The sequence below is a fragment of the Rubellimicrobium rubrum genome, from assembly GCF_006152115.1.
GTDB lineage: Bacteria > Pseudomonadota > Alphaproteobacteria > Rhodobacterales > Rhodobacteraceae > Rubellimicrobium > Rubellimicrobium rubrum.
Map to the genome: position 1 here is coordinate 1 of NZ_VDFU01000012.1, position 98493 is coordinate 98493.

Here is a 98493-nt window from a genome sequence, read left to right on the forward strand (position 1 = left end):
CCCCCCCCCCCCCGCCCGGAGAGACGCTCCGGCAGCAGAGCCGCTGGATCGCGCAGGACCAGCCTCTGCGCAACTTCGTCCTGAACGAGTCCCGAGGCGGTGTCTTCCGGCACGTCAGTCTCTTCGCCCCGCCCAAGGACCCGCGCCCAGGCCGCCCTTATCATCATGGAGCCCGAGGACACGCCGCCGATGTCGGGGTCGAACTCCATCTGCGTCGCAAAGCTGCTGCTCGACGGCAGCGTCCTCCCCTGCAGGAGTCAATGACGGAGCTGGTTCTGGAGGCGCCAAGACGCCTGGTCCGCGTCCGGGCCGAGTGCCGGAACGGCAAGGCCGAGCGCATCTCCGTGCAGAACCTGCCGAGCTTCGCCCAGCGGCTCGCGGCCCCGCTGGAGGTGGAGGGCTGGGCACGCTCACGGTCGGTACGGCCCATGGCGGCGACAGCTTCGTCTTCGTGGACCCGGCGGCGCTAGGGCTGTCGCTGACCCCCGGCGAGGCGCACGACATGGCGTATGCGTCAGCGACACCGCAACCGAGGCGCTGGGCTTTTCGCACCCCGAGAACCCTGATTCCTCTGCCTCTTCGCCGCCGGCCTGGAGCGTGGCCCCGAGGAGCTGCGGGCCAAGGCGGCGGTGGCGATCCGCATCGGACGCTCATGAACCGCATCCTGCTGGAGCACTACCACCTGCCAGCACCACTCGAGGAGCAGGTCCCAACCTTCGTCGAGCACTACGACTACAGCCGCGCCCAGGAATTAGCAGGATTCGAACTGGTAGCGGAGGAGGGATTTGGACCCCCGACACGCGGATTATGATTTCGTCGGTATATAGTTCCCACGACTTCCTTTTGTTCGATATCCAAGCGATACTCTATGTTCATGGATCTCAAAGTATCCTCATGAACTCATGGGCACGCACAATTTCGCACAAGGAACGCACAAGATTGGCCACCCGGTTAAACGAAAAGAAGGCCGCGGATCTTCGCCCCAAGGCGGAGGGCTACGAGGTCCGAGACGAGGTTGTGCCGGGGCTGGTGCTCCGGGTGGGCAAGAAGGGCATCAAAGTCTGGGACGTGGTGGTCCAGACCAGCCCCAAGTCACGCCAGCGCATTCGGCTAGGCACCTTCCCCACCCTCTCAGTCAAGGACGCCCGTAAGGCTGCCGAAGTAGCTAAAGAGACCGCTTCCCGGCCCGGACGGTCCCGAGAGCTGCGCACAGTGGGCGAGCTCTTCGAGCGCTACGCCGCCGCGCGCGCCCCGCAGATGCGGGCCTGGCATGATGTGCAGTCGGCCTGGAAAGTTTGGGGCGAGGCCCGGCTGGCTCACATCCGGCTCACGGATCTGTCTGTGCACCATGGGCTGGACCTGCGTGACCACGTCGCCCTCCACTCCTCGCCCCTTCGGGCGGCCAGCGTCATCCGATACCTGCGACCCATGTTCGCCTGGGCCGCTGACGAGCGGATCATTGACGTGAGCCCCTGGGCTACGCTGAAGGCGCGCGAGAAGGCCGAGGCTCGGGAGCGCGTCCTCTCCCCGGCAGAGTGGAAGGGTGTGTGGCAGGCAGCCGTCCAGGAGCCCTACCCTTTCGGTCCCTTTGTCCAGGCACTCATGCTCTCGGGCCAGCGCCTGAGCAATGTGGCTGAGATGCGCTGGGACGAGATCCATGGTGATGTTTGGGTGATCCCGCGCGAGAAGATCAAGGCGACCCGAACGGAGAAGGCGGCCGCCCACGAGGTCCCGCTCTCGGGGGTGCTGAGGGCGCTCATCGCGGAGCAGCCCCGGCTAGGGCCTTTCGTCCTCACCACGCGAGGCGATCGGCCCATAAGCCCTGGATCGCGACAGAAGGACCGGATCGAAGCGGCAGTAAACAGTGCGGCGACCCTGACCAAAGGACGGCCACTCGAGCCTCGCGAAACTCTGAGCAACTGGCGGTTCCATGACTTACGGAGGACGGCGGCGACTCTGATGACTGGAGGCGGAGTGTCACGCTTCATTGTGGAGCGGGTGCTGGGTCACGCCGACCGGGGCGTAACCGCCATCTACGACCGGAACCTGTATCGTGAGGAGAAGAGGACGGCACTGGAGGTGCTCGCGGCGACGGTGGCCTCAGTGGACTGAGGCTACATGTCAACCTGCTGTGTACCGTCACCTACCTTCCACGACCCAGGTTGGCCGGGTCTTGCCACGAGTATATGGCAGCCCAGCATAAGCTAGGGGGGCCGGCATGGATAAGCCAATCTCGTTCGAGGACGCCGTGACGTATGCCCGCGGTATAATTGCGTGGCGTTTGCAGGAAGGACCACTGTTTAATCCGAACTCGCTCAATCCGAACACGGTTCTGGCCCACAGCCTTCAGAGTGACGGCTACATCCTGTTGCTCAAGAACCCCGAACAGCTTGTTGAGGAGGCTCAGCACGACTCCAAGAAGTATCTGGCACTCCAGTACGGCATCGCCAAGATGCTGTATCTGAGGAAGCCCCTCCCGCCGGTAGCTCTGACGTGGCTAGTAGACCATCTTCAAGGCAGGACTTGGGCGCCCAAAATGAAGCAAGGTCGCCCACGAAGCATCACTGCACACGTCTGGATCTACTTTTTGATCGAGTCCCTGGTCAAACGCGGGCTCACGGCCACTCGCAATGAGGAACCCGGTCGACGCAGTCAGGCTGCGCGCGCTTCTGCCTGCGATGCAGTTGCTTTGGCGCTGAACGAGGTTGGCCACAGCGTCCGGACATACAAGAGCGTCAAGGAGATTTGGGAGAAGGTCCCCAAGCTCCGGAACTCAGAGGGCCTGATCGAGCCCGGCTCTATCTATTAGGTCGCCGTAGAATCATTTCTTTTTCCGGCCACGAACACCGGGGGACGGGGCTGTAATCCAATGGACATCGTAATCCATCGGGAAGAACTGCCGTGGCCTACCGCCAGAAGACTGCATCCCATCCTCCGACGTGCCAAGGGCCGCGCCCAGCGACTTCAACGCCGGCCAAGGCGGAGATCGCCTACCCGGATTATATGAACCCTCCCCAGGCAGCCCAGTACTCGGGCGGCCTGTCCACCTCGTTCCTCGCCAAGCTGCGCATGGAGAAGAACCGCCACCGCGGTCCCGCCTTTGTCAAAGTCGGCCGGGCCATACTCTACCGGAAGGCCGACTTGGACCACTGGCTCGCCTCGCTTATTGTAGAGGTCGAGTAAGCTGATGCGTGCGCTCTCCCCTTACACCAAAGCCGCTCATCTGGCTGTCGCTCATATGGTGGCCAACACCCTGACCCTTGCAGACGATAAAGGCCTGCGGGCCTTTTGGGGCCTTTGCCTCGTACTGCGCAAAAAGCTCAGCTCATCCGAGCGCCAGGGTCTGGCCTGGGCCGCGCTAATGGCCTGCAACGACGATGAGGCTCAGAGTATAGCTGAGGCTGTCCTGACGCCCGAACTCGGCATTGGCTGGCCCTTGCCGCCGTTCGATGGAGTTCTGGAAGAGGCGGTCTTTTGGGCTGACTTCGCCTCGCAGGAGGAGTTGCGGGCCTACGCCTTCTCATGCCTCGACCGGCTCTCGGCTGAGGAGCGTCGCGCCATCTGGCGGGCGCTCGACCGGCAGGTCGCAGCATGAACCTGATGACCGACTTTGGCGGCATGGCCGCTCAAATTGACCGCCACCGTGCCGAGATGGGACAGGACCGGCATGGGGAGGTGGTTCAATTGCTGCCCACCCTCTTCGTCTGGCGTGACCCCGCGACTATTCCACCACGGCCTTGGCTTTACGGCCACCACCTCCTGCGCCGACAGATGTCGGTCACCGTCGCGCCCGGGGGTGTGGGCAAATCGTCTCTGACCATCGTGGAAGGGCTTGCCATGGCCTCGGGCCGCCCGCTCCTGGGGGACCGGCCCACTGACTGCCTGCGGGTCTGGCTGTTCAACCTGGAAGACCCTCGGGACGAATTGGAGCGCCGTGTCATAGCAGCCATGCTCCACCACCGCATCGCTCCGGAAGAGGTTGAGGGACGGCTGTTTCTAGACACCGGGCGCGAACAGCCGCTTTGCACCGCAGTGCAGGGCCGCAATGGAGTCCAAATCCTGCAGCCTGTCCTCGGCCGGCTTGAGGCGCAGTTGCGCACACGCCAGATAGACGTCTTCGTGGTGGACCCGTTCATCTCCTCGCACTCGGTCCCCGAGAACGACAACGGGGCTATCGACCGGGTGGCAAAGGAGTGGGCCGCACTCGCCGAGCGGTGCAACTGCGCGATAGAGCTGGTTCACCACACCCGTAAGCTCAACGGCGAGGACGGGACTAGCGAGAGCGCCCGAGGCGCGGTTGCGCTCTTGGCCGCCGCACGGTCTGGGCGCGTGCTCAACCGGATGAGCGAGACTGATCGAGACAAGGCGGGCGTCAAGGACGACCCGGCTACTTACTTCTCAGTGACCCGGGACAAGGCCAATCTAGCACCGACGAGCCAAAGGGCCTGGCGGCGCATGGCGTCGGTGCAACTTCCGAATGGCGACAGTGTGGGTGTGGTCGAAGCCTGGGAATGGCCAAATGCCTTTGACGGGCTGACGGTAGCCAACCTGCTGGCAGTGCAGCGTGCCATCGATGGCAAGCACCCCAGAAAGGATCCTCAGTCGCAGGGTTGGGCGGGGTACATCGTTGCCAGCGTGCTGGGCCTCAATGCCGAGATGGACAAGGCTCGGATCAAGCAACTGCTCACCGGTTGGATCAAGTCTGGGGCCCTTCGCGAGGCGCTTATCCCTGACGAGAAGTCGCGGCCTCGCCCCTGTCTGGAGGTCGGTGAATGGGCCAGCGTCTAGATTTCTCCACCACCCAGAAGCGTAAGGTGGAGACAGGTAGGGAAGTGGGGCACATCGACGGGCTCTCCACCTCTCCACCACCCCGCCCCTAAAGGGGCGGTGGGGTGGTGGAGAGAGTACATCCCTCTCGCCCGTTCCCGGTGCGGGGGAGAATAGCCAGTGCACCAGCAGACGATCAACAATTCAGGACAGACATCATGGGTGAGTGCACCACGCACTGCCTCTCGGGCGCGCAGCTCGCCGCGATCCGCCACCAGGCCGGCCTCAGCCAAACGGACCTCGCTAAAGCTGCCGGCGTTGGCCGTCATGCGGTGAGCTACTGGGAGTGCAAGCAGGTCGTTCACATTCGGCAGCATGCTCCCCGACGCATGCTCGCTGCTTTGGGCGTGACCGCAGATCCTGCCGTATTTCCTGACACTTTCGCGCGCGCGGGCGCGGGCGCGCGGGATGGGGTCTTAGTCTCGGCGATGGAGCGGCGCGCGTTGGAGCGCCTTGAGGCGCGGCACGGCGCGCGACGGGCGCAACGCGCCGCTCAGGAGGCCGCCCGGGACTCGCCTCCTGACGTGGAGCCCTCAACCCCACCATCAGCGCAACGCGCGCGCTGCGGTGCTCTCACGCGCAAGGGCCTGCCCTGCCAGGCGCACAGCGAGCCCGGTAGGCGCCGCTGCAGGTTTCACGGCGGCAAGAGCACGGGACCAAGGACAGCCGAGGGCGTGGCTCGGATTGCCGAGGCGCAGCGCAAGAGATGGGCCGTCTGGAGAGCATCGATGCGGGACAAGTCGATCCTCTCAAGCGAGAGGTCCTGATCTCTCTACAGTATACTGCGCAAGCAGTGTTCTGCTTCGGGCTCCCCTAAGATGCTTTGTCACGCCTAACTTACCCTGCGGAGTCCGACGGAACCAGCTCATCACTCCCACTCAGACGGCTCCAACACTTCGGTGAATGCGGTTGCGCCAAGGCCTCAAGCGCGGTGGCGATCAGAGACGCCACGCCAGGGCTCGTCACTGGCCAGTGAGCTTTTCGTTCTCCCGGGCCTAGCGGGCGGTTGCCACTTCGAGGCTCCAAAGCTCAGACTCCAGTTGGGCCGTGGCGAAGGAGAGGAGTTGCCGTGCAGACCGTGTTGCGTCCGGGAGCGGGGCATCCGGATCGAGAGGACACCATGGACGAGGATCTCAGAGCCATGCTCGAGGCCCAGATCCGTCAGTTGGAGCAGCGCATACCGGCATCCTGGCTCAGGAGAACACCTTGGCTGCCAAGCTCGAGCTTCTTTGCTCCATTTCCGGGATCGGACCGGTTTCTGCGGCCATGCTGCTGGCCGAGATGCCAGAGCTCGGCCGGATGACGGCGGGCGAGGCGGCCTCAATGACCAGGCTGGCGCCCGTGCCGCAGGACAGCGGAGCGATGCGCGGCCGCCGCATGATCGCAGGAGGACCACGCGCCTTGCGGCAGGTGCTCTTTCAAGCCGCTCTCGCAGCTGCATCTCACAACCCACTCCTGACGGTTGGGGCCAAGCGCCTCCAAGAAAAGCAAGCCACACAGGCTGGTCCTCGTCGCCCTTGCTAGGCGGCTCATCACCGTCGCAAATGCGATCCTGAAAAGCAGAACCCCATGGCAGCGCTAGCCCGGCACATCGACACAGTTGCTAGTCCATTGCTCGGTCCGTCCAACCTCAAGATATGCGCGGCGTCCTGTCGTCCTGCTGCCCCACTTAGGACATTCTCCCGTGACACCACCCATCAACCTTCGTGGGTGATGTCGGGAACCTTGCACTGACATCACCCAACGCTGGTGCGCTGGGAGCAATGGAAGAGCCGAGACAACGTCATGGTGGGTATGAGCTTCACGGAGCTTCACCTTTCCCCGGAGGTCTTGGCCGACCTGGACCTCCCGGAGGTCCGCTACGAGGTGCCGACCGCCTATGCCGCGGTCTTTCCCATCGATCCACTGCACCTCCGCTGGACGCGATGCTCTTCGCACTTCAGCACCGAGCCGCTGACGGCAGGGCGGACTGGAAGAAGCTGGGAACGGTCATAGAGCGGCTCGCTCCTCTCGTCTGCCGAGACGTCAGTCTGTCCGAGTTGGACATCGATGATGCCGACTGGTGGATTGGACTTGGGCGTGTGGACCTGCACGGGTCCATCATCACCATCCAGCGGGGCGACACTCTCATTGCGGCGTTCGACCGCCGGGACGACGGGCGGCTTCGCACAACCGTCTACCACCCTCTGTGCGCGCGCGCGATCAGGTCAGTGATCGGCCTCGGTTCAAAGCCGCACCCCGAGCATGGCGTCAACATGCGCCCGGACAACTGGGACTACGCCGGCGACTGCGCAGCTCTGAATGGCAACGTCTACGCCGCAAAGGACGGCTGCACCTATCTGTCAAGCTGGCACAAGGGGCTCGGGGCGGACTGGGAGGGGCGTGATGATCCCGTGTGGATCCTAGAGCGCAAGAATGCGTGGCCTCGCTCGACCGGCTTTGTGGCTACCGAGATCAAGGTCTTTCGGCGCATGACAGCTCTCATGGAGACGCTCCCCCCTTGCGAGGTGCCGCAAGCCGATGAGCTGCCCGAGGAGTATGCGCGTCCTCAGGCGAGGGTCCATGTGGCCGACGCCGAGCCGCCACCTGCTCCCCTCACCAGCTACGATCTTTCAACCCAGGACGGCCGCCTTGGATTCTTTGTGGCCCTTTATGACGACTACCAGGAGGACGGTCTGCTCCCGGCCGTCAACCACGTCTGGGACAACCTAGCGAAGCCCAAGGGCGTTCGCTGCGCGCTCATGGCGCAGAAGGTGGGTAAGTCCGGCACCGGCCGGCGCGCCCTCATTCGCTTCATCAAGCGGTTCCTCCAGGAGATTCTTTATGAGTTCCACATCCCGGACCTCCCGCTCCAGGCGGACTACGCTTCCTTCGATGACTGGAATAGGGCCTGCCGTGCTATGTTCGCGGAGGTTGATGAACGATTGTTCGAGCTTCTTAGCCGTTACGAGGCCATTCTGGACGGCAGAGACCCTGAGGAGACCCAGGCAGCTCCGGCTGGGATCGTGATCAAGGGGCCTTGGGGTCGTGGCAAGCCGAACGCCTGAAGTCGCGCCAAACGAGCTTTGGGCGGCGATGGAGCCGGTGCTGCCGCAAGAACCCTTTTCACATCATTCGTCCGTCGACCAAAGGCCGCGCAGCGGGACAGCTGATCCTGTGGCGCAGTATCACCTTGCGAGCAGATAGAAAGGCCTCCTCATGCGCCCGAAGACAGTGACCATGCACTTCCCTTCGGGCATGTCGTCTCCCCTGCATGTTGTCAGCCTGTCCAACTAGCACGGTGTGATCATCGCCTCGTCCCGCGAGCTCGTCACGCAGGCTCTCGAGAGACCGGAGGCCAAGCGTTGCGGCATCTACCTCCTCCTGGGCGAGGATCAGGGGGGTGAGGTGGCCTATGTCGGCGAGACGGAAGAACTCGCGACGCGCATCAGGACCCATCTGGCGCGCAAGGCCTGGTGGAGCGATGTCGCGCTCATCACCACGAAGTCCGAGGACCTCAACAAGGCTCACATCAAGTACCTGGAATCCCGGATCCACGAGATGATCAAGGCGGCAGGGCGCGTCCGCCTGGACAACGTGGCGCCTCGCTGACCATCTCGCCCGGCTCGACCTCGTCGTGCTCGACGAACCAGGCTACCTCCCCTTCGCCCAGGCCGGAGGCCAGCTCCTCTTCCACCTCGTGAGCCGCCTCTACGAGCGGACCTCGGTGGTCGTGACCACCAACTTGGCCTTCGGCGAATGGCCGGCCGTCTTCGGCGACGCCAAGATGACAACCGCGCTCCTCGAGCGCCTTACCCACCACTGTGACATCGTCGAGACCGGCAACGAGTCCTGGCGCTTCAAGACCCGCTCCTGATCCCAGCCCCTTCACCCGGACCGAGGTGGGCCTGATCCGGCTCCGCCCCTGGTCAGCTGCACCGGATCAGGCCCACCTCGCCGCATCCCCACCGGGGGTCCCTCTTGGACGCCGATCCAGGGTCCCGATCCCGTGCCGATTGACACGCGTCGGGGAACCCCTTCAGCCCGTCGGTGACGGCGATCAGGACGTCGCCAACACCGCGGGCCTTGAGTTCGTTCATGACGCGCAGCCAGAACTTGGCACCCTCGGTTTGCTCGATCCAGAGGCCCAGGACCTCCTTGGTGCCATCAGGCAGAATGCCGAGCGCGATGTAGACCGCCTTGTTGCGGACAAAGCCCTCGTCGCGGATCTTCACCCGCAGCGCATCGAAGAAGACGAGGGGGTAGCAGGCGTCTAGCGGACGGTTCTGCCACTCGGCAACCTCTTCCAGCACGGCATCGGTGACCGCTGAGATGAGGTCGGGCGAGACCTCGATCCCGTAAAGATCCTCGAGGTGCCCGCGGATCTCGCGCACCGTCATGCCGCGGGCGTACATCGAGACGATCTTCTCGTCGAACTCCGGAAACCGCCGCTGATACCTGGCGATCAGCGCAGGCTCGAACGTGCCCGCCCGGTCTCGGAGGATGTCGAGCGTCACCTTCGATGTGCCCGTCAGCATCGTCTTCTGCGAGCTGCCATTGCGCCGGTTCGGCCGGCCCTCCTGCCGCTCACCCCCCAGATGCTCATCAAGCTCGGTGCTCAGAATGCGCTCCGACAGCGCCTTCTTCAGCTCGTCAACAAGACCGTCGCGGCTGAAAACCTCCTGCGGGTCACGTCCCGCCAGAAGCTGGTCCAGAATGTCCTTCTCGATGGCCATGGTTCAGGTCCTTTCTCACCTTCATCATGACCCCCCGCACAAGATCCCTGACAGTCCCCGGGCCCGTGGCGAAGGCCATGGCCTACATGCTCGACCGGGACCGGTGGCCCGCCTTCACCCGCTTCCTCGAAGATGGCCGCATCTGCCTCTCGAACAACGCCGCCGAACGGGCGCTGCGCGGCGTAGCCCTGGGCCGCAAGGCTTGGCTCTTCGCCGGCTCCGATCGCGGCGGCGAGCGCGCCGCCTTCTTCTACTCGCTGATCGTCACCGCCAAGCTCAACGACATCGACCCACAGGCCTGGCTCGCCGACGTCCTCGCCCGCATCGCTGGCACGCCCATGTCGCGCCTCACCGAGCTCCTGCCGTGGAACTAGGCCCCAGCCTCAGACCAACAGAAAGCGGCCTGACCACGGCCCTCGCCGGAGCGTTACCTTTGGTCTCGATCGGAAGGGGTCGCTTGAAGGGCCACATGGCCCCAATCTGAAGGGCCTGAGCGCTTCTGAGCAGCTAGCAGGACCTAGCAATTCGTGGGTTTTCGCGGGCCAGTGTTATTCCGCGGGTGCCGCTTTTCGCCTCCGCAGTCCCACAATCAAGGAAGCAAGAACTGCCCAAGCGAAGATTTTGATCGCCGCAATCACGGACAAAGTAGCGGCCAGCCAGGAAGTCATCAGAAGAAAGCCAACCTGCCTATGCAGCTGGTCGGGCGCGTCTCCGTAAGACAGACGATAACAAGTCCAGAGGAAACCAAGGAGCAGGCTGCCCAGATAGATCTGGCTTGACCGTCGAGACAGGATCCCCAGACCGAGGCCAAGCATCAAGGGGGTCGGCACGAAGAAGAACTTCGCTATCGCAACCAACATCACCACTTTACCGGCCTCCGAACCTTCGAGATGAAGTGTGGCTAAGGTTGCTGACAGGTCAATGGGCTGTTGGAAAACTCCATTTCCAGCAAATATCGCGCGAGGCTCCCCGCGCCGGTCCCCAGCCAAGGGAGAAAGTTCGAAACCACCCCCCGGCTTAGGGGCCGTAAGAGCGGCCTCCTGCGCGCACATAGGCTTCGCTGCGCTCGCGTTTGCCGACCGCCATCACGCAGACGACGAGACGATCTTCGACGACTTCGTAGACGAGCCGAATGCCGGGATCCTTGAGCTTGATCTTGTAGCGGTTGCGCGAGCCGTTGAGCCTGGCACTCGGCACAACTGGCTGCTCAAGTCGCTCGCGTAACTTCTCTTTAAGCCTCAGCTGAACAGCTCGATCGAGCTTCTTCCACTCTTTCAGAGCCTTTTCGTGGAACTCGAGACTATAGGTCATCAAGCGATACCCGAACAAACGGGCCAGCGGCCCGCTCATCGGCTATCGCATTAAGCTGCGCATCTTCGATCGCTTCCTGCAATTGAAGCTTGGATACCGTCACCTTGGACATGGTACGGCGCGCATGAGATCCGCCGCGCTCGCGGCGAACGCTCACAGTCGTGATCTTAGCAAGAGCAGTCATGAGGTCCTCCGGTAGCACCGAGATAGCCCTGCCATGTGAACTAATCAACAACGTAGAGGAGCTCATGAGAGCGCACGAGGTCGCAGAGGAGCTTATGAGGCCGCACGAGAGGCGCTCTTGGTCCTGAGCCACGCGTTCAGTTCCGCTCTCGTAGCGAAGTAGCGCTTCCCGTCAGGCCGGTAGATAGGCACGTCCGGCCGGGCCGCTAGCCTGCGCGTGGTGTCCACCGACAGGCCAAGTGCGCGAGCGATGGCGTCCAGCCCCCAGAGCTTGTCCGGGCCTGAGGTCAGCGCATCGAAGCGGGGTGCGTTCAGAGGAGGAAGACTGGTCATTCTGTCATGCCCTCCCGGCCGGGGTCGCTGATGCCAAGGGATGGATCGGCTCGGCATGGAGCCGCACCCGCTTGGCCGTACGCTCACACATGGCGGCGGCTTTCTCGGGCCCGAACTCCTCACAGTAGAGGCGAACAGCTTCCCAATGTGACCCGGCCAAGATCGCATCGATCGGCAGGCCCTGCGTCACGAGAGCCTGAACCCACTGGCGAAGACCTTGCGCCACCTCGGCCGAAACCTGGCGCTTGGCCTCCACCATCATCTTCTCTTCGTCAGTCATAGGCTGTCCTTCGGGAAGCGCACAGAGCTGGCTCGGTTTGTCTGAACAGCTTCCGGGCTGTTGCTAAGTGGATCTCCGCTTGGGTTACGCCGCCGCCGGGGTTGGCGTCGGCTGGTTGAAGTAAGCCTGATGGGGGCAGACAGGGGAACAAGCTGCGATCCTGTCCATGATCCTTTGATCTACAGGCGCTTAGCCCCGAACCATGGCGGAGCGCCTGTCCACCGAACTCTTCGGGGGCGGCCGATGCAGAGGGAAACAGAGTTTCTCTTAATGAGACACCAGCCTTCGACAGGCCCATCGACACAAACTCAAGAACATCGCATCTTCAACGAGCGTGAGTGTGTCTCTGAGGGTGTAGTTCGGTGCCGCTTGGATGAGGATGCTCAGCGCCCGAAAATTGTACCTCAGTGAAAGAAGATCTGACATGGATAAACTTGTAGCCGCCACAGTTCTCCTGCTGCTCTCGGCCCCTGTTGCGCTCGCGCAGAACTGCCAGATCATCGGCAACCAGACATACTGCGATAATGGCATTAGCGCCAATACAATTGGCAACACGACCTACTATAGCAATGGAGTCACCGATCAGCAGATCGGGAACCAGACCTATGGTTCTGATGGGTTCAACTCCCAACAGATCGGAAACCAAACGTACTACAACGACGGCACCACGTCTCAGCAGATTGGGAACCAGACGTATTTCAGCGATGGGACTGTTTGTCAGCAGATCGGGACTCAGGTCTACTGCAACTGATCTAGTGTCAGACTTCATTGTTCAGATCTAGAACAGGACGGTCGTGCTGCTCGGGCTCCTCGTGAGCGCCCTTTTTTACCAGCTCGGGCAGCCGAACGGCTGGCCCGGACCGGGGGCTGCCGATGCACCACAGATCCAAGTCGATGAGCCCTTCCGTGTTCAGCTTGAGCCGAAGCCGGTCCAAGAGCCGGTCGAGCAGTCCCTCGCGTCGCCACCGGCTGAAGCGCTCGTAGACGGTCTGGCACGGCCCGTAACGTTCGCCATTGCGCGCCCGAGGCGAGCTTTCACACCAATCCGTTCACCACCCTATCGATGATCCCGCCGGCGACCGCGGCCACTCACACTGGAACGCGGCATGAGGTCGGCGATCAACTCCCACTGGGCATCGCTGAGTTCGTGCCGTCGCATTGCAGGCCTCCGCCATGGTGATGCTCACCCAAGCAACTGCCCGCGCCCCCTCTCGTTGCAGAGGCCGTCAAACAGAACCTAGGAGAAAAGGCGAGACAGGAAGGACTTCTTCTCGGTTCGCTCAAACCTTCCACTCGAGCCTCTGGTGGTCTTGTCGATGCCTCTACGATGCCTCCACGAACCTGGCTGGCCATAGCGGTTCGTTTCCCGGCGGGGCTGCTTCTCCCAATGGCTTCTCTGCTTGCCATTCTTGTTTCCGAACAAGCCGAACATGCTGGTCCTCTACGCCTAAGATCTGACAGACCACCTGCCAAATGTCCTAAACTTACTAATGACGATGCAGTGCTTCGGTTCAAGCTGTTGTTTTTGACCATCCACCATCTGATGGCATGTTGGCCCTGTGTATCAGGAAGGGTCGTCCTGTGCGTAGGTCATGCAGACTGTGTGCGAACCTCCTCTGGAGGTTTCTTCTCTGTCCAACAGACCCGAAAGCATATTTCAGGGAGGACCACTTTCCGAAAGTCACTCCCGCTCAAGGAGTTAGGCACCTTTCATTCGCATGAGGATCAACCCACAGTCGAGAATGGCGCGCCGCAATGCCGCTCGTGTCGCGGAGGGGGCAGTGTCAGGAAGGGAACTAAGCTGATCAACGAGACGCTTGATATCATCATGGGCTCTCATGATGGCTGCAGGGTCAGATGGGGCATTCTTGGGCTGCCCCTTAGACGGGGACGACCGCCGCTCAACTGTGAAAGCTTGGCTTTTCGGGGCAGGCTTCGTCTTAGGCACCGCTCTCGGAGCCTTTTTGAGCGGCGTGCTGACCCCTGGCTTACCCTTGGGCATCACTGGAGGTTCGAGAGGGCCGGCCCAATCGGGTCGTCGGGAGCCTTCGGGAAGAACGGATGGAGGGCAGCGGAAGCTGATTGGCGAGTTGCGTCCGGCTGCTGTGCCGCCGGCACTAGAAGGTCTCGTGTCGCTCCCGCTCGATAGATGAAGCGGGTCGACTACCTCGGAACCTTGCGTCTGGATTTTCCGCTCGAAGCTCGCACGACGCCAGTCAAAGCCCTTTGACACCAGGACACCTCACACGAAAATAGCTTTCATTGCTTGCAGCATTTCCGAGAGAAAAGATGTCGTCAACAAGGAGGTACGAGAGATGTCAGCAAGCTGGGCAAATATAGAGGAGTGTTTAGCCTTCCTCTGACATCCTGATCGAACATAATGTCAAAGCGGTCACGTCAGAGTTTTGAGCCGAGTCATAAAACACACTCTGCGGCTTTGATATAACAGGGCATGCGGTAAGCAAATAAGTCTACGGAGAAAGTATGGTGGCTATCACCTTGCCGCAGGATGTCCTTGAGATGCCCCAGAAGCTGCGATGAGTTCGCCTCAGGCCGGGACGTCGTCCATGTTCGCCTTCCTCAAAGGTATCCTGTTATGAGTCCCCTGAGTCCCTCGACGTCGCCTTCGTCTGTTCCGCTGGCCGACGAAGCTGATGGTGCGGCCTTCCTGTCGCCCATGGCTGGCGAGGAGGCGACGGCTCACACCCCAGCGCCGATCCGCATCAGCGAGCTTACCATCAACTGGCACATCAATGAGGCCTGCAACTTCGGCTGCTCGTACTGCTATGCGAAGTGGGCGATCGACCGCAGCCCGTTCCGGCGCATCTGGCGCGAGGTGATCGACGACCTTGCGCAGTTGCCAGGCAGGGCTCTCGACCTGCGGCCCCAGCCTGTTGTTGCTGATCGGATCCGCCTCAACTTTGCAGGCGGAGAGCCTTTTCTCATGAAGGACCTCGAGGCCGCAGTTGCCAGGGCGGCTGGAGCGGGGCTTGCACCATCGTTCATCTCCAACGGGTCGCTGATCACTGACCGCTTCATCGACGAGACCGGTCCGATGATCTCGGTTGCAGGCTTCAGCTTCGACTCCCTCTCATCCGAGACCACAGCCCGCATCGGGCGGGCAGGCCGCCGCGGGGAGCAGGTTGGTCTTGACCGTCTGGGCCCCATCCTCGACCGGTTCCGCGCCGTATCACCGACGACGATCCTGAAGATCAACACGGTGGTCTGCGACGAGAACGCCGACGAGGATCTGACCGATGGCCTGCTACGCTTGGCGCCGCACCGCTGGAAGATGCTCCGTGTGATCCCGGGGCATGGCGGCGTCCCCATCTCGGACGAGCGGTTCGCGGCCTTTGTGCAGCGTCATGTGCGTGTCCCTGGCGCCGTGGTTGAGGACAACGCTGATATGCATCGCTCCTACCTGATGATGAACCCTGAGGGACGGTTCTATCAGCGGGAGGGCTCCGGCTACGTGTATGGCGGGAACGTTCTCGACAAAGGCGCCTTAGCAGCCCTCGCCGGGGTGGAGTTCGACTCGCTGGCTTATCTTGGACGTTATTGATCGGGCTCACAGATCAGCAGGCCCACAGGATTGCGTTGGACGAGCTTTTCTAGCTAGTTTCCCGGTTGGGGCTCGGTGCGGCGACCCGATCTGTTCTGAAGGGGCACGCAGTGACGATCAACCCGGCTTTTCCCCGTCAGCGCGAGCTCGACGAAACGGAGGCGCAGGTCCAAGCTCTTAAGGATCTTGCCCGTGGATTAAAGAGCCAGTTCGAACGGCATAGTGCTTTCTCAGTCTCCGAAGCCAAAGCACGCTTGATGCAAGCGCGTCAGACTGTCGCCCAACTCTCGGAAGAGGCGGCGACACTCAAGCTCGAGATCAAGAGGTTGCAGGAGGAGCAGAAAGAGGCGGCAACGCGCCTTGCTCCTTGGTATCGGGCCACTGCTTGGTTCAATGCCGAACAGAGCGCCATTCGGCGTCGCTCCCAAGAACTGACGATCCGGTTGCGCGACATCGAAGCCCGCTTCGTCAGGATCCAAGGCAAGGCCCATCGGATCGAAAAGGAGCAGGGGATCATTGAAGGTGAACTGAGCGACCATGCGGCGATCGACGTGGAGGCGCTGCAGTCGGAAAGGATCGATCTTGCGGCTCGCCTGGACGTGGCTATCGCCACTTGGCAGGGTCTCTTCTCCGAACGGCAGGCCTACGACGAGGAGACCGGCCCGCTGATGAAGCAGATCGCCCGAGATCGGGACGACCTGGCCGAAACCCGACGCAAGCTCGAAATAGCCAGAAAACTTGATACGGCCCTCGGCGCTGCGCACGACGCGGCCGCCCGGCGTGACGTGCATATGGAGTGCGAGAGGACACTTCAAACCGGGCGGCCACGCGATGTGATCCGGGATCTCGAGCCAAAGGCCAAACGCCTCGACCGAGATCTCGTCAAGACGGAGGACCGCCTGAAGCAGGTGCAGGCGCGCTGGGAAAGGCGCGTCGAGGTCTTGGTCCTAGATGGTAACAATCTCTGCTACTCATCCGACAACACCTTCATCGAACTGAAAGCGCTGAAGGCCCTCCTCCCCCTTCTCACAGCCCGCTACAAGGTCCGCCTCGTGTTCGATGCAACGATCCGCAAGCGGCTTCGGGCGGGGGATGACGATATCCGGGCCGCACTGCGTTCAACGGCCGAAGTCACAGTGATGCCGACCAAGACCGCAGCCGACGAATCGATCATTAGCTTGGCCAAGAACTCGTCCACAACCTTCATACTTAGCAATGATCGCTATGCAGAATTCGCCCATGAGGAGCCGGTCGCCACAGGCCGTGTCTTGCGCTTCATGATTTTTCCCGACCGGATCCAGATCCATGATCTCAGGATCGACTTTGTTCTTTGAGGGGGTGGCCTCAGGTCGTTAGGACCATCTGTGGCTCTGTTGATCCCCTATCCATGAGCTCCATCGGTAGCTGGATCGGAGACCAGCGACTACAGCACTTTACGAAGCCGGCAGGAAACAGGCCGAGTTTCGTAGGCCTAGAGGGTCACGACGGTCGAGTGCTGGGCCAGATGAAACCGAAATGCCCACGATAGTAGGCACTGTAGAGGCGGTTGAGGTCAGCATCCCAGTCTTCGATCGCGACCTTCTTCGAGGGACGTCCGTCTCGCTTGGCCGCCACGCAGAAGGCCGCAATCGAGTCGGCCATCTTCTTGAGTCGCCCCGGGCTTCCGGGGGCACCCCAGCTTCGCATGTAATCGGCATCATTGAGCGGCGGCAGGCGCCCCCTAAAGATCCGATCCAGGATGGCGTGCCGGATCTCGTCCTGCTCCCCCGCCGTGACCCCGACGCGGTACCCCAAGTAGGAAAGCATTCCTTCCTTGTAAGGGAAGAAGACGGTCGTCAGACCCAGACCTGGAGCGGAGTTGGTATTCGGCCACCGAAACCGTCCCCGTTTCTCCCATTCCTCCTCAATGAGATCGAGGAGCCGTTGCGCGCGGTGGTGCTCGGATTTGCGAGCGCTGTCCGCAAGGCAGCGTAGGCAGTTGAGCCATAAATGCTGGAGCGACGACGGATCAGAACGCGAGAGGTTGGGCAGATCCGCGTCCGACGCGCCGATCGGGATCACCATGATGCTAGGGCATTCCTGCGTGGGCGGGCAGAGCTCCTTGGGATAACTGTCGGCTTGAAGAAGGATGGCAGCGACGTCTCCGGCCTGCACGACACGGCGGACCCGCCGACGATAGGCAATACCCAACTGGCCGTCAGGAAGGCGGCGGTAAGGGCGTTCGTCGAGAACCTCGACGATGTCGCCTTGGTCGATAACGACAATGGACTTAAGAGGCATGGATGGAGCATCTCGACGGCTGTCCGCAACAGCTTACGAAGCAGGCTTGAGCGCAGGAAGCATCCGCGCGGAGGAAGTGCATCGACTTGCTAGCTTTGAAACTCTTGGAGTAGGCGCAAGTCGGACAAGCCTCTCTTTCAAGGCTTCGGATCAGATCCTGTCCGACTATCTGGTCACAAGGTTCCCGCGGGCAGAGCCAGTGATACCCGACCCAGTGCGCCGTCGGTCATGCCATTGCGGCGCGCGGTCCCATCCAAGCAGAAGCTTTCACGGGACCGGGGCTTTAGGTCAGGAGATGAGGAAAGTCGGCTTGTACACGGCGAGCGTCCTGACGTCGTTCCAGGAGACCCCGTGCCGGCCGACCGTCCGCCTCCCGAAGAGGGGCGGGATCGGGCAGACGTAGACCACGACCCGCCGGCCGTCGCCCATGTCCCGGACCATCATGATGTGGTCCCGGCTGTGCCAAGCCACGGAGCCGTACTCATTGTCGTTCCGGTGGGGGGTGGAGATCATGGCCCCCTTGGGATCGGTGTAGGCGGCGAAGTGGCAGGTGCCGTAGCCCTCGAAGCGGACGGAGCCCTCATCCAGCACGGTGAGACCCGGGAGGTTCTGGCGCACGAACTCCTGCGCCTTGCGACGGTTGGCCCTTTGATGACCGTTCCCCCGCTGCAGGAATGGCTTGGGCTTGAGCAGGGCCTCCGGCGCCTGGCTCCCCTTCGAGGTGATCATCGACATGTCGTAGGGCATGGTCATCTCCATCTTGGATCAGGAAAGTGGAACAGCGGAGCACGTCCGCTGCCTCGGTCAGGGCAAACCCTCTGTACAATGGGTGGCTGTTCGCCGTGCCGCGCGGCGGGATTTTCCGCAGCACGAAGGTCGCCTGTCTCAGCCCAGAGAACCCGGGACTCCAGCCAGTGCAGCGCGGCAGGCTCTCGGGCCGCTGCCGCTCTTCCCGCTCCCTGAGCTAACGATAAAAGCTGGAAGCAAGCCGAACCGTGGTGGGCTGTCAGTTCACCTTGAGGACCTGCACATCACCCAGCCCCCAGGCGAGGTGGCCGGCGCGGTCCGGCACCGCGGCCGAGCCCTCCTTCAGCGTCGTGCTCCGCCAACTCCTGAGGGCAATCCTGTCCATGTACCCGGACAGATCCCGGAGCAGATCGTCGTTGCCGAGTTGTCCCAGCAGGGCGAGGAGCAGATCCTGCCGGGTCGTCGTGCCCTCCGGATCCAGCTGCCGAACCCGCCTGATCATCTCGGCCACATAGGCGGCAAGCGTGCTGCGGAACTCCCTGTTTCCCAGGTGCAGGCCGATGGCCATGAGCAGGATCTGCTCCCAGGTGGGATCGTCCTCCGCGGGCCTGATCAGCCGGATGGTGCCGTCCTCCTCCAGAACAGCCGCCCACTCCTCCCCCTGGACGAAGTACTGCATGTCAGCCGGCCTGGTGTGATGGGCATCGTTGAAGACGGCAAAGGCCCGTCCCACCCAGTCCGTCTCGTCCATCCAGCCGAAGAGGTAGGCGCGGAGCTCCCAGTCGGCCATCAGCAGGGTCAGCCCCATGAACAGCAGAAGGTTGGGCGAGGGCTCATCCCAGTCGGGCAGGCGGGGCATCTCCAGCCTGACCTCTCCCTCCCCGTCCAGCGCAAGCGTCCAGCGGTCCGGCACCACGCCCTCGAGGGGATCGTCCTCCCGCTCCTCGAACCCCTGGCCGTTCAGATCATCCTCATCGGTCATGGCGCTTCTCCGTCGTGTGTGGCTCGTCCGTGAGCAGCCTCATACCTCGTCCTTGTGGGCGTCTCCGGGTTGAACGGGTTTTTCCGGGGCGAGAGCAGTGAATCCTGCAGTCCGGGCTGCGTCTCCTGAGAGGACTTGCGACCAAGTCTCCCCTGAAAGCGAGAAAGTGCGACCGCACGGGATGAGGCTGCGACCCTCCCGTGCGGCTGCCCCGAGGCGGCTTATGCCGCCCGCATGGCCAGAGCCGTCAGACCTTCCGCCAGATCCACGGCATCGTCGGTCCAGTAGACCGCAGGACGCGGCTGCCGGACCCCGACACCCTTGACCGCCCGGCAGCCCAGCACCTGCCTCCGCCAGGTCATGGGCACAGCCTCGCGCCCCTGCGTGGCGCCCAGAAGCGCCCCGCAGATCGCCGCATTGGTGTCCGTGTCACCACCCATGCCGACCGTCTCCACCAGGGCCGCCTCAAGCCCCTGCCCCGTCCAGAGCCGGTGCGCGGCGTTCGAGAGCGCGATGAGCACCCATCCCGCCTTGCGCGTGGCGTCCTGCGGCCCGGCCTCGCGGGCCTCCACGAGGCAGCTGCGCACCTCGTCCGCCCCCGCGCCCTCGCCGGCCTGAGCATGCGCCACCGCCCACATCGTGGCCGGGTCCGCTCCGGCCACCCCAGCCGCAATCGCCGCGGCAAAGGCGGAGGAGGCCGCCACGCAGACCGGGTGCGGATGGGTGAGCGCGGCATCCGCCCGCGCCCAGGCCGCGGCCCGGGCTGGATCGCCCGCGCAGGCCACCCCGATCGGGCTCACCCGCATGAGCGCCCCGTTGGCCTGGCTCAGGGTGCTGGGCACCCCGCGCCCAGCGAGCGCGCTCAGCCCCGCCCGCGTGGTGCCGCCCATGTCGAAGGGATCCGAGGCACCCCAGGCGAGGTAAGCCTGCCCAACCGCTTTGGCATTGAACCCGCCCTCCTCAAGGAGGCCCCGCGCCAGAGCAAGCGCCATCTCGCTGTCGTCCGTGATCTGACCCGCGAGCAGGCCCCAGGTGCCGCCGGGACGCATTTCGGTCACCCCCTGCGGATGCTTCCTCCGGATGTCGGCCGGCGACAGGAACTCCACCTGGGCCCCGAGCGCATCCCCGGCAAACTGGCCCAGAAGGCAACCCTGCGCCCGGGACAGGACAGAGGCCGAAACGATGCGGCGTCGGGGCTTGGCCGGGTGGCGCGGAACGCGGGTCGATCCGGGAATGGAGGTGACACGCCGGATGACCTCGCCCACGAGCCCCGCACGACCACCCACGCAGCCCATGAAGGAGCTGGCGGGCCCATGCACGAGGGGGCGGCCGTTGAGCTGGAGCACCTCGCCGCCCGCGGCCTCGACCAGCGCATGACCCGCCGCCACGTCATAGGACTCGAGCCCCCCGGTCAGGCTCACGGCGGCATCCACCTCGCCCGCGGCCGCGAGCGCCAGGCGGTAAGCGATGCTCGGCATGGCAAGGACGCCGGCGGGCGAGAGCGCCGTGTGGTTGACCCTGGCGTAGTCGCCCGCGGTCTCGTTCATCCCGATCACGACAGAGGCGTCGTAGGGGACCTGCCTGCGCTCGATGCGCCCGGCCAGAGTGCCCAGTGGCTGAAGCGCCACGCCGTTGCGGGTGGGCGCCACGCCGTCCGCCCAGGTGAACAGGTCGCCCGCGTCATCCGGGGCCGTGGGCGCATAGACGACGGCCAACACGGGCCTGCCATTCCGGACCAGGGCCACCGAGATGGCCGAGCCACGCAGGCCCTTGAGGAAGGCCCGCGTGCCGTCCTGCGGGTCCACGACCCAGGTGTCGCTGTGATGGCCCCGGTGGCGCGGCAACTCCTCGCCCTGCCAGTTGCAGGGGTGAAGCGCCTGGAGCTTCTCCTGGAGGAACTGCTCCACTTCAGTGTCGATGGGCGCCTTGTCGTAGCCGGCGCCCTGGCGCGGGCCGCCGGGGCGGTGGAGCTCGGCGCGGATCATCGCACCAGCGCCGAGAACAGCGGCACGGGTGTCGTCGAGAAGCGACGCGGCGGCAGGGTTGATCGTGGGGGTGATCTTCATGAGAGGTCTCCATTCGATGAGACCCTTATGAAGAGGTCGCCATAGTTTCTCCGGATTCGCTGGAGAAATCCGGCTCGGGAGGACGAAGCATGGAGAACTACATCGGCTTCTACTGGACGCTACCTGTGCCTTGGCGTGGGTTCACCTCGCTGCCCACAGACCCAGATAAAGCCGCGCAAAAGAGCCGAACCATCCGTTACCAATGCATGAAGATCCGACGCTGGGTTCACGATCACGGCGGTGATCTTATTGGAGAAAAGGTGATCATCGAGCGCTCTCCTGATCGTGTCACCGAGCGAGTCGGAAATGCACTCGAGCGACAACTTGAGCGCTGCCGAGAGCAGAATGCGCGGCTCGTTCTTGTGGGCTTCTGGAAGGCATATGGATGGCGGGAGCACCAGCTTCTCGTTGATAAGGTCCAAGGTCATCGTGACTGCGTGATCCTCGATCCCGATCCGCTCTACTCAGCTGAGTTCAGCTTCAAACCCGTCGAGCACTTCAGGAAATGGCGCGACAAGGAGATGCTCCATGTAGAAGGCAAGGACGAGCGCATAAACCGCATCATCCGAGCCATACGGGAGAGGAATAGTAGGTACCCGAGCCATATGGCTCTGGCCGATGCCCTCAACCGGGAAGCAGCTGCTCTTGAAGCGCAGGGTCTCGACGCTAGCCATCTGCGCACCCCTCCTGGCAAGTCCTGGACCTCAGACAATCTGCGCAAGTTCCGGAATCGGGTGGAACGTGTGACTCAGATCCTGCAGGAGCGGATTGATCTCTACAGCAGTTGGGACGAACTGGCTGATGCTCTGAATAAGGAGGGCGATGTAATCGAGGCCGCAGGCTTCGACGCCAGCCACCTGCGCACCCCAAGCGGTAGGCATTGGATGGTTAGCATTCTGATCGGGTTTCTGACGGCTGTTGGGTTGCTCCCTTGAGTGGCCGAAGTGGTCCAAGCCGTTCCAGTAGCCGGGATTGCTGGGGATCCCGCTTCGTTGTGCTGTGACCACGCCAGAGCATCGAGCGGCCGATATGGACCGATCCAAAAAGGCTCCCTAGCCCAAACAAGAGCATTTCCGCCTGACTAGTCCTGCTGCTCGATGTGTCCGATAACGTCGGTGTAAAGTCGGCGCTGGATACTGAACCAGCGGGTGATTTCGGGCCACTTGCTGCGCAGCGTGAACGCTGCCGCGTGGTTCTTGCGAAACCAACGCCCTTGAGCGGTATCCGCCTCGTCCCCCACCAGTATCCTCAAGCCCTGACTGAGCTCGATCCGATGACGCTCGACAAAGGGCTGCGCCGTGTCAACCGGTGCGCCCCTGCGTCCCCGCAGGAACACGGAGCTTCGGTCTTGGGAGATGCTGAGCGAGAGCACCACGGACGCGTCCTGGGTCAGAGGCAACCAGACGTTGGAGTCCCGCGTGGGCTCGATACCGGCGGCGAGATCCGTCTGACGGTATGCGTCCCAGAACTGGCGCCGCCGGTCTTCTATGGTCACCGTCATAGCGAACCTTTCTAAACTGTGTGTCAGAGATGAGGCTCAGTTCGTTCCCGGTGACCGCGAGGGGCGGAACCACCGCTTGAGGAGAGCCTCAGTGCCCCGCTCGCGCCCGTCGACCCAGTCGGTCTCGAGAGCCTCCGCCATACGATGCAGATGCCCGATCCTGTCGCGAAAAGCCTCCTCGATCCGGCCATCGTGCAAGGCCAGTTCCAGATCTCGAGCCGGGCAATCTATAGGAAAGTTGAGCTCGTCCCAAGCAGGCAGCCCCTCTCCCGAGAGGGCCTCCGGAGGCAACTCAAGGGGCCGCCTTGGCGCCACACCAAGCATGGGTCTTGCCTCGCCGAGCCAGGCTCGGATGTAGGGTGCGGTGGCGGAGGTGTGGGACCAGAACACGGCGTGATCATACGGCCCTGCTGAACCCTGCAAAGGATCGAACGGAAACTCATCAGGCGAAAGGCCGTAGTACCCAGACCGCTCCGTAGTGCCGTTCGTGAAGCGCGCGAAAACATGATGCCAGTGGTTGTCGGCAAAATAGCCGACCGGTGTTTCATACATGTCTGCGTAGTCAGAGTTCTCAGGCTGGAGAGAATGGAAGATGTCCATCACCCCCTTCAGCTCGATGCCCAAGTCGGGCCGAAGGAAACCGCGATCAGGATCCTGCAAACCCAGTACGACGTCAGCCCGGCTTATGAAGGCCGGCATGGGATAGCGTCCGGGCTCGCAGCGGATCTCCAGCGAGACCCTGCGGTACACGTGGAAGCGTGCGGGAGCCCATCCCGAAGCTGGTTCGTCGGGCCGGGCACCCGGGAGGAAGGCCGGATGCGGGCTTAGCTTGTTGGGCTGCACAAAGGATATTGGCGGATCAGAGGGAACGACCGAAGCCTCGCCCTCAGTATAGCCATAGTAGAGACCCACAACCGGGATCGCTGGATAAGGAAACGCCGCTTCGCCCTCGGTAGGCAAAGTGGCTGGATCCGACAAGGAACGCCGAAGTGTCTGGCCCCGGGGCGCCAGGTGGAGCGTCTCGAGATAAGGGTTCCACTGGCAGCTCAAGCGCTCAAGTCGCTCGCAGATCCCTGGAAGGTCAGTGTCCTGGGCGAGGCTGCGGGTCATCTTATGAAGGATGACCTCAAGGTTCTCGCCTGGTATGTCGACATCCGGGTCCTTTTCACGCTGCCCATGGCCCGTCCACATGGATAGGCCGCTCAGCATGCCGATCTTCTCGTCGTCGGGACTGCGACCCAGGGCTTCGGCCATCACCGAGATAGCGACGAGATAGGCGTCGAGGTCGCGTTGCGGCGTGGGCTTTGAGGCTTGCTGGCGGATGAACTCGGGGGTGAGCTCTTGGACGGATTGTGGCAGAAGCCACCGTTTGAGCCGGAACTCCTCGCTGCCCTTGTGGGTCCGCGAGAGCCGGCGCTGGTAGACCTGCTCCTCAATTCTACCCTGCGGGATTTTGGTCTTCTTGCAGTCCGCCCAAAGTGCCGTAAGCGCCAGGGCTGCCTTCAAGCGGTCCACATTGGGAAGTTTGACACCACGTGTGCTGGCGCGGCGCTCGATCTCGCGCAGCCGCTCATGGGCCTTCGCCTTCTGTGCCTCGCGGCGCTCGTCCATGGAATGGCTCATGGAGGTCTCCTCAGCTCCGCTTCCGATAGCGCGACCCGCTTGAGGTCCGATGAATTGGAAGGACCGTGACTACACAGGCCGTGGCTTCGCTCCAGATGACCCCGTATCGGCCAAGGCGGTCGTCGAGGTTGAGAGCCCGCGCACGCCGGCGGCTCACGCGCAGGAGACGGCAGTCGCTCCCGGCTGGCCAGTCAATGTCGGCCTCCCGCAGGAGAGCTTGGAGGAAGTCAGGCGTAACGCCGCGAGCTTGGGCTCGGTGTCGGGCATGGGCTGATAGCATGGCGGCTCCTTTCGGTTGCTCCCCAAGCTAGACTTGTGTGACTGCACCGTCCGTCCGATTTCAGCCGATTTGACCAACGTTTCTCGGCCGGTAGACGCGGCTGATTTCGGCCTGTCGTAAGACTTACGAAGACTGGCTGGCTTCGAACGTGACGCCAAACTCATCCTTTGAGGGGACCCCCTCAGCAGACCCTGAACGGAGTATCGTCCCGACATCGTCCGGGCCCTCATGGCGGCAGGAGGCCACTCACCGGATCACCCGCGGCGGCGCCGAGGGGTTTGGTGTCTTCGATCCGGCCACCCAGCTTATCAAGGTCCTAAGCGGGGCCAGGATCGCCAAAGCTCGAAAGAAGGGTGTCCCCGATCGTATAGCCCAGCTCTTCGACGAACTCCTGAGCGCTGGCGGGATCATCGAAGAGGAGGATTGCTATCGTCTTAAAACCGACACCGACTGGATGCGACCCAGTCCGGCGGGTTGCCTGGTCGTCAATCAGTCGATCAACGGCTGGGACGCCTGGAGGGCGCAAGACGGCGCTGCCCTACAGACTCTTAGGTCGGCAGCCACTCCAACCCTGGATTGCTGAGCGAGCCGCGAAGGCACCGATCCTGAGGCGGTGTTCAGCCCGTGGCTCATTCTGGCGCGCAGGACGGTGCGGCCGTGACGTCGGTGTGATTTCTCGAAAGGGATGTGGGAATAACCTTCATGTCCCTTTGGGCAGAAGCCTGTTGCAACGGCTGCCACGATGACAAACCTCATTCAGAGCGCTGGATCCGTAGCGGCGCGATGGTTCATGATCTCGAGGAGCAGGATCGGCATCTCGCTTTGCAGATCGCCGTCGAGGTTCCCGCGAAGGAAGATATCGCCGTCGCTCGTGACGGTCTGGCGGATCTCGCCACGGCTGAACGCATAACTGGCACTACCTTGTTCCTGGCCGCTGCTGTGCTGGCCGGATGCCGTCGCTGAGCTCCTCCCCAAAAGCGCCCCCGTCACACCACAGTATCCGCCCACCTGACGGTATAGCCTGAGGGAGAGCCGAGCTTACGGATGGCGAATCTGTTGAACCGGCGCCAGCAAGGAACGATGGGCGATGATGCATATGACAGGCCCAAGCTCGATCAGGATCACCACCCTGAACCTGCGCCACGGCGGCTCAAGCCGAGTCCCGGCCATCGCGGACTGGCTGCTTGAGACCGAGAGCAACGTGATCGTCTGCACGGAGTTCCGGCAGGGAGCCTCCGGTGACCGACTGTCAGAGCGGTTGGCTCAGGCTGGCTACGTCCATCGCGTGGCGGCCAGCCAGGTGTCGGCTCTGAACACCGTGTGCATCTTTTCTCGCCACGCGGTTGAGGCCGTCCATGTGGATCTGCCGGCGAAGGAACAGCATCGCCTTGCCGCAATCCGCATTGGGCCTCTCACCGTGGCCGGCGTGTACTTCTCGCAGCTCAAAGCCAAGCTGCCGTTGTTCGAGTATCTGCTGGCGCGCCCCAAAGAACTCCTCGGCCCCGCCGTCCTAACCGGCGACTTCAACACCGGGCTGCATCACCTGGACGAGGACGGGGCCACCTTCTACTGCGCGAACGAGTTCCGCCGGCTGTCGCAGACCGGGTGGGTGGATGCGTGGCGCTTGATCAACGGGGACGCGCGGGACTTCTCGTGGCAGTCCAACGCCGGGAACGGCTTCCGCATTGACCATGCGTTCGTGACCTCTGATCTGGCCCACCGCATTACCAGGGCCGTCTATGACCACAGCCCGCGTAGCGGTCTGACCGACCATGCAGCGTTGTCAGTTGATCTGTCGCATTTGGTCTAGGACGCGGGCCAGCGAGTGAGCATGCTCCAAGCGACACCATGCACAAAGCTCCTTGGAGCTGCCGGCTCTTGGACTCGTCCGCTACACGGCTTGGGGGCACGTCGTGAGCCAGTCTGTCTGGGCAGCGTGCGGTGATGTGCGGAAGCCCCTCTGAATGCGAATGGTTGTGGGCATGTTCCTCGTTGCCCTGGCACGCCGACGGCAGCCCTAGCCTCGAGTGATACCGCTAGCACAACCGACCTTGCGCCCGGCGCCGCCAGACGCAAGCTCTGCAATGAACGAGCCGGATGCCTTAGTACCGGCTGAGAGGTGTATAAGGTGACTGGCTTGACTGACGTCTGCATCCATGCTCGCCGCGCTCAAACCTCTTGCCTAGAGGCATCAAGGTTCGCAGGGCCAGAGCTACTCTCTTTTCTGCCGCCTCCAGTGGCCAGCATCCTCCGTACAGCCGCTCGATCACTGCGCCGAGTCTCACTCAGGCCCGGAACCGAGACCAGAACAACAGGTCGGTGCTTACGCAGCGTCTTTCCACAGAACAAGAACGACCGGGGCAACCCTCAACCTTACCGTCAGGCTGGCGCTCCTACCCACTGGGGCAGTGTCTCAACTTGGCCCCACTTCTGCCCATGATTGCCCGCGTTGCCTCTTACAAGATGTCGTTCAGCACCGGCGGTCTGTTCGTGAATGAAAGCGTTGAACTGGCGGGGCTCCACATCACGGGTGAGAACTGGAGCCGAACCATCTTGAGAGCTTTGGAGCATGGTGCCACGAGTCTTCCTAAGGCGGCCTCCAACAGGCGCACCCTTCGTGAGATCGGGAACCGGGTGTCGACATTGACCGACACTGAGCGGGAGTTCCTGGTCTGGGGGGCTGATCGCCCGGAGCGGGAAGCCCTACTCTGGCTCGCAACCTGCCGAGCTTATCGGTTCATCCGCGAATTCGCCATTGAGGTCATCCAGGATCGTTTCCTCTCGTACAGGCTGGAGCTGCCCCTTGAGGCCTTCGACCAGTTCTTCGAGGCCAAAGCCGAGTGGGACGAAGGCCTCGCCGGCCTGAGCGTGACGACTCGCGTCAAGCTTCGGCAGGTCCTGTTCCGGATCATGCGCGAGGCCGGGATCCTGGACACCAGCGACCATATCCGCCCCGCCCTGCTCAGCCCCCGGCTCACCCAACTCATCGTCGCTCGCCGCCCCGAGGACCTGCTCTGCTTCCCCGGCCAGCGTTTGGAGACGGCTCTTTCATGACGGCTACCTTTACGGCGAAGGACCGCTTCGCGCACCTGCTGCGGGTGATCTCGAGCGAGCGCTTCCTCACCAAGAAGGGCTTGGGCAACGAGGTTCCCTTCTTCATCTGCCCCTATGATCCGGCCGAGGCCTTCGACATGAGCCGGGACCTCCGCTCCCTCGTCAGGCAACTCGGCCAGTCGGGAGTGCGGGTCCTCGATGTCGACCTCTACGATCTCTCGCTGTCCCTGCTGGAGGAGCGCGGCATTCTCGACGAAGTGCTGGCCGTTGAGGCTGACTACTCCAAAGCCGAGATCAAGGAGCTCCTGCAAGGGGTTCTCGATCCTGCCGCCCATCTGGTTCCGAAGATCGGCGAGCTAATCGCCTCGACCCCACACGACGTGATCTTCCTGTCCGGCGTGGGCGAGGTCTACCCCTTCATCCGGTCGCACAACGTGCTGAACAATCTCCAGAGCACGGCCAAGGACCGGCCCACGGTGATGTTCTTCCCGGGCCGCTACACCCATGCGCTGGCCACCGGCGCCTCGCTCGACCTCTTCGGGCTTCTTCACGACGACAAGTATTACCGCGCTTTCAACATTCTGAACTACGAGGTTTGACGAGTATGGCATTCGTGATGCGGGACATCTTCCTCAAGGCCGTGGATCGTCCGATCGACGGGGTGATCAAGGCCGACGACGCGGCAAGCCTGCGCACCGAGCTCGAGGAGTACGTGATCACCCAAGAGATCGCGCAGCGGCTCGAGCAGTTCCTGGAGGCCTATAACAACTACAGCACCGCCAACGGCGTCTGGATCTCAGGCTTCTTCGGCTCGGGCAAGTCGCACCTCCTGAAGATGCTGGCCTACGTGCTCGAGAACCACGACATCAACGGAGTGCCAGCCTACGAGCTCTTCAAGGACAAGAAGGAGCTCGACGAGAACCCGATGCTTGCGGGCGCCCTGCGCAAGGCGATCTCGATCCCGTCCAAGAGCATCCTCTTCAACATCGACCAGAAGGCCGACGTCATCTCCAAGACCGAGGTGGACGCCCTGCTGTCGGTGTTCCAGAAGGTGTTCGACGAGATGTGCGGCTACTACGGCAAGCAGCCCCATATCGCCCAGTTTGAGCGTGACCTGGATGAGCGGGGCGTCCTTGAGGCGTTCAGAACCGCTTACGCCAGCGTGGCTGGCAAGCCCTGGGAGCGCGGACGCGAACAGGCCCTCCTCGAGAGAGGCAACATCGCCAAAGCCTATGCCCAAGCTTCTGGGACGGCTGAGGCCGACGCGTCCGACATCCTCGGCCACTACCGCAAGGACCACCGTGTCTCGATCGAGGACTTCGCCACCACGGTGAAGCGGTGGATCGACCGGCAGGGGCCTAAGTTCCGGCTCAACTTCTTCGTGGACGAGGTCGGCCAGTACATCGCCGACAACACCAAGCTCATGACCAACCTCCAGACCATCGCGGAAAGCCTCAACACGCGGTGCAAGGGACAGGCCTGGGTGCTGGTCACCGCCCAGCAAGACATGTCCAAGATCATCGGGGACACAACAGGCCAGCAGCAGAACGACTTCTCCAAGATCCAGGCGCGCTTCGCCACACGCATGCCGCTCAACAGCGCCGATGTGGCAGAGGTCATCCAGCGCCGGCTGCTCGCCAAGACTGAGGAAGGTTCGGCCGTCCTCTCGAACTTGCATTCCCGGGAGGAACACAACCTCAAGACGCTCTTCAGCTTCGCGGATGGCTCGATCCGGCTGAAGAACTTCGAGGGCCAGGACCACTTCGTCCGCAGCTACCCCTTCCCGCCGTATCAGTACACGCTGTTCCAGATGGCGATCAGATCGCTCTCCGAGCACAACGCCTTTGAGGGCAAGCACAGCTCGGTGGGCGAGCGGTCTATGTTGGGCGTGTTCCAGGAGGTGGCCAAGCGCCTGGCTGACATACCGGTCGGGGACATTGCCACCTTCGATCTGATGTTCGAGGGGATCCGGTCGGCGCTGAAGTCCTCCGTCCAGCAGTCCATCCATATCGCCGAGCGCAACCTCGGTGACCCCTTCGCCGTGCGCGTCCTCAAGGCTCTGTTCCTTGTGAAGTACGTCAAGGAGTTCAAGCCCACGGTCCGCAATATCGGCATCCTGCTCCTGTCGGAGTTCAATGCCGATCAGATCGCGCAACGCCGGAAGATTGAGGAGGCACTAGGTCTCCTCGAGCGCAGCAGCCTCATCCAGCGCAATGGCGAGGTCTACGAGTTCCTCACCAACGAGGAAGTGGACGTCCAGAACGAGATCAAGGCTCTCGACGTCGACCCCTCCGAGATCACCAAGGAGCTCGAGACGCTCGTCTTTGAGGAGACCATCCGCCACAAGCGGATCCGATATACCGCGACGGGGAATGACTATCCCTTCAGCCGCAAGCTCGACGACCGGCTTCTCGGGCGGGAGTGGGAGCTCGCGGTCAATGTCATCAGCCCCTTTGATGAGGCTGCGGCCGCACCGGAAGGGGTGCGTATGCAGACCATGAGCCGTGACGAGCTCGCGGTGGTCCTGCCCCAAGATGCGCTCTTCACCAAGGACCTGATCCTTTACAAGCAGACCGACAAGTTCGTGCGCCAAGCGCGGGCCGGCAGCCCTCAACCCGGTCGGGACCGCATCGTGGCCGAGAAAGGTGAGCAGAACGCCCGCCGGCGCGCGGACCTCAAGGCGCGGCTCCACAAGCTGATGGCAGAGGCGCGCCTGTTTGTGCGGGGCGAGGACGTGGAGCTCGCGGGTGAGGACCCGCAGGAGCGCGTGGTGCGCGCCTTCCAGACGCTCGTCGATAAGGTCTATGTCAATTTGCCCATGCTCCGGGGCATTGGATACTCTGAGGCCGACATCTCTCGTGCGCTCAGCCCCTCAGCGGGGCTGTTCGGGCCGGAGGGCAGCGGGGTAACGGAAGCTGAGCAGGAGGTGTTGAACCACGCCCAGGCCCAGGCGCGCATTGGTGTGCGGGTGACGGCAAAGGCCCTGCTCGAGAGGTTCGAGGCCAAGCCCTACGGGTGGCCACCAGTGGCGGTGCTCTGCGTGACAGCCGGCCTCCTGGGCCGGGGCAAGCTCAAGGCCCGCTCGGACAGCACGGTGATGGAGGGGGAGGCGCTCGCTCGGGCGCTGAAGAACTCTAACATGCTGGGCAACATCCTTCTCGCGCCGCAAGTCGAGTTCACGGCTTCGCAGATCCGCAAAGCCAAGGATCTCTTTCGCGAGGTCTTCGATGGGCCTCCCGAGGGCGGCGATGCGCGCGCGATTGGGGCGGAGTTCGCCGCGGCTTTCGAGAAGCTGCGGCAGGAGATCAATGCGCTCCGTGCGCAGCGGGCGACCTTCCCGTTCCTCGCCGCGCTCGACCCTGTGGCGGAGACCGTGGAGGCGGTCGCGGGCAAGCCAGCCGCCTGGTACCTGACCGACCTGCCCCAGCACGAAGATCGGCTCCTCGACGCCAAGGAGCAGGTGCTCGATCCAGTCCGATCCTTCATGGCCGGATCCCAACGCGGGATCTACGAAGAGGTCAGCCGCTTCCTCAGAGACCAGGCCTCCAACTTCGCCTACGTGGGCACCACGGAGGCCGAGGCGATGCGCCGCGTAGTCGAGGACCTCGCCTCCTTCCGGGGCAATGCGATCCAGGGTCTCAAGGCGAAGCACTTCGACCTGAAGTCTTCCATTGACCTGAAGCTCATCGAAGAGCGCAAGGTCGTGGAGGCCGCGCTGGCGGACAGTAGGGCCAAGCTCGAAGCTCTTCCGGAGTTCGAGCGCTTGAGCGAGGCACAACGCGCCAACCTCATCGCTCGGATCGACACGGCGGGAGCGGACCTCGGTCGCGTGAGCCTGATCGCCGAGTTGCGCGAGCGGGCCAGCTCCGTCCGGCAGCGGCTCTTTCCCGAACTCCTCGCCGAAGTTGAGCGGCTCAGCCGTCCGGTGGAACCACCGAGACCTCCGTCGGGCCCGGGGGAGCCACCTGCCCCGCCCCCGCCCCCGCCCCCCACCTTCGTTCACTGGAACACGATCCAGGTCGCGTCTCCCAAAGCCTACCTCGCGGAAGAGGCGGACCTTGAGGTCTGGCTCGACGCGCTACGCAGGACCCTCCTGGCTGAGATCCAGCAGGGCAAGAGGATCATTGTCTGATGGATACCGGCAAGCTGAAGCGGGTCGCCCAAGAGGCCCGCACCCTTCTCATTGCCCAGGTCACGAGCAAACTCGGCCTGGTGCTGGCCGAGGGCTCGGCGGCCCGGCGCGAGGTGCCCGAGGCTGTGCGGGAGCTCGAGCGCGAGATCGCCCGCACCTCGCGCTCCGAGGTGATTGAGAAGGTCGCCTACACCTGGTTCAACCGCTTCACCGCGCTCCGCTTCATGGACGCGAACGGCTACACCAACCTGCGTATCGTCACCCCAGCCGAAGGGCAGATGACGCCCGAGATCCTGTCGGACGCCAAGGCAGGCCACTTCGACGACCTCGTCCCTGAGCCCACGCGGACCGCTGTGCAGGCGCTGCTCGACGGCCGCACCCCCTCTCGGGATGCGCAAGGCGAGGCTTACCGGCTCCTCCTTGTGGCCGCCTGCAACCACTGGCACGGCCCCATGCCGTTCCTGTTCGAGAAGATTGCCGACTACACCGAGCTCCTCATGCCCGAGGACCTCCTGTCGGAGTCCGGCATCCTCGCCCGCCTGCGCACGGCTATGACGGAGGCCGACTGCCAGGACGTCGAGGTGATCGGCTGGCTGTATCAGTTCTACATCTCGGAGAAGAAGGACCAGGTCTTCGCGGCGATGAAGAAGAACGTGAAGATCACGGCCGAGAACATCCCGGCTGCCACGCAACTCTTCACGCCGCACTGGATCGTCCGCTACCTGGTGGAGAACTCGCTCGGGCGGCTCTGGCTGCTGAACCATCCCCAGTCACGGCTCGCGGAGCGCATGGACTACTACATCGCGCCCGAGGAGCCCGAGACGGACTTCCTGCGTGTGGAACGGCCCGAGGAGATCCGGATCTGCGACCCGGCCTGCGGGTCGGGGCACATGCTAACCTATGCCTTCGACCTCCTTTACGCGATCTACGAGGAGGAAGGGCACGAGCCTTCCGAGATCCCGGGCCTGATCCTCACGCACAACCTCTTCGGCATCGAGATCGACGACCGTGCCGGGGCGCTGGCGGCCTTCGCGCTCGCCATGAAGGCGGCCCAAAAGCTCGGGCGGCGGCGGTTCCTGCGCATGAGCGCGCGCCCGCAGATCTGCGTCCTGGTGGACGTGGGCTTCACCGAGGCGGAGCTGCGCGACTACATGGCCGCGGTCGGTCGCGACCTCTTCACCGCAGATCTGCGCGAGACACTGGGGCAGTTCAGTCAGGCCAAGAACTTCGGCTCGCTGATCGTGCCAAAGCTGAAGGACCCAGCCGAGATCGCGCAGGTGATCGCGAGCAAGGACCTCGGCAGCAATCTGTTCCTGCGGGACGTGCACAAGCGCGTACAAGCCGTGCTACGCATGGCTGAATTCCTGTCGACCAGGTACCACGTGGTGGTCGCGAACCCACCGTATATGGGCGCGCGCGGGATGAGTGAGAGGCTCGCTAACTGGCTCAAGGTTAGCTACGCCGACGCGAAGTCCGATCTGTTTTCAGCCTTTATCCTCCGCTGTGGCGAAATCGTAATGCCAAAGGGACATTATGGCCTCATGTCGCCGAATGTCTGGTTGTACATTTCGTCGTTCGAAAAACTTAGAGCCCTTCTGCTCGCAGAAAAGCGAGTTACCAACTTAGTTGAGCTTCCATTGTCTGGCTTTAAGGGCGCAACAGTTCAGATCTGCGCTTTCAACCTGGTTAACAGATCCGTCGGCAGTGATAAAGGCACCTATATTCGCCTCGTTGACTTTAAGGGCGGCGATGAAGAAATGTCCGAGTTCACACGTGAGGCCGTCAAGGGGAGAAACTGCCGCTGGCTTCACAGAGCATCCTCGAGCGATTTCATAAGCATTCCTGGCGTCCCGCTAGCATATTGGGTGTCCGACAATCAAAGAAAAGCATTCACGAAGTTCCCCTACCTAGGTAGTTGGGCACCAGTTAAGCAGGGCCTTGCCACCGCGAACAATGAGAAATTTGTCCGACGTTGGCACGAAGTCTCAACTGCAAGGACGGGGCTTGATTATCAAGACACAGCCCAGACGAAAGGCGGCACTCACAGGTGGTTCCCTTACAACAAGGGCGGCGATTATCGAAGGTGGTATGGTAATGCCGAAAATGTTGTTAACTGGGAGTCAGACGGTCGCGATATCAGAAACTTTTGCGATGACACCGGATACATCCGGTCTCGCGCGCAAAACACAGAATACTACTTCAAAAAGGGAGTTACGTGGACCTTCATAAGTTCATCTAACTTTGGCGTGCGGATGTCGCCCAATGGGTATGTATTCGACGTCGCTGGAAGTTCGGCATTTCCAAGCAAAGCTTCCCCAGAGAAGCTCACGGCTTTTTTGGCTAGCAAGGTTGCTTGGGGCTTCCTGAAAATGCTGAACCCCACCATGAACTTCCAGGTAGGAAATATCGCCTCGCTACCGGTTGATCCTGGGTTGTTAGCCAATATTCCTGAGGCCATATCCACAAACCTGATCACGCATTCTAAGTCCGACTGGGATGCCTTTGAGACCTCTTGGGACTTTACGGCGCTCCCGCTCGTGGCCCCTGAGCACCGGGCCGAGACTCTGGAGGAGACTTGGGCCAACCTCCGCACCCATTGGCGCAGCATGACGGAGGAGATGCAGGGGCTCGAGGAGGAGAACAACCGCATCTTTATTGACGCCTATGGCCTTCAGGACGAGCTCACCCCTGAGGTGCCGCTCGAGGAGATCACGCTCACCTGCAACCCGTCCTTCCGCTACGGAGCCAAGGTGGCGGAGGCGGAGCGCGAGGCGCGGCTCCTCGAGGACACTGTGCAGGAGTTCCTGCACTACGCCGTGGGCTGCATGTTCGGTCGCTACAGCCTCGACGCGCCGGGCCTGATCCTCGCCAACCAAGGCGAGCGTCTCGAGGACTACTTGGCCCGCGTGCCGCAGCCTTCGTTCATGCCGGACCGTGACAACGTCATCCCGGTGCTCGAGGGCGACTGGTTCGCCGACGACATCACCGAGCGTTTCCGCAAGTTCCTGCGCGTGACCTTTGGCGAGGCGCGGTTCCAGGAGAACCTCGCCTTCATCGAGGCCGCGCTCGGCAAGGACGTCCGGCGCTGGTTCACCCGCGACCTCTTCGACTACCACGTGCGCCGCTACAAGAAGCGCCCGATCTACTGGATGGTCTCAAGCCCTAAGGGCAGCTTCAACGCGCTCATCTACATGCACCGATACCGGCCCGAGACGGCGTCGATCCTGCTCAACGACTACCTGCGCGAGCTCATCACCAAGCTCCAGGCCGAGCGCGGCCGGCTCGATAAACTCGCCGACGATCCTGGGGCCAGCCAGTCGCAGCGGACCAAGGCACTCAAGGAGGTGGGCCTGCTTGCCAAGCAGATCGACGAACTCACCGCTTGGGAGCGCGACGTGGTCTTCCCGCTCGCGCAGGCGCGGCTCGAGATCGACCTCGATGACGGGGTGAAAGCCAACTACCCAAAGTTCGGCGCTGCACTGAAGCCCATCAAGGGGCTGGAGGTCGTCGATGAGTGACCGCATTGCCGCCTCGCTGGGGCGGCTCTTTGAGGCGAACCGTATCGTCGTCTGGACTGACCCCGCGCGCGAGATGCGCGACACCTTCGACGCGCTGGACCTCACGGGCGTGACGAAGCTCCGCATCGCGAACAACGAGTTCGGCCTCAAGCGGCGCATCCTGCGGGAGGCGCCTAGCACGCGCTTCCTCCTCTACCGCGAAGGCCCGCAGCCCCCTATGGCCGAGAACTGGCTTCTGGACATCGAGCTCGCCTCTGCCGCCTTCCGCGCCGACCAGGCGGCGATCTGGCTCGCCGAGCTCGGGCTTGAGCCCGCCTTCGCGCCGGTGGTGACCGACCACGCCGAGTTCTTCGGCGCCCGGAGCCGGGTGGATGCGCTCAATCGCATCCGTCAGCCCACTGACTCGCCCGGCCAGATGCGGATGCGCATGCTGGCCGTCTGCGTCGGCACTCAAGGCGCGCTCGACACCGTCCTCGAGACGCTCCTGTCCGATCTGGCCACGGGCCGGGATGACGGCCTGCGCCTGATTGACCGCTGCGGCTTGACCGCATTCCTGTGGAAGCAGGTCGGTGCGCAGTACGGCTACCGGACCGACACGCCCGACCTCGAGGACTTCGCGATCAGCCTCTTCAAGTCCAGCTACGCCCGGGGCTTAGGCGAGGACGCGGCCCTCAACGCCGAGGCGCTCCTGCTCCTGCGTCGTTGGAAGAACGACCGCACCGGGGCGGAGGGCTTTGCCAAGCTGTCAGAGCGCTATGCCGAAGCGCTTGGGATCGCGGCAGATGTTGCACGTCGGGACTTCCGCGACCTCATGGAGCTCGACTTCTTTGAGGCCATCGACCGCGAGATCATTCGCAAGCTCGTCAAGGGGATGAGCGCCAAGACCCTGAGCCCGGCTGAGGTGGTGCGCTGGACACGCGAGCGGCGGCAGAGCCACTGGTTCGACCGCTACGCCGACCTCTACCAGGCGCTGACCCATGCCGCCGAGCTGCAACGCTCGCTGGCTGAGGCCACACTCGGCATGACGAGCCTCGCCGAGGGCTTCCGGCGGTACTCCTCGTCGTGGTTCCGCATCGATCAGCACTACCGCAAGTTCATCCACCATATGCAGAAGAGCGCCCAGCCTTCCCTGCTGGGGGAGCTCTTCACGCAAGTGGAGAACCTCTACGTCAACACCTACCTCCTGCCCCTCAACGACGCGTGGCAGGACCAAGTGAACCGGGCCGGCACATGGGCCATCCCGGGCGTCGACCGGCAGATGGACTTCTACCGCGACCAGGCGGCCGCCTACCGCCGCAAGGACCAGAAGGTCTGCGTGATCATCTCGGACGCCTTGCGCTTTGAGGTTGCCGACGAGTGCCTGTCGCGGATCCGGGCGCTCGACCGTTTTGAGGCGGAGCTGAAGCCCATGCTGGGCGTGCTGCCCAGCTATACCCAGCTCGGTATGGCGGCGCTCCTGCCCCACCAGGCGCTGCGCATCGCGGAAGATGATAGCGCCGTGGTCGTCGACGGAGATCAGAGCACCCAAGGCCGGGATAATCGTGAGAAGCTGCTGGCCACTGGTCGATCGGGCGACCGGGTCGTGACCTTTAAGGCCGAAGAGCTGATGGCTCTGCGCAGCGACGAAGCAAAAGAAGTCTTCCGCACACATGACGTCATCTACGTCTACCACAACCTGATCGACGTCATCGGCGATAAGCTCGCCACCGAAGAAGGCCTCCCCAAGGCCGTTGAGGACACGCTTGAGACGTTGGTGCAGCTGGTCAGGAAGCTGACCTCGGCCAATGCCTCCAACATCCTCATCACGGCAGACCACGGCTTCCTCTACCAACACCGCGAACTGCCCGAGAGCGACTTCTCCATTGCCGAGGTACAGAGCGGCACGGTGCTGGTCCGCAACCGTCGGTTCGTCGTGGGTCGGGATCTCGCCGAGACAGCCGGCATGCGGAAGTTCACGTCAGCGCAGCTCGACCTCGCAGGCGACCTCGATGTCCTCATCCCGAACTCGATCAACCGCCTTCGCGTCAGGGGAGCGGGAAGCCGCTACGTCCATGGCGGCGCCACTCTTCAGGAGGTCGTCGTTCCGGTCCTGCGGGTAGGCAAGGGACGCGAAAGCGACTTGCGCAAGGTCGAGGTGCAGATCATCGCCTCAGGTAGCAAGTTGATCACCTCGGGCCAGATCGCGGTCACCTTCTATCAGTCCGAGCCCGTCTCCGACAAAGTGCAGCCGCGCGAGCTGCGCGCCGGGATCTACTCGGCTACAGGCGAGCTCATCTCCGACATCCACGAGCTGACCTTCGACGTCGCCTCCGAGAACCCGCGGGAGCGGGAGCTGAGCCGTAAGTTCCTGCTGTCGCGCGAGGCCGAACGCTTCAACAACCAGGGCGTTCACCTGCGCCTGGAGGAGCAGGTGGGCAAGTCCAGCCACTACCAGGAGAATGCCAAGCAGCTCTTCCAGCTGCGCCGCGGCATCGCCACCGACTTCGACTTCTGAAGGACAGGCCCATGACGGACCTCAACGCCAAGATCAACGCACACTTTGCCGGCTATGTTGTCCGCAAGGACCTGGTGAAGACGGTGAAGGGCAACGCGATCGTCCCCACCTATGTGCTCGAGTATCTGCTGGGCCAGTACTGCGCGACCGATGATGAGGCCTCGATCGGCACCGGGATCGAGACGGTGAAGGAGATCCTGCGCAAGCACTACGTGCATCGCAACGAGTCGATGCTCATCCAGTCCACCATCCGAGAGAAGGGTCGCCACAAGGTCATCGACCGGATCAGCGTGGCCCTCAACGACAAGACCGACGCCTACGAGGCCACCTTCGAGAACCTCGGGATCAAGCGTGTGGCCGTCGACAGCGGCACGGTGAACGCCAACCCCAAGCTCCTCGTGAGTGGCGTCTGGTGCATCGCCGACGTGCAGTACGAGTTCACGGAGGACAGCCGCGTCTCGCCCTGGAACCTCGAGACGCTGAAGCCCATCCAGATCGCGCGCGTGGACCTGGACAGCTACATCGAGGCCCGGCGGGAGTTCACGACCGAGGAGTGGATCGATCTGCTGATGCAGAGCATCGGCTGGGACCCCGCGGCCTTCGGGCGGCGCAGCAAGCTTCTCCAGCTCATGCGCCTCATCCCCTTCGTTGAGCGCAACTACAACATTATCGAACTGGGGCCGAAGGGCACCGGCAAGTCGCACGTCTACTCCGAGTTCTCCCCGCACGGTCAGCTCATCTCGGGGGGCGAGGTCTCCATCCCCAAGCTCTTCGTCAACAATTCGAACGGGCGCATTGGCTTGGTGGGCTTCTGGGATGTGGTGGCCTTTGACGAGTTCGCTGGGCGCGAGAAGCAGGCCAACAAGGCCCTCGTCGACATCATGAAGAACTACATGGCCAACAAGACCTTCTCACGAGGGATCTCGACCATGGGCGCGGAGGCGAGCTTCGCGTTTGTGGGCAACACCGCCCACAACGTGCCTTACATGCTCAAGAACAGCGACCTCTTCGAGGAGCTGCCGACCCAGTTCTACGACTCGGCCTTCATCGACCGCCTGCACGCCTACCTCCCCGGCTGGGAGGTGGACGTCATCCGGGGCGAGATGTTCACCAAGGGCTTCGGCTTCATCGTGGACTATCTGGCCGAGATCCTGCGGCACCTGCGGACGGACGACTACTCCAACCGTCACCATGGGCTCTTCACACTCAGCGCCAAGATCTCCACCCGGGACCGCGACGCGATCAACAAGACCATGTCCGGCATGCTCAAGATCATCTTCCCGGACGGGGGCGAGACGGAAGCCGAGCTCGAGGAGCTGCTGCGGCTCGCGATGGAAAGCCGCAAGCGAGTCAAGGACCAGCTTCTGCGCCTGGACGCGACCTATCCGGAGGTAGACTTCCACTTCACCAGTCGAGACGGCCGTAAGGTGTCGGTGACGACGCTCGAGGAAGACGAGTACCCGCAGTTCTATCGCACCCGGGCCGCGAATGATGCGGGGCAACCCCATCCGACTGCCAGCGCCAACTCAGCGCGGCTGTCAGAACCTGCCTCACCCGCTGCGCCCAACCCGAGCCCGTCCGAGCAGCAGGGACGGCCAGATAGCTCCGGGCCCAAGACGGGTCACCTGGTGTTTGGCGAGAACCGGAAGGGCATCAGCTTCCAGAAACTCTTTGGGCCATACCTGAATGGCGCCAAGCGGATCGTAGTCACCGATCCCTATATCCGGCTGTACTATCAGGTTCGTAACATGATGGAACTCGTAGAGCTGATCATCCGCACGAAAGCACCGGAGGACCAGGTCACGGTTGAGCTTATCACCTGCCCGGACGAAGGCGCCATCGGCAAGCAGCGGGAAAACCTCGACGCTATTGCCTTAGCCTGCGACGGCACAGGCGTGACCTTCAGCTGGGCTTACGACGGCACCGGCCGAGCCCATGCCCGCCATATCATCACAGACACCGGCTGGAAGATCTCCCTCGACCGCGGGCTCGACATCTTCCAATCGTATCCGATGAACGACGCCTTCAACCTTGCGAACCGCCTGCAGGAGCATCGCGCGGTCAAGCAGTTCGAGATCACGTATCTGCGGCAGGACGCCTAATGTGGTCTAGATCCTGCAAGACGGACCATGAACGACAAGGCACCTGCAGGGTCCGTACCGGAGCCCAACTGCTCTTTTTTTCTTCCAGTGGCTAACGAGCTTCAGCGATGGGTCGGCATGATTACCATCTGGACGGAGAACGCTTGGCAGTCCTAGGAGGAGTTCTCGTGCTATAGTGGAAAGCTGGAATCGGAGTTGGCGAAACGGCTGCGTAGGCTGCAGGGCTGTGTCATTACCCGGAGCACGAACGGGTCAGCGACAACCCTGAGCTTTGCGGGCGTCGAGGTGAGAGGCCTGTTGAGCGAGGCCACTATCATCCTATCCTGTCCAACCTGTGAATGTATCGATACAGCTTAAGAGAGGCCTCCGTGGGAGAGGTTACCACAGGTGTCGCGCGAGGTACAAACATTTGGCTCAGCGTGCGCCCGTGGCTGAGGGAGCTATGCTCAGGCCGGCAGCCGCATCCTCCGCAACTTCACGCAGAAGCTGGCGATCATCCAGTCCGATGCTGAACACCACACGTCGCGACCGCGCTGGATCTTCCGCGCCGTCTTGTAGGACCGGATGGGCGCTCGAATATCCGACGGCTGCCAGGTGGGTGTGGGCCCATTCACGGATCCCATTATCGCGCACGATCCGCAGGCAAGTATCGAGAACCGCCTGCGACCTCGCCTGCGAGAGAGCCAAGTTCTTTAGATAGGCCTCGTCGGGCGAGGTCTCGTTCCGCCACTCTCGAGAGGCATGGCCCTCGATCTGAGCGAACGCCACCGGCGCATTTGCCCTCATAAGAACGTCCAGCCAAGGCTCACAGGCGCTGCCCAGGAACTCCCGCATGCGTGGCGTGATCTGCGCGCTGCCTTGTTCGAACAAAACGGAGTCGGGAAGCACAATCGACCCATCAGCCTCGATGGTACCGCCGATGTTTGATACGGTCGTGCCTAGCTCCTCGCGCAGATCGCCTACAAGAGACCGCGCCCGCTCCTCGGCGTCCGCGATGCGTTGGCCGATGCCGGCCAGCCGCCGCTCAAGGACTTCCTCGCCAGAGGTTTGCCGCACCTCCTCTAGGAGCCGTTCGACTCCTTGTACGCCCTCGTTTGTGAGAAGACGCGCAAGATCTGCCTGAGCCTCGTCGGGGATACTGGCAGCAGCGTCGAGGAGTTGGCGTTCGCTCTCCGCCTCAAGCAGGCGCCAGTTGTCCCGCGTTGCCGGGGTGGTCTCAGGCTCACGAAAATCAGCGCCTTCCGCTACGAGTTGCTCCACGGCCGTGATTTGGTCCAGATCAGCGAGCCTGACAGCCGCACCGATTTCCTCGTCGGACAATTTGTCCAGGGCTGTGGCCTGGGCACGTTCTGTAAGGCGGATTACTCGCTCGAGTAGATTAGGATCCTGAATCTCCACTAGATCGGCAAGGTCGCGTTGGAGATCTTCAGGCAGCTGGTCCGACGATTTCAGGATGCGTTGGAGCTCATCCTGATCAATCAGCCGCCACATCTCCGCGGCCTCCGGCGCCTGGAGATCGGCGCCCGACGAAACCAAGGCGTCTGCCCCTTGCACCTGACCTGCGGCTATTAGGCGTTGGGCGGCCGCAAGATCCTGGGGCGGAGGTGTGCTGGCAAGAAGGCTTTGGATCTGCTCCTGTGCCTTGGAAGGAAGATTAAGAAGCTGATCCACCGTGGCGCGCAGGCCCTCGTCCTCGATGAGCCGCCAAGCTTCCTGGGTCTCGGGAAGCGTCTCCGGCGACCGGAAGTCGGATCCGCCCGCCACAAGCGCATCGATGAATGGAAGCTGTCCGCTCTCCTGCAGTCGCGCCGCGGCCGCAAGCTCCTCGGGCGTCATCGCCTCAACCGGTCGGTACACCTCGCGCTGCTCGTCGCCCTGCACTTTCCAGAGCGACAGAAGGAGCAGGAGTGCGAAGGTGACCAGAATGATTGCCTCAGCCATGGTCATGCCCATGACGGCGCCACGGCGATATTGGCTCGTGACCATCTGAGGTGTTTCGACCCGGGACGCTGGAGACGACATCAGCTAGCCCTCCGCTCACGTAGCAGCCATGACCACCGCGACGAACGACCTCTCTGCGCCGGTAGATCAGACGGGACGTCGGTGAAGATGGCAGGGCTCGGGACTGGCTCTGGAAGGGGTGTTTCTTCCAGCGCGGTGATGCGCCGGGCGGTCGCCTCCTCGACCCGCACCGCCGCGCCGTACAGGGCGTCGACGGCCATGCCGATCGCGGCCTCCATGGCTTGGGATTGCTCGACCAAGGCTTGGGAGGCGCCCCGCGCCACTGACTGCTGTGCGGCCAAGGCTTGGCTCATCTCCTCCGCCTGCCGCGACATGGCGTCCGACTGCCCCACCATCGCCTCAGTGCGCTGAATGAGCGCACGGCGATGATCCTCGTTAGCGTCGGACAACGCAGCGGTTTCTCGGAGCATGAGATCGATCGATTCTTGGAAGGCCCTGCGCTGCGCGGCTGCAAGATTGCCTAGGTCCCGGGTCTCGCTGGCGATGGCGCCTGCGGCCTGATCCGACAGAGTGCGTTGGCTGTCGATCGATGCGGCCCAGCGTCCGAGGGCAGCTTCGACGGCGCTTTGGGCAGCGTCGAGGCGGGCCAAGCTGCCTTCCTGGGCCTGGGCTAGCTGCCCCATGGCGTCGGAGACTTGGCCCGCTGCCTCCTGGATACGGTCGCTCGCTTGCTGAGCCTCGGCCGAGATCCGGCTCACGATCTCATCGGTCAGGCGAGCCGCCAGGGCCTGCATCGTGGACTCGAAGGCTTGCGCCTGCTTGATGAGGAGCTCTCCCACTTGGCTTGCATGGCGGTCCGTGATCTCGTCGAGCTTGGCGTTGCGCTCGGCTACATGCTGGACCGTTTCGATCGAAATGTCCTTGATGCGGCGGCTCGCTTGGGTCACCGCCAAGTGGAACTCGCGCGCGCCTTGCGACAGGTCACGACGCGCCTCCATGTCGCGAGCCACGATGTCAGGGCGCAACTGCATGAGAAGGACGCGAAGGAAGACCCCGGTAATGGTGGAGGTGAGCGCGACCCCGAACCCGCTGATTACCGCCGGAATGAGGTCCGTGGCCCGGGCACTGGCACCACCCGAGGCACTCAAATCCCGGATCAAATACAAGGTAACGCCCAAGCTCGTTAGGGTGAACAGGAAGCCCAAATAATAACAGTTGTCGCCGACAATATCTGGCTCTAGCGCCGTCGAGCGCAGCCCCACGCAGGCCAGCACATAGGTGAGCAGCACCAGCACCGGGAAGAAGGCGATGAGCAGTACGGGCGCGTCTGTAAGCTTGAAGAAGACCGTGCCAGCCGTGCCCGCGGCGAAGGCGAGGCCCAGTGCCACGCGGTCGAGAAACTCGCGCGGACGCACACCGTGCAATTGAACAAACGCCATCACAAGTCTCCCAAAGGGACGATGTCGAAGGGCGCCTTTGCCCCTTGCTGATCGAGGTACTGAGCCCAGAACGGATCCACGAGTGCTTGGGCCTCCGCCGAGGCGTTGGGGCGCGGGACGCGGACGAGCCGGATTTCGGCCCCGTTCAGGGTGTGCGACAGCCGTGCCGCGCCGCCTGACGCCTCAAAAGCTTCCCATCCCTCGCCGCGGTAGAAGGACAAAAGATCGCTGTGCTGGAGAAGATCTGAGACGAGCACCACGCGAAGGGGCTGGCCGTCTTCTAGGGCGTGAGGGGTCTCCGCCAAGAGCACCTGCAAGGCTTCCATGATGGGGGACTGATCCTGCTCTTCGGCAGCCATCATGGCGTCGATCGCCTCCCCGAGCGGGCGCTCGAACTGCGACTCGAAGCGCTCCTGAATGAGGCTCGCATTCTCAGTGAGCGGATTGGCATCGGACCCTTCCGCAGGCTTACACGTGGCGAAGTGGGCGCCCCAATCAGAGGGGTCGTCGCTGACTACGCCTATTGAAATCATCGTGGCTAACGGTGCGCTGGCTACATCCTGCGCCAGAACGGTCCTGAGGCGGGCCGCTTGCGCCGGCCCCAGGGGGTCAGTCAGATCCAGAAGGATCGCAGTGACCGATACCGGGCCGGTTTCCGGGCACAAGGTGGCCTCGTCCAAGACGGGGCGTCCGGAGACCATCCTGTAGCCATAGAAACCCGCTGCGAGGGCTCCGCCAGCCAAGGCGACCAGGGCAGCTCCCGCAAGCCAGCTGACAAGGCTGCTCGAGCCTTGGGATGACCGGGTGGAGCGGGAGTGGCGGCGTTGCGGACGCCGGGACGGGCGATGCTGCACCATCAGACCTGTCTCATCCGATCAGGGTTGGAGCCTGTGTCTCCCCTGACGGCTCTCAGGACGCCTGACGGCGCCACCGGGGGAGGCCCTATGGTTGCCGCGGAGACCTGAGACCGACTCCCTGTACTGGGTGCACTTCGCGGGCTGGTCCAGAGGTCATGCCGGGCCACGTCGCCCGGCGCCGGATAATCATGCTTGATCTGGCGAAAATGCGTCTGGATGCTCTCGATGGCCGCCTCGACGATACGCCCAATCTCCTCGACCTCGCGCTGCGCGCCGGCACGGTGGCCGGTTTCGATCTCCATATCCACGAATTCCGCGAACTGGTAATCCGTGTCGAAATGCGCCGGGGCCGGCGACCTGCGGGCCCCCCGGTTGTGGTCGCGGTAGGTCTTGAGCAGCATCTGAACTTTGAGGTCGCACTGCGCTAGGAAGGTCGACAGATGCGAATGCATCCGGCGATGCCCGTAAAGCGCGTCGATCGCGTCGCCAACCTTGCTCTGGACCTCCTCATTGGCTCCTTTCAAATCGTCGACGGCCTCTTGCCGCTTGTTGTCCAAGCTATCGAGCGCATCCTGATAGGTGTCGACATAACCGGCGAGCGCGTTCCGGAACTGCTTCGTCACTTTCTGATAGCCGGGATAGGACTCGCCGCTGAACGCGAACTTGAGAAATGTGACGAGCGCAATGACAACGCCGAACAGCGCCAGCTGCCAGGACTGGATGCTGTCAAGCGCCAGGGGAGTCGCTTGAAGGCTTAGAAGGCCAGCGCGCGCTGCCTCTTGCCAGACCGGGATCGTCTCCAGGGCGTCGCGAAAATGGGCCACGGCCAGGTTATAGCCGCCGATCAAAGCCATGAGGCTGCCCGTAAGGACCAACCCCACTAACTTGCGGCCCCAGGACACGTGACGGACTTCGCGACTGGCCAGGCCCGCCAGGATGGCAAGAGCCAGATTGATGACCGACACTAGGACGGCAATTCCCGTTCCACCCAAGAGACCGAACTCGTTGCGGGCGGCAAAGAGTACGCCGTTCAGGGCGGACTCGATCAGGAAGCTCACTAACAGGATCAGGGCCGTGACCCATTTGTTGGTCGGATCGAACGCGGGGCGGCGCAGGTGGTTGCGGTCGCGGAAGTCCGTCAGGGCTCGGCTCCACTCTTCTAGGTCCTTATGGTAGACTGTTAGCAAGCCCCGGTAGTTCGCTACATCATGTTCGAAGCTGCCGCTCGCGGCCCCGGCCGCCTCGCGGACCTCCAGAGACGCCGTATGCGCCTTGGATAGCCGCCCGGCATAAACGTCCTTCCACTTCGCATAATTGTCGAGACCCATGCGACGATGACGTTCGATCTCAAGCACGATGGACATCTCGACCCCATCAAGGCTCGTTTCCTGCGGCCCGGGCATGTCGCGGGCGCCATTGTCACGCCCTTTATCCTTGAGGCGGAGGCGGCGAGCGATCGCCTCGGCGTCGATGTCAGGAAAAACCTCCGCGGTCGGGACGAACGCCTCCGAGGACGGAAAGAGTCGCCGCAGGCGGTCCAGGATCATGGCAAATCGCTCCGACGCAGCATTGCGTTGGATCAACCATGGATTTGCCACTAACTTTCGGCAATAGATTGCGTCAAAACTAAGTTAATGAAAGGGCGTACTTGGGCCCTTTCGATCGCTGCAACCCGGCGTTGATGCTCTAGACGCCCCCGACGGCCAGAGCGCAAGCATCCCAGTCGCACAAAATCTCGCACAAAGAAGCCAGCTAAGTTAGCCAACACCGCAGCTATCTCGCTGAAATTATTAGTAGCGGAGGAGGGATTTGAACCCCCGACACACGGATTATGATTCCGCTGCTCTAACCAACTGAGCTACTCCGCCACGGGGCCTGCACTTAAGACCCCTGCGAGGAGTCGTCAACCGGCAAAGTGGCGCAGGGCTGGTCCCTCTTTCGGCGGGCGCCAAGATCGTCCATCAAGGCGTTCGGTGTTGCGGAGGACGGCCATGGACATCATCGCGAGGCTTGTCGCGGCTGTAGGCCCCGCCAACCTGCTACGAGGCGAGGAGGCGGTCGCGCCCTGGGCGCGCGACTGGACTGGACGCTACGTGGGGGCGCCGCTCGCGGTTGTCCGCCCGGGCTCCACGGCCGAGGTGTCGCAGGTGATGGCCGCCGCCCATGCGGCGGGGGTGGCGGTGGTTCCAGCATCCGGCCGCACCGGGCTCACGGGGGCCACGCATGCACCGGACAGGATCGTTCTGTCGCTCGACCGCATGAACCGCATTCGCGCGGTCAAGGCCGGGCCGCGCCTCCTGATCGCCGAGGCCGGGGTGATCCTGGACCGGCTCCACGAGGCCGCCGAGGCCCATGACCTCATCTTTCCCCTGACCTTCGGCGCCAAGGGCTCGGCCATGATCGGAGGGGCGCTGTCCACCAACGCGGGGGGCTCCAACGTGCTCCGCTACGGCTCGGCGCGGGAGCAGTGCCTGGGGATCGAGGTCGTGCTGGCCGACGGACGGGTGCTGGACCTGATGTCCGAACTCCATAAGGACAACTCGGGCTACGCGTTGCGCCACCTGTTCATCGGGGCCGAGGGCACGCTGGGGGTCATCACGGCGGCGGTGCTCAAGCTGCTGCCCCGCCCTCGGGCCTATGCGACGGCGATGGTCGCCGTGCCGTCCATTACCGCCGGGCTGGACCTCCTCGCCCGCCTGCGCGAGGCGACCGGCGGCGCGGTCGAGGCGTTCGAGTACATGCCCCGCAGCTACATCGAAGCGCATCTCGCCCATATCCCCGGCGCGCGGGAGCCGTTCGACGCCCCGCACGACCACACCATCATGGTCGAGGTCGGCGCGGTCGCGCCGCGGGACGCAGAGCCCGGACCGGACGGAACCATCCCCGTCGTGGAGCAGGTCGAAGAGGTTCTGGCCGATCTCATGGACAGGGGACAGGTGCTCGATGCCGTCGTGGCGCGGTCCGAGGCGCAACGGCGCGAGATGTGGGCCCGGCGCGAGTCCGCGGCCGAGATCACCTTTACCCAACCCTTCTTCGTGGACACCGACATCGCCGTCCCGCTCGACCGGCTGGAGGAGTTCCTGGCGACCATCCGGCACCGGCTGGCCGGCATCGATCCGGAGGCCAAGGACTTCGTCGTTTCCCATCTGGGGGATGGCAACATCCATTACACGGCCTATCCGACGCGGGGCAACAGCGACCACCTCGCGGCCATCCGGGCGCTGGTGGACGACACGGCGGTCTCCCTGGGCGGCAGCTTCTCGGCCGAGCACGGGATCGGTCAGTCCAAGCTGTCCGCGATGCGCACCCACAAGGACCCGGTCGCGGTCGAGGTGATGCGGAGCCTCAAGGCCGCGCTCGATCCCAAGGGCCTCCTCAATCCGGGAAAGACCGTGCCCGGCCCCTGAGGCGCAGGGCGACGGCATCCCGCGCCTGGGGCCGACAAATATGGGCCGCGGCGTTGATCCTGGGCGGGATAGGCGCGCCGGTCAGTCCGAGAAGAAGCGCGGCCCGACCTCGTGGAGCATGCGGCAGGCCATGACGCCGCCGATATCCACCCCCTCGTCGAGGGGGCCGGTGCTGTCGTCCGACACGACACGGCTTCCGTCCGGACGCAGGATCTCGCCCCGCATCCGAAGGCGACCGTCCTCGATCTCGGCCAACCCGGCGATGGGGGTCTGGCAGGATCCGTCCAGCCCCTTGAGGAACGCCCGCTCCGCCGCGAGCCGCAGCCCTGTGTCGCGGTCATGGATCAGCGCCAGCATCTCGCGCACGCGGTCGTCGCCGGTCCGGCGCTCCACGCCGATGGTGCCCTGCGCGATGGCGGGCAGCATGGCGTCGGGCGGGATCGGCCGCGCGGGCACGTCGCGGTAGCCCAGCCGGTTCAGCCCGGCCATGGCCAGAAACGTTGCCCCCGCGATCCCCTGCGACAGCTTGGACAGCCGGGTCTGCACGTTCCCCCGAAACTCCACCACCTGAAGGTCCGGCCTGCGTGCGAGGAGTTGCGCCCGCCGCCGCAGGGAGGATGTGCCGACCACCGCCCCCTCGGGCAGGTCGGCCAGGCCCGCATGGTCGTCCAGGGTCACGAAGGCGTCCCTCGGGTCCTCGCGGGGCAGGAAGCAGTCCAGGCTCAGCCCTTCGGGTTGCAGGACAGGCATGTCCTTCATCGAGTGGACGGCGATGTCCACGTCGCCGGACAGCAGCGCCTCCTCGATCTCCTTGGTGAACAGGCCCTTGCCGCCGATCTGGCTCAGCGGACGGTCCTGCACCGCGTCGCCGGTCACGCGGATCACGACGATCTCGAAGGCGTCGGAGGACAGCCCCGTGGCGGCCATCAGCCGGTCACGGGTCTCGTGGGCCTGGGCCAGCGCCAGCGGCGAGCCGCGCGTGCCGATGCGGAGGGAGGCTTGGGTCATGCGCGCGTTCTAGGCCGCGCCGCCCCCCGGAGCAACCCGAGGTCAGCCCCGCCGCGGCGTTGTGATCAGCCGGACCAGCAGCCCGCCGACCAGCGCCCCGCCGAGCGCCGCCGCAAGCAGCCCCGCCGAGGGGTCATTCACCCCCAGGCGCGGCAGGAGCCAAACGGCCAGAAGCTCGGCGCACAGGGCCAGGACAAGAGCAAGAATGCCAAGGTAGTGAGTCAGAGTCATGACGGACCTCCGCCGCGAGAACCAACAAGCCCAAGCCTATCACGAACGCGCCGCTGCGTCCACGGCACGGCTTGACAAGGCCCTTGCCGGACGGGCACCCGAACGGGCATGAGCAAGCTGATCCTGCGCGCCCTTGCGGGCGAGACCCTGCCCGTGCCCCCCATCTGGATGATGCGCCAGGCCGGCCGCTACCTTCCCGAATACCGCGCCACGCGCGAGCGGGCGGGCGACTTCCTGTCGCTCTGCTACAACCCGGAGCTCGCAGCCGAGGTGACGCTCCAGCCGATCCGGCGCTTCGGCTTCGACGCGGCGATCCTGTTCGCCGACATCCTGCTGGTGCCGCAGGCGCTTGGCCTCGATCTCGCCTTCGAGGCGGGCGAGGGACCGCGCCTGTCCACCATCACCACCGAGGCCGACCTCCAGCGCCTCAGGCCAGTGGACGCCATCCACGACACCCTGTCCCCGGTCTATGAGACCGTCCGCATCCTGTCCCGCGCGCTTCCGTCCGAGACGACGCTGATCGGCTTCGCGGGGGCCCCCTGGACCGTGGCGACATACATGATCGCCGGGCGCGGCACGCCGGACCAAGGTCCGGCCCATGCGCTCAAGGCCGCGAACCGCCCGCTCTTCGAGGCGATCCTCGACCGGCTGACCCTGGCCACCATCGACTATCTGTCCGCCCAGGTCGAAGCCGGGGCCGAGGTCGTGAAGATATTCGACTCCTGGGCAGGCTCGCTCAAGGGCGACGACTTCCGGGCCTATGCCCTCGAACCCGCCCGCCGCATCACCGAGGCGCTGAAGGCCCGCCACCCCGGCCTGCCGGTCATCGCCTTCCCGCGCGGCGCGGGCGAGCGGTTCGAAGGCACTCATGCGGCCATCGGCGCGGATTGCATCGCGCTCGATGACGGCGTGGCCCCGGACTGGGCCGCCAGCCACGTCCAGCGCGACGGCTGCGTGCAGGGCAACCTCGCCTCCCACCACCTCGTCACCGGGGGCGAGCCGCTGATTGAGGCGACGCGCCGCGTCGTTCGGGCCTTCGCAGGGGGCCCGCACATCTTCAACCTCGGCCACGGCATCACGCCGGACGCGAGCGCCGACAACGTCCACCGGATGATCGACACGGTGCGCAAGGGGGCCTGATCCCTCCCCTATCGCCGGGACTGCGACACCGCCACCTCCATGCGCGCGAACCGGTCGGGGATGATCCGTTCAGAGAACCCGGCCAGCGTCGACCAGATCAGCAGTTGCGCGAACGGAGCCGAGACGATGTTGAAACCAGGCTCCTGCCAGGGGAATTTTCGCGCGCCGGCATCATAGCGCTGCCAGATGTCGGCATCCCCGTTCCAGTCCGGGAAGAAGTCGCCGTCCACCACTTCCCCGACGATCAGGAAGTACATGACCAAGGCCCCCAACACGCCGACGATCAGCCGAAGGACGATCGCGAAATGCGAGAAGTCGGTCGTGATCTCCTCGACGCCGATGGTCGCCATGACCTTCTGGAACAGGATCATGCGCGACAGGAACGCCCCCGACACGCCGCACCACATCACCGCGAGGACGTGGTAGGGGCCCAGTTGACCCAACTGCCCCAGCCAGTAGCACAGGACCAGCACGACCACCCCCGGCGCGATCAGCGCAAAGCCCCAGGCGTTGAGCCGTCGCGCCGCCTTGGCGCGGTGATACCGGGCATGCTCCTGGCTTTGGTAGGCGGCGTGAAGGTCACGCAGCAGAACCGAGTAGATGACGCGCCGCCCTTCCTCGTCGGTGCGGTCCTTGTAGAAGGCGGTCTTCAGTTCGGTGTAGGTCGGGATGGCAAGCTGCTGGGCCTTGGCGAAGCGCCCCACCGCCTCGGCCCTGATCTCGGAATCGTCCATGAGCAGGGCCAGACGCTGCTCGGCCTCATAAAGCCGAAGAAAGTCGGGACGTTCCCCCTCGGCCGGCTCGGTCAGGAGTTGCTCGATGATCGGGTCCCGAGCGACGGCGCTGCCCGTGGCGGCCGTGCGCTGCCAGATGCGGTCGCTCAGAACCTTGAGGCCGATCTTCCTGGCGATCCACAGGTTCCGCTCCGCCCTCAGGTCCTCGCGGCCCCAGATCCTTGTCCGAGTGACCGGAGCGGGCCCGCCCCCCACCGAGACGTCCTGCCTGAAACCCTGCGCGGCGGCATCCAACATGAGACACCCCTAGACGACCCAACACACCAAGCACCGTGGCACAGCCTACCACGGCGGCGGTTTTCCAGCAATCGTAACGGCTCCGGACCTAGACCCACTTCGCCAGCGGCGGCAGGCTCATCAGCACGGCCTCCGCATCGTGACCCGAGGCCAGGCCGAACTTGGTCCCCCGGTCATAGACCAGGTTGAACTCGGCATAGAGCCCTCGGTGGACGAGCTGCCGGTCCTTGTCGCCCTCCCCCCAGGGCTGCGCCGCGCGCTGTTCGGCCAAGGGCAGCCAAGCCGGAAGGAACGCCCGCCCGATGTCCTGGATCATGGAAAAGTCCCTCTCCCAGTCGCCCGAGTTGTGGTCGTCGAGGAAGATGCCCCCCACGCCCCGCGCGCGGCCGCGGTGCGGCACGAAGAAGTACTCGTCCGCCCAAGCCTTCTGGCGTGGGTACTCCTCGGGCCCGTGCGGATCGAGATGCGTTCTGAGGACGGCATGGAAATGCCCCGTGTCCTCCTCGTACTCGATCGCGGGGTTCAGGTCGGTGCCGCCCCCGAACCACCACGCCGCAGGCGTCCAGAACATCCGGGTGTTGAGGTGGACGGCCGGAACATGCGGATTGCGGGGATGCGCCACAAGGCTGATGCCCGAGGCCCAGAAGCGCGGATCCTCGGCCACGCCCGGCACGCCCCGTGCGGCCATGGCGCGCTGCGCCTCGGGCCCCAGCACCCCATGGACGGTGGACACGCCCACGCCCATCTTTTCGAACACCCGCCCGCCCTTGAGGGTCGCCATCAGCCCGCCGCCCGCGTCGCCCCCGTCCGGGGCGCTGCGCCGGGTTTCCCGGAACTGGAACCGCCCCGGCGGGATGCCGTCCGCGCCATAGGCGTCGCCGTCCTCTAGCCCTTCATAAGCCGCGACGATGCGGTCGCGCAGCTCACCGAACCAGGCCGACGCGCGAGCCTTCTGCTCCGCCATGCTATCCGCCGTCATCACCGCCTCCGTGCTATCGGATAGCAGAGCTAGCACCCTTCCCCGCCCCTCTCCACGGGTCTAGACAAGGGGGACCAAGGAGTTTCCGCCCATGCGCCGCTTCGTTCCCGCCGCCGTCCTGCTATCCGCCCTGGCCCTGTCAGCCTGCCAGACTCCACGCGAAAGCTGCATCAGCAGCGCCTCGCGCGAGCTTCGGACCGTAGACTCCCTCATCCGCGAGACGCAGGGCAACCTGAGCCGCGGCTATGCCATCGTCACCGAGCAGCGCATCGACGTCGATCGCAGGATCTGCGAGGTCGAGTTGGAGGACGGCACCGAGCGGCAGTACTTCTGCGACGATACCGACGTCATCGACGTGGAACGCCCGGTCGCCATCGACCTGAGTGCCGAGCAGGCCAAGCTTGACAGCCTGCTCGAACGACGCGTGTCCCTGGCGGCCGAGCGCGAGGCCCGAGTGCAGGCCTGCGTCGCCACCTACCCGGAGTAGCAGGGCCCGATCAGCGGCGGCCCCGTGTCACCGTCCGGCCACTGGACCGCGGCGGCGGCCCAGGCCGCGCCTTCACGGGTTGCGCCGCGTGCAGCAGCTTGAAGCCTGCGTTGCCGCCGATCTCCTGCACGTTGCGGAACAACTCGGCCAGCGCGGCCTCGTAAGGCAGGTGCCGGTTGGCCACGAGCCAGAGTTGCCCCGACGGCGTGAGCGCCTTGGCCGCCGCCTGGATGAAGGCCAGGCCCAGTTCCGGTTCCGGCCGCCGCCCGACATGGAAGGGCGGGTTCATCACGATCCCATCATAGGGCCCGCGCACCCCGTGTCGGGCGTCCTCCCACAGGAACCGCGCCCGTTCGTCTTTGACGTTGAGCCGCGCGCAATCCAGCGCGAGCCGTTCGGCCTCGATCAGGTCCAGGCTTTCCACGCCGTCGCGCGCCAGCGCGGCCAACGCCAGAACTCCGATCCCGGCCCCAAAATCCGCCATGCGACGAGGCAGCTTGGGCGGCAGCGCCTCGGTCAGCATGAGCGAGGCCCGGTCCGCGCCATCGGCGCTGAACACGCCCGGCTGCGAGAACAGGCCATCCGGCCCCTGAACCGGCCCCTCCAGAGCCCAGTCCTCAAAGCCCGGCCCGCCCTGGAACCAGAACAGCCGCCCATGCCCTTGGGTCAGGCCTTCCACGTCCCCGCGCTTCGCCCGCACGTCGCGCCAAAGCGCGTCCACGCCGTCGGTTCGCTGCCCGTCCACGACGACCAGGGAGGCCAGCCGCGCGGCCTCGGCGATCAGAGCCCGCGCCAGCGCCTTGGAGCGCGGCACGCAGACGACAACGGCCGGGGCGGGCTCGCCCTCATCGACCACGCGGTAGCCCGCGCCGGCCCAGGCATCCCGGTCCGGGCGGAACGTGTGCTGGATGGTGATCCCTTCGCGCGGCAGCGCGGACAGGTCCATGGCCGCGGGGGGCCGCAGGACGAGCAGGTCGCCCTCGGGCAGCGAAAGGCCCTCCTCGAGGGCCGTGGCGAGTCGTGAACGGGGCATGAGGTCGGGCCGGGGCCCTTATTCCTTTTCCATGGTGCATTGCAGCGGATGCTGGTGCCGCTGCGCGAAGTCCATGACCAGGGCGACCTTGGTCTCCGCGATCTCGTAGGAATAGACGCCCACCACGGCCAGGCCCTTCTTGTGGACCATCAGCATCAGGTCGAAGGCCTGGGCATGGCTCATGCCGAAGAACCGCTCCAGCACATGGACCACGAACTCCATGGGCGTGTAATCGTCATTGAGGATCAGCACCTTGTAAAGGGGCGGACGCTGCGTCTTGGTTCGCGTCTCGAGCTTTACGCCCGTGCCGCCGTCCTGATCCTGGCCGGGCCCGCCGGCCATGATATGAGCTTGACCCGTGATCATGGGGAGGCTGCCGACCTATCGAGAATGGAATTTCGCACCGCGTGTATATAAGGCCAGAACGCGCACAAGAAAAGACACGAGGGAGCACCGATGCCGTCCTGGACCATCGGATTCGACGCGGACGACACGCTTTGGCACAATGAACGCTACTTCCGCCTGACGGAGGACCGCTTCGCCGAACTGCTGTCCGAGCATATGGAGGGCACCGACCTGCCGGCCCGCCTGCTGGAGGCCGAGCGGCGGAACCTCGGGATCTATGGCTTCGGAATCAAGGGGTTCGTGCTGTCCATGATCGAGACCGCCATCGAGGCGACCTCTGGCCGGGTGCCCGCCAGCGTCATCGCCGAGATCCTGGCGATGGGGCGCGACATGCTGGCGCATCCCATCGACCTGCTCCCCCATGCCCGCGAGGCCGTCGAAGCCGCCGCGCAGGAGGGGGAGGTGGTGCTCATCACCAAGGGCGACCTCCTCGACCAGGAACGCAAGCTGGCGCAGTCGGGCCTGGGCGAGATGTTCGACGCCGTGGAAATCGTGAGCGACAAGACCCCCGCCACCTATCTGCGGATCTTTGCACGGCACGGGGCGCGGCATTCCATGATGATCGGCAACTCGCTCAAGTCGGATGTCATTCCGGCGCTGGCGGCCGGCGCCTGGGGGGTGCATGTGCCGCATGGCACCACCTGGGCACTCGAAGTGGCCGAGCCCCCGCAGGAGCACCCCCGATTCCGCGAGATTAGGTCCCTGGCCGAGTTGCCAAGCCTCCTTGGGCAACTTGGCGGCCACCCCTGAGGCAGCGCGGCCACAGGTGACATTCCTTTTCACCGGGAGGATCGGTCGCGCGCCGGCCCGGACCCCGCCCCTAGTGGGAGTCGCGCGCGCCGAGCGCAACAGCTTGTGCAAAATATTGCGTGAGCCATTCCGGCCCCTTGCGCAAGACGCTTTTTCCGCACGCCGCCGCATGCTATTGTTCACGAACATAAGAGGTGGACGGGCATGCATCCGTCCCCCAGGGGCTGAAAAAGGGGCAGAGACCATGGGCAGTCGTTTCGGGCGGTCAGCCTGGCTGGCGTTCATCATACTTGCGCATGTTCTGGGCGCCGCCGCGGCCAAGGCCGCGCCGTTCGCGGCGTTCGTGATGGACGCGCGAACAGGCCAGATCTTCTACGAAGAGAATGCGGAAACCCCGCTGCACCCGGCCTCTCTCACCAAGATGATGACGCTCTACCTCGCCTTCCAGGCGATCCAGCAGGGCGAGATCACCCTCGACACCGAGGTACGCATCCCCGCCGACGCCGCCGACGAGCCGCCCTCGCGCCTGGGTCTGCGCGAAGGGCAGACGATCCGGATGCGCTACCTGCTCCGCGCCGCCGCCGTGAAGTCCGCCAACGACGCCGCCATGGCCATCGGCTATGCCCTGGGCGGCTCGCGCGAGGGCTTCGCCGCCCGCATGAACGCTATGGCGCAGGCCATGGGCATGAACCAGACCCACTTCATGAACGCGAACGGGCTGACCCAGGACGGCCATTATTCGACCGCCCGGGACATGAGCATCCTGGGCCGCCACCTCGTCTATGACTTCCCCCAGTATTACAACCTGTTCTCCCGCCGCAGCGCCGATGCGGGCATGGCCCAGGTGAACAACACCAACCGCCGGTTCCTCGACGCCTATGAGGGCGCGGACGGCATCAAGACCGGGTTCACCAACGCGGCCGGCTACAACCTCACCGCATCGGCCCAGCGCGGCGACGTGCGCATCATCGCGACCGTCTTCGGCGGCACCTCCACCGCCGACCGCAACGCCCGCGTGAGCCGCCTTCTCGACCTCGGCTTCGCCCATGCCCCGGCCGGCGCCCAGGTCGTGATGGTCGATCCGCCTGTCATCACCGCCAGCGACGTGACCGCGGTCGCGGCCAACACCAACGCCGCACCGACGATGCCCGCCCCTGTCGAAGGCGCCCGCGTGAGCGGCCCGATCGAGACTTCGCTGCGTCCCCAGCCACGTCCAGGCTCCACGGTGGTGGCCTTTGCTTCGGCGGTGAAGGAGGAGGAGATCGAGGGTGCTCTGGCCGAGGCCCTGGCCATGCCCCAGCCCGTCTCGGACCTGCCGGCCGAGATCATCATGACCGCCGCCGCCATCAGGCCCGAAGCCGCTCCGCTGCTGGAGCCCGAGCCCGAGGTCGTGACCCGGCTGTCCACCTCTGGCGGGTCGCTCTGGGGCATCAACCTGGGCAGCTTTCCGTCGCGCGATTCGGCCGAGCGGGCGCTGATCCGCGTGGCCCTGGCCGAGTCCACCACGCTTGACGGTGGTCTCCGCCGGGTGATCCAGCGCTCGGGCGGCTTCGACGCCAACGTCATCGGCCTGACCCGCGACGAGGCCGACCTCGCCTGCCGCCGGCTGCAGGCGCGGGGCACCACCTGCTTCATGGTCGGCACCGAGGAGTGAGAAGGCGCCCGGACCGTCCGGGCTTGCCAAGCGTCCAACGGATCAAAGGGGGCCTGCGGGCCCCCTTCCCTATTCCGCGGCTTGCACGACCGGAAAAGCCGCTGCCATCAGCGTGCGGGTATAGTCGGTCCGGGGGCTGCCAAAGACCTCGACCGCCGGCCCCGCCTCCACCACGTCGCCGTCCTTCATGACCATCACGCGGTGCGCCATGGCGCGGATCACCTTGAGGTCATGGCTGATGAACAGGAACGCGAGCCCGTGCTTCTGCTGCAGCCCCCGCAGGAGCTGAACGATCTGGACCTGCACCGTCATGTCGAGAGCGGAGGTCGGCTCGTCCAGGACCATCAGGCGCGGCTTCAGGATCAGGGCCCGCGCGATGGCGATGCGCTGGCGCTGCCCGCCCGAGAATTCGTGCGGGTAGCGATCCATGGTGGCGGGGTCGAGGCCGACCTCGCGCATGACCTCGGTGACCATCTCGCGCCGGTTCCGGCCCGGTTCCATCCCATGGACGCCAAGCCCCTCGGCGATGATCTCGCCCACCGTCATCCGGGGGCTCAGCGATCCGAAGGGGTCTTGGAAGACGATCTGCATCTCGCGGCGGAGGGGACGCATGTCGCGCTGGCCTAGCCCCTCGATGTTGCGCCCCAGGAACACGATGCGCCCATCCGTGGCCGGCAGGAGCCGCATCACGGCCAGCGCCAGCGTGGTCTTGCCCGACCCCGACTCGCCCACGATGCCCAGCGTCTCGCCGGCCCGGACGCTCAGGCTCGCGTCGTTCACCGCCTTGACGTGGCCCACGGTCCGGCGGAGCAGCCCGCGCTGGATCGGAAACCAGACCCGAAGGTTGCGGGTCTCGGCCACCGTCTCGGCGTTGGCGACGACAGGGGCCGGCAACCCCGTCTGTTCGGCCGCCAGCAGCTTACGGGTGTAGGGATGCTGGGGATTGGCGAACAGTTGCGCCGCCGGTCCCTGCTCCACGATCAGCCCGCCCTGCATGACGCAGACCCGGTCGGCGATCTTGCGGACGATGCTCAGGTCATGGGTGATGAACAGCATCGACAGCTTCTCGTCGCGCTTCAGATCGGCGAGCAGATCAAGGATCTGGGCCTGGATCGTCACATCGAGAGCGGTCGTGGGCTCGTCCGCGATCAGCAGCTCGGGCCCGTTGGCCAGCGCCATGGCGATCATGACGCGCTGCCGCTGCCCGCCCGACAACTGGTGCGGATAGGCGCCCAACCGGTCCTCGGGGTTGCGGATGCCCACGCGGGTCAGCAGGTCCACGATCCGCGCCCGCACGGCGTCGCCCCGCAGCCCTTGGTGAAGCTCGATGGACTCGCGCAGCTGCCGCTCGATGGTGTGGAGCGGGTTGAGGGAGGTCATCGGCTCTTGGAAGATGAAGCTGATGTCGTTGCCCCGCACCCGCCGCAACTCGCGCTCGGGCGCGCCGACCATCTCGCGGCCCTCGTAGCGGACCGACCCCTCGACCCGGGCGTTGTCCCCCAGAAGCTGCACCGTGGACAGCGCGGTGACGGACTTGCCCGACCCCGACTCTCCCACCAGGGCGACAGTTTCGCCCCGGTTGACGGCAAAGCTCACGCCCTTGACGGCATGGACGAGTCCGCCGTCCTGGGCAAAGCGCACATGGAGGTCGGCGACCTGAAGGACGGGCTCGCCCACGGGTCCGCGCGTCGGCGCATTCATCGGAACGTCTTTCTGGGGTCGAAGGCGTCGCGCACGCCTTCGAAGATGAAGACCAGGAGCGCCAGCATGATCGCAAACGTGAAGAAGGCCGTGAAGCCGAGCCACGGCGCCTGCAGGTTCTGCTTGGCCTGCAGCGACAACTCGCCCAGCGACGGCGCCGAGGACGGCAGCCCGTAGCCCAGGAAGTCGAGGCCCGCGAGCGTCCCGATGGCCCCGGTCACGAGGAAGGGCAGCATCGTCACCGTCGCGACCATGGCGTTGGGCAGCAGGTGCCGGAACATGATCGTGCCGTTCGACACGCCCAAGGCCCGCGCCGCGCGCACGTATTCGAAGTTGCGCGCCCGCAGGAACTCGGCCCGCACGACGCCGACCAGAGCGGGCCAGCCGAACAGGATGGTGAGTCCCACGAGCAGCCAAAAGCTTCGCCCCAGGATCGCGAAGACGATGATGATCACGTACAACGACGGCGTCCCGGACCAGATCTCGATGACCCGCTGGAAGATCAGGTCCGTCCAACCCCCGAAGAACCCCTGGAGCGCCCCCGCCACGATCCCGATAAGCGAGGCCGCAACCGTCACCATCAGCGCAAAGGCCACGGACAGGCGGAAGCCGTAGATGACCCGCGCCAGCACGTCGCGCTTGGTATCGTCGGTCCCGAGCCAGTTGTATTGGTCGGGCGGAGAGGGCGCGACGCCCCGCACGTCCACGATGGTGTCGTAGCTATAGGGAATGAGCGGCCAGATCATCCAGCCTTTCTGGAACTCGGGGTCCTGGATCGTGCCCGCCCGCGCCTGCTCGATGAACCCGTCCGGGTCGTCGAAGCAGTCCACGAGTCCACCCGTCTCGATCAGGCAGCGGACCTCGGGGTCGGTGTAGGCGGCCTCGGACGGGAAGTCGCCGCCATAGGCCTGCTCGCTGTAGAAGGAAAAGATCGGCATCCGCAGCTCGCCCCGGTAGCTCACCAGGATGGGCCGGTCGTTGGCCACGAACTCGGCGAAGAGCGAGATCAGGAACAGGACCGAGAAGACCACGAGCGACCAGAAGGCCCGCCCGTTGCGCCGGAAGTTGCGCCAGCGGCGCTGGTTCAGGGGCGACAGCCAGGGCCGGCGCGCAGGCGCGAGGGGTGCTGTGCGCAGCGGCTCGGACAACGGCTCCACGGGCGCGGGCGCCTGCCCCGGCATAGGTTCGGGGATCAGCGGCGGCTGGATGGTGGGTCGGGCGGCGTCGGTCATGTCTCAGCCCCGGCTTTCGAAGTCGATCCGCGGATCCACGAGGACGTAGGTGATGTCCGAGATGATCCCGATGATGAGGCCCAGGAGCGAAAAGGCGAACAGCGTGCCGAAGACGATGGGGTAGTCCCGCGCCACCGCCGCCTCGAACCCCAGCCGCCCGAGCCCGTCCAGCGAAAACAGCGTCTCGATGATGAGGGAGCCCCCGAAGAACACGCCGATGAACAGCGCCGGAAAGCCCGCGATCACGATCAGCATGGCGTTGCGAAAGACGTGGCCGTAGAGCACGCGGCTTTCCGTCAGTCCCTTGGCGCGCGCCGTCATGACGTACTGCTTCTTGATCTCGTCGAGGAAGCTGTTCTTGGTCAGCAGCGTCAGCGTCGCAAAGGCCGAGATGGTCGAGGCCAGCACCGGCAGCGCGATGTGCCAGAAGTAGTCCAACACCTTGCCGATCAGCGACAACTCCTCCCAGTTGTCCGAGGTGAGGCCCCGGAGCGGGAAGATCCGCCAGTACGACCCCCCCGCGAACAGCACGATCAGCAGGATCGCGAACAGGAAGCCCGGAATGGCATAGCCCACGATGATGGCTCCGCTCGTCCAGGTGTCGAAGCTGGACCCGTCACGGACCGCCTTGCGGATGCCCAGCGGAATCGAGACCAAATAAGCGATCAGCGTGGACCACAGCCCGAGCGTGATGGACACGGGCATCTTTTCCAGCACCAGGTTCACCACCGTCTCCGACCGGAACCAGGACTCGCCAAAGTCGAAGCGGATATAGTCCCACATCATCGACAGGAACCGCTCCAGCGGCGGCTTGTCGAAACCGAACTGCTGTTCAAGCTGGGCGATGAACTCGGGCGGCAGACCCCGCGCGCCGACATAGCCGCTGTCCTCGCCTCCGCCTGCCTCCTCGATCTCGCTGCCCCCGCCCGAGATGTTCTCGAACACGTCGCCCCGCCCCTCGATCTCGGCGATGATCTGCTCGATCGGGCCGCCGGGGACGAACTGCACGAGGACGAAGTTGATGATCATGATCCCGAGCAGCGTCGGGATCACGAGCAGGAGACGGCGGAGGATGTAGGCGCCCAAGGATTCCTGGCCTTACCTTACTGGAACGCGCCGGCGGTGCGCAGCGCCTCGGCCTTGTCGGCGTTGTACCACCAGAAGTCGAGATAGCCCAGATCATAGGGCGGGAGCGTCTCGGGATGCTCGAACATGTCGTAATAGGCGACGGTGTAGGAGGCCTTGTACCACTGCGGCACCCAGAACCGCTTGGCCCGCAGCACGCGGTCGAGCGCATTGACCGCCGTCACCATCGTCTCGCGCGTGTCGGCTGCGACGGCTATCGCGATCAGCCGATCCACTGCCGGGTCCTGCAGACCCATGAGGTTGCGGTTGCTCTCGGCCGCGCTTTCGGACCCGAACCACTGCTCCAGGCCCGTGGACGGCTCCAGGCTCATCTGGAAGCCCCAGGCCGTCATGTCGAAGTCGCTCTCGTCGCGCCGCTGCGTCATCTGCGCCGGATCCACGCGGTCGAGCCGGGCATTCACGCCGATCCTCTGCAGGTTCTCCACATAAGGGTTGATGACGCGATCGAAGGTGGGCGAGTCCTCGAGGATCACCACGTCTAGGGTCTGCCCGTCTTTGCGGCGCACCCCATCATCGCCCACGATCCAGCCGGCTTCGTCGAGAAGCTGAGACGCCTGCCGGATATTGCCGCGGTCGGCCTGCCGCTCGGGGCTGGAGACCGGGGGCACGACCGCTTCCTCGGTCAGGATCGATGCATCGAGCAGCCCCTCGTCCACCAGCGGCTGCAACAGCGCGACCTCCCCTTCCGAGGGGGCTCCCTGCGCCATCAGCTCGGATTCGTTCCAAAACCCGACAGTCCGGGTGTACAGGTCGTAGAACAGCGTCTCGTTCGACCATTCGAAGTTGAACATCAGGCCTAGCGCCTCGCGGACCCGGGGGTCCTGGAACGTCTCGCGGCGCAGGTTGAAGACGAAGGATTGCGCGACCGGCAGGCCGCCGTTGGGAAGCTCGCCCTTGAACACCCAGCCCTGCTCCAGAGCCGGAAAATTGTACCCCGTCGCCCAGAGGAGCGAGGAGTTCTCCACGCGGAAGGTGTATTCCCCGGCCTTGAACGCCTCGAAGGCGACGTTCGAGTCGGCGAAGTACTCGACCCGGATGCGGTCGAAATTGTTGCGACCGACATTGATCGGCAGGTTCTTCCCCCAGTAATCGGGGTTGCGTCCGATGAGGATGCGGCGGCTGAAGTCGAAGTTCTCGACCATATAGGGCCCCGAGCCCAGCAACGGTTGGTCGCTCGGTTCATCGAGCCGCTGGCCCGTTTCCTCGAACCAGGCCTTGGAGAGGACCGACAGCCCCCCCGCAAGCCCGATCCGGTCACGCATCGGCGCATCATCCGCAAAGGTGAACCGGATGCGGTGGGGATCGAGGACCTCGACGTTCGAGACCATCCCTCCCGCCGCAAGGCGATAGGACTCCAGCCCCTGCTCCATGAACAGGTCGTGCGAGAACTTCACGTCCTCGGCCGTCAGCGGCGAGCCATCCGCGAAGCGCGCCTCGGGCCGCAGGGTGAAGATCACCCAGGACAGGTCCTCGGGGTATTCCATGGACGAGCAGATCAGGCAGTAAAGCGATGTCGGGTCGTCCGCCGTGGAGGTCAGGATCGACTCGACGCCGTAGGCGCCGTAAGCCGTCGCGCCGCCCGCGATGGTGAACGGGTTGAAGCTGTCAAAGGTCCCCTCGGCCGCGATGGCGATCTCGCCGCCTTTGGGCGCGTCGGGGTTGACGTAATCCAGCACGAAATCAGGCTCGGGGTACTTCAGCTCCCCGAAGAAGTTGTACCCATGCGACACGATCGTCCCGCCTTCGCCCGGAGCGGTGGCCGCAGCCTCGGTGGGGGCGGCCTCCTGCGAGCGCGCCTCATGGGCCCAGAGAGCCCCGGCCAAGGCCAGCAGGCTCAGCACGAGCCGCGGCGCCGGGGCGGGCCGCGTCAGGGCGAGGGTCCGGGTCTGGGGCATGCAGGCTCCTCCTGAGGGGAAAGCGGGCGTGAACGACTGCCCGCCATAGTGCGGCCCAGTGCCGGGGATTCAAGTTTATTGTGCGTGATCAACCTGTGGGCTGGCCGTGATGAACGGGCTCGAAAGGCGCCACGAGATCACAGGCCCGGCACCCCCGACAAAAGCAAAGGACCACGCCTCGGCTGGAGGCGCGGCCCTTGGGATGCCGTCTGTGCGTCGGGCCTGACTCAGCCGCCGGGGTTGGTGGCGAGATAGGCGATCAGGTTGGCGCGGTCCTGCACGTCCTTGATGCCGTTGAAGTTCATCTTGGTCCCAGGCGCGTAGTCCGTGGGGGCCAGAATGAAGAGGTTCAGCGCGTCGGCCGTCCAGGACTCGGCGACCTGCTCCAGCGCTCCGGAATAATCGAACCCTTCGATGGCGTCGACCGGACGGTCCACCACGCCGTACAGCGTCGGACCGGTGCGGTTCTCGCCCTGAGCCAGCGAATGGCAGGCCGAGCAGGGGCGGAACTCGCCTTCGCCGGCGGCGGGATCGGCAGCCGCGAAGGCTTCCTGGAACTCGGCGGTGAGCTGCTCGGGCGTGACCTCGGCCACGGCTTCGCCGCCCTCGCCGCTTTCGACGGGGATCACATAGGCCTGGTGCAGCTCCTCGCCTTCCGCGACATGGGTTTCACCCCCGCCGTAGATCGCCTGTGCCGCCCAGCCCCCAAGCAGAAAAACCAGGAGGGTGCCGCAGAAGCCTCCCACGATCTTGGTAAGGGTCATCGTGTCGAACATGTCGCGTCTTGTCCCAGGAGCCTTTGTCGCGCGCCATGTATCCGCTTCCCGCCGCTCTCCGCAAGGTGTAGGCGCCGGCACGACACAGTGAGCGGGTGCGGCATGACCGCGCTGACGCTCTGCCGCAACAGGAAGCCCCCATGCCGCGCATCGCGTTCCAGGGCGAGGTCGGCGCCTACGGCCACCAGGCCTGCCTCGAGGCGCGCCCCGACCACGACCCCCTCCCCTGCCCCACCTTCGAGGATGCGATCGAGGCCGTCCGCTCGGGCGCGGCCGACCTGGGCATGATCGCCATTGAGAACTCGACCTACGGGCGCGTGGCCGATGTCCACCAGCTGCTGCCCGAAAGCGGCCTGCATATCGTGGACGAGCACTTCCTGCGGGTCCGCATCAGCGTCCTGGGCGTCCGGGGCGCGCGGATCTCGGATCTGCGGCGCGTCCGGGGCATGGCGATCCTGCTGGGCCAGGCCCGGGGCTTCGTCCGCGCGCACGGTCTCCAGACCCTCGCCTGGTCCGACAACGCCGCCGGCGCCCGCGAGGTGGCCCATCTCGGCGACCCGGCAGAGGGCTCCCTCGCCCCCGAGATCGCCGCGAAGGTCTATGGGCTCGACGTCCTGGCCTCGGGCGTCGAGGACCACGAGGGCAACACCACCCGCTTCCTTGTCATGTCGCCCCAGGCCGACCTGTCGCGCCGTGGCGAGGGGGGCATGATGACCAGCCTCGTCTTTCGCGTCCGCAACATCCCCGCCGCGCTCTACAAGGCGCTGGGGGGCTTCGCCACGAACGGCCTCAACGTGACCAAGCTCGAAAGCTACCTCGTGGGTGGCCGGTTCCAGGCCGCGCAGTTCTACGCCGAGGTCGAAGGCCACCCCGAGGACGCGCCCCTCCAGCGCGCCCTGGAGGAGCTCGACTACTTCTCGGACCGGCTCGACATCATGGGCGTCTTCCCCGCCGCCCGCCCCCGGCACGAGGATTAGGGCTGGGGGCTGGGGGCTGGGTACGGGCGGCTCAGTCGAGCCGATCCGCCAGCCATTCGCGCAGCAGGAACCCGGCGATGGCGCCATCGCGCGGCGCGCGGATCTCGGGGTCCTCCCCGGCGAACACCCGCATCATCCTCTCGCGCGGGACCCAGAGCGCGGCCTCCAGCTCGTGGGGGTCCACCGTGATGTCTCCGGTGAGCGCCTCGCCCCGGCAGCCCAGCATCAGGGAGGCGGGAAAGGGCCAGGGCTGGCTGGCAAGGTAGCCCACACGCCCCACGCGCACGCCCGCCTCCTCCCAGACCTCGCGGCGCACCGCGCCTTCAACCGTCTCGCCGGGCTCCATGAACCCCGCGAGCAGGGAATACATTCCTTCGGGCCACCCCGGCGAGCGTCCCACGAGGACGTCGTTGCCCCGCGTGATCAGCATGATGACGACCGGGTCCGTGCGGGGGAAATGCTGCGTGCCGCAGGCCGGGCAGTCCCGCCGCCAGCCCCCCTGCCCCATGCGGCTCGGCTGGCCGCAGGCCGCGCAGAAGCCGTGGCTCCGGTGCCAGGCCAGCACCGCCTTGGCCGTGGCCGCCAGTTCCGCGTCGCGCCGGCTCAGCCCCGCCATGACATGGCGAAGGTCGGCCCAGCGGCGGCCTTCCTCGGGGGGAACGCTGTCCTCCGGGAGGGCGGCGGCCCAGGTGCCCTCGCCATCCTCGCGGCCCAGAAACACGAAAGCGAGGCCCTGCGCGGCCATCTCCGACAGCGGCACACGGGCCAGGCGCGGCGCCTCCTCGGGCCCTTCGACCAGCGGCTCGCCCCCGCGCAGGAGGATCAGCCGGGCCCCGGGACGCGCGCTAAGCGCCGCCAGCCCCGCCTCATCCACACGCAGTTCCGCCGCCCGATCGAGGCCCGAGTCGCCGAACGTCACCCGTTCCGCTGTTTCCATTTACTCACCTATGATTTTTCTTTCCTGCTCATCAGTCGGCATCTTGCCGACAATCGCAACCTGAGATTGTTTCAGCGGACAGCTGGGGTGGCTGGGTTGATGTAGGGGGATCTTGATGGACGATGTCCATCCCGTGAGAGCGCGCCTGCGCGTGCTGGCCACGACCGATCTCCATGTCCACCTGCTGCCGCATGATTACTACGTCGACCGGCCGCTCCCGGCCACCGGCCTTGCGCAGGCCGCGCATCTGGTCCGTGATCTCCGCGCCGAGATGCCGGACGGCGCGACCCTTCTTCTCGACAACGGCGACTCCCTGACGGGCGGGCTGCTGTCCGACCTGCTCGCCGCGCGGCTCCGGGCGTTCTCGGGGCAGGGCGGGCCCGCCGATGACGGGCCGGTCCACCCGATGATCGCCGCGATGAACGCCCTGGGCTACGACGCCGCGACGCTCGGCAACCACGAGTTCGACCATGGCCTGCCCTTCCTGCGGGCTGCACTGGCGGGCGCGGCCTTTCCCTTCGTGGCCACCAACATCCTCCTTCGCGACGGACCGCCGCTCGCGCTGCCGTCGGTGGTCATCCCGCGCGAGGTCCAGGGGACGGACGGACGGCGGCACGCCCTCCGGGTCGGCCTGATCGGCCTCGCGCCGCCGCAGGTCCTCACCTGGAACGCCCTGCTCCTTGGCCGGTCGGTGGAAGCCCGCGACATCCTTGACGCCGCGCGCGAGGAGATCCCGCGCCTGCGGGCGGCGGGGGCCGACATCGTGCTCGCGCTGTGCCATTCCGGCATCGGCCCCGAGAAGCCCGCCCCGTTCATGGAAAACGCCGCCGTTCCGCTGGCCGCCCTCCCCGGCCTCGATGCGCTGGTCATCGGGCACACCCATCTGGACTTCCCGGACCCCGCCCGGCCCGCCTCGGCCGCCGTGGACCCGGCGGCGGGCACCCTGAACGGAAAGCCCGCGATCCAGCCCGGCTTCTACGGACGGCAGGTGGGCGTGCTCGATCTCGATCTGGTCCGGGGGCCGGGGGGCTGGACGGTCGCAGGCCATGAGGCCGGGCTGCGGCGCGTCACGCCCGAGACGCCCCTGGACGACGCGGTGGCCGCCGCGTCCGAAGCTGCGCACCGGACCCTGTGCGACTTTGCCCAACGGCCCATCGGGCGCACGCGGGTGGCCCTTCACAGCTACTTCTCGCAGATCAGCAGCGACGTCACGCTCGACCTCGTGGCCGATGCCAAGCGGTCCGAGGCCGCCCGCCTGCTGCGCGGCCACCCCGAGGAGGTGCTGCCCATCCTTTGCGCGGTGTCGCCCTACAAGGCGGGCGGTCGCGCGGGCCCCGACAATTACATCGACATCCCACCCGGCCCCGTGGCCCTTCGGCAGGCCGCGAGCCTTTACGTCCATCCCAACAGCCTCTGCCTCGTGGAGATCACCGGCGCGGGCCTGCGCGACTGGCTCGAGCGCAGCATGTCCCAGTTCCGGACCCTGGTTCCCGGCGCGACCGACCAGCCGCTGATCGACCCGACCTTCCCGTCCTACAACTTCGACACGATCGACGGCCTGACCTGGATGACAGACCTGTCGGGGCCCGCCCGCAACGACGCCAAGGGCCAGGTGATCCACCCCCATGCCGCGCGGGTCCTCGACCTGCGCCACGGGGAGCGCCCCGTGGCGGACGGGGACCGCTTCGTGCTGGCGACCAACAGCTACCGCGTCGGATCGGCCCTGCCCCAGGGAGCGCGGCTCCTGTTCCAGACGGTGATGCAGATGCGCGACGTCGTCTTCGTGCACCTGCGCGGAGCCCCGCTCGCCCCACCGCCCCGGCCACGCTGGCGGTTCGCTCCGATGCCGGGGACAGCGGCCTGGTTCGACACGGGGCCTGGCGCCCTGGCGCGTCACCCGCCGACGGATCGCCGGGTGGTCCCGCTCGACGCGGCGCCGGACGGCTTCCATCGCTTCCGCCTCAGCCTCTGACCCTCGACACCGCCGGGCCCCGCCGGTATCACCCCGCGCTTAAGCCTCCGGAGGTGCAATGTCCCCGCGCTACGACGCCGTCGTCTTCGACCTCGACGGAACCCTCATCGACACCGAGTCGCTCTGCAACATCGCCGGGATGGAGGCCTGCGCCAACCTGGGCTTCCCCGTCTCGCAGGCCTTCTTCGAAAGCCTGGCGGGGATCGACGACCAGACCCGCGCCCGCATGATCGAGAACGAGACCGGCGCCACCGTGGAGCTTGAGGCCTTTCTCGCGGAATGGGACCGGCTCTGCTCCGAACGCTTCGCCCAGGGCATCCCCATCAAGGCGGGCGCGGTCGAGCTTCTGGAGCGGCTAAGCGCCGAGGGCATGCCGGTGGCCCTGGCCACCTCATCGCGCCGTGGCCCGGCCGAGGAGAAGGTCGGGCTTGCCGGCTTCGGACGGCATTTCCGCACCCTGGTGACCTTCGACGACGTGGCCGCCCCCAAGCCCGCGCCCGACCCCTACCTCCTCGCGGCCGAAAGGTTGGGCGTCCGCCCCGACCGCTGCCTCGCCTTCGAGGACAGCGAGACCGGCGCGCGCTCGGCCCAAGCGGCAGGGCTCACCGTGGTGCAGGTGCCGGACCTTCATGCGACAAAAGGCGCGCATGCCCATCATGTGGCCCCGTCGCTGCTCGAAGGCGCGGTGCTGGCGGGGCTGATCGAATGCTAAGGCTCGGGCGGCGCGTCCTCCATCGGGCGCCAGTCATGCAGAACGGCGGCGGGCTCCAGCGTGAACCCCAGGTGGTTGCCGCCGCCATCCGGCTGGTCCTCGCGGCGCGAGATCGGCCGCCCGCCCAGCGCGCATTTGAGCAGCGTTCCCACGGCGCCGTGCCCTACCACCAGTGTCGGCACGTCCGGCGCCTCGTCGATCACGGCCCGCACCGCATCCAGAATGCGCGCCTGCGCGTTCCTCGCGGTTTCCCAGCCGAGCGCTGATCTGTCGGGGTGGGCAAAGAACAGGTCCGCCACGGCCTCGAACTCCGCGCGCGGCAGGAATCCGGTGGCGCTGCGGTCGTTCTCGTGAAGGCCCGGGCGCACCTCGACCATCAGGCCCAGCGCCGCGCCCAGCACCGCCGCCGTATCCCACGCCTTGGTTTCCTCACTCGCGACGATGCGGCGGAAGGCCCGCAGCCACGGCCGGGCCGCCAATGCCTCCGTGCGGGCCAGCCCCTGGGCGGACAAGCCCCAGAGCGGAACCGGCACGGTCGGGTCGATCCGCACCTGCGGATGCGTCAGATATAGATGCATGGCGCGTTCTCGCGCCAACCTCGGGTCCGATCAACGGAAAAACCCCCGGAGCCGATGGCCCGCGGGGGTCTGACCATTGATCAGGCGTCAGCCCAAGTAGCTCAGAGGAGCCCTTCGCGCTGCAGCTTCTTGCGGGCGAGTTTGCGCTGGCGACGGATCGCCTCGGCCTTCTCGCGCGCTTTCTTCTCGGACGGCTTCTCGAAATGCTGCTTGAGCTTCATTTCACGGAATACGCCCTCGCGCTGCAACTTCTTCTTGAGCGCGCGCAGCGCCTGGTCGACGTTGTTGTCGCGAACAGAGACCTGCATGTGGTAGTCACCACCTTTCCGGGTTCGAGTTTCGCATGGTAATGCAGGAGGTCCGGCCTATAGCAAGGGAGGGACGGCCTGTCCAGCGCCGCCGCCAAGGGGGACATCAACGATGACCGACATCGATCCGGCCACCGACTTCGGGACCGATCCGACGCGCGCCGCGCTCTTGCGCGCGATCCTGCCGCATGTCCCGTTCGACGGCTGGTCCGAGACTGCCTTCGCCACCGCCGCCAGGGAAACCGAGGTCACGCTTGAGGAAGCCCGTGCCGCCGCGCCGCGCGGTGCGCTCGACCTTGCGGCGGAATGGCACCGCCAGGGCGATCGCCTGATGCTGCGGGCGCTTCGCGAGGCCGACCTGACCCAGATGCGGATGCGCGACCGGATCGCCTTTGCCATTAAGACCCGCATGTCCGCCCTGCCCGAGCGCGAGGCCCTGCGCCGCTCCACCGCGCTGTTCGCCCTGCCTCAAAACGCCGCCTTGGGGGCGCGGCTCCTGTGGGAAACGGCGGACGGCATCTGGACCGCGCTGGGCGACGCTTCGCGCGATGGCAACTGGTACTCCAAGCGCGCCACGCTGGCGGCTGTGCTCGCCTCCGTGGTGCTGTACCGGCTGGGCGACGAATCACCCGGGCTGGAACGGACGCGCGCCTTCATCGACCGGCGGATCGACGGCGTCATGGCCTTCGAGAAGTGGAAGGCCGGCGCCAAGGACAACCCGGTCCTGCGCCCCCTCGTCCGTCCGCTGAGCTGGATCATGGGCCAGATCCACGCGCCGTCGCGCCCCGACCTTCCCGGCGGCTGGAGGTCCGGGGAGTGACGCCGGTGATGCGCGCCGTCGCCATATCCCAGCCCGGCGGGCCCGAGGTCCTGACCCCGGTCCAGCGTCCCATGCCCGAACCGGGGCATGGCGAGGTGCGGATCAGGCTGCACTATGCCGGGGTGAACCGGCCCGACGCGCTCCAGCGCGCAGGGGCCTATGCCCCGCCGCCCGGAGCCTCGGACCTGCCGGGGCTGGAGGGCGCGGGCGTGGTGGATGCCTTGGGGCCGGGCGTGACCGAGCTTGCGCCGGGCCAAGAGGTCTGCGCTCTCCTGCCCGGCGGCGGCTACGCCGAGCACGCCATCGCCCCCGCTGCCCACTGCCTGCCGGTTCCCCCTGGCCTGTCGCTGCGCGAGGCCGCCGCCCTGCCCGAGACGTTCTTCACCGTCTGGTCCAACGTGGTCATGCGCGGCGGGCTTGGCGGCGGCGAGCGTTTCCTTGTCCACGGCGGCGCCTCCGGCATCGGCACCACCGCGATCCAGCTGGCCAAGGCTCTGGGCGCGCGGGTCTGGGCGACCGCCGGCGGCCCCGACCGCGCCCGCGCCTGCGAGGCGCTGGGGGCCGAACGCGGCATCGACCGGCATGCCGAGGACTTCGTGGAGATCCTGCGCGCCGAGGGCGGCGCGGACCTGATTCTCGACATGGTGGGCGGGCCTTACCTTCCGCGCAATCTCCTGGCGCTGGCCGATGACGGCCGCCTCGTCCAGATCGCGTTCCTCCAGGGTCCCAAGGCCGAGATCGACCTGAACCAGGTCATGCGCCGCCGCCTGACGATCACCGGCTCCACCCTCCGCCCCCAGTCCGTCGCGCAAAAGGCTCGCATCGCCGAGGAGCTGCGCCGCGAGGCCTGGCCTCTCATCGCCTCGGGCCGCGTCCGCCCGGTGATGGACGCCGAGTTCGCGCTGGAGGACGCCGCCGAGGCGCATCGTCGGCTCGAATCCAACGAGGTCCTGGGCAAGATCGTCCTCCGGATCGCGTGATCCAGGGTTGGCAGGGGCGGACGGGGCCCTAGCTGCCCATCCCCGACCCTTTCAGGAGCCACCGATCATGGCAGGCACCAACGAAGACGACGATTCCAGAGGCAACCCCGGCGGCATGTTCGCCGACAAGGGCGACGCCCAGAACGGCAAGAGCACCGACTGGATCCAGGGCGCCGGCATGGGCGGCACCAAGGCCCAGGACCACGCCGACCGCCGCGGCAAGGCGGGACAGGGCATGGTGGACAAGGGCGGCCCCCTCGAGGGCAGCACCGACACCCCCAGCCAGTAAGCAGGAGAACACCATGAGCCGAGTCGATACCGCATCCGGTCTGGGTGGAGGCAAGCTGACCGAGGACACGCCCCCCTCCGGCCAGCCCCAGACCGAGACGCCCGCGCCCAACTCGGGCACGCTGCACGAAAAGCGCGACGACGTGGAGAACGAGTCCGGCAAGGCCGGACCCGACGGCAAGGGCGCAGGCCAGCAAGGCTGAGCGCCGCAAGGCAAAGCGCGTCACGAGGACGTTCAAACGCGGCGTCCCCGTGACGCGAACGGTCGGTTTCCCCCTGTCGTTCGCGTCCCGGGCGGGCTAACACCTGCTCCAAAATCATCCCAAGGGGGAGTTGCGCCCATGAAGGTCCTCGTGCCCGTGAAGCGCGTGATCGACTACAACGTGAAGGTCCGCGTGCGCGCGGATGGCTCGGGCGTCGATCTCGCCAACGTCAAGATGTCGATGAACCCCTTCGACGAGATCGCCGTCGAGGAGGCCATCCGCCTCAAGGAACAGGGCACTGCCACCGAGGTCGTGGCCGTCTCCATCGGCGTCAGGCAGGCGCAGGAAACGCTGCGCACCGCACTCGCCATGGGCGCGGACCGCGCAATCCTTGTGATCGCGTCCGAGGACGTCCACCAGGACATCGAGCCCCTCGCCGTGGCCAAGATCCTCGCCGGCGTCGTCAAGGAGGAGGCCCCCGGCCTCGTCCTCTGCGGCAAGCAGGCCATCGACAACGACATGAACGCCACGGGCCAGATGCTGGCCGCGCTCCTGGGCTGGGGCCAGGCCACCTTCGCCTCCGAGCTCAAGGTCGAGGGCGAGCAGGCCACCGTGGTGCGCGAGGTCGATGGCGGCCTTCAGGCGATCCGCGTCAGAATGCCCGCTGTGGTCACCGTGGACCTGCGCATGAACGAGCCGCGCTACGCCTCGCTCCCCAACATCATGAAGGCCAAGAAGAAGCCGCTGGAGGAAAAGACCCCCGCCGACTACGGCGTGGACGTCACCCCCCGGCTGTCGGTCGTCAAGACCACAGAGCCCGCGTCGCGCAAGGCGGGCGTGATGGCCAAGTCGGTCGATGAACTCGTGGACATGATCAAGGGCGCGGGGCTGGTCTGATGGCAACTCTTCTCATCGGTGAAGTGACGGACGGCCAGCTGGGCCTCGATGCCACGGCCAAGGCGGTCACGGCGGCCCAAGCCCTGGGCGAGGTGCACGTGCTCTGCGCCGGGGCCTCCGCGCGCGGCGCGGCCGAGCAGGCGGCCCAGATCCAGGGCGTGGCCAAGGTGCTGGTCGCCGAGGACCCCGCGCTGGGTCACCGCCTCGCCGAGCCCACGGCGGCGCTGATCGTCCAGCTCGCGGCCTCCTACTCCCATGTCGTGGCCCCCGCGACCACGGACGCCAAGAACGTGCTGCCCCGCGTGGCCGCGCTTCTCGACGTGATGGTGATCTCGGACGTCACGGGCGTGGTGGACGCCGACACCTTCGAGCGGCCGATCTACGCCGGCAACGCCATCCAGACCGTCAAGTCCTCGGACCCGGTCAAGGTCGCGACCATCCGCACGGCGGGCTTCGACGCGGCCGCCTTGGGCAACTCCGCCCCGATCGAGGCGGCGCCGGGCGCCTCGGACCCCGGCCTGTCGCAGTGGATCGAGGATCGCACCGCGCATTCGGGTCGCCCCGAGCTCACCTCGGCCCCCGTGGTGGTGTCGGGCGGACGCGGCATCGGCTCCAAGGACGGCTTCGCCATCGTGGAAGGCCTTGCCGACAAGCTGGGCGCGGCGGTCGGTGCCTCGCGCGCGGCGGTGGACGCGGGCTATGCCCCGAACGACTGGCAGGTCGGCCAGACCGGCAAGGTCGTGGCCCCCAACCTTTACGTCGCGCTGGGCATTTCCGGCGCCATCCAGCACTTGGCGGGGATGAAGGACTCCAAGTTCATCGTCGCCATCAACAAGGACGCCGAGGCGCCGATCTTCCAGGTCGCCGACTTCGGCCTCGTGGCCGACCTGTTCACGGCCGTGCCGGAACTCACCGAGAAGCTGTAAGGCGCACGCTCTCCCGGGCCAGGCAGGCCCGGACCGGATCCAGAAGCGCGGCCGCCACCCTTTGGTGCGCGGCCGCGTCCGTTTCCAGGACCGCCTCGTCCCCCGCAAAGGCCATGGCCACGTCCAGCACCTGGGGCCGCAGCGCATCGATCATCGCCGGGGTCACGAATGTCGGCTCGGGGCCAAGGATGTCGTCGGAGTCCGACAGGCTGCCCGGCGCACGGGCCGCGGTCCAGACCAGCAGCACCCGAGGCCCGATCCGGTCCAGAAGCGTCCGCATCCGCGCAAGCCAAGCCATCTGCAATTCCTCCCGCACGATGTCGAAACGCTCGGGCATCGCGTCGTGCAGATGCTGGAGAAGATGCCGCGTGAAGCAGACATCGGCAAAGTCCACATCCGGGTAGATGGCCCGAAGCGAGGGCGAGGCGCGCAGGAACCGGTCGTTTCGGCGGGGATGCACGGAATAAAGCCGGTTCGACAGGTTCGCCGCACCCATCACCTCGACCACGGTCAGGACCGCGTCCCGGCAGGCGGTGCCCACCAGCGGATCGCCCAGGAACGCCTCGACCGAGGCGTTCACCTGGCCGAAGTTCACGCACACCTCGCCCAACTCCTCCTCCAGCAAGGCCGGAAAGGGCCGCGGCACCAGCCGCCCATGGGTCGCGCTGCCGCCGACAAAGGCGATGTGACGTCCGTCCAACGGTCGAGGCGGCCCGCGAAAGATCATGCGCGAACGACCGTAACGACATGGCTCATGGCCCACCCCCGCTTCCAGAAGCGTGTCGTGTTTCATGGTCCTCACCACAAAAATTCCATCTCTGTGGCAGAATCGCGGCTAAAGATTGCAAAAGTCTTAAAGCTCGGATTGTCGCGAATCCGGGACCCTTGCGCGCCGGGAACCCCTCCCTCATGCTGCAGGGCGGCATCAGACGGAGGGCGCGATGACGATCAGGATGGTGGGCGTCGTGGGCGCGGGCCAGATGGGCGTCGGCATCGCCCATGTCCTTGCGCTTAAGGGCTATGAGGTGCTCCTGACCGATACCAACCCCGATGCGCGGGCCGCCGCGCCGGGGCTCGTGGGCCGCAACCTCGACCGGCAGGTGGCCAAGGGCAGCGTCACCGCCCAGGACAAGGCCGCGGCCTTGGGCCGCCTCCGCGTCACGCCCGAACTGTCTCTTTTGGGTCAGACCGACCTCGTGATCGAGGCCGCGACCGAGCGGGAGCAGGTCAAGACCGCGATTTTCGAATCACTGGTCCCCCATCTCGCGTCCCACACGATGCTGGCCACCAACACCTCCTCGATCTCGATCACCAGGCTGGCCAGCCGCACAGACCGGCCCGAGAAGTTCCTGGGCGTCCATTTCATGAACCCCGTCCCCCTGATGCAACTCGTGGAGCTGATCCGGGGCATCGCCACCGACGAGGCGACCTTCGGGGCCGCGCTGGCCCTGGTGGAAAGCCTGGGCAAGACCGCCGCCACGGCCGAGGACTTTCCGGCCTTCATCGTCAACCGCATCCTGATCCCCATGATCAACGAGGCGATCTACGCCCTGTTCGAAGGCGTGGGCACCGTGACCTCCATCGACACGGCCATGAAGCTTGGGGCGAATCACCCCATGGGGCCGCTGGAACTGGCGGACTTCATCGGGCTCGACACCTGCCTTGCCATCATGAACGTGCTCCATGACGGCTTCGCGGACACCAAGTACCGCCCCTGCCCGCTGTTGGCCAAGTACGTCGAGGCCGGGTGGCTCGGTCGCAAGACCAAGCGGGGCTTCTACGACTACCGAGGCGAGACGCCGGTGCCGACGCGCTGACGCTCAGAGCGCCAGCGTCCGCTCCCGCAGCCAGGCCATGAAGGCGCGCGGGTCGTTCCAGCGGGGCTCCATCTCTTCCGGGCGGATCGGCTCCCCCACGACCGGAGCCTGGGGCCGGTCCATGGCATGCACGATCTCGCGCAACAGCAGCCCCTGGCGCAGCGTGGGCGACAGGCAGGCGGCGATCTGGTAGGCGCGCGAATTCGCACCCGGAAAGCGGACCGGCAGCACCGTGGCCCCCGACAGGCGGATCAGCTTGGCGGTGAACAGGTTCCACTCGGCCTCGACCGGCGGCCCGAAGGGCGTCCGCGCCGAGGCCACGACGCCCGAGGGGAACAGCGCCAGCAGCCCCCCAGAGGCCAGTTGCGCCATCGCCTGCGCCCGCATCGCCATCATGCGCGCCTGGGCGTTGGGCTCGTGCGGGAAGGGCACGGGGATCATGAAACCCGAGGCCGAAGGGTCGATCCCCGTCAGGATCGCGCGGGTCAGGATGCGGTAGTCGGGCCGCACCCGCCCGACCAGTTCGGCCAGCACCATTCCGTCCACAAGACCGTGCGGATGGTTCGCCACCAGCACCACCGGCCCGCTACGGGGAATGCGCGCGACCTGCTCGGGCGGGGTGAGAAGCTCGACGCCCATGACCTCCAGCGCGGCGCTCCAGAAGGCCTGCCCCTTGGGCGCACCCCGCCGCTCGAAGACGCGCACGCGACGCAGGATCTCGGGCTTGGCGGTGATCCATTCCACGGCGCGGATCGCATGCCGCTTCCAGGGGTCCGGAAAGGTGTTGGAGTAGGTCAGGCTGCGGCGATCATAGACCTGCGCGGCCTCTCTTTCGTAGGCGACCCCGCGGCCCGGCTGGCTCATGACGGCTGCCGGGGCAGGTCAGTCCTCCTCGCCGAACCGATCGGCGACCAGCGCGGCGATCGCATCGGCCAGCCTGTCGGCCTCCGGCCCCTCGGTCTCGACCTCGATTTCGCTGCCCTTGCCGGCTGCGAGCATCAGGAGGCCCATGATGCTGTCCCCCGACGTGGACGTTCCGTCCTTGGACACGGTGGCTTGCGCGTCAAACCCTTCGACCACCTCGACCAACCGGGCCGAGGCGCGGGCGTGCAGGCCCTTGATGTTGACGATGCGCAGGCGGCGGTGCGCCATCAGGTGCCCACCGCCCGACCCATGTCCTCTCCGACGACCTGACTGTCGATGTACTTGCGGCCCGCGTCCATGGCGGCCGCGACGGCGTCCGGCACCGACTTGCGCCGCGACTTGGCCAGCTTGATGAGCATGGGAAGATTGGCGCCATACAGGATGCGCCGGTTCGACGGCCCGCAGGCCCGGAGCGACAGGTTCGACGGCGAGCCGCCGAACATGTCCGTCACCACCACCACGCCGTCGCCTTCGTCCACGGCGTCGGCGGCGTCGCAGATCTCGGTCTGCTTCTGGGCGCGGTCATCCTCGGGCTGGATGGTGATGGCCCTGACGCCAGGCTGCCGGCCCACCACATGCTCCACGGCGGCCAGGTATTCCTTGGCAAGGCCGCCATGCGCCACGATCACGATCCCGATCATCGGCAGCACCCCCGAAGGGTCGTGATCCCGATGCCATTCATACCGGTTGTCCCAAAAGGACCAGGTTCGCGTCCGACCACGTCATTGCCCTCGGACCGCGCCACCGGCTTCGGCCCGCCGTTCCAATTCCCGATGCCGTTTAGACACCCGCCATCCATCCTCTGCAAGGGCCTGGGCCAGCCTTTCCGCCACAGTGACGGAACGGTGTTGCCCCCCAGTGCAGCCCAACCCGATCGCGAGATGCGACTTCCCCTCGTCCCGGTAGGCTGGGAGCAGCATGGCGGCAAGATCCTTCAACCGGGTAAAGAAGGGCTCGAAGCGGGGATCCTCCTCCACATAGGCGGCGACGGCCATGTCCCGCCCGTCCAGCGGACGCAGCCCGGCATCCCAGTGCGGGTTGCGCAGGAAGCGGCAGTCCATCACGACATCGAGGCTCGGCGGCAGCCCCCGCTTGTACGAGAAGCTCTCGACCGAAACGGTCAGGGGCCGCCCGCCCGGTGGGGCGAACCACCGTTCGACCGTGGCACGCAGTTCGTGCGGCGTCAGGGCGCTGGTATCGATCAGGATGTCGGCGCGGGCGCGGATCGGCGCCAGCAACGCCCGCTCGGCCGCGATGCCGGTGGCGGGCGCCCCATCGGGCGACAGGGGATGGGGACGCCGCGTTTCCGAGAAGCGCCGCAGCAGCACCTCCTCGGCGCAGTCGAGGAACAGGATCTCGGCCGGGCCACCGAACATCGCAGCCAGCCGGTCGGGCGTCCGCACCAGGGCACCCGCCGCGAAGTCGCGGTTGCGCACATCGAGGCCCAGCGCCAGAGGCCGTTCCAGCGGCGGCCCCTTGGCCAGGCGCGGCAGGAAGGACAGCGGCAGGTTGTCGATCACCTCGTAGCCCAGATCCTCCAGCGCCCGGATCGCCGTGGAGCGACCCGCGCCCGAAGGCCCGGTGACAAGCACGATTCGGTGCGCCTCGTCCGAGGAGGCGGGACCGCATGGGACTGGGGGGAGCGCAAGGGAGCGCGTCATGTGAGCCTCTGGGGCGCCGGACAGGCCCGGCCCGCTTTCACATATTGAAGGATGGCCGGCGCGAAATGGCCGGTCGCGGGCTTGTGAAGACACGGGAGGGGAACCCCCAGAAGCGTGACATCCCGCCACGGCGGCAGGCGCTGCGCCTCCGTCTGATCCAGGTCCACAACCAGGGCCACCAACGCCTCCTCCACCGTCCGGGCCTTCAGTAGGCCCACACAGCGCGCTTCGATCAAGCCCCGGATCGCAGCGGGGCAGCGAGCCACCACCGCACCGTCCCCCGCGTGCAACTCGGTCCGGTCGTCGGCCACGAGGCGCGCCCCCAGCGCCATGAGGTCCAGGGCCAGCGCGGACTTGCCGCTGCCCGAGGCGCCCCGGATCAGGATGCCCCGCCCGCGCCAGGCGACGGTGCTGGCATGAAGGATCAGCGGGCCGGGCATCGCGGCCCGCTCAGAGCGGCAGCCCGACGACGAATCGCGCGCCCAAGGGGTCCGAGGTCGGGTCGGCCTCGGTGGGGCGGATGTTCTCGGCCCAGATCACGCCGCCATGCGCCTCGACGATCTGCTTCGAGATGGCGAGCCCCAGCCCCGAGTTGTTGCCGAACTGCCCGGCGGGCCGTTCGCTGTAGAAACGCTGGAAGATCTTCTGGAGCGCATCCTCCGGGATGCCCGGCCCCGTGTCCTCCACGACGACCAGCACCCGGTTGTCGCGCCGCCGCGCCCAGACGCGGATCGCGTCGCCGTCCTCGCAGAACGAGATGGCGTTGGACAGCAGGTTGACGAAGACCTGCGCGAGCCGCCCTTCCAGCCCCCGGATGATGATCGGCGCGGGCGGCAGGTCGGTGATGAAGTCGATGCCCTTGGCGCGGGCCTCCTCGCCCAGGTACTCGTCGAGGGAGGTGAGCATCTTGAGGAGGTCGAAGGGCTTCTCCTCCTCCTTGACGAGTTCGCTGTCGAGCCGCGAGGCGTTGGAGATGTCGGAGACCAGCCGGTCAAGCCGCCGGACGTCGTGCTCGATGATCTCCAGAAGCTTCTGCCGCTGGTCGTCGCGCTTGGCAAAGGGAAAGCTCCCCACGGCCGAGCGCAGGGAGGCCAGCGGGTTCTTGATCTCGTGGGCCACATCGGCCGCGAACTGCTCGTTGGCCTCGATCCGCTCGTAGAGCGCGGACACCATGCCCCGCAGCGCCGCCGACAGGCGCCCGATCTCGTCGGGGCGGGCGGTGAGGTCGGGGATCCTCACGCGCGAGGGCGACATGGAGCGGGCGTTGCGGTCGCGCCCGGACTCGGCGGCGGCGGCCAGATCCGACAGCGGATTGGCGATGGTGGAGGCCAGCACGAGGCTCAGCCCGATCGAGATGAGCACCCCAACGATGAACATGCGCAGCACCTGTTCGCGCTCGCGGCGGACCAGGGCCTCGATCTCGCCGGCGGCGCTGCGCAGGACCACCACGCCCACGGTCTGCCCCGCCGCCTGCACCGGCGCGGCCACGGTGAACACGGTCCGGCCTTCGTCGTCCGCCAGCATGTCCAGGGACGGCCCATGAACCAGGGCACGGGCCACGATCTGGCCCGGCGCGGCCAGTCCGGGCACGCCCTCCCCCGTGGCCGGGACGGCCTCGGAGGCGAGCAGGCCCGAGATCCGCTCCCAGATGCCATTGAGGAAGTCGGTGAGGACGCTGCCCGGCACCCCGGACGTCAGGGTCGGGGGCATCTCGCCCTTTCCGGCCGTTACCGCCACCAGATCCCCTCGGGCGTCGAACAGGTAGGCCGCGGCCCCGTCATGAAGGTGGATGCGGGTAAAGGCTTCGGCCAGGCCGGGCTGCCCATCGAGGTCCGTGGCCCCGGGGGCCAGCCGCGCCTCGACCACATCGGTCACGAGCCCGGTCTCGCTGACCAGCCCCCGCGCGCGCTGCTCGGCCAAGCTGTCGCGCGACGGCGTGAGCCAGAGCATCTCGGCGACAAGGAGGATCAGGCCGATCAGGTTGAAGATGATGATCTTGCGCGCCAGCGGCGAGCGCTGGAGCGTGATCAGGCTGCGCAGGCGCGTGCGCCCCAGCCGCCCTTCGGGGCTGACCCAGTCATCGCCCAGGATGACCTCGGCCCCCGGCGCGGCTCGGCGGCCGCCCGTGTTCGCCGCGTCCCGGATCGCAAAGGCGTGCAACGCCCGCCGCACCGAGTTCAGGTCGCGCACGTCGACCTTCTGGGATCCCTCATCGGGCCCGGAGGCCATGGCTCACTCTTCGTTGTAGCGGTAACCGATGCCGTAAAGCGTCTCGATGGCCGAAAAGTCATCGTCCACCGTTCGCATCTTCTTGCGCAGCCGCTTGATGTGGCTGTCGATGGTGCGGTCATCGACATAGACCTGATCGTCGTAGGCCACGTCCATGAGCTGATCGCGGGACTTCACGAACCCCGGCCGCTGCGCAAGCGCCTGCAGCAGCAGGAACTCGGTCACCGTAAGGGACACGTCCCGACCCTTCCACTTCACCGCGTGGCGCAGCGGGTCCATGACAAGGTTGCCGCGCACAAGGGCGCGCGCTTCGGCCTCGGGCTCGGAGATTTCGACGGACTGGGCTTCCTGGCGGCGGAGAAGCGCGCGAATGCGCTCCACCAGCAGGCGCTGGGAGAAGGGCTTCTTGACGTAGTCGTCGGCCCCCATGCGCAGGCCCAGCACCTCGTCGATCTCGTCGTCCTTGGAGGTCAGGAAGATCACCGGGATCGAGGACTTCTGGCGCAGGCGCTGGAGCAGGTCCATGCCGTCCATCCGGGGCATCTTGATGTCGAGCACCGCCAGTTCGGGCATCCGCTTGCTGAAGGCGTCCAGGGCCGACTGTCCGTCATTGTAGGTTTCGACCTCGAAGCCTTCGGCTTCCAGCGTCATGGAAACGGACGTCAGGATATTCCTGTCGTCGTCCACCAGAGCGATCTTCGACATCCCGATGTCCCTCGTTTGTGGTATTTCAAGGCCCTCGGCCAGTTAATTCAGGGCCGCTCTGTCACTAATATGGCAACGAATCAACCCTTGAGTGAAAACTGCCCCAGAACTTCGACTAATCTAAGGCATTCCGTCCTACCGTCGCCCAAGGCCCGAGCAGGGCTGCCCAGTCCCTCCCCGCCGTCCGGCTGATTGCGCTAACATGGCAAGTGCTTGCGCTAACAGGCTTTTTTCGGCCTCAGACCCTGCTATGTGGCTGGAACGGCGTCGTGTGGACGCTGGTTGAGGAGGAACGGCACCATGGACCACGGACGCGTCAACCCCGCGATGCCCATCGAGGCGCAGGGATTTTCGGGACTCGCGTCGGTGTATTACAACCTGCTCGAACCCGATCTCGTCGAGGCGGCGCTCTGCGCGGGTGAGGGACGGCTCGGACAGGGCGGCGTCCTTCTGGTCGAGACGGGCCGGTTCACCGGCCGCTCGCCAAAGGACAAGCACGTCGTCCGCCGCGCCGCCACGGAATCCCAAGTCTGGTGGGACGCCAACGCCGCCATGGCGCCCGATGCCTTCGCGCGTCTCAAGGCCGACATGCTGGCCCATCTCGCGGACCGCTCGGTCCATGTGCAGGACCTCTGGGCCGGGGCCGATGAGCAGCTCCGTCTCAACATGCGGATGGTCACCGAACGGGCCTGGCACGCGCTGTTCGTGCGCCACCTGCTCCGCCGCCCCCCGCGCGAGGCGCTGGACAGCTTCGCGCCCGACTGGACGCTGCTCAACTGCCCAAGCTTCACCGCCGACCCCGCGCGCCATGGCTGCCGCAGCGGCACGGTCATCGCCATCGACATGGAATCCCGGTGGGTCCTGATCGGCGGCACCGACTATGCGGGCGAGAACAAGAAGGCCGTCTTCACCATCCTGAACTGGCTCCTGCCGGAACGGGGCGTCCTGCCCATGCACTGCTCGGCCAACCACGCGCCCGGTGATCCGGCCGACGCGGCAGTGTTCTTCGGCCTGTCCGGCACCGGCAAGACCACGCTGTCGGCCGATCCGTCCCGCGTGCTGCTGGGCGATGACGAACACGGCTGGTCCGACCGCGGCCTCTTCAACATGGAGGGGGGCTGCTACGCCAAGACGCTCAACCTCTGCCCCACGGCGGAACCGGCGATCCACGCCACCACCGCGCGCTTCGGCACGGTAATCGAGAACATGGGCTACCACCCGGAAACCTGCGAACTCGACTTCGCGGACGCCTCGCGCACGGCGAACACCCGCTGCGCCTACCCGCTGGACGCCATCCCGAACGCCTCCGCGACCGGCGTCTCGGGCCACCCTCGGCACGTGGTCATGCTGACCTGCGACGCCTTCGGGGTGCTGCCGCCCATCGCGCGCCTGTCGCCCGCGCAGGCCATGTACCACTTCCTGTCCGGCTTCACCGCCAAGGTCGCGGGCACCGAACGCGGCGTGACCGAGCCCGAGCCCACCTTCTCGGCCTGCTTCGGCGCGCCTTTCCTGCCCCGCAAGCCCGAGGTCTACGGCAAGCTCCTGGCCGAAAAGATCGCGCGCCACGGGGCGGAATGCTGGCTGGTGAACACCGGCTGGACCGGAGGGGCCTACGGCACGGGCAGCCGGATGCCCATCGGGGCCACCCGCGCGCTCCTGGCCTCCGCGCTCGACGGCAGGCTCTCGCGGGCCCGGTTCCGCCGCGACCCCTGGTTCGGCTTCGAGGTTCCCGTCGCGGTCGAGGGCGTGGACCCCGCACTCCTCGATCCGCGCGGCACCTGGGCCGACCCCCAGGCCTATGACGCAGCGGCCAAGAAGCTGGTGGGGATGTTCGCCCAGAACTTCGCCAAGTTCGAAGACCTCATCGACGAGGACACCCGCGCCGTCGCGCTGGGCTGAGACGCGGTCCCGTAGGGCGGGCTTCGGCCCGCCAGTCCGGCGCAAGACGGCGGGCTTCAGCCCGCCTACGCGCCGGACAGCCGCGTCACGTCGTAGCCGTTGAAGTCCAGCATCTCGAGCGCGGCCCCGGTCCGGTCCGCCGAGGCGGCGCCCGGCCGGTCCATGATCCAGCCGGTGCGCCCATCCGGCGTGCCGATCGCCGCCGTGCGGAAATCGTCGTCCACCCACAGCACCCACAACTCGGGCCCACCCTGCGCGGCGGGCACGAAGCGACCCGGCAGGCCTGGGGTCGTGGCGACCATCCCGGACCCCGCGGGGCCGGTGAATCGCCAGATCGCGGTTCCATTCGTCCCCAGCGCCAGCAGAACCCGCGTGCCGGGCGCGGCAAAGGGCAGGCTGGGATAGGCCTGCGAGATCACCCACTCCCCCGCCAGATCCCCGGCCGTCCCCCGCGTGGTGGAGGCGATGGGCTGCGCGCGGTCGCGGAACGACGGCCCCTCTGTCACCGGCACAGGCGCCCCGCGCCCGCAGGCAGCCAGGAGCAGAAGGGTAAGAAAAGCGCGGCGCATGGGGGATCTCCGGTTGGGGCGTCCGGCCATCCTAGCGGCTGCGGCGTCACGCTCCACCCCCGCGGTGGAACCGAGCCGCGCCGCGACCGTTTCCCGCACCATCACCGACAGGAGGCATTCCATGCCCACGAACCGCATCCTCGCCGTCGTCACCAACGCCGGCGAATACGAACGCAAGGGCTACCGCACCGGCCTCTGGCTGGGCGAGCTGACCCACGCCCTCGACGCCTTCGACGAAGCGGGCCTCGCCTACGATATCGCCAGCCCGCAGGGCGGCTACACCCCGCTCGACCCCGAAAGCCTGAACCCCTCGGTGATGGATAAGGCCATCAAGGCCCGCTACGAGGACCGTGCCTTCATGGACAGCCTCAAGGACACCAAGCGCCTCGCCGATGTCCGGGCCGAGGATTACGACGCCATCTTCCTTGCCGGCGGCCACGGCACGATGTTCGACTTCCCCGGCTCCCAGGACCTTGCCAGCCTCGCCGCCCGGATGTTCGACCAGGGCAAGCCCGTCTCCGCCGTCTGCCACGGTCCGGCCGGGCTGCTGGAGGCCCGCCTGTCGGACGGCACGCCCCTCCTGCAGGGCCGCAAGGCCACCGGATTTTCCTGGAAGGAGGAGGAAGGCGTGGGCCGCGACGATGCCGTGCCCTTCAACCTCGAACAGGCGATGAAGGACCGCGGCGCCGACTACACCAAGGCGATGATGCAGCAGTCCAAGAAGGTCGTGACCGACGGCCACCTCGTCACCGGGCAGAACCCGGCCTCGGCCCGCGGCGTGGGCGACGAGGTGGTGCAGCTTCTCCAGGCCAAGGCGGAGGCCGCCGCCTAATAGGGCAGCGGCTGGGCCCGGTTCACCTCGTCGATCCGCTTGGCGAGGTCCGGGCCCATTTCCACCGCGACCCCGGCCAGGATGCGCTCCAGTTGCGCCACCGTGGTCGCCCCAAAGATCGGGATGGACGGAAAGGGCCGCGTCCGGTGCCAGGCCATCGCCATGTGCACAGGGTCCAGCCCGGCCTCCTGTGCAACGGCGTGGTAGGCCGCGACCGCCCCGTCCACGCGCGGGCTCGCCCGTCCGCCCAGATCGCCGTTCAGCGCCTTGCGCGACCCTTCGGGCAGCGCGCCGCCCGCATACTTGCCCGTCAGCAGCCCCGCCCCCAGCGGCGAGAAGGCAAGCAGCGTCACCCCCTCGTTCACCGCGACCTCGGCCATGTCGGTGTCGTACAGCCGCGCCAGCAGCGAATATTCGTTCTGCACGGTGCGGACCATCGGGGCCCCCAGCGCCTCAGCGCGGTCCATCCAGCGCACGGTCCCCCAGGCCGTCTCGTTCGATAGCCCGAACTCCCGGATCTTGCCCTCGGCCCGCAGGTCGGACAGCTGCCCCAGCACGTCGTCCATCAGCGCGATGTTCGCAGCCTTGTCCTGGCTGGACGGGTCATAGGTCCAGTTGCGGCGGAAGTGGTAATGCGCCCGCTCGGGCCAATGAAGCTGGTAAAGGTCGATCACTTCCGTTTGCAGCCGCTTCAGCGACGCCTCGCAGGCCGCCTTGACGGTGCCGTTCCCGAACCCCTGATCGCCCCGGATGGCGTTCCGGGGGCCTGCGACCTTGGTCGCCAGCACCACCTCGGCCCGCCGCCCGTGCGACGCGAACCAGCGGCCCAGGAACGCCTCGCTGCGCCCGGCGCTCTCCTTGGTCACCGGGTTCACCGGATACATCTCGGCGCAGTCCCACAGGGTGACCCCGGCCTCCAGCGCCATGTCCATCTGACGATGCGCATCATCCTCGGGCGTCTGGTTGCCAAAGGTCATCGTCCCCAGCGCCCATTCCGACACCCGGATGCCCGACCGTCCCAGTTCCACCTGCCGCATGCCCGTCCCCTCGATGTTCGCGCGGACCCTAGCGTGCCCCGCCGGAGGAGCAAGCCGGTGTCCCCGGCCGGGCCTTGATCCAGATTAAGGCGGGCGCCCCCCGCAGTGGCAACCATCGCCCCAATTCCCAGACAGGAGACCCCTCCCATGCCATTCGACTTCACCGGACAGACCGCCATCGTCACCGGCGCCGCCTCGGGCATCGGCCTCGCCATCGCGCGCGAACTGGCGCAGGGTGGCGCCCGCGTGGTGCTGAGCGACCTGCACGACGACGCGCTGGCCCAGGCCGCCCAGGGCATCCCCCAGGCGCTGACCAGGGCCTGCGACGTGGCCGATGCGGGCCAGGTCGAGGCGCTGGTGACCTTCGCCGTCGAACAGACCGGCGGCCTCCACCTTCTGGTGAACAACGCCGGCATCGGCGGCCCCTCGGCCCCCACCGGAGAGTATCCGCTCGACGGCTGGCACAAGGTCATCGACGTCAACCTGCACGGCGTCTTCTACGGCCTGCGCTACGGCCTTCCGGCCATCGAGGCGTCGGGCGGCGGCGCGGTCGTCAACATGGCCTCGATCCTGGGATCGGTGGGCTTCGCGAACGCCCCCGCCTATGTCGCGGCCAAGCACGCCGTCGTGGGCCTGACCAAGAACGCCGCCATGGAATACGCCCAGCGCGGCATTCGCATCAACGCGGTGGGACCGGCTTTCATCCGCACCCCCCTCCTCGACGCCCTGGGCGAGGAGGCGCGGATCGGCATCGCCCAGATGCATCCCGTCAAGCGCCTCGGCACCCCGGAGGAGGTCTCGGCCCTCACCTGCTTCCTCCTGTCCAAGGAGGCCAGCTTCATCACCGGCAGCTATCACCTTGTGGATGGGGCCTACACCGCGCAGTGACGCCGCAGGGGCGGCCCCGGTCCCGCCTCTGCCAGTCTGGGGCCGGGGCCGGGGCCTCCTCAGCCCTCGCGCTCGCCCCAGAGATCGGTCAGCGACCGCCCTTTCCGGCCCCAGTTGTCGGTGTCCACCTCGTCGATCAGGACGAAGACGTAGTCGGGGTCGCGCCCGAGCTCCTCGACAAGCACCTCCGTCATGCGCCGGATCACGGCCTTCTTCTGCTCGACCGAAGCGACGCCCCGGGCAATCTCGACACGGACGATGGGCACGGCGAACCTCCTGCGGCTTGGCCCGCCCAGCCTAGACCAGGCGCCCCCCCCCCGCGACAGGGCCCGTCCGGCGGCCCTCTGGCAACCCCGGCGCCGGGCCGCTACATGGGGGCGTCCGCGAAAGGCCCCCACATGGCACGCCACCTCATCACCTCAGCGATCCCCTACATCAACGGGATCAAGCACCTCGGGAACCTCGTCGGCTCCCAGCTTCCCGCCGACCTCTACGCCCGCTACCTGCGCGGGCGGGGCCACGAGGTGCTGTTCCTCTGCGCCACCGACGAGCACGGCACCCCCGCCGAGCTTGCCGCCGCCAAGGCCGGGGAGCCGGTGGCCGAGTACTGCGCCCGGATGCACGCCGTGCAGGCCGAGATCGCCCAAGGCTTCCGCCTCAGCTTCGACCATTTCGGCCGCTCCTCCTCGCCCCAGAACCACACACTCACCCAGCACTTCGCAGGCCAGCTCGACGCAGCGGGCCTGATCGCCGAGGTGCCCGAGCGGCAAGTATATTCCCACGCCGACGGCCGCTTCCTCCCCGACCGCTACGTGGAGGGGACCTGCCCCAACTGCGGTTACGAGAAGGCCCGGGGCGACCAGTGCGAGAACTGCACAAAGCAGCTCGACCCCACCGACCTCATCAACCCCCGCTCCGCCATCTCCGGCTCCACGGATCTCGAGATCCGCGAGACCAAGCACCTCCACCTGCGCCAGTCCGCGATGAAGGACCGGCTGCTGGAATGGATCGACTCCAAGACCGACTGGCCGGTGCTCACCACCTCCATAGCTAGGAAGTGGCTCCTCGACGGCGAGGGGCTCCAGGACCGGGGCATCACCCGCGACCTCGACTGGGGCGTGCCCGTGCAGAAGGGCGACCAGCCCTGGCCCGGCATGGAGGGCAAGGTCTTCTACGTCTGGTTCGACGCCCCCATCGAATACATCGCCTGCGCCAAGGAATGGACCGACGCGGCGGGCCGCCCCGACGCCGACTGGGAACGCTGGTGGCGCACCGACCGCGGGGCAAGCGACGTCCGCTACACCCAGTTCATGGGCAAGGACAACGTGCCCTTCCACACCCTGAGCTTCCCCGTGACGATCATGGGCTCCGGCGAGGACTGGAAGCTCGTCGACTACATCAAGTCCTTCAACTACCTGAACTACGACGGCGGCCAGTTCTCGACCTCGCAGGGGCGCGGCGTCTTCATGGACCAGGCTCTCTCCATCCTGCCCGCCGACTACTGGCGCTGGTGGCTCCTGTCCCACGCGCCCGAGTCCTCGGACTCCGAATTCACCTGGGAGAATTTCCAGACGTCCGTGAACAAGGACCTCGCCGACGTCCTGGGCAACTTCGTCTCCCGCATCACCAAGTTCTGCCGCTCCAAGTTCGGCGAAACCCTCCCTTCGGGCGGCCAGTGGGACGAGCGCGAGGGGATGCTGCTCGCGGACCTCGCCACGCGCCTCGCGGCCTACGAATCCGCCATGGACGCCATCGAGGTCCGCAAGGCCGCACAGGAGCTTCGGGCGATCTGGGTGCTGGGCAACGAATACCTCCAGTCCGCCGCCCCTTGGACCAGCTTCAAGACCGACCCCGACCGGGCGGCCATGCAGACGCGCCTCGGCCTCAACCTCATCCGGCTTTACGCGGTGCTGTCGCGGCCCTTCATCCCCGACGCGGCGCAGCAGATGATGGAGGCGCTGGGGTCGGACGACTGGTCCTGGCCCTCCGACCTCGAACCCGCGCTCCGCGCCCTCCCCCCCGGCCACGCCTTCACCGTCCCGGAGGTGAGCTTCCGCAAGATCACCGACGAGGAACGCGCCGACTGGCAGACCCGCTTCGCCGGGGTCCGCACCTAGGTCAGGGATGCGGCGCGGCCTGCCCCTCGGGCCGCGTCGCCTCATCCAGCCCCGCCCACCCCGTCTTGTTCGACAGGAGCAGCGCCCAGGGCCGCAGCACCGGCACATGCGCGCCCAGGACCACCAGCGCCACCGTCACCGGCACCGCAAGCAGCGCCCCCGCGATGCCCCAGGCCCAGCCCCAGAAAGCCAGCGCCACCAGCACCACCAGCGGCGACAGCGCCACGTTCTGCCCCTGGATGCGCGGCCCCACGAGGTTCCCCATGACGTTCTCGATAGCCAAAATCCCTAGACCCACCGCGACCGCCGTGCCGGGATCGCGGGTGAGCAGCGTATAGGCCACGGGCAGCGTCCCCCCGACCAGCGACCCGATCGTCGGGATGAAGTTCAGCACAAAGATCAGCAAGGGCCAGACGAGCAGCAGGCCGATGCCCCAGAACCCCAGCCAGACGGCGTACAGCACCGCCGACACGAGCCCCAGCCCCGCCTGGATCAGCAGATAGGCCCGCATCTTCTGGGCGATCACGTCGGCGGATTCGTTCAGGCGCCAGTCGTCCGGCCAGGGCATCGCGGCCCCCACCTTGCGCTTCCAGTCGCCGCTCTCGCCCAGGATCAACAGGGTGAGGAACACCACCAGCACCAGCCCGCCCAGCACCGCGAAGGCCGAGTTCAAGATGGCTGCCGCGACTCCTCCGGCCGCGCCCAGCGCCCGCTGGCCCAGGCTGCGGACCGTCTCGCGCGTGGAGCCCGACAGGAGCGGGCCCGCGCCGCCCTCCCCGCCCGAGCCCGCTTCCGGTCCCTCACCCGACCCGCCTCCCGCCTCGTCACCCGACTGCGAGGCCCCGATCTCGCCCGAGGCGCCGGCCTGCGCGCCCTGGACGATGTCGCTGCCGCCCTCCTCGCCGTTCTCGGACCCCTGGATCATCTCGACCACCTGGCCGGGCTCGACGGGGATCTCGGACACGATCTGCTGCGCCGCCAGCACCAGCACGCCGACAAAGAAGGCCAGCACCAGCAGGACAGCCCCCATCGCGGCCACCAGCCCCATCCAGCCCAGCCACCGGGGCACCCGCGCCGCCACCCAGTCGCGCAGGGGCATCACCGCCAGGGCGATCAGGATCGCCGCCACCAGCGGCATGAGGACGGGCGACAGCGCCTTGACCGCCCACCCCACAAGGATGAGCGCGATCACGGCCATCATCACGGGACGCAGATCGGATCGCCCTGCAACGGACGAGGCCGGTTCGGGTGCCATGCGTCTCACCCGGTCCTGCTCGGCCATGGGTCGTCCTCCGCCTTGTGTGGGCTCCGAACGGGCCGTGGCGCGCCATGGTTCCCCTGCCGTCAGGGCACGGGCTCCATCAGCGCATTCCCCCGGCAGTCGCGGATGACGTCCGCCCCGCAGCGGCGCGGCTCCAGGTCCGGGGTCAGGCAAAGCCGCACCTCCTGGATATGCCCGTCCCGGCAGGTGACCGTGACCCCGTTCCCGCGCAGCCTCGCATCGGCCTTCAGGAAGGCTTCCTCGACCACCGAGGCCGGCAGCTCGACCGGTCGGGGCAGCCGCTCGAAGACATCGGGGATCGCCACATCCCCATACGCCTCGCGCGACAGCGCGAAATAGTCTTGCGGCGACAGGCCCGAGCAGGTGCCGTGCTTGTTCCAGGCGTGCCAAGCCAGGCCACCGGTGCCGGTGATGTCGGCCATGGCCGCCGTCTCGCGCCGGGACGGGTCGGGAAAGCGGCTGTCGCAGTATTGCGGCCAGCCCTCCTCCCATTGCGGCCACAGCCCGTGCAGTACCCAGCCCAGATCCGCCTCCGGATCGCACTGCTCGGACCCTTCGGCCCGGCCCTCCAGGGCGCACCAGTTGGGCGACCAGGACAGCGCCAGGACGTAGTAGTCGAAGTCCTGCGCCGCCGCGGGCGTCGCCAGCAGCCAGCCAAGGGTCAAGAGGGCTCCGCGCATGGCGCTTTCCTTCCGTGTCGCAGGCGACTATATAGCGCTCCGAGTTCCCCGACAGCGTGAACCGGCCTTCCCCGCGGAAGGCGCCCCCTGGCGGGGCCCCGGGGAAGATATGACCAACGAGGTGTCACGATGACCGACAAACCGCTCATGGCCCGCGCCACCGCCGTCTGGCTCGTGGACAACACGACGCTGAACTTCAAGCAGATCGGCGATTTCTGCGGCATGCACGAGCTTGAGGTCCAGGGCATCGCCGACGGCGAGGTGGCGCAAGGCGTCAAGGGCTTCGACCCCATCGCCAACAACCAGCTCACCATCGAGGAAATCAAGAAGGCCGAGGGCAATCCGCTCCACCGCCTCAAGCTCAAGTTCAACAAGGCCTCCGTGGGCGAGGAAAAGCGCCGCGGCCCCCGCTACACGCCGCTGTCCAAGCGCCAGGACCGCCCCGCCGCGATCTACTGGCTGGTCAAGTTCCACCCCGAGCTGGCGGACGGCCAGATCGCCAAGCTCGTGGGCACCACCAAGCCCACGATCCTCGCCATCCGCGAGCGGACCCACTGGAACATCGGCAACATCGACCCGATCGACCCCGTGGCCCTGGGCCTCTGCCGCCAGAGCGAGCTTGATGCCGCGGTCCAGAAGGCCAACGAAAAGAAGCTCCGCGAAGGCGGCGCGATGACCGACGACGAACGCCGCAAGCTCGTCTCGACGCAGGTGTCGCTGTCCATGTCGCCCGAGCCGCGGATGGGCCAGGGCCTCGACACCTTCGCCCTGGGCCGGACCGACCCGCGCGACGCGGACGCCTCCGAAGAGGAGGAGGCTCTGCCCGACATCCAGGACGCGGATTCGTTCTTCAACCTGCCCGGCGGCGACGATGAGGACGAGGACGACCAGCCCTCGCGCCGCTGAACGTGGCGGCCCTTCGTCAGAAGGGCTTCCATTCCGCCATCAGGATCGCGCCGAACACCAGCGCCAGCACGAGCCATGGCAGGGCCCGGAGGATTCCCGGAATGGCCCCGCCCGGCTCCAGCCGCCGCAGCCGCCCCAGCGCGACCCCGTGCAGCGCCGACAGGGCCAGCACGAACACCAGCTTCACGTGTAGCCAGCCGTCGTCGAACCAGCCGCCCTGCACGGCGTTGGCGATCCCCAGCAGCCAGGTCAGCACCAGCCCCGGCGTGGCTAGCCCCCGGAACGCGCCGCGCAGCCGGTCCAGCGTCTCGGCCTTGGGCACATGCGACCCATAGCGCATCAGGATCGCGGGCACGGCGATCATCGGGGCCATCCAAAGCACCATGGCGACAAGGTGCAGGGTCACGGTCAGGATATAGATCATTCAGGCGCTCCTTTGCGGCGCACCCTAGCGGGCCCTGGTGGCAATGGCGAGGATCAGAGCGCCCGCCGCGCCCGCAGCGCCGCGCCGATGGTCCCCTCGTCCAGGTAGTCGAGCTCTCCGCCCACCGGGACGCCCTGCGCCAGGGTCGTGACCTGCACGCCCGTCAGCCGGTCGGCGATGTAGTGGGCGGTCGTCTGCCCGTCCACCGTGGCCCCCAACGCCAGGATGACCTCGGTCACCTCCTCGTCCTTCACCCGCTCCGCGAGCTTGGGGATGCGCAACTCCTCCGGCCCCACCGAATCGAGCGCTGACAGCGTGCCGCCCAGCACGTGGTAGCGGCCCCGGAACGCCGCCGTCCGCTCCATCGCCCACAGGTCCTCGACCCCTTCGACGACGCAGATCTGGCCGTTCTGGCGGCGCGGATCCTCGCAGATGCCGCAGAGGTCATGGGTGCCGATGTTGCCGCAGCTCACGCATTCCCGCGCCGTGGTCCCCACCTCGCGCATGGCATCGGCCAGCGGCAGGAGCAGCGTCCCCCGCTTCTTGACCAGATGCAGCACCGCGCGCCGCGCCGACCGGGGCCCAAGCCCCGGCAGCCGCGCCATCAGCGCGATCAGCCCTTCGATGTCGGCGGGGGTGTCGGCCATGGCTCAGAAGGGCATCTTCATGCCCGCGGGCAGGCCCAGCTCCTCGGAGATGCGGCCCATCTCCTGGTTCATGCGCTCCACGCCCTTGGCCTGCGCGTCCTTGACGGCGGCCAGGATCAGGTCCTCGACCATCTCGCGCTCCTCCTCGCGGAAGATCGAGGGGTCGATGCTCAGGGCCTTCAGCTCGCCCTTGGCGGTGGCCGTGACCTTGACAAGGCCCGCGCCCGCGTTCCCCTCGACGGTGATGGTGTCGAGGCTCGCCTGCATCTCGGCCACCTTGCCCTGCATCTCCTGGGCGGCCTTCATCATCTTGGCCATGTCGCCCAGGCCACCAAGGCCCAATCCCTTCAGCATCGCGCGCCCTTTCGGTTGATCGGAATGCAGATATTCACGCCCCCTCGCGCGGGCAACCCCTTCACTCCTCGAAGGGGTCCCACTCGTCGGGAACCTCGGGCAGCGCCTCGACCTCGGCGGCCTGGGCCTTCTCCTCGCGCGACTGGACCTTCAGCTTCGCCCCCGGAAAGGCCCTCAGCGCCGCCTGCACCAAGGGATGCGCCAGCGCCTCGGCCTCGAGCGCGGAGGCCTGCGCCAGCTGCGCCTCGCGGATCGAGGGTTGCCCCCCTTCGCTCACCACCGACACGCCCCAGCGCGTCCCCGTCCAGCTCTGGAGCCGCTGCCCCAGCCGCTGCGCGAGGTCCGGCGAGGCCATGGGCCCCGGCTCGAACTCGATCCGCCCGGGCTGGTAGCGGGCGAGCCGCACCCCCGACTCCACCTCCATCAGCAGCCCGATGTCCCGCTGGTCGCGGATGAGCTGCACCACGTCCTCGAACCGCGCGAACCGGTCGAGAGGGTGCGGCTGCCCGGCGGGCAGCGCGACGGCCCCGCCCCCCGACACCCCGCCCATGGACACTCCGGCGCCACGCGACGCCTGCGGCACCGGCGCGCGCGGCGCGGGCCCCGGCATCCCGGCCCCCATCGCGGGCGTCCCCTTCGCGCCTTGCAACTGCCGCACCAGGTCCTCGGGGCTGGGCAGGTCGGCCACATGCGTCAGCCGGATCACCGCCATCTCGGCCGCCATCATGGCATTGGGGGCGACCGCGACCTCCTCCAGCGCCTTGAGCAGCATCTGCCAGAACCGCGCCAGCACCCGCATCGGGATGGCCGCCGCCATGGCCTGCCCCCGCGCGCGCTCGTCCGGCGACAGCGTCGGGTCCTCGGAGGCCCCGGGCGACACCTTCAGCACCGACACCCAATGCGCGATCTCCGCCAGGTCGCGCAGCACCATCACCGGGTCCGCGCCGTCCGAATACTGCGCGCCCAGCTCCTCCAGCGCGCCCGCCGCCTCGCCCTTCAGGATCAGGTCGAACAGGTCCAGCACCCGCCCCCGGTCGGCAAGGCCCAGCATCGCGCGGACCTGCTCGGCGGTGGCCGTCCCGCCCCCGGCGATCGCCTGGTCCAGCAGAGAGGTGGCGTCCCGCGCCGACCCTTCGGCCGCCCGCGCGATCAGCGCCAGCGCCCCGTCCTCGATCTCCGCGCCCTCGGCGGTGGCGATGCGGCGCAGCAGGCCCATCATCACCTCGGGCTCGATCCGGCGGAGGTCGAAGCGCTGGCAGCGCGACAGCACCGTCACCGGCACCTTGCGGATCTCGGTGGTGGCAAAGATGAACTTCACATGCTCGGGCGGCTCCTCCAGCGTCTTCAACAGCGCGTTGAAGGCGTTGGTGGACAGCATGTGCACTTCGTCGATGATGTAGACCTTGTAGCGCGCCTCGGCGGCCCGGTAGCGCACGGATTCGATGATCTCGCGGATGTCGCCCACGCCGGTCCGGCTGGCCGCGTCCATCTCCAGCACGTCCACATGCCGCCCTTCGCTGATCGCGCGGCAGTGGACGCAGACCCCGCAGGGCTCGGTGGTCGGGCCTCCGGTGCCGTCCGGCCCGACGCAGTTCAGCCCCTTGGCGATGATCCGCGCCGTGGTGGTCTTTCCGGTCCCCCGAATGCCGGTCAGGATAAAGGCCTGCGCGATCCGCCCCGCCTTGAAAGCGTTGCGTAGCGTCCGCACCATCGCCTCCTGCCCGACAAGGTCGGCAAAGGTCTCGGGCCGGTACTTGCGGGCGAGCACGCGGTAGGCGGTCTCGGGGGCAGGCTCGGGGATCAGGTCTTGCAACGGGGCGGCTCCACGGGGGACCGGGCCAACCTAAGCCCTGGCCCCCCATGGGGCAACGTCACTTGTTCCGCGCGCGGGTCAAGTTCGCGCTCATGTCCTCGAAGACGCCCGCCCGATGCGCCGCGACCCCGGCCAGCAGCGTCCGCGCGGCGTTGCGGACCTCGCCCTGGATGCCCTCGTCGCGGTCGAGCGAATCGTGGCTGGTCGCATAGGGCTCCCAATAGCCGATGTAGCGATCCAGCTCCGCCTGCCGTCCGGCGGGGCGCAGCTCCATGAAGGACAGCCAGTCCGAGATCGACCGCCGCACGTTCTCCGCCCCCTCCACGTCGCCATGGGCGACCACGGAATACAGCCGGTCCTTGAGGTGCCGGGGATAGGGCCAGCCCCCCAGCTCCAGCTCCTTGGCGCGGGCCGCGTCCTTGCCGTGGGTCGAGGTCGGGTCCGGGTTGCCGCCATCCGCGCAGACCAGCCGGTCGATCATCGCCTTCAGGGGCGTGGGCGCCTGATACCAGTGGACGGGGGTGACGATCATGATCCCATGCGCCTCCACCCACATCGGATAGATCTCGTTCATCCAGTCCTGCGCCTGCCCCAGGCTGTAGTTCGGATAGCACGAGCAGGGCCAATGGCAGAGCGCGGCCGCCGTGGAAAAGCACGCCTTGCAAGGGTGGATGTTCCGCCCGTACTCGGAGGCCGTGCGCGACAGGTCGAGCACCTCGATCTCGGCGCGGCCCTCCAGCAGCACCTCCCGCGCGATCTCCACCAGCCGCCAGGACTTCGACATCTCGCCCGGGCAGGTGTGCTCGCTCCGGGTCGATCCGTTGATCAGCAGGATGCGCGACGGGCGCGAGGGGTCCTCGTGCCGCGCCTGTGCCTTGTCGATAGCGGCGCGGGCGGCGATCCAGTCCACGGCAAGGTCGTAGTCCGGGTCCGCAAAGCCCGGCCCGGCCTTTTGCGTGTGCGGGCTCTTGTGGCTCCCCGCGTATTCCTGCCACGCCGCCTCGGTGATGCGGTCCATCTCCGGCTGGAGCGCGTCAAAGGCATGGCCCTTGAACTGCGCCCGGAACCGCGCGGCAAAACCGTCGCGGTCGAGCTTCACGGGCGGCATCCCCTTGCGGGGCTTGGGGGCGAACATGGCAGGGGCTCCGGCATCGGGGTCCGGCTGACAAGGTTCAAGCGGAGCGGACGGTTCCACGCGGCCCCCGGCGAACCGGGCGGTTCGGTGCGCGCAAGGCTGCCATGCATCAGCCGGGCAGATCGCAGCCTGTCAGCGGCGCGCGCGAGGCCATATCTACGGGGGGTCGGCCGCAGGCCGGGCGATCCCCCCAGACAGGTTTCATCATGGCCCCCAAGCTCAACATCGTCATCGGCTCCACCCGCCCCGGCCGCGTCGGCCCGACCATCGGCCAGTGGCTTGCCGAAGCCGCCTCGGCCCATGGCCTCTTCGAGGTGGAACTGGTGGACCTCGCGGAGGTGGGCCTCCCCCTTCTCGACGAGCCCGCGCATCCGCGCCTCCAGCAGTACCAGTTCGACCACACCAAGCGCTGGAGCCAGAGCGTCGCCTCGGCCGACGCCTTCCTGTTCGTGACCCCCGAATACGACTACTTCCCGCCCGCCGCCCTGATCAACGCAGTGCAGGTGCTGGCCAAGGAATGGGGCCACAAGCCCGCGGGCGTGGTCAGCTACGGCGGCATCTCGGGGGGCCTGCGGGCCGCGCAGGTGCTGCGGCAACTGCTGAGCAACGTGAACATGCACGCCCTGCCCCAGACGGTGCCGGTGCCGATGTTCTTCCAGCACATCCAGGACGGCGCCTTCCACCCGACCGAGCCGGTGGCGACCGGAACCACGGCGCTCCTGGACGACCTCCACAAATGGGCGATCGCCCTGAAGGCGCTGCGCGTCGAAGAGGCTCAGGCCGCCCAGACCAAGGCGGCCTGATCCGTCACTCCTCCGCGTCCGGCCCGCGCCGCTTCCACTTCGCGCGGGCCGAGCCATGGGCCGTCGCCTTGGCCCAGCTACGGTTGCGCGCATGCTTCTCGTGCAGCGCCTCGGTGTGCAGCCGGTCCTCGCGCTCCAGCTTCTGGTAACGGCGCAGGCGCTCGGGATCGAGCGTGCCCGCGCGGATGGCCGCCTGCACGGCGCAGCCCGGCTCCCGGTCGTGGGTGCAGTCGCGGAAGCGGCAGCTCTCGGCCAGCGCTGCCACGTCGGAGAACACCTCCTCCACCCCTTCGGCCGCATCGACCAGCCCCAGCTCGCGGATGCCGGGCGTGTCGATCAGGCAGCCCCCAGCCAACGTCCGGCGCAAGGCGCGGGCGGTGGTCGTGTGCCGGCCCTTGGCGTCGTCGGCGCGGATGTCCTGCGTCGCCGCCTGCACGCCGGTCAGGGCGTTCTGCAACGTGGTCTTGCCCACCCCCGACGACCCCACGAGCGCGAGCGTCCGCCCCGCCTCGACCCAGGGGGTCAGCCGCGCGACCTCCTCCGGGTCCTTGGCGTTCAGCGCCAGCGCGACCACCAGCGGCGACAGCGCCCGCGCCTCGCTCAGGTAGCGGTCGGGATCGTCCGCCTGATCGGCCTTGGTCAGGATCACCAGCGGCAGGCACCCCGCCTGCGCTGCCACCGCGATGTAGCGCTCCAGCCGCGCCGGATTGAAGTCGGCGTTGCACGAGGTGACGATGCCCAGCGTGTCCACATTGGCGGCGATGAGCTGCCGGCGCGAGGTGTCGCCCGCATTGCGCCGCACGATCTCGGTGGCGGGGGTCAGGCGCCGGGTCACATGGACGCCGTCCTGCAGCACCCAGTCGCCGACGGCGATGCTGCCGGTCCCCTCGGGCACGAGAAGCCGCACCGGCCCCTCAACGCCAAGCGCCATGATGTGGCTGCGCTCCACCCCGCTGACGCGCGCAGGGGTGGACGCCTCGTCAGGATCGACCTGACCGGCAAAATGGGGGGTCCAGCCAAGGCTGGAAAGGACAGGGTCTGTCACTGCTTGAAAATCCCGGAACGAAGGAATCGAACCTCGCGGCAAGGCGCAAGGCGGCTTCGCATCGGGCAGCGGAAGCCTATGCCAGGCGTCCGGCCCGGAGGGTGACGGCAATCTCCATCTTCGCCCTCCCTGCTCCAGGGTTGATCGGTGAGAGGCTGAACACGACCCAAGCGGGACTCGTTGCGGCTGCTTCCTTCCGGACCTGACCGGGTTGGCGAGGCGCCTGCCCGCGCCAACCTCTCGGGGCCGCATATACGCCCGCGGCCCCCTCCGCGCAAGGCCAGAGCCTGACGCCCTGCCATCCATCCCCCGCAGAAGGGGCGGCCCGGCGATGCAACGTCAGACCGCAGGCCCTCAATCCTCCATCGGGCCGCCGGCGTTCTTCCAGTCGCCGATGCCGCCGATGTTGTGGACCTTCTCGAAGCCCATCTCCTTGAGGGTCTTGCCCGCCAGCGCCGCCTGCCCGCCAGCGCCGCAGACGAGGTAGATCTCCGCGTCCTTCTTCAGGACCGGGTTGTGGTACTGCGAACTGTCGTCGGCGGCGAACTCCATGAACCCGCGCGGCACGCGGGCGGCCCCGGCGATGGTTCCGGTCTTTTCGATGGCGCCCGAGTCGCGGACGTCGATGAACAGCGCGTTCCCCTCGGCGTGCTTCTTCAGCGCATCCTCCACGGGAACGCGGGGAACCTGGGTGTTGGCCTCATCGAGGTAGTCCTTGGCAGATTTCATGGCGTGGCTCCTTCCTTCGTCCGGGCGCAGGGATTCCCTGCCCGCCTCGGTCCCCGCAGGAGGTAGCATCCCACGCGCCGCGTCAACAAAGCGCGCCGGGCGGCACGGGTTTTCACGACGCCCGCGCTTCGGGCTGGAACCGGCGCGCCGTGCCGCCTAGTTAGGCGGTTGTTGCGCCCCGCGCGGGCCCTACCCCCTGGCCCCAGGCGAGGCACGACATGGCTTATCCGAAACGACGGCGGCGCGCCCGCCTCCGCCGCACCTTGCGCGCCTTTGGCCCCGCCATGCAGCGGCCGGGCGGGCCGGAGCCCTTCCGCGCCGCCCTGGGCGCCGGTTTAGCTCTTCTGGCTTGTGGGGTGCTTGTGTCGCTGGGGGGTGTGTCTGGTACGCGGGCTGGGTTGTTTTTGATTGCGCCGTTGGGGGCCACGGCGTTTTTGTTGTTTGCGGTGCCGAACTCGCCGTTGGCGCAGCCCTGGTCGGCGGTGGTGGGCAACACGGTGTCGGCGTGTGTGGCGGTCACGGTGGTGTTGCTGGGACCGCCCCAGGCCGTTGCGGCGGGGCTGGCGGTGTTTTGGGCCATGGCGGGCATGGCGGCGCTCCGGGCCATGCACCCGCCCGGCGGCGCGGTGGCGCTGGCCACGGTGCTGTCGGCGCCCGTGGTGGAGGAGATGGGGTTTCGCTTCGTGCTGGCGCCGGTTCTGCTCGACACGGTGGTGCTGGTGGGGGCGGCGGTGCTGTTCAACCGGCTCACCGGGCGGCGCTATCCGTTCCGCCAGCCGGCCGTTCCCGCCACCGCGCCCGACCCGCGGACCGGGCTGTCGCCCGAGGAACTGGCCGGGCTGCTGCGGCGCGCCAACCAGAGCGCCAACATCGGCGTCGAGGACTTCGGCCGGCTTCTGGCGGCGGCGGAGGCCGAGGTCGCGGCGCACCGGGCCGAATCACGTCCGGGCGCTGCGAATCGGGGGGCGAATCCCTGCGGGACTCACCGTGGCCTTCGGGTGGCATCCCGCTAGCCTTCACGGCGAATCTGCGGCAAAGGTTTGTCCCATAAGGAGAGTAGCGGCCCGCCGCGCTGATTCGCGCTTAGCGCTAACGTGGTAAACGGCGGCCCGCCGCGCAGGGTTCCCGACAACCCTGACGAGAGAAGATCCCTGTGTTACCGGCGACGCCAAGCAGAACGCGTCCCATGCACTAGGAGAACTCTTGAATGCCCGGTCCGTCTCTCGGCCTGAACCTCAACACGCTCGCTGACTGGTCCACAGCCTTTCCCTTCATC

General features: G+C 66.3%; 93 protein-coding genes, 1 tRNA gene, 1 other RNA gene and 4 pseudogenes. 48 read left to right on the forward strand and 51 right to left on the reverse strand.

Translation table 11 applies throughout. From position 1 onward, the window contains the following. The 11 genes and pseudogenes from FHG66_RS11195 to FHG66_RS11245 all read left to right on the forward strand — a co-directional run. Nucleotides 1–650, forward strand: a pseudogene (locus FHG66_RS11195) (proline racemase family protein); the annotation flags it as partial. Between the two features lie 289 nt (nucleotides 651–939). After that, nucleotides 940–2112, forward strand: a complete 1173-nt coding sequence (locus FHG66_RS11200; protein WP_176556215.1) for a tyrosine-type recombinase/integrase — start codon at nucleotides 940–942, stop codon at nucleotides 2110–2112. A gap of 106 nt (nucleotides 2113–2218) precedes the next feature. Continuing rightward, nucleotides 2219–2809, forward strand: coding sequence for a hypothetical protein (locus FHG66_RS11205; protein ID WP_139076849.1), 591 nt, complete (start codon nucleotides 2219–2221; stop codon nucleotides 2807–2809). Nucleotides 2810–3003: 194 nt separating this feature from the next. After that, nucleotides 3004–3183 (forward strand): MerR family transcriptional regulator, encoded by a 180-nt coding sequence (locus FHG66_RS11210; RefSeq protein ID WP_139076850.1) that lies wholly within the window; start codon nucleotides 3004–3006, stop codon nucleotides 3181–3183. A gap of 4 nt (nucleotides 3184–3187) precedes the next feature. Beyond that, nucleotides 3188–3595, forward strand: coding sequence for a hypothetical protein (locus tag FHG66_RS11215; protein WP_139076851.1), 408 nt, complete (start codon nucleotides 3188–3190; stop codon nucleotides 3593–3595). Next, nucleotides 3592–4788, forward strand: a complete 1197-nt coding sequence (locus tag FHG66_RS11220) for an AAA family ATPase (protein ID WP_246082565.1) — start codon at nucleotides 3592–3594, stop codon at nucleotides 4786–4788. Before FHG66_RS11215 ends, FHG66_RS11220 begins: the two co-directional genes overlap by 4 nt. Before the next feature lie 197 nt (nucleotides 4789–4985). Continuing rightward, nucleotides 4986–5594 carry an HGGxSTG domain-containing protein gene (locus tag FHG66_RS22900; protein WP_176556216.1) on the forward strand — a complete coding sequence of 203 codons (609 nt, stop codon included), beginning with the start codon at nucleotides 4986–4988 and terminating at the stop codon, nucleotides 5592–5594. 280 nt (nucleotides 5595–5874) lie between these two features. Beyond that, nucleotides 5875–6351, forward strand: coding sequence for a transposase (locus tag FHG66_RS22905; protein WP_425471731.1), 477 nt, complete (start codon nucleotides 5875–5877; stop codon nucleotides 6349–6351). Nucleotides 6352–6752: 401 nt separating this feature from the next. Then, nucleotides 6753–7874 (forward strand): hypothetical protein, encoded by a 1122-nt coding sequence (locus tag FHG66_RS11235; RefSeq protein WP_139076853.1) that lies wholly within the window; start codon nucleotides 6753–6755, stop codon nucleotides 7872–7874. Between the two features lie 235 nt (nucleotides 7875–8109). Next, the gene (locus tag FHG66_RS11240; protein WP_139076854.1) at nucleotides 8110–8418 is read left to right on the forward strand and encodes a GIY-YIG nuclease family protein; all 309 of its coding nucleotides are present in this window, start codon (nucleotides 8110–8112) and stop codon (nucleotides 8416–8418) included. Further along, nucleotides 8408–8683: pseudogene (locus FHG66_RS11245) on the forward strand (ATP-binding protein); the annotation flags it as partial. The gene FHG66_RS11240 and the pseudogene FHG66_RS11245, both read left to right, overlap by 11 nt. A gap of 145 nt (nucleotides 8684–8828) precedes the next feature. Here the strand turns inward: FHG66_RS11245 and FHG66_RS11250 are convergent. Next, nucleotides 8829–9542: pseudogene (locus tag FHG66_RS11250) on the reverse strand (IS256 family transposase); the annotation flags it as partial. Nucleotides 9543–9589: 47 nt separating this feature from the next. Between FHG66_RS11250 and FHG66_RS11255 the strand changes: the two are divergent. After that, a pseudogene (locus tag FHG66_RS11255) lies at nucleotides 9590–9916 on the forward strand (IS66 family transposase); the annotation flags it as partial. Between the two features lie 643 nt (nucleotides 9917–10559). On the opposite strand, the gene FHG66_RS11260 reads toward FHG66_RS11255, so the two are convergent. From FHG66_RS11260 to FHG66_RS11270, 4 genes are all read right to left on the reverse strand, one after another. Next, nucleotides 10560–10853 carry a type II toxin-antitoxin system RelE family toxin gene (locus FHG66_RS11260; RefSeq protein WP_139076938.1) on the reverse strand — a complete coding sequence of 98 codons (294 nt, stop codon included), beginning with the start codon at nucleotides 10851–10853 and terminating at the stop codon, nucleotides 10560–10562. Beyond that, nucleotides 10843–11037 carry a hypothetical protein gene (locus tag FHG66_RS21580; protein WP_176556217.1) on the reverse strand — a complete coding sequence of 65 codons (195 nt, stop codon included), beginning with the start codon at nucleotides 11035–11037 and terminating at the stop codon, nucleotides 10843–10845. Before FHG66_RS21580 ends, FHG66_RS11260 begins: the two co-directional genes overlap by 11 nt. Before the next feature lie 92 nt (nucleotides 11038–11129). Continuing rightward, nucleotides 11130–11369 (reverse strand): helix-turn-helix transcriptional regulator, encoded by a 240-nt coding sequence (locus FHG66_RS11265; protein WP_139076855.1) that lies wholly within the window; start codon nucleotides 11367–11369, stop codon nucleotides 11130–11132. Between the two features lie 4 nt (nucleotides 11370–11373). Next, nucleotides 11374–11649 carry a hypothetical protein gene (locus tag FHG66_RS11270; protein ID WP_139076856.1) on the reverse strand — a complete coding sequence of 92 codons (276 nt, stop codon included), beginning with the start codon at nucleotides 11647–11649 and terminating at the stop codon, nucleotides 11374–11376. 424 nt (nucleotides 11650–12073) lie between these two features. Here FHG66_RS11270 and FHG66_RS11280 point away from each other — a divergent pair, with 424 nt between their 5' ends. From FHG66_RS11280 to FHG66_RS11300, 3 genes are all read left to right on the forward strand, one after another. After that, a complete protein-coding gene (locus FHG66_RS11280) occupies nucleotides 12074–12400 on the forward strand; it encodes a hypothetical protein (protein WP_139076857.1) in 327 nt (108 codons plus the stop codon). Between the two features lie 1845 nt (nucleotides 12401–14245). After that, nucleotides 14246–15211: a viperin family antiviral radical SAM protein gene (locus tag FHG66_RS11295; RefSeq protein WP_176556218.1), complete on the forward strand. Its 966-nt coding sequence runs from the start codon at nucleotides 14246–14248 to the stop codon at nucleotides 15209–15211. Between the two features lie 110 nt (nucleotides 15212–15321). Then, on the forward strand, nucleotides 15322–16545 hold the full coding sequence (locus FHG66_RS11300) for an NYN domain-containing protein (RefSeq protein ID WP_139076860.1): 1224 nt from the start codon (nucleotides 15322–15324) through the stop codon (nucleotides 16543–16545). Between the two features lie 145 nt (nucleotides 16546–16690). Here the strand turns inward: FHG66_RS11300 and FHG66_RS11305 are convergent, their stop codons facing one another. The 4 genes from FHG66_RS11305 to FHG66_RS11320 all read right to left on the reverse strand — a co-directional run bounded on the left by FHG66_RS11305 (nucleotide 16691) and on the right by FHG66_RS11320 (nucleotide 21286). Beyond that, entirely contained in the window at nucleotides 16691–17491 is an 801-nt protein-coding gene (locus FHG66_RS11305; protein WP_139076861.1) for a hypothetical protein, read from the reverse strand. A gap of 288 nt (nucleotides 17492–17779) precedes the next feature. After that, entirely contained in the window at nucleotides 17780–18238 is a 459-nt protein-coding gene (locus FHG66_RS11310) for a hypothetical protein (RefSeq protein WP_139076862.1), read from the reverse strand. 259 nt (nucleotides 18239–18497) lie between these two features. Further along, nucleotides 18498–19220, reverse strand: coding sequence for a hypothetical protein (locus FHG66_RS11315; protein WP_139076863.1), 723 nt, complete (start codon nucleotides 19218–19220; stop codon nucleotides 18498–18500). 221 nt (nucleotides 19221–19441) lie between these two features. Beyond that, nucleotides 19442–21286, reverse strand: a complete 1845-nt coding sequence (locus tag FHG66_RS11320; RefSeq protein ID WP_139076864.1) for an inositol monophosphatase family protein — start codon at nucleotides 21284–21286, stop codon at nucleotides 19442–19444. Between the two features lie 89 nt (nucleotides 21287–21375). Between FHG66_RS11320 and FHG66_RS11325 the strand changes: the two genes are divergently transcribed. Continuing rightward, the gene (locus tag FHG66_RS11325) at nucleotides 21376–22221 is read left to right on the forward strand and encodes a hypothetical protein (protein ID WP_139076865.1); all 846 of its coding nucleotides are present in this window, start codon (nucleotides 21376–21378) and stop codon (nucleotides 22219–22221) included. 146 nt (nucleotides 22222–22367) lie between these two features. On the opposite strand, the gene FHG66_RS11330 is transcribed toward FHG66_RS11325, so the two are convergent. Then, the gene (locus FHG66_RS11330) at nucleotides 22368–22787 is read right to left on the reverse strand and encodes a hypothetical protein (RefSeq protein ID WP_139076866.1); all 420 of its coding nucleotides are present in this window, start codon (nucleotides 22785–22787) and stop codon (nucleotides 22368–22370) included. 36 nt (nucleotides 22788–22823) lie between these two features. After that, the gene (locus FHG66_RS11335) at nucleotides 22824–24410 is read right to left on the reverse strand and encodes a hypothetical protein (RefSeq protein ID WP_139076867.1); all 1587 of its coding nucleotides are present in this window, start codon (nucleotides 24408–24410) and stop codon (nucleotides 22824–22826) included. Nucleotides 24411–24459: 49 nt separating this feature from the next. Here FHG66_RS11335 and FHG66_RS21585 point away from each other — a divergent pair, with 49 nt between their 5' ends. From FHG66_RS21585 to brxL, 10 genes are all read left to right on the forward strand, one after another. Further along, a complete protein-coding gene (locus tag FHG66_RS21585; protein WP_176556219.1) occupies nucleotides 24460–24684 on the forward strand; it encodes a hypothetical protein in 225 nt (74 codons plus the stop codon). Nucleotides 24685–24838: 154 nt separating this feature from the next. After that, nucleotides 24839–25273: a DUF4357 domain-containing protein gene (locus tag FHG66_RS22910; protein WP_176556220.1), complete on the forward strand. Its 435-nt coding sequence runs from the start codon at nucleotides 24839–24841 to the stop codon at nucleotides 25271–25273. Nucleotides 25274–25392: 119 nt separating this feature from the next. Then, a complete protein-coding gene (locus tag FHG66_RS11345) occupies nucleotides 25393–25653 on the forward strand; it encodes a hypothetical protein (RefSeq protein ID WP_139076868.1) in 261 nt (86 codons plus the stop codon). A gap of 124 nt (nucleotides 25654–25777) precedes the next feature. Then, nucleotides 25778–26500, forward strand: coding sequence for an endonuclease/exonuclease/phosphatase family protein (locus FHG66_RS11350; protein WP_139076869.1), 723 nt, complete (start codon nucleotides 25778–25780; stop codon nucleotides 26498–26500). 653 nt (nucleotides 26501–27153) lie between these two features. Further along, nucleotides 27154–27744: a DUF1819 family protein gene (locus FHG66_RS11355; protein ID WP_246082568.1), complete on the forward strand. Its 591-nt coding sequence runs from the start codon at nucleotides 27154–27156 to the stop codon at nucleotides 27742–27744. Further along, nucleotides 27741–28343: a DUF1788 domain-containing protein gene (locus FHG66_RS11360; RefSeq protein WP_139076870.1), complete on the forward strand. Its 603-nt coding sequence runs from the start codon at nucleotides 27741–27743 to the stop codon at nucleotides 28341–28343. Before FHG66_RS11355 ends, FHG66_RS11360 begins: the two co-directional genes overlap by 4 nt. 5 nt (nucleotides 28344–28348) lie before the next feature. Then, the gene (brxC, locus tag FHG66_RS11365) at nucleotides 28349–31876 is read left to right on the forward strand and encodes a BREX system P-loop protein BrxC (protein WP_139076871.1); all 3528 of its coding nucleotides are present in this window, start codon (nucleotides 28349–28351) and stop codon (nucleotides 31874–31876) included. Then, entirely contained in the window at nucleotides 31876–35394 is a 3519-nt protein-coding gene (gene pglX / locus FHG66_RS11370) for a BREX-1 system adenine-specific DNA-methyltransferase PglX (RefSeq protein WP_139076872.1), read from the forward strand. Before brxC ends, pglX begins: the two co-directional genes overlap by 1 nt. Then, nucleotides 35387–37888, forward strand: coding sequence for a BREX-1 system phosphatase PglZ type A (pglZ, locus tag FHG66_RS11375; RefSeq protein ID WP_139076873.1), 2502 nt, complete (start codon nucleotides 35387–35389; stop codon nucleotides 37886–37888). The genes pglX and pglZ overlap by 8 nt, the downstream gene beginning before the upstream one ends. 11 nt (nucleotides 37889–37899) lie before the next feature. Then, nucleotides 37900–39990: a BREX system Lon protease-like protein BrxL gene (brxL, locus tag FHG66_RS11380; protein ID WP_139076874.1), complete on the forward strand. Its 2091-nt coding sequence runs from the start codon at nucleotides 37900–37902 to the stop codon at nucleotides 39988–39990. A 414-nt stretch (nucleotides 39991–40404) separates the two neighbouring features. Here the strand turns inward: brxL and FHG66_RS11385 are convergent, their stop codons facing one another. From FHG66_RS11385 to FHG66_RS11405, 5 genes are all read right to left on the reverse strand, one after another. Further along, nucleotides 40405–41931: an OmpA/MotB family protein gene (locus FHG66_RS11385; protein ID WP_176556221.1), complete on the reverse strand. Its 1527-nt coding sequence runs from the start codon at nucleotides 41929–41931 to the stop codon at nucleotides 40405–40407. 80 nt (nucleotides 41932–42011) lie between these two features. Then, nucleotides 42012–43391: a coiled-coil domain-containing protein gene (locus FHG66_RS11390; RefSeq protein WP_139076876.1), complete on the reverse strand. Its 1380-nt coding sequence runs from the start codon at nucleotides 43389–43391 to the stop codon at nucleotides 42012–42014. Beyond that, the gene (locus tag FHG66_RS11395) at nucleotides 43391–44071 is read right to left on the reverse strand and encodes a hypothetical protein (RefSeq protein WP_139076877.1); all 681 of its coding nucleotides are present in this window, start codon (nucleotides 44069–44071) and stop codon (nucleotides 43391–43393) included. Before FHG66_RS11395 ends, FHG66_RS11390 begins: the two co-directional genes overlap by 1 nt. A 176-nt stretch (nucleotides 44072–44247) precedes the next feature. Next, nucleotides 44248–45795 (reverse strand): hypothetical protein, encoded by a 1548-nt coding sequence (locus FHG66_RS11400; RefSeq protein ID WP_139076878.1) that lies wholly within the window; start codon nucleotides 45793–45795, stop codon nucleotides 44248–44250. 247 nt (nucleotides 45796–46042) lie between these two features. Then, nucleotides 46043–46116, reverse strand: a tRNA-Met gene (locus FHG66_RS11405). A 123-nt stretch (nucleotides 46117–46239) separates the two neighbouring features. Here FHG66_RS11405 and FHG66_RS11410 point away from each other — a divergent pair. Continuing rightward, nucleotides 46240–47655: an FAD-binding oxidoreductase gene (locus tag FHG66_RS11410; protein WP_139076879.1), complete on the forward strand. Its 1416-nt coding sequence runs from the start codon at nucleotides 46240–46242 to the stop codon at nucleotides 47653–47655. An 81-nt stretch (nucleotides 47656–47736) separates the two neighbouring features. Here FHG66_RS11410 and hemC read toward each other — a convergent pair whose 3' ends face one another. Both hemC and FHG66_RS11420 read right to left on the reverse strand, forming a co-directional pair. Then, nucleotides 47737–48663 carry a hydroxymethylbilane synthase gene (hemC, locus tag FHG66_RS11415; RefSeq protein ID WP_139076880.1) on the reverse strand — a complete coding sequence of 309 codons (927 nt, stop codon included), beginning with the start codon at nucleotides 48661–48663 and terminating at the stop codon, nucleotides 47737–47739. Between the two features lie 42 nt (nucleotides 48664–48705). After that, entirely contained in the window at nucleotides 48706–48894 is a 189-nt protein-coding gene (locus FHG66_RS11420; protein WP_139076881.1) for a hypothetical protein, read from the reverse strand. A 108-nt stretch (nucleotides 48895–49002) separates the two neighbouring features. On the opposite strand from FHG66_RS11420, the gene hemE reads away from it, so the two are divergent. Continuing rightward, a complete protein-coding gene (gene hemE, locus FHG66_RS11425) occupies nucleotides 49003–50034 on the forward strand; it encodes a uroporphyrinogen decarboxylase (RefSeq protein WP_139076882.1) in 1032 nt (343 codons plus the stop codon). Between the two features lie 8 nt (nucleotides 50035–50042). Here the strand turns inward: hemE and FHG66_RS11430 are convergent, their stop codons facing one another. Beyond that, on the reverse strand, nucleotides 50043–51065 hold the full coding sequence (locus FHG66_RS11430) for a hypothetical protein (RefSeq protein WP_139076883.1): 1023 nt from the start codon (nucleotides 51063–51065) through the stop codon (nucleotides 50043–50045). A gap of 88 nt (nucleotides 51066–51153) precedes the next feature. Further along, nucleotides 51154–52044, reverse strand: a complete 891-nt coding sequence (gene hemF / locus FHG66_RS11435) for an oxygen-dependent coproporphyrinogen oxidase (RefSeq protein ID WP_139076884.1) — start codon at nucleotides 52042–52044, stop codon at nucleotides 51154–51156. Between the two features lie 91 nt (nucleotides 52045–52135). On the opposite strand from hemF, the gene FHG66_RS11440 reads away from it, so the two are divergent. Next, nucleotides 52136–52531, forward strand: coding sequence for a hypothetical protein (locus tag FHG66_RS11440; protein WP_139076885.1), 396 nt, complete (start codon nucleotides 52136–52138; stop codon nucleotides 52529–52531). A 10-nt stretch (nucleotides 52532–52541) separates the two neighbouring features. Here FHG66_RS11440 and FHG66_RS11445 read toward each other — a convergent pair whose 3' ends face one another. Continuing rightward, nucleotides 52542–53564, reverse strand: coding sequence for a class I SAM-dependent methyltransferase (locus FHG66_RS11445; protein WP_139076886.1), 1023 nt, complete (start codon nucleotides 53562–53564; stop codon nucleotides 52542–52544). 18 nt (nucleotides 53565–53582) lie between these two features. Then, nucleotides 53583–53930 (reverse strand): ATP-dependent Clp protease adapter ClpS, encoded by a 348-nt coding sequence (gene clpS / locus FHG66_RS11450; RefSeq protein WP_425471733.1) that lies wholly within the window; start codon nucleotides 53928–53930, stop codon nucleotides 53583–53585. Nucleotides 53931–54020: 90 nt separating this feature from the next. Here clpS and FHG66_RS11455 point away from each other — a divergent pair, with 90 nt between their 5' ends. Then, complete coding sequence (locus FHG66_RS11455) at nucleotides 54021–54719, forward strand: HAD family hydrolase (protein ID WP_139076887.1); 699 nt, start codon at nucleotides 54021–54023, stop codon at nucleotides 54717–54719. Between the two features lie 244 nt (nucleotides 54720–54963). Beyond that, nucleotides 54964–56373, forward strand: a complete 1410-nt coding sequence (locus tag FHG66_RS11460) for a serine hydrolase (RefSeq protein ID WP_139076888.1) — start codon at nucleotides 54964–54966, stop codon at nucleotides 56371–56373. 69 nt (nucleotides 56374–56442) lie between these two features. Here FHG66_RS11460 and FHG66_RS11465 read toward each other — a convergent pair whose 3' ends face one another. From FHG66_RS11465 to FHG66_RS11485, 5 genes are all read right to left on the reverse strand, one after another. After that, nucleotides 56443–58074, reverse strand: coding sequence for an ABC transporter ATP-binding protein (locus FHG66_RS11465; protein WP_139076889.1), 1632 nt, complete (start codon nucleotides 58072–58074; stop codon nucleotides 56443–56445). Next, complete coding sequence (locus FHG66_RS11470) at nucleotides 58071–59306, reverse strand: ABC transporter permease (protein ID WP_246082566.1); 1236 nt, start codon at nucleotides 59304–59306, stop codon at nucleotides 58071–58073. The genes FHG66_RS11465 and FHG66_RS11470 overlap by 4 nt, the downstream gene beginning before the upstream one ends. Nucleotides 59307–59309: 3 nt before the next feature. Next, complete coding sequence (locus tag FHG66_RS11475) at nucleotides 59310–60392, reverse strand: microcin C ABC transporter permease YejB (protein WP_139076890.1); 1083 nt, start codon at nucleotides 60390–60392, stop codon at nucleotides 59310–59312. Between the two features lie 17 nt (nucleotides 60393–60409). After that, complete coding sequence (locus FHG66_RS11480; protein ID WP_139076891.1) at nucleotides 60410–62347, reverse strand: extracellular solute-binding protein; 1938 nt, start codon at nucleotides 62345–62347, stop codon at nucleotides 60410–60412. Nucleotides 62348–62574: 227 nt separating this feature from the next. Continuing rightward, the gene (locus FHG66_RS11485) at nucleotides 62575–63123 is read right to left on the reverse strand and encodes a c-type cytochrome (RefSeq protein ID WP_139076892.1); all 549 of its coding nucleotides are present in this window, start codon (nucleotides 63121–63123) and stop codon (nucleotides 62575–62577) included. 140 nt (nucleotides 63124–63263) lie between these two features. Here FHG66_RS11485 and FHG66_RS11490 point away from each other — a divergent pair, with 140 nt between their 5' ends. Next, nucleotides 63264–64100 carry a prephenate dehydratase gene (locus FHG66_RS11490; RefSeq protein WP_139076893.1) on the forward strand — a complete coding sequence of 279 codons (837 nt, stop codon included), beginning with the start codon at nucleotides 63264–63266 and terminating at the stop codon, nucleotides 64098–64100. A 31-nt stretch (nucleotides 64101–64131) separates the two neighbouring features. On the opposite strand, the gene nudC is transcribed toward FHG66_RS11490, so the two are convergent. Beyond that, on the reverse strand, nucleotides 64132–65037 hold the full coding sequence (nudC, locus tag FHG66_RS11495; protein WP_139076894.1) for an NAD(+) diphosphatase: 906 nt from the start codon (nucleotides 65035–65037) through the stop codon (nucleotides 64132–64134). Between the two features lie 115 nt (nucleotides 65038–65152). On the opposite strand from nudC, the gene FHG66_RS11500 reads away from it, so the two are divergent. Continuing rightward, nucleotides 65153–67009 carry a 5'-nucleotidase C-terminal domain-containing protein gene (locus FHG66_RS11500; RefSeq protein ID WP_139076895.1) on the forward strand — a complete coding sequence of 619 codons (1857 nt, stop codon included), beginning with the start codon at nucleotides 65153–65155 and terminating at the stop codon, nucleotides 67007–67009. Nucleotides 67010–67067: 58 nt separating this feature from the next. Then, on the forward strand, nucleotides 67068–67721 hold the full coding sequence (locus FHG66_RS11505) for an HAD family hydrolase (protein WP_139076896.1): 654 nt from the start codon (nucleotides 67068–67070) through the stop codon (nucleotides 67719–67721). Here FHG66_RS11505 and FHG66_RS11510 read toward each other — a convergent pair. Beyond that, the gene (locus tag FHG66_RS11510; protein ID WP_139076897.1) at nucleotides 67718–68299 is read right to left on the reverse strand and encodes a histidine phosphatase family protein; all 582 of its coding nucleotides are present in this window, start codon (nucleotides 68297–68299) and stop codon (nucleotides 67718–67720) included. The genes FHG66_RS11505 and FHG66_RS11510 overlap by 4 nt on opposite strands. 101 nt (nucleotides 68300–68400) lie before the next feature. Then, nucleotides 68401–68607 carry a 30S ribosomal protein S21 gene (gene rpsU / locus FHG66_RS11515; RefSeq protein WP_037282216.1) on the reverse strand — a complete coding sequence of 69 codons (207 nt, stop codon included), beginning with the start codon at nucleotides 68605–68607 and terminating at the stop codon, nucleotides 68401–68403. Nucleotides 68608–68719: 112 nt separating this feature from the next. On the opposite strand from rpsU, the gene FHG66_RS11520 reads away from it, so the two are divergent. The 6 genes from FHG66_RS11520 (at nucleotide 68720) to FHG66_RS11545 (ending at nucleotide 72721) form a co-directional block, all read left to right on the forward strand. Beyond that, on the forward strand, nucleotides 68720–69427 hold the full coding sequence (locus FHG66_RS11520; protein WP_139076898.1) for a COQ9 family protein: 708 nt from the start codon (nucleotides 68720–68722) through the stop codon (nucleotides 69425–69427). Nucleotides 69428–69435: 8 nt separating this feature from the next. Beyond that, a complete protein-coding gene (locus FHG66_RS11525) occupies nucleotides 69436–70407 on the forward strand; it encodes an NAD(P)H-quinone oxidoreductase (protein ID WP_176556222.1) in 972 nt (323 codons plus the stop codon). A gap of 67 nt (nucleotides 70408–70474) precedes the next feature. Then, nucleotides 70475–70696 (forward strand): hypothetical protein, encoded by a 222-nt coding sequence (locus FHG66_RS11530; protein WP_139076900.1) that lies wholly within the window; start codon nucleotides 70475–70477, stop codon nucleotides 70694–70696. 13 nt (nucleotides 70697–70709) lie between these two features. After that, nucleotides 70710–70898, forward strand: a complete 189-nt coding sequence (locus tag FHG66_RS11535) for a hypothetical protein (RefSeq protein ID WP_139076901.1) — start codon at nucleotides 70710–70712, stop codon at nucleotides 70896–70898. 138 nt (nucleotides 70899–71036) lie between these two features. Further along, nucleotides 71037–71795: an electron transfer flavoprotein subunit beta/FixA family protein gene (locus FHG66_RS11540; RefSeq protein ID WP_139076902.1), complete on the forward strand. Its 759-nt coding sequence runs from the start codon at nucleotides 71037–71039 to the stop codon at nucleotides 71793–71795. Then, a complete protein-coding gene (locus FHG66_RS11545) occupies nucleotides 71795–72721 on the forward strand; it encodes an electron transfer flavoprotein subunit alpha/FixB family protein (protein WP_139076903.1) in 927 nt (308 codons plus the stop codon). The genes FHG66_RS11540 and FHG66_RS11545 overlap by 1 nt, the downstream gene beginning before the upstream one ends. Here the strand turns inward: FHG66_RS11545 and FHG66_RS11550 are convergent. Then, entirely contained in the window at nucleotides 72705–73514 is an 810-nt protein-coding gene (locus FHG66_RS11550) for a DUF6473 family protein (protein WP_139076904.1), read from the reverse strand. The two genes, FHG66_RS11545 and FHG66_RS11550, sit on opposite strands and share 17 nt — an antisense overlap. A gap of 148 nt (nucleotides 73515–73662) precedes the next feature. Between FHG66_RS11550 and FHG66_RS11555 the strand changes: the two genes are divergently transcribed. Further along, the gene (locus FHG66_RS11555; RefSeq protein WP_139076905.1) at nucleotides 73663–74538 is read left to right on the forward strand and encodes a 3-hydroxybutyryl-CoA dehydrogenase; all 876 of its coding nucleotides are present in this window, start codon (nucleotides 73663–73665) and stop codon (nucleotides 74536–74538) included. Between the two features lie 3 nt (nucleotides 74539–74541). On the opposite strand, the gene FHG66_RS11560 is transcribed toward FHG66_RS11555, so the two are convergent. From FHG66_RS11560 to FHG66_RS11590, 7 genes are all read right to left on the reverse strand, one after another. Next, nucleotides 74542–75402, reverse strand: a complete 861-nt coding sequence (locus FHG66_RS11560; RefSeq protein ID WP_139076906.1) for a lysophospholipid acyltransferase family protein — start codon at nucleotides 75400–75402, stop codon at nucleotides 74542–74544. Nucleotides 75403–75420: 18 nt separating this feature from the next. Continuing rightward, complete coding sequence (locus FHG66_RS11565) at nucleotides 75421–75690, reverse strand: HPr family phosphocarrier protein (protein ID WP_139076907.1); 270 nt, start codon at nucleotides 75688–75690, stop codon at nucleotides 75421–75423. Then, complete coding sequence (locus FHG66_RS11570; protein WP_139076908.1) at nucleotides 75690–76103, reverse strand: PTS sugar transporter subunit IIA; 414 nt, start codon at nucleotides 76101–76103, stop codon at nucleotides 75690–75692. The genes FHG66_RS11565 and FHG66_RS11570 overlap by 1 nt, the downstream gene beginning before the upstream one ends. A gap of 81 nt (nucleotides 76104–76184) precedes the next feature. Then, nucleotides 76185–77123: an RNase adapter RapZ gene (rapZ, locus tag FHG66_RS11575; RefSeq protein ID WP_139076909.1), complete on the reverse strand. Its 939-nt coding sequence runs from the start codon at nucleotides 77121–77123 to the stop codon at nucleotides 76185–76187. Next, complete coding sequence (locus tag FHG66_RS11580) at nucleotides 77120–77563, reverse strand: HPr kinase/phosphorylase (protein WP_139076910.1); 444 nt, start codon at nucleotides 77561–77563, stop codon at nucleotides 77120–77122. Before FHG66_RS11580 ends, rapZ begins: the two co-directional genes overlap by 4 nt. A gap of 10 nt (nucleotides 77564–77573) precedes the next feature. Continuing rightward, nucleotides 77574–79352 carry a sensor histidine kinase gene (locus FHG66_RS11585; protein ID WP_139076911.1) on the reverse strand — a complete coding sequence of 593 codons (1779 nt, stop codon included), beginning with the start codon at nucleotides 79350–79352 and terminating at the stop codon, nucleotides 77574–77576. 3 nt (nucleotides 79353–79355) lie between these two features. Next, nucleotides 79356–80057 carry a response regulator transcription factor gene (locus FHG66_RS11590; RefSeq protein ID WP_139076912.1) on the reverse strand — a complete coding sequence of 234 codons (702 nt, stop codon included), beginning with the start codon at nucleotides 80055–80057 and terminating at the stop codon, nucleotides 79356–79358. Nucleotides 80058–80357: 300 nt separating this feature from the next. Between FHG66_RS11590 and FHG66_RS11595 the strand changes: the two genes are divergently transcribed. Then, nucleotides 80358–81956, forward strand: coding sequence for a phosphoenolpyruvate carboxykinase (locus FHG66_RS11595; RefSeq protein ID WP_139076913.1), 1599 nt, complete (start codon nucleotides 80358–80360; stop codon nucleotides 81954–81956). Between the two features lie 65 nt (nucleotides 81957–82021). On the opposite strand, the gene FHG66_RS22265 is transcribed toward FHG66_RS11595, so the two are convergent. After that, nucleotides 82022–82525, reverse strand: a complete 504-nt coding sequence (locus tag FHG66_RS22265; RefSeq protein WP_246082567.1) for a lipocalin family protein — start codon at nucleotides 82523–82525, stop codon at nucleotides 82022–82024. A 121-nt stretch (nucleotides 82526–82646) separates the two neighbouring features. Here FHG66_RS22265 and FHG66_RS11605 point away from each other — a divergent pair, with 121 nt between their 5' ends. Beyond that, nucleotides 82647–83357: a type 1 glutamine amidotransferase domain-containing protein gene (locus FHG66_RS11605; RefSeq protein ID WP_139076914.1), complete on the forward strand. Its 711-nt coding sequence runs from the start codon at nucleotides 82647–82649 to the stop codon at nucleotides 83355–83357. Here the strand turns inward: FHG66_RS11605 and FHG66_RS11610 are convergent. Further along, nucleotides 83354–84394, reverse strand: a complete 1041-nt coding sequence (locus tag FHG66_RS11610) for an aldo/keto reductase (RefSeq protein WP_139076915.1) — start codon at nucleotides 84392–84394, stop codon at nucleotides 83354–83356. The genes FHG66_RS11605 and FHG66_RS11610 overlap by 4 nt on opposite strands. 147 nt (nucleotides 84395–84541) lie before the next feature. On the opposite strand from FHG66_RS11610, the gene FHG66_RS11615 reads away from it, so the two are divergent. Further along, nucleotides 84542–85282: an SDR family NAD(P)-dependent oxidoreductase gene (locus FHG66_RS11615; protein WP_139076916.1), complete on the forward strand. Its 741-nt coding sequence runs from the start codon at nucleotides 84542–84544 to the stop codon at nucleotides 85280–85282. 59 nt (nucleotides 85283–85341) lie between these two features. Here the strand turns inward: FHG66_RS11615 and FHG66_RS11620 are convergent, their stop codons facing one another. Then, on the reverse strand, nucleotides 85342–85548 hold the full coding sequence (locus FHG66_RS11620) for a tautomerase family protein (RefSeq protein ID WP_139076917.1): 207 nt from the start codon (nucleotides 85546–85548) through the stop codon (nucleotides 85342–85344). Between the two features lie 132 nt (nucleotides 85549–85680). On the opposite strand from FHG66_RS11620, the gene metG reads away from it, so the two are divergent. Then, nucleotides 85681–87399 carry a methionine--tRNA ligase gene (gene metG / locus FHG66_RS11625; RefSeq protein WP_139076918.1) on the forward strand — a complete coding sequence of 573 codons (1719 nt, stop codon included), beginning with the start codon at nucleotides 85681–85683 and terminating at the stop codon, nucleotides 87397–87399. Nucleotide 87400: 1 nt separating this feature from the next. On the opposite strand, the gene FHG66_RS11630 is transcribed toward metG, so the two are convergent. Both FHG66_RS11630 and FHG66_RS11635 read right to left on the reverse strand, forming a co-directional pair. Then, entirely contained in the window at nucleotides 87401–88681 is a 1281-nt protein-coding gene (locus FHG66_RS11630) for an AI-2E family transporter (protein ID WP_139076919.1), read from the reverse strand. A 62-nt stretch (nucleotides 88682–88743) separates the two neighbouring features. Then, on the reverse strand, nucleotides 88744–89361 hold the full coding sequence (locus tag FHG66_RS11635; RefSeq protein WP_139076920.1) for a ribonuclease T2 family protein: 618 nt from the start codon (nucleotides 89359–89361) through the stop codon (nucleotides 88744–88746). 129 nt (nucleotides 89362–89490) lie between these two features. Between FHG66_RS11635 and FHG66_RS11640 the strand changes: the two genes are divergently transcribed. Next, on the forward strand, nucleotides 89491–90267 hold the full coding sequence (locus tag FHG66_RS11640) for a DUF1013 domain-containing protein (protein ID WP_139076921.1): 777 nt from the start codon (nucleotides 89491–89493) through the stop codon (nucleotides 90265–90267). Nucleotides 90268–90283: 16 nt separating this feature from the next. On the opposite strand, the gene FHG66_RS11645 is transcribed toward FHG66_RS11640, so the two are convergent. The 5 genes from FHG66_RS11645 to FHG66_RS11665 all read right to left on the reverse strand — a co-directional run bounded on the left by FHG66_RS11645 (nucleotide 90284) and on the right by FHG66_RS11665 (nucleotide 94640). Continuing rightward, on the reverse strand, nucleotides 90284–90691 hold the full coding sequence (locus FHG66_RS11645) for a CopD family protein (RefSeq protein WP_139076922.1): 408 nt from the start codon (nucleotides 90689–90691) through the stop codon (nucleotides 90284–90286). A 53-nt stretch (nucleotides 90692–90744) separates the two neighbouring features. Then, nucleotides 90745–91338 (reverse strand): recombination mediator RecR, encoded by a 594-nt coding sequence (gene recR / locus FHG66_RS11650; RefSeq protein WP_139076924.1) that lies wholly within the window; start codon nucleotides 91336–91338, stop codon nucleotides 90745–90747. Nucleotides 91339–91341: 3 nt separating this feature from the next. Beyond that, nucleotides 91342–91692, reverse strand: a complete 351-nt coding sequence (locus FHG66_RS11655) for a YbaB/EbfC family nucleoid-associated protein (RefSeq protein WP_139076926.1) — start codon at nucleotides 91690–91692, stop codon at nucleotides 91342–91344. A gap of 61 nt (nucleotides 91693–91753) precedes the next feature. Continuing rightward, nucleotides 91754–93505, reverse strand: a complete 1752-nt coding sequence (locus FHG66_RS11660) for a DNA polymerase III subunit gamma/tau (protein ID WP_425471735.1) — start codon at nucleotides 93503–93505, stop codon at nucleotides 91754–91756. A 58-nt stretch (nucleotides 93506–93563) separates the two neighbouring features. Then, the gene (locus tag FHG66_RS11665; RefSeq protein WP_218013830.1) at nucleotides 93564–94640 is read right to left on the reverse strand and encodes a flavodoxin family protein; all 1077 of its coding nucleotides are present in this window, start codon (nucleotides 94638–94640) and stop codon (nucleotides 93564–93566) included. 206 nt (nucleotides 94641–94846) lie between these two features. Here FHG66_RS11665 and FHG66_RS11670 point away from each other — a divergent pair, with 206 nt between their 5' ends. Beyond that, a complete protein-coding gene (locus FHG66_RS11670; protein ID WP_139076928.1) occupies nucleotides 94847–95443 on the forward strand; it encodes an NADPH-dependent FMN reductase in 597 nt (198 codons plus the stop codon). A 4-nt stretch (nucleotides 95444–95447) separates the two neighbouring features. Here FHG66_RS11670 and rsgA read toward each other — a convergent pair whose 3' ends face one another. From rsgA to FHG66_RS11685, 3 genes are all read right to left on the reverse strand, one after another. Next, entirely contained in the window at nucleotides 95448–96488 is a 1041-nt protein-coding gene (gene rsgA, locus FHG66_RS11675; RefSeq protein WP_139076930.1) for a ribosome small subunit-dependent GTPase A, read from the reverse strand. Nucleotides 96489–96633: 145 nt separating this feature from the next. Continuing rightward, nucleotides 96634–96731: signal recognition particle sRNA small type (gene ffs, locus FHG66_RS11680), an RNA gene on the reverse strand. Between the two features lie 111 nt (nucleotides 96732–96842). After that, entirely contained in the window at nucleotides 96843–97217 is a 375-nt protein-coding gene (locus FHG66_RS11685) for a rhodanese-like domain-containing protein (RefSeq protein WP_139076932.1), read from the reverse strand. Nucleotides 97218–97435: 218 nt separating this feature from the next. Here FHG66_RS11685 and FHG66_RS11690 point away from each other — a divergent pair, with 218 nt between their 5' ends. Beyond that, entirely contained in the window at nucleotides 97436–98230 is a 795-nt protein-coding gene (locus tag FHG66_RS11690; RefSeq protein WP_139076934.1) for an HPP family protein, read from the forward strand. Nucleotides 98231–98493 lie beyond the last annotated feature (263 nt).

What these genes read in the sequence shown, in the direction of transcription:
- clpS (WP_425471733.1), bottom strand. Translation starts at nt 53,930, where the DNA reads ATGATCACGGGTCAAGCTCATATCATGGCCGGCGGGCCCGGCCAGGAT.
- FHG66_RS11580 (WP_139076910.1), bottom strand. Translation starts at nt 77,563, where the DNA reads ATGCCCGGCCCGCTGATCCTTCATGCCAGCACCGTCGCCTGGCGCGGG.
- FHG66_RS22265 (WP_246082567.1), bottom strand. Translation starts at nt 82,525, where the DNA reads ATGCGCCGCGCTTTTCTTACCCTTCTGCTCCTGGCTGCCTGCGGGCGC.
- FHG66_RS11260 (WP_139076938.1), bottom strand. Translation starts at nt 10,853, where the DNA reads ATGACCTATAGTCTCGAGTTCCACGAAAAGGCTCTGAAAGAGTGGAAG.
- FHG66_RS11685 (WP_139076932.1), bottom strand. Translation starts at nt 97,217, where the DNA reads ATGAAATCTGCCAAGGACTACCTCGATGAGGCCAACACCCAGGTTCCC.
- FHG66_RS11505 (WP_139076896.1), top strand. Translation starts at nt 67,068, where the DNA reads ATGTCCCCGCGCTACGACGCCGTCGTCTTCGACCTCGACGGAACCCTC.
- FHG66_RS11550 (WP_139076904.1), bottom strand. Translation starts at nt 73,514, where the DNA reads ATGAAACACGACACGCTTCTGGAAGCGGGGGTGGGCCATGAGCCATGT.
- FHG66_RS11445 (WP_139076886.1), bottom strand. Translation starts at nt 53,564, where the DNA reads ATGCCCCGTTCACGACTCGCCACGGCCCTCGAGGAGGGCCTTTCGCTG.
- FHG66_RS11205 (WP_139076849.1), top strand. Translation starts at nt 2,219, where the DNA reads ATGGATAAGCCAATCTCGTTCGAGGACGCCGTGACGTATGCCCGCGGT.
- FHG66_RS11390 (WP_139076876.1), bottom strand. Translation starts at nt 43,391, where the DNA reads ATGGCGTTTGTTCAATTGCACGGTGTGCGTCCGCGCGAGTTTCTCGAC.
- FHG66_RS11335 (WP_139076867.1), bottom strand. Translation starts at nt 24,410, where the DNA reads ATGAGCCATTCCATGGACGAGCGCCGCGAGGCACAGAAGGCGAAGGCC.
- brxC (WP_139076871.1), top strand. Translation starts at nt 28,349, where the DNA reads ATGGCATTCGTGATGCGGGACATCTTCCTCAAGGCCGTGGATCGTCCG.
- FHG66_RS11545 (WP_139076903.1), top strand. Translation starts at nt 71,795, where the DNA reads ATGGCAACTCTTCTCATCGGTGAAGTGACGGACGGCCAGCTGGGCCTC.
- pglX (WP_139076872.1), top strand. Translation starts at nt 31,876, where the DNA reads ATGGATACCGGCAAGCTGAAGCGGGTCGCCCAAGAGGCCCGCACCCTT.
- rpsU (WP_037282216.1), bottom strand. Translation starts at nt 68,607, where the DNA reads ATGCAGGTCTCTGTTCGCGACAACAACGTCGACCAGGCGCTGCGCGCG.
- FHG66_RS11480 (WP_139076891.1), bottom strand. Translation starts at nt 62,347, where the DNA reads ATGCCCCAGACCCGGACCCTCGCCCTGACGCGGCCCGCCCCGGCGCCG.
- FHG66_RS11555 (WP_139076905.1), top strand. Translation starts at nt 73,663, where the DNA reads ATGACGATCAGGATGGTGGGCGTCGTGGGCGCGGGCCAGATGGGCGTC.
- hemF (WP_139076884.1), bottom strand. Translation starts at nt 52,044, where the DNA reads ATGACGGCGGATAGCATGGCGGAGCAGAAGGCTCGCGCGTCGGCCTGG.
- FHG66_RS11570 (WP_139076908.1), bottom strand. Translation starts at nt 76,103, where the DNA reads ATGATCGGGATCGTGATCGTGGCGCATGGCGGCCTTGCCAAGGAATAC.
- rapZ (WP_139076909.1), bottom strand. Translation starts at nt 77,123, where the DNA reads ATGACGCGCTCCCTTGCGCTCCCCCCAGTCCCATGCGGTCCCGCCTCC.
- FHG66_RS11640 (WP_139076921.1), top strand. Translation starts at nt 89,491, where the DNA reads ATGACCGACAAACCGCTCATGGCCCGCGCCACCGCCGTCTGGCTCGTG.
- FHG66_RS21585 (WP_176556219.1), top strand. Translation starts at nt 24,460, where the DNA reads ATGAATTGGAAGGACCGTGACTACACAGGCCGTGGCTTCGCTCCAGAT.
- FHG66_RS11590 (WP_139076912.1), bottom strand. Translation starts at nt 80,057, where the DNA reads ATGTCGAAGATCGCTCTGGTGGACGACGACAGGAATATCCTGACGTCC.
- FHG66_RS11535 (WP_139076901.1), top strand. Translation starts at nt 70,710, where the DNA reads ATGAGCCGAGTCGATACCGCATCCGGTCTGGGTGGAGGCAAGCTGACC.
- nudC (WP_139076894.1), bottom strand. Translation starts at nt 65,037, where the DNA reads ATGGAAACAGCGGAACGGGTGACGTTCGGCGACTCGGGCCTCGATCGG.
- brxL (WP_139076874.1), top strand. Translation starts at nt 37,900, where the DNA reads ATGACGGACCTCAACGCCAAGATCAACGCACACTTTGCCGGCTATGTT.
- FHG66_RS11420 (WP_139076881.1), bottom strand. Translation starts at nt 48,894, where the DNA reads ATGACTCTGACTCACTACCTTGGCATTCTTGCTCTTGTCCTGGCCCTG.
- FHG66_RS11605 (WP_139076914.1), top strand. Translation starts at nt 82,647, where the DNA reads ATGCCCACGAACCGCATCCTCGCCGTCGTCACCAACGCCGGCGAATAC.
- FHG66_RS11330 (WP_139076866.1), bottom strand. Translation starts at nt 22,787, where the DNA reads ATGACGGTGACCATAGAAGACCGGCGGCGCCAGTTCTGGGACGCATAC.
- FHG66_RS21580 (WP_176556217.1), bottom strand. Translation starts at nt 11,037, where the DNA reads ATGACTGCTCTTGCTAAGATCACGACTGTGAGCGTTCGCCGCGAGCGC.
- metG (WP_139076918.1), top strand. Translation starts at nt 85,681, where the DNA reads ATGGCACGCCACCTCATCACCTCAGCGATCCCCTACATCAACGGGATC.
- FHG66_RS11500 (WP_139076895.1), top strand. Translation starts at nt 65,153, where the DNA reads ATGGACGATGTCCATCCCGTGAGAGCGCGCCTGCGCGTGCTGGCCACG.
- FHG66_RS11235 (WP_139076853.1), top strand. Translation starts at nt 6,753, where the DNA reads ATGCTCTTCGCACTTCAGCACCGAGCCGCTGACGGCAGGGCGGACTGG.
- FHG66_RS11540 (WP_139076902.1), top strand. Translation starts at nt 71,037, where the DNA reads ATGAAGGTCCTCGTGCCCGTGAAGCGCGTGATCGACTACAACGTGAAG.
- FHG66_RS11305 (WP_139076861.1), bottom strand. Translation starts at nt 17,491, where the DNA reads ATGCCTCTTAAGTCCATTGTCGTTATCGACCAAGGCGACATCGTCGAG.
- FHG66_RS11215 (WP_139076851.1), top strand. Translation starts at nt 3,188, where the DNA reads ATGCGTGCGCTCTCCCCTTACACCAAAGCCGCTCATCTGGCTGTCGCT.
- FHG66_RS11455 (WP_139076887.1), top strand. Translation starts at nt 54,021, where the DNA reads ATGCCGTCCTGGACCATCGGATTCGACGCGGACGACACGCTTTGGCAC.
- FHG66_RS11410 (WP_139076879.1), top strand. Translation starts at nt 46,240, where the DNA reads ATGGACATCATCGCGAGGCTTGTCGCGGCTGTAGGCCCCGCCAACCTG.
- FHG66_RS11520 (WP_139076898.1), top strand. Translation starts at nt 68,720, where the DNA reads ATGACCGACATCGATCCGGCCACCGACTTCGGGACCGATCCGACGCGC.
- FHG66_RS11385 (WP_176556221.1), bottom strand. Translation starts at nt 41,931, where the DNA reads ATGGCTGAGGCAATCATTCTGGTCACCTTCGCACTCCTGCTCCTTCTG.
- FHG66_RS11345 (WP_139076868.1), top strand. Translation starts at nt 25,393, where the DNA reads ATGTCCCTTTGGGCAGAAGCCTGTTGCAACGGCTGCCACGATGACAAA.
- FHG66_RS11440 (WP_139076885.1), top strand. Translation starts at nt 52,136, where the DNA reads ATGCGCCGCTTCGTTCCCGCCGCCGTCCTGCTATCCGCCCTGGCCCTG.
- FHG66_RS11430 (WP_139076883.1), bottom strand. Translation starts at nt 51,065, where the DNA reads ATGTTGGATGCCGCCGCGCAGGGTTTCAGGCAGGACGTCTCGGTGGGG.
- FHG66_RS11630 (WP_139076919.1), bottom strand. Translation starts at nt 88,681, where the DNA reads ATGGCCGAGCAGGACCGGGTGAGACGCATGGCACCCGAACCGGCCTCG.
- hemC (WP_139076880.1), bottom strand. Translation starts at nt 48,663, where the DNA reads ATGACCCAAGCCTCCCTCCGCATCGGCACGCGCGGCTCGCCGCTGGCG.
- pglZ (WP_139076873.1), top strand. Translation starts at nt 35,387, where the DNA reads ATGAGTGACCGCATTGCCGCCTCGCTGGGGCGGCTCTTTGAGGCGAAC.
- FHG66_RS11645 (WP_139076922.1), bottom strand. Translation starts at nt 90,691, where the DNA reads ATGATCTATATCCTGACCGTGACCCTGCACCTTGTCGCCATGGTGCTT.
- FHG66_RS11400 (WP_139076878.1), bottom strand. Translation starts at nt 45,795, where the DNA reads ATGATCCTGGACCGCCTGCGGCGACTCTTTCCGTCCTCGGAGGCGTTC.
- FHG66_RS11560 (WP_139076906.1), bottom strand. Translation starts at nt 75,402, where the DNA reads ATGAGCCAGCCGGGCCGCGGGGTCGCCTACGAAAGAGAGGCCGCGCAG.
- FHG66_RS22900 (WP_176556216.1), top strand. Translation starts at nt 4,986, where the DNA reads ATGGGTGAGTGCACCACGCACTGCCTCTCGGGCGCGCAGCTCGCCGCG.
- FHG66_RS11670 (WP_139076928.1), top strand. Translation starts at nt 94,847, where the DNA reads ATGGCCCCCAAGCTCAACATCGTCATCGGCTCCACCCGCCCCGGCCGC.
- FHG66_RS11325 (WP_139076865.1), top strand. Translation starts at nt 21,376, where the DNA reads ATGGAGAACTACATCGGCTTCTACTGGACGCTACCTGTGCCTTGGCGT.
- FHG66_RS11490 (WP_139076893.1), top strand. Translation starts at nt 63,264, where the DNA reads ATGCCGCGCATCGCGTTCCAGGGCGAGGTCGGCGCCTACGGCCACCAG.
- FHG66_RS11585 (WP_139076911.1), bottom strand. Translation starts at nt 79,352, where the DNA reads ATGGCCTCCGGGCCCGATGAGGGATCCCAGAAGGTCGACGTGCGCGAC.
- FHG66_RS11665 (WP_218013830.1), bottom strand. Translation starts at nt 94,640, where the DNA reads ATGTTCGCCCCCAAGCCCCGCAAGGGGATGCCGCCCGTGAAGCTCGAC.
- FHG66_RS11320 (WP_139076864.1), bottom strand. Translation starts at nt 21,286, where the DNA reads ATGAAGATCACCCCCACGATCAACCCTGCCGCCGCGTCGCTTCTCGAC.
- FHG66_RS11690 (WP_139076934.1), top strand. Translation starts at nt 97,436, where the DNA reads ATGGCTTATCCGAAACGACGGCGGCGCGCCCGCCTCCGCCGCACCTTG.
- FHG66_RS11530 (WP_139076900.1), top strand. Translation starts at nt 70,475, where the DNA reads ATGGCAGGCACCAACGAAGACGACGATTCCAGAGGCAACCCCGGCGGC.
- FHG66_RS11315 (WP_139076863.1), bottom strand. Translation starts at nt 19,220, where the DNA reads ATGACCGATGAGGATGATCTGAACGGCCAGGGGTTCGAGGAGCGGGAG.
- FHG66_RS11280 (WP_139076857.1), top strand. Translation starts at nt 12,074, where the DNA reads ATGGATAAACTTGTAGCCGCCACAGTTCTCCTGCTGCTCTCGGCCCCT.
- FHG66_RS11210 (WP_139076850.1), top strand. Translation starts at nt 3,004, where the DNA reads ATGAACCCTCCCCAGGCAGCCCAGTACTCGGGCGGCCTGTCCACCTCG.
- FHG66_RS11270 (WP_139076856.1), bottom strand. Translation starts at nt 11,649, where the DNA reads ATGACTGACGAAGAGAAGATGATGGTGGAGGCCAAGCGCCAGGTTTCG.
- FHG66_RS11310 (WP_139076862.1), bottom strand. Translation starts at nt 18,238, where the DNA reads ATGCCCTACGACATGTCGATGATCACCTCGAAGGGGAGCCAGGCGCCG.
- FHG66_RS11470 (WP_246082566.1), bottom strand. Translation starts at nt 59,306, where the DNA reads ATGACCGACGCCGCCCGACCCACCATCCAGCCGCCGCTGATCCCCGAA.
- FHG66_RS11360 (WP_139076870.1), top strand. Translation starts at nt 27,741, where the DNA reads ATGACGGCTACCTTTACGGCGAAGGACCGCTTCGCGCACCTGCTGCGG.
- FHG66_RS11295 (WP_176556218.1), top strand. Translation starts at nt 14,246, where the DNA reads ATGAGTCCCCTGAGTCCCTCGACGTCGCCTTCGTCTGTTCCGCTGGCC.
- FHG66_RS11465 (WP_139076889.1), bottom strand. Translation starts at nt 58,074, where the DNA reads ATGAATGCGCCGACGCGCGGACCCGTGGGCGAGCCCGTCCTTCAGGTC.
- FHG66_RS11655 (WP_139076926.1), bottom strand. Translation starts at nt 91,692, where the DNA reads ATGCTGAAGGGATTGGGCCTTGGTGGCCTGGGCGACATGGCCAAGATG.
- FHG66_RS11635 (WP_139076920.1), bottom strand. Translation starts at nt 89,361, where the DNA reads ATGCGCGGAGCCCTCTTGACCCTTGGCTGGCTGCTGGCGACGCCCGCG.
- FHG66_RS11460 (WP_139076888.1), top strand. Translation starts at nt 54,964, where the DNA reads ATGGGCAGTCGTTTCGGGCGGTCAGCCTGGCTGGCGTTCATCATACTT.
- FHG66_RS11265 (WP_139076855.1), bottom strand. Translation starts at nt 11,369, where the DNA reads ATGACCAGTCTTCCTCCTCTGAACGCACCCCGCTTCGATGCGCTGACC.
- FHG66_RS11610 (WP_139076915.1), bottom strand. Translation starts at nt 84,394, where the DNA reads ATGCGGCAGGTGGAACTGGGACGGTCGGGCATCCGGGTGTCGGAATGG.
- FHG66_RS11615 (WP_139076916.1), top strand. Translation starts at nt 84,542, where the DNA reads ATGCCATTCGACTTCACCGGACAGACCGCCATCGTCACCGGCGCCGCC.
- FHG66_RS11485 (WP_139076892.1), bottom strand. Translation starts at nt 63,123, where the DNA reads ATGTTCGACACGATGACCCTTACCAAGATCGTGGGAGGCTTCTGCGGC.
- FHG66_RS11350 (WP_139076869.1), top strand. Translation starts at nt 25,778, where the DNA reads ATGATGCATATGACAGGCCCAAGCTCGATCAGGATCACCACCCTGAAC.
- recR (WP_139076924.1), bottom strand. Translation starts at nt 91,338, where the DNA reads ATGGCCGACACCCCCGCCGACATCGAAGGGCTGATCGCGCTGATGGCG.
- FHG66_RS11595 (WP_139076913.1), top strand. Translation starts at nt 80,358, where the DNA reads ATGGACCACGGACGCGTCAACCCCGCGATGCCCATCGAGGCGCAGGGA.
- FHG66_RS11355 (WP_246082568.1), top strand. Translation starts at nt 27,154, where the DNA reads ATGTCGTTCAGCACCGGCGGTCTGTTCGTGAATGAAAGCGTTGAACTG.
- FHG66_RS11220 (WP_246082565.1), top strand. Translation starts at nt 3,592, where the DNA reads ATGAACCTGATGACCGACTTTGGCGGCATGGCCGCTCAAATTGACCGC.
- FHG66_RS11525 (WP_176556222.1), top strand. Translation starts at nt 69,436, where the DNA reads ATGCGCGCCGTCGCCATATCCCAGCCCGGCGGGCCCGAGGTCCTGACC.
- hemE (WP_139076882.1), top strand. Translation starts at nt 49,003, where the DNA reads ATGAGCAAGCTGATCCTGCGCGCCCTTGCGGGCGAGACCCTGCCCGTG.
- FHG66_RS11565 (WP_139076907.1), bottom strand. Translation starts at nt 75,690, where the DNA reads ATGGCGCACCGCCGCCTGCGCATCGTCAACATCAAGGGCCTGCACGCC.
- FHG66_RS11510 (WP_139076897.1), bottom strand. Translation starts at nt 68,299, where the DNA reads ATGCATCTATATCTGACGCATCCGCAGGTGCGGATCGACCCGACCGTG.